At 69.8% G+C, this 111,351-nt stretch carries 108 protein-coding genes, 1 tRNA gene, 1 pseudogene and 1 riboswitch (1 of these 111 running past the window's edge); of the genes and pseudogenes, 60 read left to right on the forward strand and 50 right to left on the reverse strand.

Annotation, left to right across the window (positions count from 1 at the left end):
• Window positions 1–47 precede the first annotated feature (47 nt).
• Entirely contained in the window at window positions 48–1,538 is a 1,491-nt protein-coding gene (locus HGG74_RS11550; RefSeq protein WP_168486510.1) for a CoA-acylating methylmalonate-semialdehyde dehydrogenase, read from the reverse strand.
• 236 nt (window positions 1,539–1,774) lie between these two features.
• On the opposite strand from HGG74_RS11550, the gene HGG74_RS11555 reads away from it, so the two are divergent.
• Both HGG74_RS11555 and HGG74_RS11560 read left to right on the forward strand, forming a co-directional pair.
• On the forward strand, window positions 1,775–2,839 hold the full coding sequence (locus HGG74_RS11555) for a glutathione S-transferase family protein (RefSeq protein WP_168486511.1): 1,065 nt from the start codon (window positions 1,775–1,777) through the stop codon (window positions 2,837–2,839).
• 15 nt (window positions 2,840–2,854) lie between these two features.
• Complete coding sequence (locus HGG74_RS11560) at window positions 2,855–3,601, forward strand: gamma-glutamyl-gamma-aminobutyrate hydrolase family protein (RefSeq protein WP_168486512.1); 747 nt, start codon at window positions 2,855–2,857, stop codon at window positions 3,599–3,601.
• 21 nt (window positions 3,602–3,622) lie between these two features.
• On the opposite strand, the gene HGG74_RS11565 is transcribed toward HGG74_RS11560, so the two are convergent.
• Complete coding sequence (locus tag HGG74_RS11565; RefSeq protein WP_168486513.1) at window positions 3,623–4,396, reverse strand: MerR family transcriptional regulator; 774 nt, start codon at window positions 4,394–4,396, stop codon at window positions 3,623–3,625.
• 122 nt (window positions 4,397–4,518) lie between these two features.
• Between HGG74_RS11565 and HGG74_RS11570 the strand changes: the two genes are divergently transcribed.
• On the forward strand, window positions 4,519–5,493 hold the full coding sequence (locus HGG74_RS11570; protein ID WP_168486514.1) for a DMT family transporter: 975 nt from the start codon (window positions 4,519–4,521) through the stop codon (window positions 5,491–5,493).
• Window positions 5,494–5,565: 72 nt separating this feature from the next.
• Window positions 5,566–6,400 (forward strand): annotated as a pseudogene (locus tag HGG74_RS11575) (transposase family protein).
• Between the two features lie 11 nt (window positions 6,401–6,411).
• Here the strand turns inward: HGG74_RS11575 and HGG74_RS11580 are convergent.
• From HGG74_RS11580 to HGG74_RS11600, 5 genes are all read right to left on the reverse strand, one after another.
• Complete coding sequence (locus HGG74_RS11580; RefSeq protein ID WP_168486515.1) at window positions 6,412–7,284, reverse strand: formate/nitrite transporter family protein; 873 nt, start codon at window positions 7,282–7,284, stop codon at window positions 6,412–6,414.
• A gap of 256 nt (window positions 7,285–7,540) precedes the next feature.
• Entirely contained in the window at window positions 7,541–8,416 is an 876-nt protein-coding gene (locus HGG74_RS11585) for a 3-hydroxyacyl-CoA dehydrogenase family protein (protein WP_205761767.1), read from the reverse strand.
• Entirely contained in the window at window positions 8,413–9,891 is a 1,479-nt protein-coding gene (locus HGG74_RS11590; protein WP_168486516.1) for an aldehyde dehydrogenase family protein, read from the reverse strand. Before HGG74_RS11590 ends, HGG74_RS11585 begins: the two co-directional genes overlap by 4 nt.
• Before the next feature lie 25 nt (window positions 9,892–9,916).
• The gene (locus HGG74_RS11595; protein ID WP_168486517.1) at window positions 9,917–11,077 is read right to left on the reverse strand and encodes an acyl-CoA dehydrogenase family protein; all 1,161 of its coding nucleotides are present in this window, start codon (window positions 11,075–11,077) and stop codon (window positions 9,917–9,919) included.
• Between the two features lie 58 nt (window positions 11,078–11,135).
• A complete protein-coding gene (locus tag HGG74_RS11600; protein ID WP_246262849.1) occupies window positions 11,136–12,575 on the reverse strand; it encodes an aminotransferase class III-fold pyridoxal phosphate-dependent enzyme in 1,440 nt (479 codons plus the stop codon).
• Between the two features lie 55 nt (window positions 12,576–12,630).
• On the opposite strand from HGG74_RS11600, the gene HGG74_RS11605 reads away from it, so the two are divergent.
• Window positions 12,631–14,301 carry a PucR family transcriptional regulator gene (locus HGG74_RS11605; RefSeq protein ID WP_168486518.1) on the forward strand — a complete coding sequence of 557 codons (1,671 nt, stop codon included), beginning with the start codon at window positions 12,631–12,633 and terminating at the stop codon, window positions 14,299–14,301.
• Between the two features lie 27 nt (window positions 14,302–14,328).
• Here HGG74_RS11605 and HGG74_RS11610 read toward each other — a convergent pair whose 3' ends face one another.
• Window positions 14,329–15,507 (reverse strand): CaiB/BaiF CoA transferase family protein, encoded by a 1,179-nt coding sequence (locus HGG74_RS11610; protein ID WP_168486519.1) that lies wholly within the window; start codon window positions 15,505–15,507, stop codon window positions 14,329–14,331.
• 180 nt (window positions 15,508–15,687) lie between these two features.
• Here HGG74_RS11610 and HGG74_RS11615 point away from each other — a divergent pair, with 180 nt between their 5' ends.
• The 9 genes from HGG74_RS11615 to HGG74_RS11655 all read left to right on the forward strand — a co-directional run bounded on the left by HGG74_RS11615 (window position 15,688) and on the right by HGG74_RS11655 (window position 25,018).
• On the forward strand, window positions 15,688–16,566 hold the full coding sequence (locus HGG74_RS11615; protein ID WP_168486520.1) for a hypothetical protein: 879 nt from the start codon (window positions 15,688–15,690) through the stop codon (window positions 16,564–16,566).
• Between the two features lie 363 nt (window positions 16,567–16,929).
• Window positions 16,930–18,438, forward strand: coding sequence for an APC family permease (locus tag HGG74_RS11620; protein WP_168486521.1), 1,509 nt, complete (start codon window positions 16,930–16,932; stop codon window positions 18,436–18,438).
• A 66-nt stretch (window positions 18,439–18,504) separates the two neighbouring features.
• Entirely contained in the window at window positions 18,505–19,713 is a 1,209-nt protein-coding gene (locus HGG74_RS11625) for a cytochrome P450 (protein WP_168486522.1), read from the forward strand.
• A gap of 62 nt (window positions 19,714–19,775) precedes the next feature.
• Window positions 19,776–19,967 carry a ferredoxin gene (locus HGG74_RS11630; protein WP_168486523.1) on the forward strand — a complete coding sequence of 64 codons (192 nt, stop codon included), beginning with the start codon at window positions 19,776–19,778 and terminating at the stop codon, window positions 19,965–19,967.
• A 12-nt stretch (window positions 19,968–19,979) separates the two neighbouring features.
• The gene (locus HGG74_RS11635; protein WP_168486524.1) at window positions 19,980–21,221 is read left to right on the forward strand and encodes an NAD(P)/FAD-dependent oxidoreductase; all 1,242 of its coding nucleotides are present in this window, start codon (window positions 19,980–19,982) and stop codon (window positions 21,219–21,221) included.
• Between the two features lie 41 nt (window positions 21,222–21,262).
• Window positions 21,263–22,714, forward strand: a complete 1,452-nt coding sequence (locus HGG74_RS11640) for a glutamine synthetase family protein (protein WP_205761768.1) — start codon at window positions 21,263–21,265, stop codon at window positions 22,712–22,714.
• Window positions 22,711–23,436 (forward strand): transporter substrate-binding domain-containing protein, encoded by a 726-nt coding sequence (locus tag HGG74_RS11645; RefSeq protein ID WP_312856825.1) that lies wholly within the window; start codon window positions 22,711–22,713, stop codon window positions 23,434–23,436. The genes HGG74_RS11640 and HGG74_RS11645 overlap by 4 nt, the downstream gene beginning before the upstream one ends.
• Window positions 23,433–24,203, forward strand: a complete 771-nt coding sequence (locus HGG74_RS11650) for a gamma-glutamyl-gamma-aminobutyrate hydrolase family protein (protein WP_168486526.1) — start codon at window positions 23,433–23,435, stop codon at window positions 24,201–24,203. Before HGG74_RS11645 ends, HGG74_RS11650 begins: the two co-directional genes overlap by 4 nt.
• Window positions 24,200–25,018: a gamma-glutamyl-gamma-aminobutyrate hydrolase family protein gene (locus HGG74_RS11655; protein WP_312856826.1), complete on the forward strand. Its 819-nt coding sequence runs from the start codon at window positions 24,200–24,202 to the stop codon at window positions 25,016–25,018. Before HGG74_RS11650 ends, HGG74_RS11655 begins: the two co-directional genes overlap by 4 nt.
• A gap of 16 nt (window positions 25,019–25,034) precedes the next feature.
• On the opposite strand, the gene HGG74_RS11660 is transcribed toward HGG74_RS11655, so the two are convergent.
• From HGG74_RS11660 to HGG74_RS11670, 3 genes are all read right to left on the reverse strand, one after another.
• Window positions 25,035–25,766 carry a cache domain-containing protein gene (locus HGG74_RS11660; RefSeq protein WP_168486528.1) on the reverse strand — a complete coding sequence of 244 codons (732 nt, stop codon included), beginning with the start codon at window positions 25,764–25,766 and terminating at the stop codon, window positions 25,035–25,037.
• The gene (locus HGG74_RS11665; RefSeq protein WP_168486529.1) at window positions 25,763–26,524 is read right to left on the reverse strand and encodes a FadR/GntR family transcriptional regulator; all 762 of its coding nucleotides are present in this window, start codon (window positions 26,522–26,524) and stop codon (window positions 25,763–25,765) included. The genes HGG74_RS11660 and HGG74_RS11665 overlap by 4 nt, the downstream gene beginning before the upstream one ends.
• Before the next feature lie 133 nt (window positions 26,525–26,657).
• Complete coding sequence (locus tag HGG74_RS11670) at window positions 26,658–28,601, reverse strand: acyl-CoA dehydrogenase family protein (RefSeq protein WP_168486530.1); 1,944 nt, start codon at window positions 28,599–28,601, stop codon at window positions 26,658–26,660.
• A gap of 132 nt (window positions 28,602–28,733) precedes the next feature.
• Here HGG74_RS11670 and HGG74_RS11675 point away from each other — a divergent pair, with 132 nt between their 5' ends.
• Window positions 28,734–29,087 (forward strand): hypothetical protein, encoded by a 354-nt coding sequence (locus HGG74_RS11675; protein WP_205761770.1) that lies wholly within the window; start codon window positions 28,734–28,736, stop codon window positions 29,085–29,087.
• Here the strand turns inward: HGG74_RS11675 and HGG74_RS11680 are convergent.
• Window positions 29,041–29,850 carry an alpha/beta fold hydrolase gene (locus tag HGG74_RS11680; protein ID WP_168486531.1) on the reverse strand — a complete coding sequence of 270 codons (810 nt, stop codon included), beginning with the start codon at window positions 29,848–29,850 and terminating at the stop codon, window positions 29,041–29,043. The two genes, HGG74_RS11675 and HGG74_RS11680, sit on opposite strands and share 47 nt — an antisense overlap.
• 140 nt (window positions 29,851–29,990) lie before the next feature.
• On the opposite strand from HGG74_RS11680, the gene HGG74_RS11685 reads away from it, so the two are divergent.
• From HGG74_RS11685 to HGG74_RS11700, 4 genes are all read left to right on the forward strand, one after another.
• Entirely contained in the window at window positions 29,991–31,082 is a 1,092-nt protein-coding gene (locus tag HGG74_RS11685) for a FecCD family ABC transporter permease (RefSeq protein WP_168486532.1), read from the forward strand.
• A gap of 116 nt (window positions 31,083–31,198) precedes the next feature.
• The gene (locus tag HGG74_RS11690) at window positions 31,199–32,197 is read left to right on the forward strand and encodes a FecCD family ABC transporter permease (RefSeq protein WP_246262858.1); all 999 of its coding nucleotides are present in this window, start codon (window positions 31,199–31,201) and stop codon (window positions 32,195–32,197) included.
• Window positions 32,198–33,028, forward strand: coding sequence for an ABC transporter ATP-binding protein (locus tag HGG74_RS11695; protein ID WP_168486533.1), 831 nt, complete (start codon window positions 32,198–32,200; stop codon window positions 33,026–33,028).
• On the forward strand, window positions 33,025–34,008 hold the full coding sequence (locus HGG74_RS11700; protein ID WP_168486534.1) for a siderophore-interacting protein: 984 nt from the start codon (window positions 33,025–33,027) through the stop codon (window positions 34,006–34,008). The genes HGG74_RS11695 and HGG74_RS11700 overlap by 4 nt, the downstream gene beginning before the upstream one ends.
• A 23-nt stretch (window positions 34,009–34,031) precedes the next feature.
• On the opposite strand, the gene HGG74_RS11705 is transcribed toward HGG74_RS11700, so the two are convergent.
• The 3 genes from HGG74_RS11705 to HGG74_RS11715 form a co-directional block, all read right to left on the reverse strand.
• Window positions 34,032–34,919: a proline iminopeptidase-family hydrolase gene (locus tag HGG74_RS11705; RefSeq protein ID WP_168486535.1), complete on the reverse strand. Its 888-nt coding sequence runs from the start codon at window positions 34,917–34,919 to the stop codon at window positions 34,032–34,034.
• A gap of 171 nt (window positions 34,920–35,090) precedes the next feature.
• On the reverse strand, window positions 35,091–36,506 hold the full coding sequence (locus HGG74_RS11710) for an aspartate aminotransferase family protein (RefSeq protein ID WP_168486536.1): 1,416 nt from the start codon (window positions 36,504–36,506) through the stop codon (window positions 35,091–35,093).
• Window positions 36,503–36,982: an Lrp/AsnC family transcriptional regulator gene (locus tag HGG74_RS11715; RefSeq protein ID WP_168486537.1), complete on the reverse strand. Its 480-nt coding sequence runs from the start codon at window positions 36,980–36,982 to the stop codon at window positions 36,503–36,505. The genes HGG74_RS11710 and HGG74_RS11715 overlap by 4 nt, the downstream gene beginning before the upstream one ends.
• Before the next feature lie 320 nt (window positions 36,983–37,302).
• On the opposite strand from HGG74_RS11715, the gene HGG74_RS11720 reads away from it, so the two are divergent.
• The 16 genes from HGG74_RS11720 (at window position 37,303) to HGG74_RS11795 (ending at window position 54,668) form a co-directional block, all read left to right on the forward strand.
• Window positions 37,303–38,520: an ABC transporter substrate-binding protein gene (locus HGG74_RS11720; RefSeq protein ID WP_168486538.1), complete on the forward strand. Its 1,218-nt coding sequence runs from the start codon at window positions 37,303–37,305 to the stop codon at window positions 38,518–38,520.
• Window positions 38,520–39,692 carry an ABC transporter ATP-binding protein gene (locus HGG74_RS11725; protein ID WP_168486539.1) on the forward strand — a complete coding sequence of 391 codons (1,173 nt, stop codon included), beginning with the start codon at window positions 38,520–38,522 and terminating at the stop codon, window positions 39,690–39,692. The genes HGG74_RS11720 and HGG74_RS11725 overlap by 1 nt, the downstream gene beginning before the upstream one ends.
• Entirely contained in the window at window positions 39,689–40,627 is a 939-nt protein-coding gene (locus HGG74_RS11730; protein WP_168486540.1) for an ABC transporter permease, read from the forward strand. Before HGG74_RS11725 ends, HGG74_RS11730 begins: the two co-directional genes overlap by 4 nt.
• Window positions 40,628–40,637: 10 nt before the next feature.
• Entirely contained in the window at window positions 40,638–41,435 is a 798-nt protein-coding gene (locus tag HGG74_RS11735) for an ABC transporter permease (protein ID WP_168486541.1), read from the forward strand.
• Between the two features lie 51 nt (window positions 41,436–41,486).
• Window positions 41,487–41,825 (forward strand): YnfA family protein, encoded by a 339-nt coding sequence (locus tag HGG74_RS11740; protein ID WP_168486542.1) that lies wholly within the window; start codon window positions 41,487–41,489, stop codon window positions 41,823–41,825.
• A gap of 39 nt (window positions 41,826–41,864) precedes the next feature.
• Window positions 41,865–42,638, forward strand: a complete 774-nt coding sequence (locus HGG74_RS11745; protein ID WP_168486543.1) for an SGNH/GDSL hydrolase family protein — start codon at window positions 41,865–41,867, stop codon at window positions 42,636–42,638.
• Between the two features lie 74 nt (window positions 42,639–42,712).
• Window positions 42,713–43,462: a VIT1/CCC1 transporter family protein gene (locus HGG74_RS11750; protein ID WP_168486544.1), complete on the forward strand. Its 750-nt coding sequence runs from the start codon at window positions 42,713–42,715 to the stop codon at window positions 43,460–43,462.
• A gap of 339 nt (window positions 43,463–43,801) precedes the next feature.
• Window positions 43,802–45,388: an MFS transporter gene (locus HGG74_RS11755; protein ID WP_168486545.1), complete on the forward strand. Its 1,587-nt coding sequence runs from the start codon at window positions 43,802–43,804 to the stop codon at window positions 45,386–45,388.
• A 105-nt stretch (window positions 45,389–45,493) separates the two neighbouring features.
• Window positions 45,494–45,985 carry a MarR family winged helix-turn-helix transcriptional regulator gene (locus HGG74_RS11760; RefSeq protein ID WP_168486546.1) on the forward strand — a complete coding sequence of 164 codons (492 nt, stop codon included), beginning with the start codon at window positions 45,494–45,496 and terminating at the stop codon, window positions 45,983–45,985.
• A gap of 306 nt (window positions 45,986–46,291) precedes the next feature.
• Window positions 46,292–46,528, forward strand: a complete 237-nt coding sequence (gene rpmB, locus HGG74_RS11765) for a 50S ribosomal protein L28 (RefSeq protein ID WP_168486547.1) — start codon at window positions 46,292–46,294, stop codon at window positions 46,526–46,528.
• Window positions 46,528–46,695: a 50S ribosomal protein L33 gene (rpmG, locus tag HGG74_RS11770; protein WP_168486548.1), complete on the forward strand. Its 168-nt coding sequence runs from the start codon at window positions 46,528–46,530 to the stop codon at window positions 46,693–46,695. The genes rpmB and rpmG overlap by 1 nt, the downstream gene beginning before the upstream one ends.
• A gap of 2 nt (window positions 46,696–46,697) precedes the next feature.
• Complete coding sequence (gene rpsN, locus HGG74_RS11775; RefSeq protein ID WP_168486549.1) at window positions 46,698–47,003, forward strand: 30S ribosomal protein S14; 306 nt, start codon at window positions 46,698–46,700, stop codon at window positions 47,001–47,003.
• Window positions 47,004–47,248: 245 nt separating this feature from the next.
• Window positions 47,249–47,533: an HU family DNA-binding protein gene (locus HGG74_RS11780; protein ID WP_168486550.1), complete on the forward strand. Its 285-nt coding sequence runs from the start codon at window positions 47,249–47,251 to the stop codon at window positions 47,531–47,533.
• A gap of 100 nt (window positions 47,534–47,633) precedes the next feature.
• Window positions 47,634–49,865 (forward strand): bifunctional copper resistance protein CopD/cytochrome c oxidase assembly protein, encoded by a 2,232-nt coding sequence (locus HGG74_RS11785; protein ID WP_376766137.1) that lies wholly within the window; start codon window positions 47,634–47,636, stop codon window positions 49,863–49,865.
• Window positions 49,866–49,978: 113 nt separating this feature from the next.
• The gene (locus tag HGG74_RS11790; RefSeq protein WP_168486551.1) at window positions 49,979–51,532 is read left to right on the forward strand and encodes a recombinase family protein; all 1,554 of its coding nucleotides are present in this window, start codon (window positions 49,979–49,981) and stop codon (window positions 51,530–51,532) included.
• A gap of 1,117 nt (window positions 51,533–52,649) precedes the next feature.
• On the forward strand, window positions 52,650–54,668 hold the full coding sequence (locus HGG74_RS11795; RefSeq protein ID WP_168486552.1) for an NHL domain-containing thioredoxin family protein: 2,019 nt from the start codon (window positions 52,650–52,652) through the stop codon (window positions 54,666–54,668).
• Window positions 54,669–54,851: 183 nt separating this feature from the next.
• On the opposite strand, the gene HGG74_RS11800 is transcribed toward HGG74_RS11795, so the two are convergent.
• The 8 genes from HGG74_RS11800 to HGG74_RS11835 form a co-directional block, all read right to left on the reverse strand.
• On the reverse strand, window positions 54,852–55,832 hold the full coding sequence (locus tag HGG74_RS11800) for a hypothetical protein (protein WP_312856827.1): 981 nt from the start codon (window positions 55,830–55,832) through the stop codon (window positions 54,852–54,854).
• Window positions 55,833–55,894: 62 nt separating this feature from the next.
• A complete protein-coding gene (locus HGG74_RS11805; RefSeq protein ID WP_168486553.1) occupies window positions 55,895–56,821 on the reverse strand; it encodes an AEC family transporter in 927 nt (308 codons plus the stop codon).
• Window positions 56,822–56,833: 12 nt separating this feature from the next.
• Entirely contained in the window at window positions 56,834–57,247 is a 414-nt protein-coding gene (gene panD, locus HGG74_RS11810; protein ID WP_205761780.1) for an aspartate 1-decarboxylase, read from the reverse strand.
• Window positions 57,248–57,453: 206 nt separating this feature from the next.
• A tRNA-Gly gene (locus HGG74_RS11815) sits at window positions 57,454–57,527 on the reverse strand.
• A gap of 52 nt (window positions 57,528–57,579) precedes the next feature.
• Complete coding sequence (locus tag HGG74_RS11820) at window positions 57,580–58,842, reverse strand: ABC transporter ATP-binding protein (RefSeq protein ID WP_168486554.1); 1,263 nt, start codon at window positions 58,840–58,842, stop codon at window positions 57,580–57,582.
• A gap of 37 nt (window positions 58,843–58,879) precedes the next feature.
• On the reverse strand, window positions 58,880–59,722 hold the full coding sequence (locus HGG74_RS11825) for a carbohydrate ABC transporter permease (RefSeq protein ID WP_168486555.1): 843 nt from the start codon (window positions 59,720–59,722) through the stop codon (window positions 58,880–58,882).
• Window positions 59,719–60,693, reverse strand: a complete 975-nt coding sequence (locus HGG74_RS11830) for a carbohydrate ABC transporter permease (RefSeq protein ID WP_168486556.1) — start codon at window positions 60,691–60,693, stop codon at window positions 59,719–59,721. Before HGG74_RS11830 ends, HGG74_RS11825 begins: the two co-directional genes overlap by 4 nt.
• On the reverse strand, window positions 60,690–61,997 hold the full coding sequence (locus tag HGG74_RS11835; RefSeq protein ID WP_168486557.1) for an extracellular solute-binding protein: 1,308 nt from the start codon (window positions 61,995–61,997) through the stop codon (window positions 60,690–60,692). Before HGG74_RS11835 ends, HGG74_RS11830 begins: the two co-directional genes overlap by 4 nt.
• Before the next feature lie 170 nt (window positions 61,998–62,167).
• On the opposite strand from HGG74_RS11835, the gene HGG74_RS11840 reads away from it, so the two are divergent.
• Window positions 62,168–62,779: a maleylpyruvate isomerase N-terminal domain-containing protein gene (locus HGG74_RS11840; protein ID WP_168486558.1), complete on the forward strand. Its 612-nt coding sequence runs from the start codon at window positions 62,168–62,170 to the stop codon at window positions 62,777–62,779.
• On the opposite strand, the gene HGG74_RS11845 is transcribed toward HGG74_RS11840, so the two are convergent.
• Both HGG74_RS11845 and HGG74_RS11850 read right to left on the reverse strand, forming a co-directional pair.
• Window positions 62,780–63,955, reverse strand: a complete 1,176-nt coding sequence (locus HGG74_RS11845; protein WP_312856828.1) for a cation:proton antiporter — start codon at window positions 63,953–63,955, stop codon at window positions 62,780–62,782.
• A 6-nt stretch (window positions 63,956–63,961) separates the two neighbouring features.
• A complete protein-coding gene (locus HGG74_RS11850; RefSeq protein ID WP_168486559.1) occupies window positions 63,962–64,444 on the reverse strand; it encodes a cation:proton antiporter regulatory subunit in 483 nt (160 codons plus the stop codon).
• 55 nt (window positions 64,445–64,499) lie between these two features.
• Between HGG74_RS11850 and HGG74_RS11855 the strand changes: the two genes are divergently transcribed.
• Entirely contained in the window at window positions 64,500–65,405 is a 906-nt protein-coding gene (locus tag HGG74_RS11855) for a tryptophan 2,3-dioxygenase (protein WP_168486560.1), read from the forward strand.
• On the opposite strand, the gene HGG74_RS11860 is transcribed toward HGG74_RS11855, so the two are convergent.
• Window positions 65,380–66,822, reverse strand: a complete 1,443-nt coding sequence (locus HGG74_RS11860; protein ID WP_168486561.1) for a D-alanyl-D-alanine carboxypeptidase family protein — start codon at window positions 66,820–66,822, stop codon at window positions 65,380–65,382. The two genes, HGG74_RS11855 and HGG74_RS11860, sit on opposite strands and share 26 nt — an antisense overlap.
• Window positions 66,823–66,902: 80 nt before the next feature.
• Here HGG74_RS11860 and dcd point away from each other — a divergent pair, with 80 nt between their 5' ends.
• On the forward strand, window positions 66,903–67,484 hold the full coding sequence (dcd, locus tag HGG74_RS11865) for a dCTP deaminase (RefSeq protein ID WP_168486562.1): 582 nt from the start codon (window positions 66,903–66,905) through the stop codon (window positions 67,482–67,484).
• 52 nt (window positions 67,485–67,536) lie between these two features.
• On the opposite strand, the gene HGG74_RS11870 is transcribed toward dcd, so the two are convergent.
• A complete protein-coding gene (locus tag HGG74_RS11870; protein WP_168486563.1) occupies window positions 67,537–68,919 on the reverse strand; it encodes an MFS transporter in 1,383 nt (460 codons plus the stop codon).
• A gap of 219 nt (window positions 68,920–69,138) precedes the next feature.
• Here HGG74_RS11870 and HGG74_RS11875 point away from each other — a divergent pair, with 219 nt between their 5' ends.
• Genes HGG74_RS11875 through mnhG form a run of 6 tightly spaced genes read left to right on the forward strand, consistent with a single transcriptional unit; the run spans window position 69,139 to window position 75,564 of the window.
• Window positions 69,139–72,144 carry a Na+/H+ antiporter subunit A gene (locus tag HGG74_RS11875; RefSeq protein ID WP_168486564.1) on the forward strand — a complete coding sequence of 1,002 codons (3,006 nt, stop codon included), beginning with the start codon at window positions 69,139–69,141 and terminating at the stop codon, window positions 72,142–72,144.
• Window positions 72,141–72,623, forward strand: coding sequence for a Na(+)/H(+) antiporter subunit C (locus tag HGG74_RS11880; protein ID WP_168486565.1), 483 nt, complete (start codon window positions 72,141–72,143; stop codon window positions 72,621–72,623). The genes HGG74_RS11875 and HGG74_RS11880 overlap by 4 nt, the downstream gene beginning before the upstream one ends.
• The gene (locus tag HGG74_RS11885) at window positions 72,620–74,266 is read left to right on the forward strand and encodes a Na+/H+ antiporter subunit D (protein ID WP_168486567.1); all 1,647 of its coding nucleotides are present in this window, start codon (window positions 72,620–72,622) and stop codon (window positions 74,264–74,266) included. The genes HGG74_RS11880 and HGG74_RS11885 overlap by 4 nt, the downstream gene beginning before the upstream one ends.
• Window positions 74,263–74,850, forward strand: coding sequence for a Na+/H+ antiporter subunit E (locus HGG74_RS11890; RefSeq protein WP_168486569.1), 588 nt, complete (start codon window positions 74,263–74,265; stop codon window positions 74,848–74,850). The genes HGG74_RS11885 and HGG74_RS11890 overlap by 4 nt, the downstream gene beginning before the upstream one ends.
• Window positions 74,847–75,131, forward strand: coding sequence for an MrpF/PhaF family protein (locus HGG74_RS11895; protein ID WP_205761783.1), 285 nt, complete (start codon window positions 74,847–74,849; stop codon window positions 75,129–75,131). Before HGG74_RS11890 ends, HGG74_RS11895 begins: the two co-directional genes overlap by 4 nt.
• Entirely contained in the window at window positions 75,121–75,564 is a 444-nt protein-coding gene (gene mnhG, locus HGG74_RS11900; protein WP_168486571.1) for a monovalent cation/H(+) antiporter subunit G, read from the forward strand. The genes HGG74_RS11895 and mnhG overlap by 11 nt, the downstream gene beginning before the upstream one ends.
• On the opposite strand, the gene HGG74_RS11905 is transcribed toward mnhG, so the two are convergent.
• Window positions 75,561–75,821, reverse strand: coding sequence for a DUF4235 domain-containing protein (locus HGG74_RS11905; protein WP_168486573.1), 261 nt, complete (start codon window positions 75,819–75,821; stop codon window positions 75,561–75,563). The two genes, mnhG and HGG74_RS11905, sit on opposite strands and share 4 nt — an antisense overlap.
• Window positions 75,822–76,103: 282 nt before the next feature.
• Window positions 76,104–76,235: riboswitch (TPP riboswitch) on the forward strand.
• 69 nt (window positions 76,236–76,304) lie between these two features.
• On the opposite strand from HGG74_RS11905, the gene HGG74_RS11910 reads away from it, so the two are divergent.
• From HGG74_RS11910 to HGG74_RS11920, 3 genes are read left to right on the forward strand one after another with little or no spacing between them, the layout of a single operon-like run.
• Window positions 76,305–76,940 (forward strand): ECF transporter S component, encoded by a 636-nt coding sequence (locus HGG74_RS11910; protein ID WP_168486575.1) that lies wholly within the window; start codon window positions 76,305–76,307, stop codon window positions 76,938–76,940.
• Window positions 76,940–78,475 carry an ABC transporter ATP-binding protein gene (locus tag HGG74_RS11915; protein ID WP_168486577.1) on the forward strand — a complete coding sequence of 512 codons (1,536 nt, stop codon included), beginning with the start codon at window positions 76,940–76,942 and terminating at the stop codon, window positions 78,473–78,475. The genes HGG74_RS11910 and HGG74_RS11915 overlap by 1 nt, the downstream gene beginning before the upstream one ends.
• Window positions 78,472–79,266: an energy-coupling factor transporter transmembrane component T family protein gene (locus tag HGG74_RS11920; protein WP_168486578.1), complete on the forward strand. Its 795-nt coding sequence runs from the start codon at window positions 78,472–78,474 to the stop codon at window positions 79,264–79,266. Before HGG74_RS11915 ends, HGG74_RS11920 begins: the two co-directional genes overlap by 4 nt.
• Window positions 79,267–79,268: 2 nt before the next feature.
• On the opposite strand, the gene HGG74_RS11925 is transcribed toward HGG74_RS11920, so the two are convergent.
• The gene (locus HGG74_RS11925; protein WP_168486580.1) at window positions 79,269–80,141 is read right to left on the reverse strand and encodes an aminodeoxychorismate lyase; all 873 of its coding nucleotides are present in this window, start codon (window positions 80,139–80,141) and stop codon (window positions 79,269–79,271) included.
• A 115-nt stretch (window positions 80,142–80,256) separates the two neighbouring features.
• Here HGG74_RS11925 and cls point away from each other — a divergent pair, with 115 nt between their 5' ends.
• The gene (cls, locus tag HGG74_RS11930) at window positions 80,257–81,735 is read left to right on the forward strand and encodes a cardiolipin synthase (RefSeq protein WP_312856829.1); all 1,479 of its coding nucleotides are present in this window, start codon (window positions 80,257–80,259) and stop codon (window positions 81,733–81,735) included.
• Between the two features lie 12 nt (window positions 81,736–81,747).
• Here cls and HGG74_RS11935 read toward each other — a convergent pair whose 3' ends face one another.
• The 5 genes from HGG74_RS11935 to HGG74_RS11955 form a co-directional block, all read right to left on the reverse strand.
• Window positions 81,748–82,887 (reverse strand): FAD-dependent oxidoreductase, encoded by a 1,140-nt coding sequence (locus tag HGG74_RS11935; RefSeq protein ID WP_168486584.1) that lies wholly within the window; start codon window positions 82,885–82,887, stop codon window positions 81,748–81,750.
• Between the two features lie 26 nt (window positions 82,888–82,913).
• Window positions 82,914–84,995 carry an aminodeoxychorismate synthase component I gene (gene pabB, locus HGG74_RS11940; RefSeq protein ID WP_168486586.1) on the reverse strand — a complete coding sequence of 694 codons (2,082 nt, stop codon included), beginning with the start codon at window positions 84,993–84,995 and terminating at the stop codon, window positions 82,914–82,916.
• Window positions 84,982–85,482, reverse strand: a complete 501-nt coding sequence (locus HGG74_RS11945) for a low molecular weight protein-tyrosine-phosphatase (protein WP_168486587.1) — start codon at window positions 85,480–85,482, stop codon at window positions 84,982–84,984. The genes pabB and HGG74_RS11945 overlap by 14 nt, the downstream gene beginning before the upstream one ends.
• Before the next feature lie 14 nt (window positions 85,483–85,496).
• Window positions 85,497–86,117 carry a LysE family transporter gene (locus HGG74_RS11950; RefSeq protein ID WP_168486589.1) on the reverse strand — a complete coding sequence of 207 codons (621 nt, stop codon included), beginning with the start codon at window positions 86,115–86,117 and terminating at the stop codon, window positions 85,497–85,499.
• A gap of 71 nt (window positions 86,118–86,188) precedes the next feature.
• Window positions 86,189–86,995, reverse strand: coding sequence for a class I SAM-dependent methyltransferase (locus HGG74_RS11955; protein WP_168486591.1), 807 nt, complete (start codon window positions 86,993–86,995; stop codon window positions 86,189–86,191).
• 223 nt (window positions 86,996–87,218) lie between these two features.
• Here HGG74_RS11955 and dnaK point away from each other — a divergent pair, with 223 nt between their 5' ends.
• From dnaK to HGG74_RS11975, 4 genes are all read left to right on the forward strand, one after another.
• Window positions 87,219–89,093 carry a molecular chaperone DnaK gene (dnaK, locus tag HGG74_RS11960; RefSeq protein WP_168486592.1) on the forward strand — a complete coding sequence of 625 codons (1,875 nt, stop codon included), beginning with the start codon at window positions 87,219–87,221 and terminating at the stop codon, window positions 89,091–89,093.
• 2 nt (window positions 89,094–89,095) lie between these two features.
• Window positions 89,096–89,740 (forward strand): nucleotide exchange factor GrpE, encoded by a 645-nt coding sequence (locus HGG74_RS11965; RefSeq protein WP_168486594.1) that lies wholly within the window; start codon window positions 89,096–89,098, stop codon window positions 89,738–89,740.
• 168 nt (window positions 89,741–89,908) lie between these two features.
• Window positions 89,909–90,886 carry a DnaJ C-terminal domain-containing protein gene (locus HGG74_RS11970; RefSeq protein ID WP_168486596.1) on the forward strand — a complete coding sequence of 326 codons (978 nt, stop codon included), beginning with the start codon at window positions 89,909–89,911 and terminating at the stop codon, window positions 90,884–90,886.
• A gap of 21 nt (window positions 90,887–90,907) precedes the next feature.
• Window positions 90,908–91,333 carry a heat shock protein transcriptional repressor HspR gene (locus HGG74_RS11975; RefSeq protein WP_168486598.1) on the forward strand — a complete coding sequence of 142 codons (426 nt, stop codon included), beginning with the start codon at window positions 90,908–90,910 and terminating at the stop codon, window positions 91,331–91,333.
• A 3-nt stretch (window positions 91,334–91,336) separates the two neighbouring features.
• Here the strand turns inward: HGG74_RS11975 and HGG74_RS11980 are convergent, their stop codons facing one another.
• The gene (locus HGG74_RS11980; protein WP_168486600.1) at window positions 91,337–91,627 is read right to left on the reverse strand and encodes a UPF0758 domain-containing protein; all 291 of its coding nucleotides are present in this window, start codon (window positions 91,625–91,627) and stop codon (window positions 91,337–91,339) included.
• A 173-nt stretch (window positions 91,628–91,800) separates the two neighbouring features.
• The gene (locus HGG74_RS11985; protein ID WP_168486602.1) at window positions 91,801–92,325 is read right to left on the reverse strand and encodes a COG4315 family predicted lipoprotein; all 525 of its coding nucleotides are present in this window, start codon (window positions 92,323–92,325) and stop codon (window positions 91,801–91,803) included.
• A gap of 293 nt (window positions 92,326–92,618) precedes the next feature.
• Between HGG74_RS11985 and HGG74_RS11990 the strand changes: the two genes are divergently transcribed.
• On the forward strand, window positions 92,619–93,110 hold the full coding sequence (locus HGG74_RS11990) for a sigma-70 family RNA polymerase sigma factor (protein WP_168486604.1): 492 nt from the start codon (window positions 92,619–92,621) through the stop codon (window positions 93,108–93,110).
• A complete protein-coding gene (locus HGG74_RS11995) occupies window positions 93,107–93,766 on the forward strand; it encodes a zf-HC2 domain-containing protein (RefSeq protein ID WP_168486606.1) in 660 nt (219 codons plus the stop codon). Before HGG74_RS11990 ends, HGG74_RS11995 begins: the two co-directional genes overlap by 4 nt.
• Before the next feature lie 21 nt (window positions 93,767–93,787).
• On the opposite strand, the gene trmB is transcribed toward HGG74_RS11995, so the two are convergent.
• Window positions 93,788–94,726, reverse strand: coding sequence for a tRNA (guanosine(46)-N7)-methyltransferase TrmB (gene trmB, locus HGG74_RS12000; protein WP_168486608.1), 939 nt, complete (start codon window positions 94,724–94,726; stop codon window positions 93,788–93,790).
• Between the two features lie 283 nt (window positions 94,727–95,009).
• Between trmB and HGG74_RS12005 the strand changes: the two genes are divergently transcribed.
• On the forward strand, window positions 95,010–96,542 hold the full coding sequence (locus HGG74_RS12005; protein WP_168486610.1) for a DEAD/DEAH box helicase: 1,533 nt from the start codon (window positions 95,010–95,012) through the stop codon (window positions 96,540–96,542).
• A 176-nt stretch (window positions 96,543–96,718) separates the two neighbouring features.
• The gene (locus HGG74_RS12010; protein ID WP_168486612.1) at window positions 96,719–97,144 is read left to right on the forward strand and encodes a YccF domain-containing protein; all 426 of its coding nucleotides are present in this window, start codon (window positions 96,719–96,721) and stop codon (window positions 97,142–97,144) included.
• 52 nt (window positions 97,145–97,196) lie between these two features.
• On the opposite strand, the gene HGG74_RS12015 is transcribed toward HGG74_RS12010, so the two are convergent.
• On the reverse strand, window positions 97,197–97,667 hold the full coding sequence (locus HGG74_RS12015; RefSeq protein ID WP_168486614.1) for a pyridoxamine 5'-phosphate oxidase family protein: 471 nt from the start codon (window positions 97,665–97,667) through the stop codon (window positions 97,197–97,199).
• Between the two features lie 244 nt (window positions 97,668–97,911).
• On the opposite strand from HGG74_RS12015, the gene HGG74_RS12020 reads away from it, so the two are divergent.
• Window positions 97,912–98,466, forward strand: a complete 555-nt coding sequence (locus HGG74_RS12020; protein WP_168486616.1) for a YceI family protein — start codon at window positions 97,912–97,914, stop codon at window positions 98,464–98,466.
• 39 nt (window positions 98,467–98,505) lie between these two features.
• On the opposite strand, the gene HGG74_RS12025 is transcribed toward HGG74_RS12020, so the two are convergent.
• Window positions 98,506–99,033, reverse strand: coding sequence for a GNAT family N-acetyltransferase (locus tag HGG74_RS12025; RefSeq protein ID WP_168486617.1), 528 nt, complete (start codon window positions 99,031–99,033; stop codon window positions 98,506–98,508).
• A gap of 380 nt (window positions 99,034–99,413) precedes the next feature.
• Between HGG74_RS12025 and clpB the strand changes: the two genes are divergently transcribed.
• Window positions 99,414–102,011, forward strand: a complete 2,598-nt coding sequence (gene clpB / locus HGG74_RS12030; RefSeq protein ID WP_168486619.1) for an ATP-dependent chaperone ClpB — start codon at window positions 99,414–99,416, stop codon at window positions 102,009–102,011.
• A gap of 102 nt (window positions 102,012–102,113) precedes the next feature.
• Here clpB and HGG74_RS12035 read toward each other — a convergent pair whose 3' ends face one another.
• Entirely contained in the window at window positions 102,114–102,959 is an 846-nt protein-coding gene (locus tag HGG74_RS12035; protein ID WP_168486683.1) for a septum formation family protein, read from the reverse strand.
• Window positions 102,960–103,247: 288 nt separating this feature from the next.
• Between HGG74_RS12035 and HGG74_RS12040 the strand changes: the two genes are divergently transcribed.
• Window positions 103,248–103,478 (forward strand): DUF3073 domain-containing protein, encoded by a 231-nt coding sequence (locus HGG74_RS12040; protein ID WP_168486621.1) that lies wholly within the window; start codon window positions 103,248–103,250, stop codon window positions 103,476–103,478.
• Window positions 103,479–103,576: 98 nt separating this feature from the next.
• On the opposite strand, the gene HGG74_RS12045 is transcribed toward HGG74_RS12040, so the two are convergent.
• From HGG74_RS12045 to HGG74_RS12085, 10 genes are all read right to left on the reverse strand, one after another.
• The gene (locus HGG74_RS12045) at window positions 103,577–104,164 is read right to left on the reverse strand and encodes a hypothetical protein (RefSeq protein WP_168486623.1); all 588 of its coding nucleotides are present in this window, start codon (window positions 104,162–104,164) and stop codon (window positions 103,577–103,579) included.
• A 297-nt stretch (window positions 104,165–104,461) separates the two neighbouring features.
• A complete protein-coding gene (locus tag HGG74_RS12050; RefSeq protein ID WP_168486625.1) occupies window positions 104,462–104,959 on the reverse strand; it encodes a YciE/YciF ferroxidase family protein in 498 nt (165 codons plus the stop codon).
• A gap of 155 nt (window positions 104,960–105,114) precedes the next feature.
• Window positions 105,115–105,588, reverse strand: coding sequence for a 2'-5' RNA ligase family protein (locus HGG74_RS12055; RefSeq protein WP_168486627.1), 474 nt, complete (start codon window positions 105,586–105,588; stop codon window positions 105,115–105,117).
• Between the two features lie 95 nt (window positions 105,589–105,683).
• A complete protein-coding gene (gene purM, locus HGG74_RS12060) occupies window positions 105,684–106,817 on the reverse strand; it encodes a phosphoribosylformylglycinamidine cyclo-ligase (RefSeq protein WP_168486629.1) in 1,134 nt (377 codons plus the stop codon).
• Window positions 106,814–108,370 (reverse strand): amidophosphoribosyltransferase, encoded by a 1,557-nt coding sequence (purF, locus tag HGG74_RS12065; protein WP_168486631.1) that lies wholly within the window; start codon window positions 108,368–108,370, stop codon window positions 106,814–106,816. The genes purM and purF overlap by 4 nt, the downstream gene beginning before the upstream one ends.
• A gap of 79 nt (window positions 108,371–108,449) precedes the next feature.
• Window positions 108,450–108,788 (reverse strand): hypothetical protein, encoded by a 339-nt coding sequence (locus tag HGG74_RS21590; RefSeq protein WP_246262852.1) that lies wholly within the window; start codon window positions 108,786–108,788, stop codon window positions 108,450–108,452.
• Entirely contained in the window at window positions 108,785–109,138 is a 354-nt protein-coding gene (locus tag HGG74_RS21595; protein ID WP_312856830.1) for an MFS transporter, read from the reverse strand. The genes HGG74_RS21590 and HGG74_RS21595 overlap by 4 nt, the downstream gene beginning before the upstream one ends.
• A gap of 29 nt (window positions 109,139–109,167) precedes the next feature.
• Window positions 109,168–109,617, reverse strand: coding sequence for a hypothetical protein (locus HGG74_RS21170; RefSeq protein ID WP_205761784.1), 450 nt, complete (start codon window positions 109,615–109,617; stop codon window positions 109,168–109,170).
• A 10-nt stretch (window positions 109,618–109,627) separates the two neighbouring features.
• On the reverse strand, window positions 109,628–110,023 hold the full coding sequence (locus HGG74_RS12080; protein WP_168486633.1) for a sterol carrier family protein: 396 nt from the start codon (window positions 110,021–110,023) through the stop codon (window positions 109,628–109,630).
• A gap of 2 nt (window positions 110,024–110,025) precedes the next feature.
• Entirely contained in the window at window positions 110,026–111,030 is a 1,005-nt protein-coding gene (locus HGG74_RS12085) for an asparaginase (protein WP_168486635.1), read from the reverse strand.
• Between the two features lie 66 nt (window positions 111,031–111,096).
• Between HGG74_RS12085 and purD the strand changes: the two genes are divergently transcribed.
• Window positions 111,097–111,351 carry the start of a phosphoribosylamine--glycine ligase gene (purD, locus tag HGG74_RS12090; RefSeq protein ID WP_168486637.1) on the forward strand. It continues 1,056 nt past the right edge of the window, so 255 of the gene's 1,311 nt are visible here — the first part of the coding sequence; the start codon lies at window positions 111,097–111,099; its stop codon lies beyond the right edge, outside the window.

The following is a 111,351-nucleotide window of genomic DNA, read 5'->3' on the forward strand; positions in this document are numbered from 1 at the left end:
GATGCTTCGGTAGCCATAAAGCTGCCTTTCGGGAGTCCGGCGCCGTCTCAGGCGTTCTGCGGGAAGCCCAGGTTGAGGCCGCCGTGGCTGGGGTCCAGCCAGCGGGTGGTCACGGCCTTGCCCCGGGTGAAGAACTGGAAGCCCTCGGCCCCGTAAGCGTGGGTGTCGCCGAAGAGCGAGTTCTTCCAGCCGCCGAAGGAGTAGTAGGCCATCGGGACCGGGATGGGCACGTTGATGCCCACCATGCCCACCTCCACCTCGTTCTCAAAGCGGCGCGCGGCGCCGCCGTCGTTGGTGAAGATCGCGGTGCCGTTGCCGTACGGGTTGGCATTCACCAGCGCCAGCGCTTCGTCGTAGCTGTCCGCGCGGACCACCGAAAGCACCGGCCCGAAGATTTCGTCGGTGTAGATGGACATCTCCGGGGTGACGTGGTCGAAGAGGGTGGGGCCGAGGAAGAAGCCTTCGCCCTCGGCGTCGGCCTCGACCTGCCGGCCGTCCACGACGACGGTGGCGCCGGCGGCCTCTCCGGCGTCGATGTAGCCGGCCACCTTCTCCCGGTGCGCCCGCGTGACCAGCGGGCCCATATCGGTCCCGCGCAGCCCGTCGCCCACGCGCAGGGTGCGGGTGCGCTCAGCGATCTTGGCCACCAGTTCGTCGCCCGTATCGCCCACGGCCACCAGCACGGAGATGGCCATGCAGCGTTCCCCGGCGGAGCCGTAGCCGGCGTTCACCGCGGCGTCGGCGGCCAGGTCCAGGTCGGCGTCCGGCAGCACGACCATGTGGTTCTTGGCCCCGCCCAGGGCCTGGACTCGCTTGCCCGAGGCAGTGCCGCGTTCGTAGACGTAGCGGGCGATCGGGGTGGAGCCCACGAACGAGACGGCCTTGATATCCCGGTGGTCCAAGATGGTGTCCACGGCCTCCTTGTCGCCGTGGACCACGTTGAACACCCCGTCCGGCAGCCCGGCTTCCTTCCACAGCTCGGCCAGCCAGTTGGCGGCGCCCGGGTCCTTCTCGCTCGGCTTGAGGATCACGGTGTTGCCGGCGGCGATGGCAACGGAGAAGAACCACATCGGCACCATGGCCGGGAAGTTGAACGGGCTGATCACGGCCACCGGGCCCAGCGGCTGGCGGACGGAGTGGATGTCCACCTTGGTGGAGGCGTTCTCGCTGTAGCCGCCCTTGAGCAGGTAGGGCGCGCCGCAGGCCAGTTCCACCACTTCCAGGCCCCGGGCCACCTCGCCCATCGCGTCGGCGAGGACCTTGCCGTGCTCGGCGGTGATGATCGCGGCCAGCTCGCCCTTGCGCGCGTTCAGCAGCTCACGGTAGGCGAAGAGCACCTGGGTGCGGCGCGCCAGCGAGGTATCACGCCACTCGGGGAACGCGGCCCTGGCTGCGGCGACGGCCTGGTTGACGACGGCGGCATCCGCCATGGCGACCTGCGAGGACACCTTGCCGGTAGCCGGATTGGTGACATCCTGCAGGCGGCTGTTCGCCGGGGCAGTGAACGCGCCGTTGATCCAGTGCTGGGTGGTCTGCATGGCATCTCCTTGAAGTTCGGGACTTCCGGTGGCTATGCCACCATCCTTGCGCCGCCGCGCGGCGGCCGCTATTGGCATGCTGTAACGGAAAACGTGTCTGCTCATACAGCATGTAAACGCTGGGTCTTGAAATTCCCGTACTGTCCGCCAAGGCATAAGGATGGTGCGGGACGCCGGGCGACAGCGTCCAGCCGCCTCCCGCCGCTCGTTCCGTTCGCGGCGGCTAGGCTGGGATCATGACCCAAGCAACCAGCACCGAACACAGCACCAAAGGTGCGTACGTCCAGACGGGCGCGGAGTTCAACCGGGATACCAATTACATCGAGGACCGGATCCTGCGCGGCGGGGACAACCCGCGGGAAGGCCGCTGGCCGGTGGAACCGGGCCGCTACCGCCTGATTGCCGCCCGCGCCTGCCCGTGGGCCAACCGCACCATCATCGTGCGCCGGCTGCTGGGCCTGGAGGACGTGATCTCGCTGGGCCTGCCCGGCCCCACCCATGATGCCCGCAGCTGGACCTTCGATCTGGACGAGGACGGCAAGGACCCGGTCCTGGGTATCGAGCGGCTGCAGGAAGCGTACTTCAAGCGGTTCTCCGACTATCCGCGCGGCATCACGGTGCCGGCCATCGTCGACGTCGCCTCCGGCGCCGTGGTCACCAACAGCTACGCGCAGATCACTCTGGACTTTTCCACCGAATGGACCCAGTACCACCGCGAGGGCGCCCCGGACCTTTATCCCGTGCACCTGCGCGAGGAGATGGACCAGGTGATGAAGCGCATCTTCACCGAGGTCAACAACGGCGTCTACCGCTGCGGCTTCGCCGGAAGCCAGGAGGCCTACAACAGCGCCTACGGGCGGCTCTGGACGGCCTTGGACTGGCTGGAGCAGCGCCTGTCGGACCGGCGCTACCTGATGGGGGAGACCATCACCGAGGCGGACGTGCGGCTGTTCACCACCCTGGTGCGTTTCGATCCGGTCTACCACGGCCATTTCAAGTGCAACCGCAGCAAGCTCACCGAGATGCCGGCGCTTTGGGGCTACGTCCGCGACCTGTTCCAGACCCCGGGTTTCGGGGACACCGTGGACTTCGTGCAGATCAAGCAGCACTACTACATCGTCCACGAGGACGTGAACCCCACGCAGATTGTCCCGCAGGGCCCGGACCTGTCCAACTGGCTGACCCCGCACGGCCGCGAAGCCCTCGGCGGACGCCCGTTCGGCAACGGCACCGCCCCCGGCCCGGTCCGGCCCGGCGAGCAGGTCGCCGCGGGCCACAACCCCCTCTACCCCGCCAGCTGACCGCAGGAGCCGCAGATGGACCAGCATCCGGACAGCCGCCCGCGCATCGCTGTCAGCTTCGCGCGGACCGCCGCCAGCCACCCGCCGCATTTCGCCGCCGAATTGGCCAGGCTGGCGGCCCGGGCGGCCGCCGGTGTCGAAGCCGCCGGCGGGGACGCCGTCGTGATCGATTCCGCCTCCGGGGAAGTGTTCAGCGCCGAGGATTTCGACGGCGTGCTGATCCTGGGCGGCGGGGACGTGGATCCCGCCCGCTATGGCGGGAACGCCGCCGAGCCCACCGTCCACGGGGTGGACACCCGCGCGGATGAGACCGAGATCGACCTGGTGGTCGGCGCGCACGAGCTGGGCAAGCCGGTGCTGGGGATCTGCCGCGGCCTGCAGCTGATCAACGTGGCCTTCGGCGGCAGCCTCATCGAGGACCTGGGCAAGGAGTCGGTGCACCGGATCCACCAGGAGCAGGCACCGATGGCCGTCCACAAGGTCGGCATCGAACCGGACTCCATCCTCGCCGGCGCGCTGGGCACCGGCCCGGTGCCGGTCCAGTCCGGCCACCACCAGGCCGTGCGCCGGCTGGGTGACCGCCTGCACGTGGTGGCCAGGGCCGACGACGGCGTGGTGGAGGCCGTCGAGCTGGACCGGCCGGACGAGGGCTGGCTGCTGGCGGTCCAGTGGCATCCGGAGGACGAAGGCTCGCCGGAGGGGCAGCTGGCGGCCCTGATGGCACCGTTTGTTGCAGCCTGCCGCGTGTCGGCCCGGGCCTAGGCCAGCTGCCCGCCGGCCCCGTCAGGCCAGGTGCCGGTCGGCGTAGATCTTCATGGCGTCCCGGACGAACCCGGCCCCGGCCTCGCCGCCATAGTTGGCACTAAATCGCGGGTCCGCCACGTACATCTCGCCCAGCCCGGTGAAGTACCCGTAGCCGACCTCCTGGCCGCCGTTGGCGCCGGCAAGCCAGTGGAACTGGCGCCGGGCCAGCTCCTGTGCCTCGTTACTGTCCGGGGCGGTGCCGGAGGCGGCCGCGTCCACCCAGTCGTTTTGCAGCTGCCGGCTGTGCTCCAGCCAGTCCTGCCGTTCCCGGGTGCTGAGGCTCCGCCACCACCTGTCGCCCTTGGCGTAGGCCTCCCGGCCCCAGCGCTGCTCCACCTCCTCCTTGTACTGTGTGTGGTCGAAGCCGTCGAACATTTCCTCGGGCATGAGCTGTCCGCCCCTTTCCGTAGCGTCGATCGTTTTGCGGACGGCGGCGATCCGGCGTTCCAGCCGGTCCCGCTCCTCGAGCAGGACCGCCAGGTGCGTGTGCAGGGCCGCGGCCGGCCCGGTGCGTCCCTGCAGTACTTTGCCAATCTCCTCCAGGCCCAGCCCCAGGTCCCGCAGCAGCAGGATCCGCTGCAGCTGTAGCAGGCACGCGCCGTCGTAATAGCGGTAGCCGTTGTGGCCCACCCGGCTCGGCTGCAGCAGGCCGGCTGCCTGGTAGTGCCGCAATGTGCGGCTCGTGGTGCCGGCCGCTCTGGCGATCTCCTGGATGGACCATTCGCGTCGGCCGTGCTCCGGGGGAGTCTTCATGGCTACCACTATGGAAGTTGACGCAGCGTCAAGGTCAAGCCCCGGCCGCGGGCCTGCTGCCGGGGGCAGGGAAAGCGCGGCATGTCCCGGCGCCGGGCCCCACCGGTGGCTAGGCTGGAGGGGTGGCTCTTGAACCTCAGACCGGGATCCGGGTGCCGGCTGCCGCCGCCGTCCTGCTGGCCATGGCCGGCGGCGTGGGGCTGGCGGTGCAGAGCAAGCTGAACAACGAACTCGGCCTGGCCCTGCAGGACCGGATCGGGGCGGCGCTGGTCAGCTTTGCCACCGGCTTCGCCGCAGTACTGCTGTTCGCGCTGGCGATGCCGTCGGTCCGGGCGCGGCTGGGCGGGCTGGCCCCGGCCTTCCGGCAGCGCAGCTACCCGCGCTGGTACCTGCTGGGCGGAGCTGTCGGGGCCTTCTACGTCTTCACCCAGACCGCCGCCGTCGGTGCGGTGGGACTGTCCCTGTTCACCATCGCGATCGTGACCGGGCAGCTGGTTTCCGGGCTGCTGGTGGACAAGTTCGGCCTGGGCTCCGGGCGGCCGATTGCGGTCTCTCCGCTGCGCGTGGGGGCGGCGGTGCTCGCCCTGGCGGCCGCGCTGATGGCGGCGGTGCCGCATTTCGACGGCGGCGGACAGCACGGGTTGCTGCTGGTGCTGATGCTCCTGCCGCTGCTGGCCGGGCTGCTGCAGAGCGTGCAGCAGGCCACGCTGGCCCGGGTGGCGGCGGCCCACGGTGGTCCTGCGATCTCGACGCTGCTCAACTTCGGCGTGGGCGTGGTCCTGCTGCTGGCCCTGTGGCTGGCCGCGGCGGCGGCGAGCGGCAGGGCGGTGCTGCTCACCCCGGAATGGTGGCTGTATGCCGGGGGCCCGCTGGGCACCCTGGTGCTTGGCTCGGCCACCATCTGCACGGCCAGCACCGGGGTGCTGGTGATGACTCTGGCGATCACCGGCGGGCAGTTGGTGGGGTCGGTGGTGCTGGATGTGCTGTGGCCCTCGGCCGGAAGCATCGTCGATACCGCGACCTTGGCCGGCATCGGACTGACCTGGCTGGCGCTGCTGCTGGCCGCCAGACCGTGGGGGCGCCGGCAGGCCGGCTAGATGATCTATTCCTATTGACGGGAAGACTGACCGGCACTGCAGACGTGAGGCGGAGAGTGTTAAGCCGGGTTTGTGGACTCACAACTGAACACTGTCCAGACTTCACTGTACGTCTTTCTCACCGGCCGGGTCCTGCCCGATCTCGGTGTCTTCCATGAGCACCGGCCCGCTGCTCGGGGTGTCCTCGGAGGCCGGATGGGTTCGCTACGCGCGTTCCCACCTGGCCGGCATGTTCCCGTACATTCCCCGGCAGCCCGGTTACAACAAGCATGTCCGGGCCGCCGGGGCCCTGGTTGCTGCGGCGGTTACGGCTTTGGCCCGGGACACCCCTTCCTGGTACGACAAGCTGCGCCTGCTGGACTGCGCCCCGGTGCCCTGCGGAACGTCGAGGGAAACCGCCCAACGCTCCGGTCTGGCCCGGAAGGCCGGCTACGGGTACTGCCGCTCCCATCACCGCTATTACTGGGGCCTGCGCCTGCACCTGGTCAGCACCGCCGAGGGCATGCCCGTGGTGTGGTGCCTGGCGCGGCCGGGACCTGGCGAACGCGAAGCGACCGCCGCCTTGCTCGACCGCGACCGGCACCTGGTAGCCGCCGGGCAGGTATTCGTCGGCGACAAGGGTTTCGCCGGCGGCGGGTTCGAGCGCTTCGTCACCGAGGACCTCGGGGCCGTCCTGCTCCGCCCGGACCGCCGGGACGAAAACCCCGGCTCGGCAGCCTCGGCGGCATCCGGCAGTGGGTGGAATCCATCTTTGACACCCTCAAGGGACAGCTCACCTTGGACCAGCACGGCGGCGGACTCTGGACGGGGTCAAGCCTGGAGGGCCTCCCGGCTGCTCGCCCTGGCCGCCGCCATCTGGCGCATTGGCGCACCCCGTAAGCGGTCCCTGACTGCTTACGACCATTAGGAATGGATCATCTAGTGGCGGATTCCGGTTTCGGTGCGTGCGACGTCTCCCCCGGCCGGGAGCTCGAGGTTCCCGGCGGCGTTGGACGGTGCCTTGGTCCGAGCGTGGGTGACGTAGAGGGGCAGCGCCGTGAACAGCAGGCCGCCGACGAGGTTGCCGAGCACCGTTGGGATTTCGTTCCAGACCAGGTAGTCCAGGATGGTGAACTCGCCGCCGAGCAGCAGACCCGACGGGAACAGGAACATGTTAACGATCGAGTGCTCGAAGCCCATGAAGAAGAACAGCATGATCGGCATCCACATCACGATCACTTTCCCGGGGACGTCCTTGGCGATCATGGCGCCGGCCACGCCGATCGACACCATCCAGTTGCACAACATTCCGCGGACGAACAGCGTCAGCATCCCGGCCGCGCCGTGCTCGGCATAGCCAAGCGTGCGCCCCTCGCCGATGTGGCCGATGGCGACACCGACCTCGTTCGGCGGGATGGCGAAACCGTACGTCACGACGACCGCCATCAGCAGGGCCACCGTGAACGCTCCGATGAAGTTTCCAACGAACACCAGCCCCCAGTTGCGGAGCACGCCGCGGACGGTCACGCCGGGTCGCTTGTCCAGGAGCGCCAGGGGTGTCAGGACGAACACCCCGGTCAGCAGGTCGTAGCCGAGCAGGTACAGCAGGATGAACCCGACCGGGAAGAGGATCGCCCCCGCCAGCGGGATGCCGGTGGTCACGCTCACAGTGACGGCGAACGCGGCCGCTAGGGAGAGCAGCGCACCGGCCATCGCCGCGCGCAACACCGTGTCACGGGTGGACATGAATACCTTCGACTCACCAGCGTCGATCATCGTCGTGATCAGATCACTGGGCTTCACATAGGACATGGGATACGCTCCAGGGGTTCGAGCTTCATATGCGGTCAGGGCTGGGCGGCACGGGAAGACCGTATCTGTCCGGTATTTCGGCCAGGTTTCCTCAGCGCCCTGCCGCGTTACTTTTGGCGCACCCTTTCGCTCGTTCGCTGTGAGAAGCCTGCTCTGTCCTTGCCTCGGCAACTCCTGTATACGCCTGCGGCTCCTTGCTGTTCAGGCGACAACCAGGAATCCACCAGGAACGGCACAGCCGCCGCTTGGTTCTTCCTTAGTAGGAATACCACCCCTGGCCGCTCTTGCGGCCCAGCTTGCCCTCGGCCACGAGCGCGGCAACCTGCGGGTCCGGCCGGTCGGCCTCGTCCCCGGTCTCGGCATAGGTGGCCTGGGCAATGAAGTCGATGACGTCCAGGCCCACCATGTCCATCAGCTCGAACGGGCCCATCGGATGCCCCAGCGCGGTGCGCGCGGTGGTGTCGATGTCTTCCTTGCTCGCGATGCCGGCCGCGGCCAGGGCGAGCGCCTCCTTCTGGACGGCGCCCATCAGCCGGTTGGCGATGAACCCGGGAATCTCGCGGTTGATCAGCACCGGCTCCTTGCCGAAGCGGCGGGCCAGCTCCAGGGTGGTCTCCACCGTGGCCTGCGAGGTGGCCTCGTGCCGGACCACTTCCACGCACTTCATCACCAGTGCCGGGTTGAAGAAGTGCATGTTGCACACCCGGTCCGCCCGCCCGGTCGCGGCGGCGACCTTGGAGGAGCCCAGCGTGGAGGAATTGGTGGCCAGGATGGCGTGCTCCGGGGCCAGCTGCCCAATCCGGGCGAAGATCTGTTCCTTGACATCCAGCCGCTCGGTCGCCGCCTCGATCACGAAGTCGGCCCGGGCCGCGGCGGACTCCAGGTCCGTGGAGAAGAACAGCCGGCCCAAGGCAGCTTCCGCCTCTGCAACGGTGAGCCGGCCCTTGGCCACGCTGGTGTCCATCCGCGCGGACAGCTCCGCCTTGGCCTTGGCCAGCATCGGTTCGGAGATGTCCTGGACGGTGGTGTCATAGCCGGCCAGGGCGGCGACTAGGCCAATCTGGCTGCCCATGGTGCCCGAGCCGACCACCAGGATGCGCTCGATGCCGGAAATCGATGGTTCCGGGTTCATGCTGCTCCGCCTCTCAGGTACACGGTGGTGGTGTGGGTGAAGAATTCCCTGGCCGCGGCGCCCTGTTCCTTGGGTCCGTAGCCGCTCTTCTTCGCCCCGCCGAACGGCACGTGCGGATCCGCGCCGGCGGACTCGGAGTTAATATGCAGGATGCCCACGTCCAGTTCGTCGATCGCCTCCAGCGTGCGGGCGACGTCCCGGGTGAAGACCGCCGCGGAAAGCCCGAACTCGCTGTCGTTGGCCAGGCCGAAGGCCTCTTCGGCGTCGGCGGCGCGGCGCAGCGTGAGCACCGGGCCGAAGAATTCCTCGCGCCAGGCCGGGTTCGCGCAGGCCCCGGCGCCGGAGACTTCCAGCACGGTCGGGGCCACGAAAGCCCCCTCGGCCAGCGCACCGCCGTCGTAGCCGCCGGCGCCGTCGGCACCACCCCCGGCCACCACCTGGGCGCCCTGCTGCACCGAGGTGCCGATACCGGCGAGGATGGACTTGCGGGCTGCCTCGCTGACCACCGGGCCCATCTGCACCGCCGGATCGGTCGGATCGCCCACGGTCCAGGCCGCCAGCCGGGTCCGCAGCCGGTCGAGGAACTCGTCGGCGACCGGCTCGGCGACAATCAGCCGCGAGGTGGCCGTGCACTTCTGGCCGGTGGAGCGGAAGGCGCCGAAGAGCACCTGTTCGCTGGCCAGCTCCAGGTCGGCATCGGCCAGCACCACGGCGGCATTCTTGCCGCCCATCTCGGCCTGCATCGGTACCCCGCGGGCGGCGGCCTGGCCGGCCAACTGGCGGCCGACGCCGGTGGAGCCGGTGAAGGTCAGCCCGTCCAGGCTGGGGTGGGAGACCAGGTCGTTGCCCATCGGCCCCGGCCCGATCAGCAGGTTGAGCACGCCGGCGGGCAGCCCGGCCGCGTCCAGCGCCTGGGCCAGGCGCATGGCCAGCAGCGGCACGGCGCTCGCCGGCTTCCAGACCACGGTGTTGCCCCAGACCAGCGCCGGGGCGATCTTCCAGGCCGGGATGGCGATGGGGAAGTTGAACGGGGTAATGACCCCGACGACGCCCAGCGGCTTGCGGGTGATCAGGATCTTCTCGCCGCGGCGGGGGGAGGAGAAGATTTCCCCGGCGCTGCGGTCGGGCTCGTTGCCGTAGTAGCGCAGGATCTGTGCCGCGCGCAGCACCTCGCCGCGGCCTTCGGCAGCCGTCTTGCCCTCTTCCCGGGCCAGTTCCAGGCCCCAGTCGCCGGCGTTCGCCTCGACGACGGCGGCCGCGGCCAGCAGCACCGCGCCGCGCTCATGGGCGGGCGTGCGGGCCCAGTCGCGGGCGGCCCGGCGCGCGGCGGCAACGGCATGGCCGACCTCGGCGGCCCCGGCCTGCCGGCCGCTCGCGACCGTCTCGGACGGGTGGGCCGGGTTGGTGGAGGTGAGCAGACCACCGTCGCCGGTTTCCCAGCGCCCGGCAAGGTAATGCTGCAGTTCGACAGTCATCTTCTTCTCCTGCTGTGGGTTCGGGTTAGCGGAAGGCAGGGATGCCCGTGATCCTGCTGCCCAGGACCAGGGTGTGGACCTCGTCGGTGCCCTCGTAGGTGCGCACGGATTCGAGGTTGTTGGCATGGCGCAGCGGAGAGTAGTCCAGCGTGATGCCGTTGCCGCCGAGGATGGTGCGGGCCTCGCGGCAGATCCCGATGGCCTCGCGGCAGTTGTTCAGTTTGCCCACGGAAATCTGGTGCGGGGCCAGGGTCCCGGCGTCCTTGAGCCGGCCCAGATGCAGGGCCAGCAGGAAGCCCTTGTTGATTTCCAAGGCCATGTCCACGAGCTTCTGCTGGGTCAGCTGGTAGCCGGCCAGCGGCTTGTCGAACTGCAGCCGCTCCTTGGAATAGTCCACCGCGGCCTGCCAGGCGTCCCGGGCCGCGCCCATGGCGCCCCAGATGATGCCGTAGCGGGCCTCGTTCAGGCACTCGAACGGACCCTTCAGCCCCCGGGCGTGGGGCAGCAGCGAGTCGGCGGGCAGGCGCACGTCGGTCAGTTCGATGTCGCACTGGATGGAGGCGCGCATCGAGAGCTTCGGCTCGATCGGGACGGCCCTGAATCCGGGGGTGTCCGTCGGCACGACGAAGCCGCGCACGCCGTCGTCGGTCTGGGCCCAGATGATGGCAACCTGGGCCACCGAGGCCAGGCCGATCCAGCGCTTGGAGCCGTTGAGGATCCAGTCGCCCCCGTCCCGGCGGGCGAAGGTCTTCATGCCGGAAGGATCCGAACCCGCGGTTGGCTCGGTCAGGCCGAAACAGCCGATCGCCTCACCCCTGGCCATCGCCGGCAGCCAGTGGTTCTTCTGCTCCTCGGAGCCGTGTTTGTGGATCGCGCTCATGGCCAGCGAACCCTGCACCGAAACGAAGGTGCGCAGCCCGGAGTCCCCGGCCTCCAGTTCGGCGCCGGCCAGCCCGTAGTCGACGGCGGAGCGGCCGGCGCAGCCGTAGCCGGTCAGGTGCATGCCCAGCAGGCCCAGTTTCGCCAGTTCGGGCACGATCTCCAGCGGGAAGACTGCCTTCTCGTACCAGCCGGCAATGTTCGGCTTGATGGCCGACTCCACGAAGGAGCGCACGCTCTTCTGCAGCAGCCGCTCCTCCTCGGTCAGCAGGGATTCGAAGCTGATCAGGTCATAGTCAAGGGACATGGTGTGCTTTCTCTCAGGTAGCGGGGCAGGGGTGGCAATGGGACTGGTGACGGCGGGTTCAGGCGAGGGCGGAAGCTGCGGCTGCGGCGGTGCTGTCGCCGGCTTCCCCGGCGACCTCCAGGATCGTCTGGCGGAGCACCTGGAGCCCGTCGATGAGCAGCTCCTGGCCGATGACCAGCGGCGGCAGCAGCCGGATGATGTTGCCGTGTGTTCCGCAGGTCAGCGTCAGCACGCCCTGCGCATGGCAGCGGGCGGAGATTTCCTTGGCCAGGTCCGCACGCGGTGCCAGGGTGTCCCGGTCCGCGAACTCGAGGGCGAGCATGGCGCCGCGGCCGCGGAACTCGGCCACCACCCCGGTCTGCCGGACCAGTGGTTCCAGCACTTCGCGGGCCGCGGCCTCGATGGCCCGGGCATTGGCCAGCAGGGAGCCGTCCTCGAAGGCCTCGAATACCGCCAGGGCCGCCTCGCAGGCCAGCGGGTTGCCGGCGTAGGTGCCGCCGAGCCCGCCGGTGTGCACGGCGTTCATCAGTTCGGCCCGGCCGGTCACCGCGCTCAGCGGCACGCCGTCGGCCAGCGCCTTGGCGCTGAGTGTGAGGTCCCCGGCGATGCCCTCGTGCTCGCTGGCGAAGAGCATGCCGGTGCGGCCCATGCCGGCCTGGATCTCATCGACCACCAGGATGATGTTGTGCCGGTCCGCGATCATGCGCAGTCCGGCCAGGAAGCCGGGGGCCGGGACCACGAAACCGCCCTCGCCCTGGATGGGCTCGATCACCATGGCGGCGAATTCTTCCGGTCCATGCTCGGCCAGCGTGGCCTCGACCGCGGCCAGGGCCGCGGCAGCCACGGCTTCCGGACCCTCCGGCGCCGCGGGGGAGCGAAGCGGGTTGGCGGACGGTGCCCGCACGATCCCGGCCGGGAACGGGCCGAAGTTGAGCTTGTAGGGGTTGACCTTGGCGGTCATCGCCATCGTCAGCAGGGAGCGGCCGTGGTAGGCCTCGTCGAAGACGAGCACCTTTTCGCGTCCGGTGGCGGAGCGGGCGATCTTGACCGCATTCTCCACGGCCTCGGCACCGGTGGAGAAGAGCGCGGTGCGCTTCTCGAAGCTGCCCGGGGTGTGCTCGTTGAGCCACTTGGCCACCTGCGTGAAGGACTCGTACTCGGTGACCATGAAGCAGGTATGCGTGAAGCGCTCCAGCTGGGCGGCGATGCGTTCGCGGACCCGCGCATGGCTGGCGCCGATGCTGGTCACGGCGATGCCGGAGGCGAAGTCGATGATCCGGTTGCCGTCCACGTCCTGCAGGATGCCGCCGCCGGCCCGGTCGATGAAGACCGGCAGGGCCACACCGAAGCCGTCGGTGACGTGCGCCCGACGTTCGGCGTGCAGGGCCTGCGAGCGCGGGCCGGGGATGGCCGTGGCCAGGTGGCGTGTCTGGGGGAGCGGGTCAGGCAGGGAATCCGTCATGGGCACCACCGTAAGGGCCAGCGACGTTCCGGTCATTGGATGTCCTGTCCAATTTTCGGATAATCCGGACAGCTTGCTGCATAATCGGGCCATGGTTTCGCTCGCACAGCTGTGCAGCCGGCTGGGGAGTTCCCTGCAGCCCGCGGCCGGCGGCACTGTCCCCGGCCGGCAGCTTTCCGGCGTGCACATTTCGGAGCTGGAAGACCCGACGCCCTACCTGGAGGGCGGGGAACTGCTGCTCACCACCGGCATCCCGCTGCGCGGCGCCGCCGGCGGCTCCCGCCAGCCCGGTCCGGCCGGCCCGTTGAACCAGGCCAACACAGCTGCCTACGTGCGCCGGCTCGCCGAGCGTGGCGTCGCGGCGCTGGGCCTGGGCCTGGGCGAGGGGCTGGACGAGGTCCCGGAGGCCCTGGCCGGGGCCTGCCGGGCCGAGCGCCTGGAGCTGCTGGTGGTTCCGGACGGGGTGCCGTTCATGGACGTTTCCCGCGCGTACTGGGACCTGGCCGCCCAGAGCGGCCAGGCGGACCTGGTCGCCGGGCTGGGCACGCAGACAGCACTGGCCCGGTCGGCCCTGCGGCCGGATGCCCTGCCCGCCGTCGTCAAGGGCCTGGCCCAGGCCCTCGGCGGCTGGGCCGCCTACCTGCCCGCGGACGGCGGGCCTGAGACCTTCTGGCCGGGCAGCGTGGCGGCACTGGTGCCGGAGCTGCGGCAGGAGACGGTGCGGCTGAACCAGGCCGGCGCCCCCGCGGCGGCAACCTTCGGCCTGCACGGCGGCGCGGTGGTGGAGTACCCGATCCTGGTGGGCCGGCGGATCGAGGGGTTCCTGGCCATCGGTGCCGGGCGGACACTGGCCAAGGCGGACCGGCAGATCATCCTCACCGTCTGCGTGCTGCTGTCGCTGAAGGCCCAGCAGCGCCAGGAGCTGGCCGGTACTTCGGCGGCGCTGGGAGCGGCGGTGGCCAAGCTGGTGCTGCGCGGCCACGCCGAAGCGGCCCGGCTGCTGGCCGCCGACACCGGGCTGGGACCGCTGGCCGAGCGGGTGCGCGTGCTGGCGGTCCGCGGCGGCAGCCCGGAGCGGCTGGGCGCACTGGCCGGCCTGGTACCGGCGCTGGCCGCGCAGGAGGAGCTGCCGGGGCTGGCGGAGCAGTTGGCCGCATGCGTCTTCCGGCTTGCCGAGGACGGCCTGGCCTGGTTCCTGCTGCCCGCCGACCCGGCCCCGGGCTCCGGGCCCGGCACCGCAGCGGACAACCTGGCGCAGCCGTGGCAGGAATGGGGCTGGGACCAGGATGGCTGGGAACAGGGCGACGCCGGTAGCGTGCCCGCGAAGCCGGGCGCCGCCGTCGTGCCCGGGCCGCCGCCGGCCGCGCCCGCGCGTCCGGCGGACGACGGCGCCGGCCTGCCCGGGGCCGCGCTCACCGAACCGCTGGCCCTGGCCGACGTCGCCGGCCGGGCCGCCGCGCTGCGGCAGGCCGCACTGCAGGCCCCGGCCGGGGAGCTGGTGGGCACCGGCGGAGGCGCCGAGGCCCGCGCCGACGGGTGGGTGGACCGGCTGGCCGCCTACAGCCGGGCGGACCTGCCGGGCACGGTGGCCGCGTACCTGCGCCACCGCGGGCACTGGGAGGAGGCGGCCCGGGAGCTGCAGGTGCACCGCAACTCGCTGCGGCACCGGATGGCGGTGGCCGGACGGCTGGCCGGGCTGGATCTGGACGATCCGGACACCGCCGCCCACCTCTGGCTGGCGCTGCGCCGCCGCGGGCTCTGACCCGCCGCCGTCAGCTTCCGCGGCGGGTCAGCTGCGCAGCCACGCCAGCACGGACTCCGTGTGCTCGCCCAGGGCCGGCGGAGCCTGCGTCCGCACCGCCAGCGGCGGGGTCCAGGTGACCGGGTGCCGCACCTGCTTGCCGACCGTGCGGCCGGCGGCGTCCTGCACCTCGATGACCGGGTCCAGCCCCAGCGAATCGGCGTAGTCCAGGCCCTCGTCGATGGTGGCCACCTGCCCGGCGGGCACGCCGGCCCCGGTGAGCTTGTCCTGCCAGATGCGGGCCGGGGCGGCGGCCAGGGCCTGCTCCAGCAGCGGGACCAGCTCGGCCCGGTGGTGCACCCGGGCGCTGTTGGTGGCGAACCGGGCATCCGTCGCCAGCTCCGGCGCCCCGATGGTCTCGGCCAGCTTGGCGAACTGCCCGTCATTGCCGCAGGCCACGGCCAGCGGTCCGTCGGCGCATTCGAGCAGCTGGTACGGCACGATCGACGGATGCGCGTTGCCCATCCGGCCCGGGATGGTGCCGGCGCCGAGCCAGGCCTGCGCCTGGTTGGCCAGCGCACCCTGCAGGCTGGAGAGCAGGTTCACCTCCACGTGGCTGCCGCGGCCGGTGGCGGCCCGGGCGCTCAGCGCCGCGAGGATCCCGATGGCGGCGTCCTTGGCCGTGAGCACGTCGACCAGCGCGACGCCGGCCTTGCAGGGGGAGCCGTCCGCCTCCCCGGTAATGCTCATCAGGCCGCCCAGGGCCTGGACGATGAAGTCGTAGCCGGGCAGCCCGGCCCCGGCGGCGGAACCGAAGCCGGAGATCGAGGCGTAGACCAGCCCGGGGTTTTGTGCGGACAGCTCCTCGTAGCCCAGGCCGAGCCTGGCCATCCCGCCGGGCTTGAAGTTCTCCACCAGCACGTCCGCCCGGCGGGCCAGTTCCCGGGCCAGCTCGCGGTCGTCCGGGTTGGCAAGGTCCAGGCAGGCGGACTCCTTGTTCCGGTTCACGCTCTCGAAGTAGGTGGCTCCGGTGGCGGAGAAGGGCGGGCCCCAGCTGCGGGTATCGTCCCCGCTGCCCGGGCGCTCCACCTTGATGACGCGGGCGCCCAGGTCGGCCAGCGTCATGGTGGCCAGGGGGCCGGCGAGCACGCGGGAGAAGTCGGCGACGAGCACGCCCTCCAGCGGACGCTGGCCGGACGACGGCGGGGGGCTGGGTGGCAGCGGCATCGGTGCCCTTTCGTAGCGGGGAACGGAGGCCTGGCGCGGTCGGCACCGGCCGGGGACATGGCGTCCAGTCTAGGAAGGGGCACGGACCCGGGCATTGGATGCCCGGGCCCGGAGTTGGATGGATTGCACAACGAGGGCGATTCCGGCCGAGCCCGGGGCGGGCGGACTAGGATTCTGCGCATGGAAGAGGTGTCCCGCGACGTGGCGGGCCGTCTGGACGGGACCGATGCCGGCAGCCGGGCGGCCAAAGCCATCCTGGACCGGTTGGAGGCCCTGGCGCCTTTCTGCGCCCGGGATGCGGACACCGACGATATCGAGCCGGATTCCCCGCTGGCCTGGCTGGACGCGCGGTTCGCGTCCCTGCACGGCGTCAGCGGCCTGCTGAAGCAGTCCCTGTCCGCCGCGATGGACAACACGCAGGCGCTGCGGCGGCTGCTGTTCGTCGAAGAGCCGTCCGGCCGTATCTTCTACCGGCTGAACACCCATGCCCCGTACTCGCTGGTGCGCACCATCATCGAGTGCGGATCGACGGTGCTGTGGGCACTGCTGCCGGACGAGGGACGCGAGAGCGCCCGGCGCAGCCTGGTGCTCATAGCCCGGGAGGTGTTCAATGCAGCCTCCTTTTGGGGCACCTACCTGGAGGAGTTCCACCCCGTCCGGCACGGCCAGGCCCTGGAGTATTTCGACGGCCTGCGCCGGGCGGTCAACGACTCGGCCGAAGCCCTGCAGCTGCCCCCGGTCTTCTCGCAGAAAGCCGGAGGCAGCTGGGGGTATGCCACCAAGAACCGCACGCAGACGGCGATCCTGAAGGACCTGCACGGCCAGGTGGCGCCGGAGCTGATCTATGTCTGGCAGTTCTGCAGCGGGTACTCCCACGGGCTGGAGTGGGCCTCGGCGAACGGGAGCATCTATCCGGATCCGTTCGCCGAGCCGGGCCGCGAACATCTGCCGGCCGGCAGCATGGAGCAGTTGCGCCGGGTGTGCGACGTGGCATTCGATCTGGTTCCCCAGGCGTGGGCCATCTACGACATCCGGCGCCGCGCCTGGCCCCTGCTCTAGCCCGCCCCGCTCCCATCGACTTACCGGATCGCGCCCGTTCCGGCGTCGGATACGGGCGCGATCCGCCCAGTCGATGGGGAAGAGGCGCGGAAATCTTTTGGAAACAAAGCTTTTCATCACGTTTACGCGCAATGTGTCGCGGCGCATATCCTTGGCCGTCCAGCGCTTACTAGCCTTGCACTTGCAGCGTCCGGAGGGGCTGCCGCACACCCGCCGGAAGCCGCTCCGAAAAATTCCTTGCCAAATAAATCATTCACAAATACAGTTTTTCAGTGACCCACCTCACGTGAGGCGCATCACCAGGGGCAGCCGGGGAATCCACCGGAACCAGCAAGCTTAAGACCTTCCCGCTGAAGGAGATCAATGTCCGCCGAAATGACCCGGCCGGCCGACCAGCCGGTCCTCGACGAGGATGCCGCGCACCTCGCCTCGCTGGGCTACTCGTACGACCAGCAGTTCAAGCGCGAGATGACCTTCTGGGGCAACGTGTCCCTGGGCTTTACCTACCTGTCCCCGGTGGTGGGGATCTACTCCCTGTTCGCGGCCTCGCTGGGCCTGGCCGGACCGCCGATGTTCTGGTCGCTGCTCATCGTGGGTGCGGGCCAGCTGCTGGTGGCCACCGTCTTCGGAGAGATCGTTTCAAACTACCCGGTGGCCGGCGGCGTCTACCCCTGGGCCCGCCGCCTGTGGGGCCGCAAGTGGGGCTGGATGAACGGCTGGGTCTACCTGTGCGCCCTGCTGGTCACCATCGCCAGTGTCTCCTACGGGGCCGGGCCGTTCCTGAGCGCGCTGCTGGGCATGGAAGCCAGCGTGGATTCCACGATCATCGCCGCGCTGCTGGTGATCCTGGTAGCCACCGTGCTGAACCTGTGCGGCACCAGGATCCTGAACAAGGTGGCCATGCTGGGCCTGCTCGCCGAGCTCGGCGGCGCCCTCGTCGTCGGCATCTGGCTGATGGTCGCTGCCCGCCAGCACGACCTGGGCGTGCTGTTCCAGAGCTTCGGCGCCGGGGAGGGCGGCGACTACTTCGCCGCCTTCGCCGCAGCCGGCCTGATCGGCATCTACCAGTACTACGGCTTCGAGGCCTGCGGCGATGTGGCCGAAGAAGTGCCCAGTCCCGGCCGGACCATCCCCAAGGCCATGCGGATGACCATCTACATCGGCGGTTTCGCGGCCATGTTCGTCTGCCTCTCGCTGATCCTGGCCGTGCCCGATTTCGGCGCGGTGATCTCCGGCTCCGACGCCGACCCGGTGGGCAGCGTGCTGCTCTCGGCCTTCGGCCCCGTCGGCTTCAAGGTGGTCCTGGCCGTGGTCATGATCTCCTTCGTCTCCTGCGCCCTGAGCCTGCAGGCGGCCACCAGCCGCCTGGCCTACTCGATGGCCCGCGACGGGATCCTGCCGGCCAGCCGCCTGCTGAGCAAGTTCAGTGAAACCCGGCACGTGCCGCCGTACGCCCTGCTGGTCGCCGGCCTGGTGCCCGCCCTGATCGTCATCGGCTCCAAGGTGTCCGAGGACGCACTGGTGGCCATCATCTCCTTTGCCGCCATGGGTATGTACATGGGCTTCCAGATGGTGGTCCTGGCCTCCCTGCGGGCCCGGCTCAAGGGCTGGCAGCCGCGCGGCGCGTTCCAGCTGGGCAAATGGGGCATCCCGGTCAATATCGCAGCCCTCGTCTGGGGCGTCCTGGGCATGGTCAACATGGCTTGGCCGCGCACCCCCGAGGCCGGCTGGTTTGTGAACTGGATCGTGCTGATCTCCTCGGTCACCGTGGTGGCCGCCGGGCTGATCTACATGGCCGTCAAAAAGCCCTACCTCAAGGGCGACGCCCCGGCCGCCGATGCCATTCCGGCAGCCACCTTGCGGGCCCGCTGAGCCAGGTCTCCGACCGTTCCACCAAGCACCGTTGATCCACCCAGCAGCACAGAAAAGGTTTCCTCCATGAGCACACCTGCCATCGAATTGCCAGCCGTTCCCTACCTGGACATCTCCGATCCGTCCTTTGCCATGCAGTCCGAGGCACTGCGCACCGCCCGCGAGCAGAGCTGGTACGCCCGCACCAATTTCGGGCTGGCGGTGCTGCGCTACGACGAGGTCAGCAAGCTGCTCAAGAGCCCCAAACTCTGCCAGGGCAGCGCCAAGTGGCCGGCACACAACGGCGTGCACGGCGGCCTGTTCTACGACTGGTGGACGAAGAACCTGCTGGTGCTCGAGGGCGAGGACCACCACCGCATCCGCCGGCTGCTCAACCCGGCCTTCTCGCCGCGGCTGATCAAGGACCTGGTGCCCCGCTTCCAGGACCTGGCCAACGAACTGATCGACGCCTTCATCGACCAGGGCGGCTGCGAGTTCATCCGCGACTTCGCCGAGCCGTACGCCACCCGGGTGCTGACCATCCTGCTCGGGATCCCCGAGAGCGAATGGCCGAAGATCGCCCGGCTGGCCTCCACCGTGGGCCTGGCCCTGGGCGTGACGTTCAAACAGGACCTGGACAAGGTCGAGGCGGCGGTCGCGGAACTCTACGAGTACGCCGAGGAGCTGATCAAGGACCGCCAGGCCAACCCGGGCGTGGACTTCGTCTCCCGCCTGGTGCTGGCCAGCCGGGATGGGGACCGGCTCAGCGACGAGGAGCTGCGCAACGCGCTGGTGCTGCTGATCTTCGGCGGCATGGACACCACCCGCAACCAGCTGGGCCTGGCCATGCAGTCCTTTATCCGCAACCCGGAGCAGTGGGAGCTGCTGGCCCGGCGCCCGGATCTGGGCGGCAAAGCCGTGGAGGAAGTCATGCGGACCAACCCGACCGTCACCTGGGTGACCCGCGAAGCCGTGGAGGACTTCGAATACCAGGGGCTGTCCATCGAAAAGGGCACCACCGTCCACCTGTTCACCCAGTCCTCCGGCACGGACCCGCGGGCCTTCCCGAACCCGGAGCTGGACCTGCTCGGCGAGCACGCCCCGCATTACGGCTTCGGCGGCGGCGTCCACCACTGCCTGGGCCACTTCGTTGCCCGCGCGGACATGAGCGAGGCGCTGCCGCTGCTGGCCCGCCGCCTGGCCAACCCGCACCTGACCGGCGGGGACGAATGGCTGCCGGACTCGGGCAACACCGGCCCCACGCGCCTGCCCATCGGCTTCACCAAGCGCGCCTGACCCACCGATTTCGCGCCTGACCCACCGATCTAACGACAGCACCACCAGAAAGCAGGACCGTGATGAAGACCATCGATGTGGACCGCAGCCTCTGCGACAACCACGGCCAGTGCGCCATCGCCGCCCCGGCGGTGTTCCGGATGAATTCCGACGGCGTGCTCGAGTATGAGGAGACGTTCGACGACGCGCTGCTGGACGAGGTCGAGGAAGCCGTCGACGTCTGCCCGGTGCAGGCCATCTTCCTGAAAGACTGAAGGAGCCTGACCATGACGCGCAGGATCATCGTCGCCGGCGCCTCCCTGGGCGGCCTGCGCGCGGCCGAGCAGCTGCGCGCGGCCGGCTGGGAGGAGGAGATCGTCGTCGTCGGCGACGAGGCCCACCCGCCCTACAACCGCCCGCCGCTGTCCAAGGAACTGCTGGCAGCCCCGGGAGGGTTCGACGAAGCCTTGGCCTCGGTGCTGCTGCGGCAGCGCCGGTCCGCCACCGGCATCCAGTGGCGGCTCGGCGCCGCCGTCGTACGTGCGGACCTGGCGGCCCGCACGCTGACCCTGGCCGGCGGCGGCCAGCTGGCCTGGGACGGCCTGGTCGCCGCCACCGGACTGCGTCCGGCGCGCGTGCAGGCCCCCGGCCCGCTGCCCGGCCGGCACGTGGTCCGCACCCTCGACGACGCCCTCGGGCTGCACCGGGAGCTGAAGCCCGGCCTGCGCGCCGTGGTGGTCGGGGCCGGATTCATCGGCTGCGAGGTGGCCGCCACTGCCACCTCGCTGGGCTGCCGCGTCACGCTCATCGAAGGCAGCGGCGGCCCGATGGAGCGTCCGCTCGGGGCCCGGCTCAGTGCCGGCGTCCGGCGCTTCCTGCAGGAGCGCGGCATCCACTGCCTTCCCGGGCAGCGGGTGTCGGCCTTCACCGGCACCGGACGCTGCACCGGCGTACGGCTGGCGGACGGCACCGAGGTGGCCGCCGACGTCGTCATCGAGGCCGTCGGCTCGCACCCGAACACCGAATGGCTCGACGGCAACGGGCTGGACCTGGCCGACGGCGTGCTCTGCGACGAATGGCTGCGGGCCGTCGGCGCCGGGCAGGCACTGCCCCATGTCGTGGCCGTCGGGGACCTCGCCCGCTATCCGGACCGGCGCACCGGCACCGGCCCGCGCCGGGTGGAGCACTGGGCCACCCCCGCGGACACCGCCAAGATCGCCGCGCCCGCCCTGGTCGCCGGAGTCAACGGCACCCCGGTGCCCGAACCGGCAGCACCGCTGCCCTCCTTCTGGACCGATCTCTTCAAGATCCGCATCCAGGGCGTGGGCAGTCCCGCGCTCGCTGAACAGACCGAGGTCTTCGAAGGGGACCCGGCCCGGCCCGAGGACGGGGTGGCCCTGGGCTACTACCGGGCGGGAAGGCTGATCGGCGCGGTGACCGCCGCCCTGCCCGCCGACAGGCAGCTGCACTACCGCAGGCTCGTCACCGAGGCGGGCCTGCCCGCAGACTCCCGGCTGGCCGCCGTCTAAGGCACCGCCGGCACCGAGCACCAAGCAGAAAGAAGACTGACATGACCCTCACCCCCGTCCGGCCCGAGACGGCCGCCACCGACCTGCCGGCCTCCCTCACCGGCGCACTCAGCGACTCGCTGAATGACAACCAAGCCTTCGGCCGCCACCAGGAGCGCAACCTGCGCCCGGAGACGGTGCGGGACCTGGGCCGGAAGATCGAGGAAGCCGGCGTCGAGTACATCTACTACGCGGTGCCGACCATCGGTTCGCGCATGGTGGCCAAGATGGTTCCGGCGAACCACTTCCGCCGCAACCTGCAGAAGGGCATCGCCTTCCACCGCACCGCCCTGTCCGACCTGCAGAACGACCGCTTCGGCAACCTGATCGGCGGCGGCATCGAGGCCCGCGAATTCTGGGCACTGCCGGAACCGGAGACCTTCGTGGTGCTGCCCTGGGACACCTCGGTGGCGCGCATCTTCTGCACCGCCTACGAGCCCCCGCACCTGCCCGGGGTCGGCGGCCGCCCGCTGGCCATCGACACCCGTGCCCTGCTGATCCGCGCCCACGAGGCGTTCACCGCGCGCACCGGCTTCGAGGTCCGTTCCGGCACCGAGCCGGAGATGACCTGGGAAGGCCAGGGCCTGGAGGTCGTCAAGAAGCCCGGCTCCAGCCCTGCCTACCAGGTGGAGAACCTGGAACGGATGCGCCCGATCTACAAGCAGCTGGTCACCTACGCCCGGGCCATGGGCCTGGACATGATCGAGGGCGACTACGAGGACGACGGCCAGATCGAGCTGAACTGGATGTACGACCGGGTCGAGCACACCTCCGACCGGCTGGTCACCTACCGGCAGATCTGCAAGCAGGTGGCCCGCGAATTCGGCGTCACCGCCAGCTTCATGCCCAAGCCGTACAACGGCCAGATGGGCAACGGCTGCCACCACAACCTGAGCCTGTGGGACGGGGAGACCAACGTCACCGAGGACGCCGGCCGGGTGGAACTGCACGTGTCGCAGACCGCGCGGCACGCCATCGGCGGCCTGCTCGCGCACGCCGCCGGCTCGATGGCGGTGATGGCCTCCACTGTCAACTCCTACAAGCGCTTCTGGGATGCCGGCCAGTTCGCCCCGAGCCTGGCCAACTGGGGCCTGGACAGCCGCGGCTGCCTGGTCCGCATTTCCTCCAATGGCCGGATGGAATACCGCGTGCCGGACGCGGCGGTGAACCCGTACCTGTCGCACACCCTGATCATCGCGGCGATGGAGGACGGGCTGGACCGCCGGCTCGATCCGGGCGAGCCCGACGCCGGCGGACAGGTTGCCGCCGGCGGCCAGCTGCCGCTGACCCTGGGCGATGCCATCGACGCATTCACCGCTGACGGCTACCTGACCTCGGCGCTGCCGGCGGACCTGGTGGCGATCTACACCCAGCTGAAGCAGGAGGAATGGGCCCGCTACTGCGGGGCCATCACCGAGTGGGACCGCGAAATGTACTGGGAGACCATCCCGTGAGCACCTCCGGAACGCTCTCGCCGGGCATCCTGCGCCTGGCCTGCATCGACTCCGAGGCCCCGCCGCTGTTCCACCTGGCCGGCGCCGGGCCCCGGCGCGGGTACGAACCGGCGGCGGCCGCCCTGGTCGCCTCCGTGCTGGGCCTGCGCGTGGAGTGGGAGTTCATGGCCTGGGACGACATGCTACCGGCCGTGCGCGACCACCGCGTGGATGCCGTCTGGTGCGGCCAGGGGATCATCCCCGAGCGCCAGGCGGTGGTGGACTTCACCGAGCCGTATGCGGTCTTCGACGAGACGGTGCTGGTACGCAAGGGTGATCCGGCCCGGGCGCCGGAGGACCTGGCCGGGTACAAGGTGGCCGCGATCGAAGGCAGCGCCAACATGCGCCTGGCAGTGACCTTCCCCGGCGCCGAGCCGGTGGCCTTCACCGGCGAGGACGTCTTCGGCGACATGCTCGCTGCGCTGCGCCGCGGCGAGGTGGACGCCATGGTGGACGACGACGTCGTCACCGTCCCGCTGGGCGAGGACCCGGCCTACGACGTCGCCTTCACCGTGCGCACCGGCAACCGCTGGGGCATCGGCGTGGCCAAGGACAACCCGTTCCTGCTCGCCGGACTCAACGCGGCCCTGGCCACGGTGGTCTCGGATGGCCGGCTGGAAAAGGTCTGGGCCGCGTGGATGCCGCACCTGCCGTACCCGCTGGGTGAACGGGTGTCCGCATGAGCCGGCCGCTGATCGGGGTGCCCGGGATGTGGTCCAGCTCGGTCCACGGGCTGCGCTTCGACGGCGTGGCCGTGGCCGTCCAGGTGCTGCGCAGCATCGCCGCGGCCGGCGGCGAACCGGTGGTCATGTTCCCGGGCAGCACCGACGGCTCCCCGGACAGCATCACCGCGCAGCTGGCCCGGTTCGACGCCGTGGTGCTCCCGGGCGGGGCAGACGTCTCCCCGGCGCTGTACGGGGCGGAGCCGGACGAGCACTACTGGCCCGCGGACTACGAGGGCCAGGACGGGTTCGAGGCGGGCATCATCACCGGCTGCATCGAGGCCGGCGTGCCCCTGCTGGCGATCTGCCGCGGGCTGCAGCTGCTCAACGTCGGCCGCGGCGGCACCCTCGTCCAGCATCTGGCGCCCGGACCCGTCCAGCACAAGGACGCGCTGCATGCCGTCGAAGTGGCACCGGGTTCCCTGCTGGCCTCCGTCATCGGCGCGCAGCCGGCCGAGGTGTCCTCCTACCACCACCAGGCGGTGGGGGCGCTCGGCGAGGGCCTGCGCGTCACCGCCACGGCTCCCGACGGAGTGGTGGAGGCGCTCGAGGTCCCCGGCGTCCCGCTGCTGGCCGTCCAGTGGCATCCGGAGGACACCGCCGCCACCAACCCGGCGGACCACGCGCTGTTCGAATGGGTGGTCGGGGCCGCGCGGCAGCGGCGCGGGCGGCTGGACCGGGACAGCGCCGCCGGCGGAACGGCCCTGGCCGAGGCGGGCGTGCTGTGAGCGCGCTGCGGGTGGAGCCCGCCGAGGTCATTCCCGCCGGGTTCGCGGAGCTGCCGGCCGGCGCGCCGCGGATCGCCGTCGTCGTCTCGCTGACCTTTCCCGGCATGACAGCGCAGACCCTGGAGCTGATGCGGCGGTTCACCCGGACCGCCTTCGAAGCCCTGCTGGCCGCCGGGGCGCGCGCCGAGCTGGTGGACAGCGCCGCGGCGGACCTGCTGCCGCCGGCGGAGCTGGCCGGCTGCGACGGCGTGCTGTTCCTCGGCGGCGGGGACGTGGACGGCGCCCTGTACGGGCACCACGGATACGTCCCGAACTCCTACGGCGTGGACCGCCGCGCCGATGAATACTGCCTGGAGCTGATCCGCGGCGTCCTGGACCGGGACCAGCCGCTGCTGGCCATCTGCCGCGGCTCGCAGCTGCTGAATGTGGCCTGCGGGGGCACCCTGGTCCCGGACCTGGATCCCTGGCAGCTGCACCGCGGCGGGCCGGGGAAGCCGATCTTCCTGGACGAGGAGGTCAGTCTGGTACCCGGGTCCCGGATTGCCCGGATCCTGGGCCGCGAACGGGCCACCGTCCGCTCCGGCCACCACCAGGCGGTGGGCACGGTGGCCCCGGCGCTGGCCGTGGCGGCCGTGGCGGACGACGGCGTGGTGGAGGGCACCGAACACCGGGAGAAGTCCTGGGTTCTCGGCGTGCAGTGGCATCCGGAGGACTCGGACGGCAGCGCCGGGGACAGGGCACTGCTCTTCGAGGCCTTCGTCGCCCGCTGCGCCGGCCGGCCGGCCCCGGCGGACGCCCTCGCCCGGACATCCTGACCGTCGGCGCGGGGGTTCAGGACTCTTGTCCTGGACCCCCGCTGCTGCACAGCAGGCCCAGGTTCAGATAGGGCACCTCCAGCGGGACCAGGGCGAAGCCCGGCGGCTCGGTCTTGATCCGCTCGCCGACCAGGAACCGGCCGGAGTTGCCCAGGACCACGCGGTTCTCATTGCCGTTCACGATCGCCGCATCGCCGGGGACGGCCCGGATCATCGGGATGAACACCTCCTCGAGGTCGCGGATGCGCAGGTCGCAGCCGGTCACCCCGATGAAGCTGCCGTGGACGTAGCTGGGCACGGTGCAGGTCATGATGTATTCGTTGAAGCCCAGATAGTCCACGTACGGGCCGGCAATGGTCTGCCGGCCCGTGCGGGCGGCCACCGAAAACCACGGCAGCTGTTCGTAGTCGTAGAAACTGTTGCCTTCGGGGGCCAGGTCGAAATCCAGTTTTTCGATTCCATTCCGGTCATTCCTGACCCACCATTCCAAAACGCCCTCGGCGTCCTGAATGGACGAAATGGAAAAGATGACTCCGGCGCCCACGACGCTGGAATGGGAATTCAGGAAATGCTCGGATTTCTCCCGCAGCCCGGACAGGTCGCGCTTGGAAATCTTGGTCCGTTCCCCGAGGGCCGATTCCAGCAGCAGCCCCACCTCGCCGGACATGGCGTCCAGGTCCCGGTACAGCGCGCTGAGCCAGCCGGCAATCGAGGCGGCCGCCGCCGCGGTCGTATCCTGCAGGCTCACATGCTCTCCCGGGTCCGGTCCGAATAGCTCAGGGTCAGCTTGGTGTCGATCAGGTGGTAGATGTTCCGGCGGATGTGCTCCAGCGCCAGCCGCTGGGCCGTTTCCGGATCGTCGCTGCGGATGGCCTGGACCAGCTGCAGGTGTTCGACGGTCGTTGTTTCGACGTCGAAGTCCCCGGCCAGCGGGGTCCACAGCACCTGGCTGATTTCGCCCTGGAGGCGGATTTCCGAGGCCAGCAGCCGCGGCGACTGGGCCGCGACCGCCAGCTCGATGTGGAAGCGGCTGTCCGCCCGGGCCCGAGCCTCGGGGGTTTCGGCGCGGGCCTGGGCCCTGGCCAGCTGCTCGAGCCGGTCCAGCGCCTGCGGGTCCGCGCGCCCGCAGGCCAGCCGGACCGTGGCGGCCGTGATGGCGGCATGTTCGTCGCCCAGGTCCCGCAGTTCGGCCAGCGAGGTCTCCGCCAGGTAGCGCCGCATCAGGTCCCGGGCCGCCGGCGGAGCCTTGACGACGAAGGTGCCGCCGCTGCGGCCCCGGCGGGTCTCGACAATGCCCTGTTCGCGCAGCGACGCCAGCGCGTCCCGCAGCGTGGCCCCGGCCACCCCGAACATTTCGGACAATTCCGATTCGGCCGGCAGCCGCTCGCCTTCGCGGAGCATGCCCAGGGAAATGGCCGTCGAAATCCGCTGGGCAATGGTATCGGCGCGCTCCAGCGCGGGAAGGGTCCGGTAGATTTGCGACTGGAAAGCAGCCGGCGAGGCCATGGGCACCTCCTTTCCGGCGCGGTAATCGGCAGAACCGCCGGATGCAATAGGCTGGTCCCAATATATCGGCTGCCCGCCGCGGGGGCCGGAACCCATTTCCAGATGAAGGAAAATGAATTCCGGCCCGGGTCCCCTACCGGTAGCTGCGGCGCTTGTTCTCGTGCCGGGACGGTCCGGGGGACGGCTCGGCGATCCACGGGCCGGTGCCCTCGGAGGCGTCGATGATCCCGGCCTCCAGCCAGGTGAAGTCGCCGTCGAGCACCTTGGCCGCCAGCCGGTGGTCGGCGGCGTCGGTGTTCTGCCAGAGCTCGTCGAACAGCTGCCGGACGCGGGTGCGCGACTGCCGGCAGAAGGCATCCGCCAGTTCCCGGGCGCTGCTGCCGCGTGCCGGGTCCTGCTGCCTCAGCAGTTCGGCCCGGCTGCAGCAGGCGGCCATGGCGAACAGTTCGGCGCCGATGTCCACGGTGCGTCCAAGGAACACCTGCCGGTGTTCGAGCCCTGCCTGCCATCGGGCCATGCCGGCGAAGGTGTTCCGGGCCAGCCGGCGCGAGGCGCGTTCGATGAACCGCAGGTGCGTTGCGAGCGGGCCGAACCCGGCGTAGGACCGGGGGTTCAGGCCCTGGCCGGCGAGCAGCCGGGGCAGCCAGCCGGCGTAGAAGCCGCTGGCGCCGACGGCGGCGCGGGCCTTGGCGGGCAGTGCGGCCTCGGCCGAGGCCAGGTCCCCGGCGGCGGTCAGGTGGGTATCCACCGCCTCCCGGGCGATGAGCAGGCGCATGATTTCGGTCGATCCTTCGAAGATCCGGTTGATCCGCAGATCCCGCAGCTGCTGCTCGACCGGGACCGCGCGTTCGCCGCGCGCCGCCAGGGACTCGGCCGTTTCGAAGCCGCGGCCGCCGCGGATCTGGACCAGGTCGTCGGCGACCTTCCAGGACAGCTCGCTGGCCCAGAGCTTGGCCAGGGCCGCCTCGATCCGCACGTCCTTGAGCCCGGATTCGGCCAGGGCGGCCGAGAGTTCGAAGACGGCCTCCAGGGCGAAGGCGGTGGCGGCAATGAAGGCGACCTTCTTGCCCACGGCCTCGTGCCGCCCGATCGGCCGGCCCCACTGGATGCGCGCCGAGGACCATTCGCGGGCGATTTTCAGCGACCATTTGGCGCTGCCGGCGCAGATGGCCGGAATGGCCAGGCGCCCGGTGTTCAGGGTGGTCAGGGCGATCTTGAGCCCCTGGCCCTCCTTGCCCAGCCGGTTGGCCGCCGGCACCCGGACCTGGTCGAACCGGGTGACGCCGTTCTCGAGCCCGCGCAGGCCCATGAAGGCATTCCGGTGCTCGACCGTGATCCCGGGGGAGTCCGCCTCGACCACAAAGGCGGTGATGCCCCCCGCCGAGTCCCCGTGCGGGGGGACCTTGGCCATGACCACGACGAGTTCGGCGACCACCCCGTTGGTGGTCCACAGCTTGCTGCCGTTGAGCACGTAGGACTCGCCGTCCTCGGCCGGTTCCGCCGTGGACGAGAGCCGGGCCGGGTCCGAACCGACGCCCGGCTCGGTGAGCAGGAAGGCGGTCACGGCCCCGGCCGCGCAGCGGGGCAGGAACCGGCGCTTCTGCTCCTCGGTGCCAAAGACCTTCACCGGCTCGGGCACGCCGACGGACTGGTGGGCCGAGAACATCGCCCCGAGGCTGGGGTGCACCGAAGCGAGCAGCATCAGGGCCCGGCCGTAGTAGGCCAGCGACAGGCCCAGGCCGCCGTATTCGACGGGGGTCTTCATGCCGAAGGTGCCCAGCTCCGCCAGGCCCTGCAGGTACTCGTCGGGGATCTGCGCGTCGCGCTCGATCCGCCGCCCGTCCATCGTCCGGGCGTATTCCTCCAGCCGGGCCAGGAAGGCATCCCCGGCGGCCTGCTCCTCCGCGGACGGCACCGGGTGCGGGTGGACCAGGTCCAGGTCGAAGTTCCCCAGGTACAGGCCCTTGGCGAAGCTTGGCCGCGTCCATTCGGTCTCCCGCGCGGCTTCGGCCACGGCGCGCGCGGCACGTTCGCTGACTTCTTCGGGTGTGGATGGCTGGTGCGTGCCAGTGCTCATGGTTGTCCCCTTCGACCAGGGCCGCCGCAGGCCGGAGACCCTTTAGCTGTGCCATTACCGTACTACCGGCCACCGGCAATTGTTACTCCCCGGTACGGGTATTTTCAGCGGCGCGGACCGAACCTGAATTACATGAAGCTCCAAGTGCCTGTGCGCATCGACTACGACGAGCTGTCCGAGGAGAAGCTGCTGCTGCCCGCGACTGCCTCCTTCGAGCGGGCCGGCCCGCTTGGCCTGCCGCTCTGCATCGCGCTGCTGTCCGGACCGCAGGATGTCGCCCGGCGGGTGGAGTACTACCGCGCCTGCCTGCAGCAGAACATGCCGCGGACGATGGGCCAGTACGCGCTCTTCGGCCACGGCCGCTACACGGCCCAGGTCGGCCTGGGCGGGCTGCCCTTTGCGGAAACGGCCAGGTCGATCGAACAGCTGGCCACCGGGATCATGCCGGTGGCGCAGAAGGAGACCCGCCCGGCCCGCCGGCCGTAGCAGGTCCCGGCCCCTGCTGCCCCGCCTGCGCCGGCTCCGCCTGCGCAGTGTGGGCCAGGATGGCGGCGGCACACGCCGCCGGCTGCTCCCAATGCACCATGTGCCCGGCGCCGGGGATCTGGACATGCCGCCAGTGCGGGTGCCGGGCCATGAAGCCGGCCACGGCCTCGGGGGTGCGGGTCGCGTCCCGGCTGCCGGTGACCACCATGGTGGCGGCGCTGATCAGCTCCGGCACGTCCGCGGCCGCCCCGGTGAGGCCGGCCAGCATGCTGGCGCGCACGACGGCGGCCGGGAGCCTGAAGGGGGCCAGGAACGTTTCGCGGTCCGCGCCTGCCGGTTCCGGCCCGCCGCGGAACCAGGCCGCGATGATTTCCTCCGCAGCGCCCGGACCCGCCGGTCCGGGTCCGCCGAACAGCCGGAGCAGCCGGGACTGCGTCGCCGCGGACGGCTGCAGCGGCACCATGCCTACCAGGGTCACCGAGGCGGCCAGCGCCGGCTGCCGCGCGGCGATGGTGGCCGCGACGCTGCCGCCGAGCGAGTGGCCGATCCAGTGGGCAGGTCCGGTTCCGCCCAGGTCCGCGGCCAGTCTGGCCGCGACCTTCTCCACGGTCCAGTCGGCGCCGGGATCCAGGGCCTCGCCTCCGTAGCCGGGCAGGTCCGGGGCCAGGACGCTCCGGCCGGCCTGGCCGAGCTCCCGCGCCAGCGGCGCCCAGTAGGCGCTGGAGCACGCCCAGCCGTGCAGCAGGATCAGGGGAGCGGACATGCTCCGATTATGCCCGCTGCGGGTGCCGGGATGATTAGGAAAGAAACCTGTTGCCTAATCAACCCATTCATAGGTTAGGCTTGCCTTGTTTTGTTGTTCCGGATACTGGTCCGGCCGGGTCGCCGGGCAGGGGGGAAGACATGAAGGCAGCGGTGTCCGCGCAGGAGCGGTCCGTGCCAACTGCCGGCTCGCCAACTGCCGGCTCCCGGGCCCCGGGGCGGGATCTGCCTGCTGCCAAGCCCCGGCGTCTGGCCGCAGGCACGCTCCTGGTCATGACTGTGCTGCTGGCGGCCTGCCTGGCCTCGCTGGCGTTCGGCGCGCGTCCGGTCGGCATTGGTGCCCTCCTGGAGGCGTTCACCGCTTTCGACCCGGCCAACGGGGACCATGCAGTGGTCCACTCGCGGATTCCGCGCACCGTGACCGGCCTGCTGGCCGGGGCCGCCCTCGGGCTGGCCGGCGCGGCCATGCAGGGCGTCGCCCGGAATCCGCTGGCGGACCCGGGCATCCTCGGGGTCAACGCCGGCGCCTCGCTCGCCGTCGTCACCGGCATCTACGCCTTCGGGATCACCCAGCTCTCCGGCTACATCTGGCTCGCTTTCCTCGGGGCCGCGGCCGCCGCCGCCGTCGTCTACACCATTGCCAGCCTGGGCAGGGAAGGGGCAACCCCGGTGAAGCTGGCCCTGGCCGGCGCCGCCCTCTCGGCCGGGCTGGGTTCCCTGCTGCACGCCGTGCTGGTCACCAGCCGGGACACCCTGGAATCGTTCCGCTTCTGGCAGGTGGGCTCCCTCAGCGGCCGGGACTGGGACGCGGTCGGCCAGGTGCTGCCGTTCCTGCTGGCCGGACTGCTGGTCACCGGCTGCACCGGACGGCTGCTGAACAACCTCGCCCTCGGGGACGACGCCGCACGCGGCCTGGGCCAGCAGGTGGCCCTGTCCCGGGCCGTCTCGGCACTGGGCATCGTGGTCCTCTGCGGGTCCGCGACGGCGCTGGCCGGTCCCATCGCCTTCGTCGGGCTGGTCATCCCGCACGTGGTGCGGGCCTTCACCGGGCCGGACTACCGCCGGATCCTGCCGCTGTCGGCGCTGCTGGCACCGGCCCTGCTGCTGGGGGCGGATACCCTCGGCCGGGTCATCGCGCTGCCCGGCGAAGTCCAGGCCGGCATCATGACCGCTGCTGTCGGGGCCCCGGTCTTTATCTGGCTGGTCCGCAGCCGGAAGGCGGCCGGGCTGTGAGCGCCACCGGCACCGTGGCCGGCCGCGAGGCCGCCGGGACCCCGGACAGCATGAACACCGGCGGGCCCAGTGCGGACACCGCCGCCCCGGTGCTGCGCCGCCACCGCCGCGGCCGGATGGTTGCCGCCGGCCTGGTGGCCGCCGTCGTTGCTCTGTTCCTTGCCGGCGTGCTGCTGGGCAGCTACCTGGTCAGCCTCCCGGATTTCTTCCGGCTGCTGGCCGGGGCACAGATTCCGGGCGCGAGCTTCATTGTGATGGAGAACCGGCTGCCGCGCGCCGTGGTCGGGATCATGACCGGCATCGCCTTCGGGCTGGCCGGCAGCATCTTCCAGACCATGCTGCGCAACCCGCTGGCCAGCCCGGACATCATCGGCATCAGCTACGGCGCCAGTGCCGGCGCGGTGGCCGCGATGGTGCTCTTCGGCGCCGCCGGGTTTGCCGTCTCCGCCGCGGCCATGGCCGGGGCGCTGCTGGTGGCCCTGCTGATCTACGTCCTCTCGCACCGGCACGCAGGCCCTTCGAACGCTGCCTCCAGCCGGCTTATCCTCACCGGCATCGGCTGCGCCGCCATCCTGCAGGCCCTGGTCAGCTACCTGCTGACCCGGGCCGATGTCCGCACGGCCCAGGCAGCACTGGTCTGGCTCAACGGTTCGCTGAACTCCAGCAACTGGGACCGGGCCGCCGTCCTGGCCGCCTGCCTGCTGGTCCTGCTGCCGGCCGCGGCGGCCCTGTCCCGGAGCCTGCGCGGGCTGGAAATGGGCGACGACGCCGCCGCCGGCCTCGGCGTGACGGTGGCACCGGCCCGGCTGGGCCTGGTCACGGTGGCGGTCCTGCTGGCCGCGGCCGCCACCGCCGCTGCCGGCCCCGTGGCCTTCGTCGCCTTCCTCTCGGCCCCGATCGCCCGCCGGCTGCTGCGCGGGCGCGCTTCCCTGGCGGTGTCCGCCCTGGTCGGCGCCGTGATCGTGCTCGCCGCCGACTTTGCCGCCGCCACCGTGCTGCCCCAGTTCCTGACCAACGGCACTGCCCTTCCGGTGGGGGTGGTCACCGGCGCGCTCGGTGCACCGTTCCTGCTGTGGCTGCTGGTCTCCGCCAACCGTGTCGGCCGAGGAGGCTGAATGCACATGCTCGAATCCCGCAACCTCACCCTCGCCTACGGCGGCCACCCGGTAGTACAGGACCTGACCGTGGCCGTGCCGCCGGGACGCATCAGCATCATCGTCGGCGCCAACGCCTGCGGCAAGTCCACGCTGCTGCGCGGCCTGGCCCGGCTGCTGCGGCCGGAGGCGGGGCAGGTGCTGCTGGACGGCAAGGACATCCACTCCCGGCCCACCCGCGAGGTAGCCAGGGTCCTGGGCCTGCTGCCGCAGTCCCCGGTCGCTCCGGACGGGCTGACCGTGGCGGAGCTGGTGGGCCGCGGCCGCTACCCGCACCAAGGCTGGTTCCGGCAGTGGACGCCGCGCGACGACGAGGCCGTGCGCGCCGCGCTGGCCGCGACCGGCACCCTGGAGCTGGCCGGCCGCAGCGTCGACGAGCTCTCGGGCGGCCAGCGCCAGCGGGTCTGGATCGCCATGGCACTGGCCCAGGAGACGGACATTCTGCTGCTGGACGAGCCCACCACGTTCCTGGACGTGACCCACCAGGTGGAGGTGCTGGACCTGGTGACCGACCTGAACCGGAACCGGGGCACCACCGTGGCCATCGTCCTGCACGACCTGAACCTGGCCGCACGCTATGCCGACCACCTGATCGCCCTGAAAGCCGGCCAGGTGGTGGCCGAAGGTGCCCCCGCCACGGTCGTGACCGAGGCACTGGTGGCCGAGGTTTTCGGGCTGCGTTCCCGGATCATCCCGGACCCGGTCTCCGGCACGCCGATGGTGGTGCCGGTGGGCCGGCACCACGGACCCGCCCCCAGCAGTACCCGGATCAAGGAAGGAGCCGCAGTATGAGCACAGTGGCCGCAGAGGTAGACAACGTTATTCCCGTGATGGCCTTCGAGGTGGCCGTGGACCGGGTGCAGGAGCTCTCGCCCAGCTTCCGGCGGATCACGTTCACCGGCGGGGGGCTGCACCGCTTCGGCGTGGCCGGGCCGATGCTGGACCTGCGGATCAAGGTCATGATCCCCCCGCACGGCGGCGGCGGACACCAGGTGCTGCAGAGCGTCGGGCAGGCAGGTGGCGGCGTCGTCGCGCTGGACGCCGGCTGGTACCAGCGCTGGCTGGCCATCGATCCTGCCCTGCGCGGCTCCATGCGCACCTACACGGTCCGCCGCTTCCGCGGCGGGGCGCGGCCGGAACTGGACGTGGACTTCGTGCTGCATTTCGACGACGACGGCGTCGGCGGCCCCGCATCCTCCTGGGCCGCACACGCTGCTCCCGGGGACCGGGTGAGCATCATCGGGCCCAACGCCGCGGCGGCCAACTGCCCGACGGCCCGGGCCTACGGCGGCATCGAATGGCGCCCCGGCCTGGCCTCGCACGTGCTCCTGGCCGGGGACGAGACGGCGCTGCCGGCGATCGCCGCCATCCTCGAATCGCTGCCTGCGGACATCACCGGCACCGCCGTCCTCGAGGTGCCGCACGCGGCGGACTTCCAGGACCTGGCCACCGCCGCCCGGGTGGACATCCGCTGGCTGGAGCGCGGCCGGCGGCCGCACGGGGAACTGCTGGAGGCAGCGGTGCGCCGCGCCGTCGCCGTCCCCGGAGCCGGGCTGGCCCCGGCGGCCGGCAGCGAGCCGGAAGAGGTCAACGTGGACGAAACGATCCTGTGGGAAACCACCGCCGGCTCCACCCGGCCGTTCTATGCCTGGATTGCCGGCGAGGCGGCGGTGGTCCGGGAACTGCGCCGCTATCTGGTGCGCGATGCCGGCATCGACCGCAGGCAGGTGGCGTTCATGGGCTACTGGCGGCAGGGCAAGGCCGAGCTCTGAACCACCTGGAGGGCCGTCGGCGGTTATGGCGCTGCTTCCCACCGGTGCAGGAAGCCGCGCAGCACATGCCGGTAGAGTTCCGATTCCTCGAGATGGGGAAGGTGGCTGCTCCTTTCGAAGATGACCAACTCGGATCCCGGTACCAGGCTGTGGTAAAACTCCGTCTCCTCAGGCCGGGCCTCGTCGTAGCGGCCGCACAGGAAGAGTGTCGGGCCCGCGAGCCGGCCGAGGCGGTCCGTGATGTCGTAGTCCCTGTGGATTCCGGTCACGCGAAACTCGCTCGGGCCCTGCATCTGCTCGTAAATCGTCTGGTTCAGCTGCTCAAACGTCCGCATCAGCGCGTCCGGCCAAGGGTCCAGGCGGCAAACATGCCGCCGGTAAAACTCCATGGAGGCTTCCTGGTACTCCGCGGAGTCGGTGCTGCCGGCGGCCTCATGCCGGTCCAGCACTGCCCGTACATTCTCCGGCAGTCCGGCACGCAGGGCCGCGGTGCCGGCGGCGTAGCGTGGAATACTCAGGCAGGGATCCGACAGAACCAGGCCCGCCAGCCGTTCCGGCGAACGCAGCGCATATTCCGCCGCGACGATCGTCCCCCACGAATGCCCCAGCAGGTGGACCAAGGATAGTCCGAGGGCATCGAGGACCTGGCCCAGTTCCTCGACCAGCCGTTCGTTGGTCCAAAGGCTGGTGTCCTCCGGCACATCCGACTTGCCTGCGCCAAGCTGGTCGTAAAATACAACCGCCCGCTCGTCCGCCAAAGCCTCCAGCGGCTCCAGATAGTCGTGGGTGGCACCCGGGCCGCCGTGGACGGTGACCAGCGGGATCCTTGGTCCGTCGCCGACTACCTGGTACCAGACGCGGCCGCCTCGAACCTCGACGTGGCCTTCCCTCACGTGCCTATCGGCAGCCATGGTGCCTCCCATCGGACAACGCGCCGGATGCCAGCAAGCTCCTCCCAAAGTAGACCTCGGGCCTCGTGCAACGTCAATGGCTTGCCACGCACCTGGGGAATAGCAGGGCGGCGGCGGTGGCCGGCATCCATGCCGGCCACCGCCGCCGCCATTCTTCGCACCGCGCCACGGTTACAGGTGATTCAGCCCTTCGGTCAGGACCGAGCGCAGGATCTGCTCGATCGCATCGAACTCGGCCTGGCCGATGGTCAGCGGCGGGGCCAGCTGGACCACGGGGTCCCCGCGGTCGTCGGCCCGGCAGTACAGCCCGGCGTCGTAGAGCGCATTGGACAGGTAGCCGCGCAGCAGCCGCTCGGATTCCTCGTCCGTGAAGGTCTCCTTGGTGGCCTTGTCCTTGACCAGCTCGATCCCGTAGAAGTACCCGGCCCCGCGGACGTCGCCGACGATCGGCAGGTCCTTGAGCTTCTCCAGCGTGGCGCGGAAGGCCGGAGCATTGGCCTTGACATGGTCGTTGAGGCCCTCGCGCTCGAAGATGTCCAGGTTGGCCAGGGCGACGGCTGCCGAGACCGGGTGCCCGCCGAAGGTGTAGCCGTGGTAGAACGTGGTGTCCCCGTGGGCGAACGGCTCGAACAGCTTCTCCGAAGCGATCATGGCGCCGATGGGGGAGTAGCCACTGGTCAGGCCCTTGGCGCAGGTGATGATGTCCGGCACGTAGCCAAAGTCCTCGCAGGCGAACATCGACCCGATGCGCCCGAAGGCGCAGATGACCTCGTCAGAAACCAGCAGCACATCGTACGCGTCGCAGATCTCGCGCACCCGCTGGAAGTAGCCCGGGGGCGGCGGGAAGCAGCCGCCGGAATTCTGCACCGGCTCCAGGAAGACGGCAGCCACCGACTCCGGGCCCTCGAACTCGATCGCCTCGCGGATGCGCTCGGCGGCCCAGAGCCCGAAGGCCTCCGGGTCCTCCAGGCCCTCCGGGGCACGGTACTGGTTGGTGTTGGGCACGCGGAAGGTGCCCGGAACCAGCGGCTCGAACGGAGTCTTCATGCCCGGCAGCGAGGTGATGGCCAGCGCGCCCTGCGGGGTGCCGTGGTAGGCCAGCGCGCGGGAGATCACCTTGGTCTTGCCCGGCTGGCCCTTGAGCTTGAAGTACTGCTTGGCCAGCTTGAACGCCGACTCGACGGCCTCGCCGCCACCGGTGGTGAAGAAGACGCGGTTCAGGTCCCCAGGCGCGTAGTGCGCGAGCCGCTCGGCCAGGTCGATGGCCGGCTCGTGAGCGTAGGACCACAGCGGCATGAAGGCCAGCTCCTTGGCCTGCCGGGCCGCGGCCTCGGCCAGTTCCTCGCGGCCGTGGCCGACCTGGACCACGAACAGCCCGGCCAGGCCGTCGATGTATTCGCGCCCGGCATCGTCGTAGATCAGGTGGCCCTCGCCGCGGGTAATGACCGGGACGGTGCCGCCGGCGGCCAGGTGCGAGTGGCGGGCCATGTGCATCCAGAGATGGTCGCGGGCCGCCTGCTGGCGGTCCGTGCCGCGGGGCGTTGTCGAAGTGCGGGTAGAAGTGCGCGTAATGGAGGTTTGAGTCATCGTGTTCCCCAGTTGTATTCCTGCTTGCGCAGGGACAGGTACATGAATGTTTCGGTGCTGCGGACGCCCGGAATGCTTCGGATCCGGCCAACCAGCAGCATCAGGTCGTCGTCGTTTTCGCAAACCACTTCGGCCAGGATGTCGAAGGATCCCGCGGTGACCAGGCAGTAGGACACCTGCGGGATTGCCGCAATTTCGTCTGACACCGCCAGCAGTCCGGCATCGGCCTTGATGCCGAGCATGGCCTGCCGGGAAAAGCCCAGCTGCATTGGATCCGTGACGGCGACGATCTGCATCACGCCGCTGTCGGTGAGTTTCTGGACCCGCTGCCGCACGGCCGCCTCGGACAGGCCCACGGCCTTGCCGATGGCCGCGTAGGAGCGCCTGCCGTCCTCCTGCAGCTGCTCGATGATCGCCTTGGAAACGGCGTCGATGGCGCTGCCGGGCCCTGGACCGGAGGCAGGCTGCGATGTCAAAGGTATCCACCTCCCGCAGGTCAGCTCGGGGCCGCCGCGCGGCCATGCCTGCTATTGAACCCCGGGACAGGGCCGGGCACAAGGCCTGGCACCGCGAATTAAGCGTCAGATATGGCCAAAGTCCTTCTGGATCAGTTGCGTAACCAAATTTTTACAACGGAAAGCCTTGCCGCACCGCACCTGCTCTGGAAGTATCGTCGGCACGGCGGCCCCTCCGCGGTGCCGTACGTGCCGGCCAGGGGCGGCCGGCGGGTACCGCCGGGCCGGAGAACGCCGCGGTGTGGCGGCCCACCCGCTTTCCCAACCACTTGGAGGACCAGATGCCGAAGCGACTTCCCGACGATCCGCTGCTGCGCCGGCTCGTGGCGGCGCAGCTGTCCCGCCGCAAGGTCCTGCTCGGGGCCGGCGGGCTGACCCTGGCGTCGATGCTGGCCGCCTGCGGCACGTCGGGGACCGGGAAGGCGGCGCAGGACGGCGCCACCGCGGCCGCGGCCGAGGACCTGTCGGCCCAGGAGAAGGAGGTCAACTGGGCCAACTGGACGCTGTACCTGGACTACGACGAGAAGACCGGCAGCTACCCTTCGCTGGAGGCCTTTACCAAGGCCACCGGCATCACGGCCAACTACTCCGAGGACATCGACGGCAACGACACCTACTTCGGCAAGGTCCAGGCGCAGCTGGCCGCGGGCCAGGACATCGGCCAGGACATCATCACCCTGACCGACTGGATGGCCGCGCGCCTGATCCGGCTCGGCTACACGCAGGAACTGGACCACGCCAACATTCCCAATGCCGCCAACCTGCTCCAGAACCTGCAGGACGTGGACTTCGACCCGGGCCGGGCCCATTCGCTGACCTGGCAGTCCGGCTTTGCCGGCATCGCCTGGAACAAGGAAGCCGTGCCCGGGGGGCTGCGGCGCGTGTCCGACCTGTGGAAGCCGGAGCTGAAGGGCCGGGTCGAGGTCCTGGACGAAATGCGCGACACCATGGGCCTGCTGATGCTCGAGGACGGGGTCGACATTGCCGGCAGCTGGGGCGCGGCCGAGTTCGACAAGTCGCTCGAGGTGCTCACCAGGCAGATCGCCGACGGCCAGATCCGCCAGGTCAAGGGCAACTCCTACAAGGAGGACCTGATCTCCGGCGACGCGCTGGCGGTCATCTGCTGGTCCGGGGACATCACCCAGCTGAACTTCGAAGAGGGCGGCAAGTGGGAGTTCGCCATTCCGGAATCCGGCTGCACGCTGTGGTCGGACAACCTGATGGTGCCCGTCGGTTCCCCGCACAAGGCCAATGCCGAAGCGCTGATGAACTACTACTACGATCCGGTGAACGCGGCGACCGTGGCCGCCTACGTCAACTACATCAGCCCGGTGCAGGGCGCCCGCGAGGCGATGGAGAAGATCGATCCGTCGCTGGTGGACAATCCGCTCATCTTCCCCTCCGACGAGGACCTGCAGCGGGCCCATGTCTTCCGCACGCTCAGCGCCGACGAGGAAACCGACTTCAGCGGCCGCTTCCAGCAGGCGATCGGCAACTGATGGTCCAGGATCAGCTGACGACGCCACCCGGGGAAGCGGCCGCCACCGGAAGCACCGGCGGGGCGGACCTGTCCCTGGTCTCGGTCACCAAGCGGTTCACGGACTTCACCGCCGTGGACGGACTGGACCTGACCATTCCGGCCGGCTCCTTCTTCGCCCTGCTGGGCCCCTCCGGCTGCGGCAAGACCACGACGCTGCGCATGGTGGCGGGCCTGGAGCAGCCCACCTCCGGGAAGATCACCATCGGGGGCCGGGACATCACCGGCACCAGCGCCCACGAGCGCCCGGTGAACACGGTCTTCCAGAACTATGCCCTGTTCCCGCACATGAGCGTGCTGGACAATGTGGCCTTCGGGCTCAAGCGCCGCAGGGTCCGCGGCGCCGAGGAGCAGGCCAAGGCGGCACTGGAACTGGTGGAGCTGGGCCACCTGGCCGCGCGCCGGCCCGGGCAGCTCTCCGGCGGACAGCAGCAGCGGGTGGCCCTGGCCCGGGCGGTGGTCAACCGCCCCGCAGTGCTGCTGCTGGACGAGCCGCTGGGCGCACTCGACATGAAGCTGCGCCGCCAGATGCAGGTGGAACTGAAGAAGATCCAGACCGAGGTGGGGCTGACCTTCGTGCACGTCACGCACGACCAGGAGGAAGCCATGACCATGGCGGACACCGTGGCGGTGATGAACGGCGGCAAGGTGGAGCAGATGGGGGCCCCGCGGGACCTCTACGAACTGCCGCGGACCGCGTTCGTGGCCAATTTCCTCGGCAAGTCCAACCTGATCGCCGGAACCGTCGCCGAAGACCGCGGCGACGCCGTCGTCGTCGACGCCGGCGGGCACCGGCTGGCGGTGCGCAAGGACCGGGCCGCGGTCCACCAGGGGCCGGTGCTGGTCGGCATCCGGCCGGAGAAGCTGACGATGCTCTGGCCCGCCGACGCGCCGGCGCCGGAGGCGAACCTGCTGCACGGGCGCGTGCTGGACACCTCCTTCACCGGCGTAAGCACCGAGTACCTGGTCCAGGTCCCCGGCGTGGGCACGCTGGGGGTGTTCTGCCAGAACCACGGCCAGCAGCCGGCCCGGCCGGGGGACGACGTCGTGCTCGCCTGGGACACCGGGCATGCCTTCGGGCTCGGCGGGGACCAGGACAGCACCGCCGGCGCCGCCGGGGAGGACGGGCCGTGAACGTCCTGGCCGCGCCCGCGAAGCCGGCCGGCGGGCCCGGCGCCGCGGAGAAAGCCGGAGGGAAAACGCTGCAGCGGCGGCGGGGACGAACCGGCTACCTGCTGATCCTGCCCGGCTTCATCTTCATGCTGCTGTTCTTCGTGCTGCCGGTGTTTTCGCTGCTGGCGACCTCGCTGTACACCAAGCCGCCGGGAGCCGACATCGGCCAGTTCGCCCCGGCGCTGGAATTCGGCAACTATGCGGTGGTGCTGGGCAGCTACTGGCCCGAACTGCTGCGCTCCTTCGCCTTCGCGCTGGTCGCCACCGCCGCGGCGCTGCTGATCGGCTACCCGATGGCCTACCTGGTGGCGGTGCGGCTGCGCGGCCGGAAGCTGCTGCAGGGGATCCTGCTGGTGCTGATCATTGCCCCGTTCTTCACCAGCTTCATCCTGCGCACCCAGGCCTGGAAGCAGATCCTGGCCGACGAGGGCCCGGTGGTGCCGGTGCTGCGGGCGCTGTCCCTGCTGCCGGCAGACGGGCGCCTGACCGCCACCGCCTTCGCGGTGGTCTGCGGGCTGACCTACAACTTCCTGCCGTTCATGACCCTGCCCATCTACGCGAACCTCGAGCGGCTGGACACCCGGCTGATCGAGGCCGGCTCGGACCTGTACGCCTCCGGCTTCACCACCTTCCGCACGGTGACCCTGCCGCTGTCCATGCCCGGGGTCATCGCCGGCACGCTGCTGACCTTCATCCCGGCCTCGGGCGACTACGTGAACGCCGCACTGCTGGGCAACAACCGGGACACCACGATGATCGGCCAGGTGATCGATTCCCGGTTCTTCCGGGTGGTCGACTATCCCGGGGCCGCCGCGCTGTCCTTCATCCTGATGCTGGCCATCCTGGTGCTCGTGACGGCGTACGTGCGCCGTTTCGGCACCAAGGAACTGATCTAGGGGGGCCGTAATGAGGAAAACCATCGGCCGCTGGCTGGTCCCTGTCTTCGGCGGGCTCGCGTTCATCTTCCTGCTGGTGCCCATCGGCTACGTGTTCGCCTTCTCGTTCAACGACGCCGGCCGCACCAACCTGAGCTGGCGCGGCTTCACCCTGGAGAACTGGCTCAACCCCTGCGGGGCGCCGGCGGTCTGCGAGGCGCTGGGCAACAGCCTGCAGATCGGTGCCGCCGCCACCGTGATGGCCACCATCCTGGGCACCGCCATCGCGATCGGCCTGGTCCGGTACCGGTTCCGGTTCAACGCCACGGCGAACATGCTCATCTTCCTGCCGCTGGCCACGCCCGAAGTGGTCCTCGGCGCCTCGCTGCTGGCCCAGTTCCTGAACATCGGCGCCGAACTGGGCATGGGCACCATCATCATCGCGCACACCATGTTCTGCATTTCCTTCGTGGTGGTCACGGTCAAGGCCCGCGTCGCCAGCCTGGACCCGAAGCTGGAGGAAGCCGCCGCGGATCTGTACGCCTCGCCGCTGCAGGCCTTCTGGCGAGTCACCTTCCCGCTGCTGCTGCCGGGCATCGTGGCAGCGGCGCTGCTGGCCTTCGCCATGAGCTTCGACGACTTCATCATCACCAACTTCAACTCCGGCAACGTGGACACCTTCCCGAAGTTCATCTACGTGGCCGCCACCCGGGGCATCCCCGCCCAGGCCAACGTGATCGGGTCGGCCATGTTCCTGATCGCCCTGGCCATCGTGATCGGCGGGCAGGTGCTGTCCCACCGCCGGTCCAAGCTGCTGGCCGCCCGCTGACGCCGGGGCGCGTGCAGCGGAGCACCGGGCCCGGCGGGGGAAACTGGTGCCATGACGATCGCCAAGTCCATCCTCCTGTTTGTCCTCGCCGCCCTGGCCGAAATCGGCGGCGCCTGGCTGATCTGGCAGGCGGTACGCGCGGACCGGGCGTGGTGGTTCGCCGGGCTGGGGGTCATGGCGCTGGGCGCGTACGGCTTCATTGCCGCGCTGCAGCCGGACGCCCATTTCGGCAGGGTGCTGGCTGCCTACGGCGGGGTCTTCATTGCCGGGTCGCTGCTCTGGGGCGTCGTCGTCGACGGCTTCCGGCCGGACCGCTGGGACCTGGCCGGGGCGGGTATCGCGCTCGCCGGCGTCGCCGTGCTCATGTATGCCCCGCGCAGCGGCGCCTGATCTCCCGGGGCGGGACGTGTGGTTTGTTAATCTGTTCGGGTGACATTCACTGAACGTTTCGTTGCCTTGGGGGACTCCTTTACCGAAGGCGTCGGTGACGAGGACCCGACGCTGCCCAACGGGGTGCGCGGGTGGGCGGACCGGGTCGCCGAGCAGCTGATGCTGGCCGACACCGGCTGGGGCTATGCCAACCTGGCAGTCCGCGGCAAGAAGATCGGGCAGGTGCTCGGCGAGCAGCTGGAGGCCGCCCTGGCCCTGCAGCCGACACTGGTGACGCTGTACGCCGGCGGTAACGACATCCTGCGCCCGAAGGTGGACATCGACGAGCTGATGGCAGGGTACGACGACGGCGTGACGCGGCTGGCCGCGTCCGGCGCCACCGTGGTGCTCTTTACCGGCTTCGACACGTCCAAGTCCGCCGTCTTCGGCCGCACCCGCGGCCGCACCGCCATCTACAACGAATGGGTGCGCGAGATCGCCGACAAGCACGGCACGCTGCTGGTGGACTACTGGCGCCTGCGCGAGTTCCAGGACTGGCGCTACTGGGCCGAGGACCGGCTGCACATGTCCGCGGCCGGCCACACGCTAATGGCCAAACGGGTCCTCGAGGTGCTGCAGGCCGACGACGCCATCACGCTGCCGGAACTGCCCGCGCTGGAAACCCTCTCCCGGCGGGCAGCCTTCGCCGCCGATGCCCGCTGGGCGCGTCAGCACCTGGTGCCGTGGGTGGGCCGCCGGCTGCGCCGGGTCTCCTCCGGGGATGCGCTCACCGCCAAGTACCCGCAGCTGACCGGGCTCCATCCCGCCCGCTGACCGCGCCGTGGGGCCGTGCCGGGGATTGGCTGTCCTTGCTGGCCGGTTCCAGGTTTTAGTGCTTCCCTGTAGTTATGGGCAGCCGGTCCGGACAGCAGCGGGCGGTGGATCCGCGCCCGCATGAGAACGAGCCGCACGAGCTCGCCGGCCTGGCCGCGCGGCTGAACTGGCTGCGCGCCGGGGTGCTCGGAGCCAACGACGGGATCGTCTCGGTGGCCGCGCTGGTGGTCGGCGTCGCCGGTGCCACCACCGATTTCGGCACGCTGCTGGCAGCCGGCCTGGCCGCCATGATCGGCGGTGCCCTCTCAATGGCCCTGGGCGAGTACGTCTCGGTCTCCAGCTCCGCGGACAGCCAGCAGGCCCTGATCGCCAAGGAAACCCGGGAACTGCGGGACCAGCCCGAGGACGAACTCGCCGAACTGGCCGCGCTGTACCGGGCCAAGGGCCTGAGCCGGGACACCGCCGTCCGGGTGGCCCGGGAACTCACCGCCCATGACGCGCTCGCCGCGCACCTGGACGCCGAACTGAACATCCGCGAGGAAGATGTGGCCAGTCCGTGGCATGCCGCCTTCGCCTCAGCCGTGTCCTTCGTGGCCGGCGCGGTCCTGCCGCTGCTGGCCATCCTGCTGCCGCCGGAACCGCTGCGTGTGCCAACCGCCTTTGCCGCGACGCTGCTGGCCCTGGCCGGCACCGGGGCGCTGGGTGCCTGGCTGGGCGGGGCCAGGCTGGTCCGGGCCGCCGTGCGCGTGACGGCCGGCGGGGCGCTGGCCCTGGCAGCCACCTACCTGATCGGCACCTGGCTGGGGGTTTCCGGCGTCGTCTAGCCGGCCCGCTGCACCTCCGGCCACCCCCTCGACGGGCGTCCCGTGGTTAAGGTCATAGAAATTTCCGCGCCGTGGCCGCTCCGGCACCGGTTCCGGACCGCTCCTGATTCGGCTGCATCCGCACGCTGGCAGGGATTTCGCGCGCCGCCGGGGCCCGCCCGGGCGGACCGCCGCAGGGGGCCGGTTTTGGTTGCCCAAGGCACCCGGAACCGGCGCATGCCGCCCCTTCCGCCGGGGACAAACGCCGTGCCTCGCTAGACTGGATGGCCTGCCCTGGGCCCGGACAGGCCCGGCAGTGTGCAAGTCACGTGCAAATGACCTCGATGGAAGAAGGCCCAAATGCCGAAAGACGTCCACCCTTCAGCGGCCGCAGCCGCCGGAAAAACAGGCCCCGCCGCGGCCCCCGGCGGTGCCGGCACCGGCCGCCGGCCCGCACCGGCGATGCGCAAGCGGAAACTGCGCGTGGATGACGTGACCGTCGTCGAAAAGCCGATGCTGCGCAAGGCCGTCGGCGGCACCGTGGTGGGCAACGGCATGGAGTGGTTCGACTTCGGCATCTACGGCTACCTGGCCGTCACCATGGGCCAGCTCTTCTTCGCCGGCGGCGAGGAGGGCGAGGGGCTGCTGGGCAGCCTGGCCGTCTTTGCCGCCAGCTTCGTCGTCCGGCCGCTGGGCGGGCTGTACTTCGGCCGCCTGGGGGACCGGATCGGCCGGCAGAAGACCCTCGCCCTGACCATGATCATGATGGCCGCGGCGACCTTCGCCATCGGCCTGCTGCCCACCTACCTGGCGGTCGGCGGCTGGGCCACCGTGCTGCTGGTGCTTTGCCGCCTGGTCCAGGGCTTCTCCACCGGCGGCGAGTACGCCGGTGCCACGACCTTCGTGAGCGAATACGCGCCGGACAAGCGCCGCGGCTTCCTGGCCAGCATCCTGGACACCGGCAGCTACCTGGGCTTCGCCCTGGGCGCCGCCGTCGTTTCCGTCCTGCAGATGACCTTGGGCAACGAGGCCATGCTGGCCTGGGGCTGGCGGATTCCGTTCCTGCTCGCCGGCCCGCTGGGCCTGGTGGGCCTGTACTTCCGGATGCGGATCGAAGAGTCCCCGGCCTTCCAGGCCGCCCAGGACGCGCAGGAGGACAAGACCCGGGCCGCTGAGGACGGGCCCAGGACCTACCGCCAGATCATCGCCGGCTACTGGCGCCCGATCGTGCTGGCCATGCTGCTGGTCGCCGCGGCCAACAGCGTCGGCTACGCCCTGACGTCCTACATGCCCACCTACCTGCAGGACACCATGGGCTACGACGCCTTCCAGGGCACGCTGCTGACCATTCCGGTGCTGGTGCTGCTCTCCGCCGCCATTCCGGCCACCGGACGGCTCTCCGACCGTATCGGCCGCCGGCCCGTGCTGCTGGCCGGCGCGGTGGTCACGATCGTGCTGGGCATTCCGGCGTTCCTGCTGATCGGACTGGGCCAGATGTGGGCCACCCTGCTGGGCCTGGCGGTGCTGGGCGCGGCCACCGCCTTCTATGTCGGCAACCTGGCCTCGGCCCTGCCCGCGCTGTTCCCCACCGCGAGCCGCTACGGGTCGATGGGGATCGCCTACAACTTCTCCGTGGCGGTCTTCGGCGGCACGACTCCGCTGATCACCGAGTCCCTGATCCAGGCCACCGGCAACGAGCTCATGCCGGCCTTCTACCTGGTCGCCATGTCGGTGTTCGGCCTGTTCGCCATCTGGCGGATTCCGGAAAGTGCCCGGCGCCCGATGCCCGGCTGCATGCCCTCGGTGGACACCGAGGAGGAGGCGCGCGAGCTGGTGGCCGGCCAGGACCGGAACCCGCTGCTCGACGTCGACAGCATGCCGCTGCCGCTGGTTCCCGTGCCTGCGGACGCGGCCGGCAACCGGCAGCTGCAGCCGGCCGCCGGGTAGGGGCCGCGCCGCCTGCCGGCCCGCCCCCGCCGGGATGCGGGCCGGCAGCAGTTAAGCCCCCGGCGTGAAACTTGAAGCATCAAGTGATTGTGGCACAATAGTTGCATGACGAACGCACGCTGGCTGGACCCGGAGGAGCGGCAGGCCTGGCTGGCCCTGCTGGCCGTCACCACCTTGCTGCCCGGAAACCTGGACGGGGCCCTGCAGCGCGAAGGCCGGCTGACGCTCTTTGACTACAACGTGCTGGCCATGCTCTCCGAAGCCGAGGACCGGACGCTGCCGATGAGCGAACTGGCCGCGCGCACCTATGCCTCGCTCTCCCGGCTCTCGCATGTGGTCAAGAAGCTGGAGCAGCGCGGCTGGGTTCTCCGCAGCCAGTGCACCGCCGATGCCCGCGTGACCATGGCGGCCCTGACGGATGATGGCTTCGCGGCGATCGAGCAGATGGCGCCGGGGCATGTCGAATCGGTGCGGCAGGCAGTCTTCGACGGGCTGGACCGCCGGGACGTGGCTGACCTGGAGCGGATCGGCAAGCGGATCGTGCACCAGCTGGAACCTTCAAGCTGGGTGCTGCGCGAGCCTCGGATCAACAGCTGAGCGCCCCGGGGACCCGGTTTGAACGAATCGAAGCCGGGTACTAGGATAGAGGGGCGTTGAGTCACGCGGCCGAGGTTGCGCATGCCCTGCATGCGGATGCCGACGCTGTATGGCGACCCGGACCTTCACCGTCTTCCACGCGTCGAGGCACTTCGGCTGGATCTCACCCCGCCAGGTTAACCTCCGGAAAGTCGCAGTAATAACGGTGTCAAAACTGGTGACGGGCGCTGATATGCAGGTTCAGAGGCAGCATGCCGCTGTGCCTGTGGTGGCCCGTCAATATTTACTACTACTGGAGGAGAGATCATGGCAGCATACTGCCAGGTGACCGGAGCCGTCCCCGGCTTCGGGCACAGCATTTCGCACTCGCACCGCCGCACCAAGCGCCGGTTCAACCCGAACATTCAGAAGAAGCGCTACTGGGTTCCGTCCCTGCGCCGCAACGTGACGCTGCAGGTTTCCGCCCGCGGCATCAAGACCATCGACGTGCGCGGCATTGATGCCGTCGTCGCCGAGCTGCTCGCGAAGGGTGTGAAGCTCTAATGGCCAAGGAAAAGGACGTTCGTCCGATCATCAAGCTGAAGTCCACCGCGGGCACCGGCTACACCTACGTCACGCGCAAGAACCGCCGTAACGATCCGGACCGCATGGTCCTGAAGAAGTACGATCCGGTCATCCGCAAGCACGTCGAATTCCGAGAGGAGCGCTAAACATGGCTAAGAAGTCCAAGATTGCTCGTAACGAGCAGCGCAAGCTTGTTGTGGCGCGCTACGCGGAGAAGCGCCAGGAACTGAAGAAGATCCTGGTGGACGAGAACGCTACCGACGACGCCCGCGAGGCCGCCCGCCTGGGCCTGCAGAAGCTGCCCCGCGACGCTTCGCCGGTCCGTCTGCGCAACCGCGACCAGATCGACGGCCGCCCGCGCGGCACCCTCCAGAAGTTCGGCATCTCCCGCGTCCGCTTCCGCACCATGGCGCACGCCGGCGAACTGCCCGGCATCAAGAAGTCCAGCTGGTAGGAACCGACTGGGCGCATTGCCCGTGCCAGCCCAAGGGGCGGCGGTCCTTCAGGACCGCCGCCCCTTGGCGTCTTAAGCAGGCCGCAGAGCCGCACAGCAGGCCCGATTCGGCGGAAATTCCCTGAAAAGTCGCAGAAATACGCGGGTTTTGCCCGTCCCCGGCAGCTCAAGCTGGTAAGTTTCCCACAGAAGCTTTTCACGGCCGTGGAAGGCTCGGACCACGAAGCAGTCCAGGAGGACAGAAATTGGCTATCAATCGCAGTGAACTCGTTGCAGCAGTCGCGGAGAAGAGCAACAACAGCCAGAAGGCCGTGAATGATGTGCTCGACGCTGTTTTCGACGTCTTCGCCACCTCCATCGCCCAGGGCGAGAAGATCACCATCCCGGGCTGGCTCGCCGTCGAGCGCACCGACCGCGCCGCCCGCACCGGCCGCAACCCGCAGACCGGCGAGACCATCCAGATCGCTGCCGGCCACAGCGTCAAGCTGACCGCCGGGTCCAAGCTGAAGGCCGCCGTCGCCAAGAAGTAGTCCTGCAGGACTGCGCAAGGGCCGCCCGATCCTGCGGGCGGCCCTTGCTGTTTAACTCCCCGATTCGCTCCCGGCCGCGTGCAACTGGAGAATAGATACCGTGGCAGTACCCAAGAACACCCCGACGCCCCCGCGTCCCGGCGGCTCCCCGGCAGCCGGGGAGCCCGGCTGGGCGTCCCTCGGCGCCGGCGGGATCGGCAGGCTGTGGCTGCTGGGCGCTGCGGCAGTCGTCGTGCTGGCCCTCGTGGCAGCCCTGACGTTTTCCGGTGCCGCGGCCGCGCGGGCGCTTTCGGATCCGGGCGCGCTGACGCGCTGGGCCCTGCCGCTGGCCAAGGGCGTGCACAACCTCTCCGCGGCAGCGGTCATCGGCGCCCTGGTCTTCGCCGTCGGCATCCTGCCCCCGCGCCTGCGTCCGCCCGGCCGCGGCCGGGCGGACGCAGCGGGCAGGCGCGGCGGCGGCGACGATCCGGAGCATCCGGCGTTCAGCCGCACCCTCGCGCTGGCCGCCGCCGCGTCCATTGCCTGGACCCTCTCCGCCGTAGCCGTCCTGGTGTTCTCCTTCTCCGACGTCGCCGGCCAGCCGCTCAGTGCGGACGCCGGCTTCACCTCGGCGCTGGTGGGCTTCATGACCGACATTTCCACCGGCCGGGCCTGGCTGGCCGTCACCATCAGCGCGGCCATCGTCGCCACGCTGGTCTTCGGCGTGCGCTCGGTCGGGGAACTGGCCGGCACGTTGGCCCTGGCCATTGCCGGCGGCCTGGTGCCGCTGGCCCTGATCGGGCACTCCGCCGGCGGAGCCGACCACTACGGCGCGGTCAACTCGATAGGCCTGCACCTGCTGGGCGTGTGCCTGTGGGTGGGCGGCATCATCGTGCTGGCGGCCCTCTCCGGCACGCTGGAGTCCAGGGACCTCACTGCGGTGGTGCTCGGACGGTTCTCCGCGCTGGCGGTCTTCAGCTTCTTCCTGGTCTTCGCCTCCGGGGTGGTCAATGCCTCCATCCGCGTCACCTCCCTGTCGCAGCTGACGACGCCGTACGGTTCACTGCTGGTCTTCAAGGCCCTGGCCACGCTGCTGCTGGGCATGATCGGCTTCATGCACCGCCGGTGGATCATCCCGCAGCTGGGCAGCAAGCCGGCCGCCCGGGTGCTCTGGCAGCTGATCGCGGTGGAACTGCTCATCATGGGAGCGGTCTCCGGCGTCGCCGTCGCCCTGGCCCGCACGCCGCCGCCAACGCCGGAGGATCTGCCCCTGGATGCGTCCCCGGCCCGCATCCTCACCGGCTACGACCTGCCGCCGGAACTGACTGCCGGCCGCTGGCTCACCGAATGGCGCTGGGACTGGCTCTGGGTGGCCTTCGCGCTGACCGCAGCCACCGCCTACCTGGTGGGCATGGCCAGGATGCGCCGGCGCGGGGACTCCTGGCCGCTGCTGCGGGCGGTGAGCTGGCTGGTTGGCCTGGCCGCGCTGACCTACATCACCTCCGGCCCGCCGGCGGTCTACGGCATGGTGCTCTTCAGCGCCCACATGGTCGACCATATGGCCCTGACCATGGTGGTCCCGCTGTTTCTGGTCCTGGGCGCCCCGGTCACCCTGGCGCTGAAGGCGCTCAGCCCGCGCCAGGACGGCAGCCGCGGACCGCGCGAATGGATCCTGTCGCTGGTGCATTCGAAGTTCTCGGCGGTCATCACCCACCCGCTGGTGGCCGCGGCGAACTTCGCCGGCTCCATCATCATCTTCTACTACACCCCGTTGTTCGGCTTCGCCCTGCGCGAGCACGTCGGCCATGAGCTGATGAACGTGCACTTCCTGCTGACCGGCTACCTCTTCATCCTCTCGATGATCGGCCAGGATCCGGTGCCGCGGCGGGCGCCCTACCCGCTGCGCCTGGTGCTGTTGTTCGCCACCATGGCCTTCCACGCGTTCTTCGGCGTGGCGCTGACCAGCTCCACCACGCTGATCCAGGCATCCTGGTTCGGGAACATGGGCCGGACCTGGGGGCCGGATGCGCTGGCGGACCAGCAGCTCGGCGGGGCCATGATGTGGGGCATCGGGGAAATCCCCACCCTCTGCGTGGCGATCGGGGTCGCCTACATGTGGTCCCGCTCCGATGCACGTGAAACAAAGCGTAAAGACCGCGCGGCCGACCGGAATAACGACGCCGAACTGGCCGCTTACAACGATATGTTTGCCCGGCTGGCCCGGCAGGACGCCCGGCAGGTCCCGCCAGGGGGCCCGGCCGGCCGGCGGCCGCAGAACCAGGCTGCTTCCCCCGGCGGTGCGGCAGACGCGACAACCGATGAACCCAGCAGTATCCAAGGAGAAACCAGATGACCGAGGCGGCCGAAACGTCCATCCGCAGCAACTACCGGGTGCGTGCATCCCAACTGGTGGGCCTCGAAGACCTGGGCGGCAAGATTGTCCTAGCGGGCTTCTAGTCTGGGTGCGTGACCGCACCCATCACACAGAAAGCAACGTCACCGCCGGACGCCTCCGCCGCTATCTATGTACGTCGATCCTCGCGGCAAAACGGCGGTAAGAACTTTTCCCTCGCTGAACAGGAGGCCGACTGCCGTGCCCTCGCTGAGCGGCTCCGCCTCGACGTCGTAGAGATCTACGCCGAGCGGGAAGGCACTGGAGCTTCCTACCGGTCGGGTAGTGCGCGCCCTGAGTGGCGGCGCGCCCTCGATGACCTCGACGCTGGAATCCGGTTCCACACACTGGTCGTCTCGTCTCTGGACCGCGCCGACCGCCGAGGTGCTGATACGCTCGCCGCCCTTCTGACAAAGCACGCCGCCACTGGCCGCCGCATTCTTGGCGTGGACGGTACCGACACGAGCGACGAGCGACAACGCCTCGTGAACATCATCCGGGGCGAGATGGCCCGCGAGGAGGCGGAATCAATTGCCAAGCGCGTAGCCCGCACCAAGGCGGCGCGTCGTCGCGGTGGATCGTGGCTCGGCGGGAAGCCGCCCTTCGGGCTCCGGAACGTCGACGGTAAGCTCGACCCGGACCCGGAGACGGCGCCGATCGCCCGCAAGATCGCCGAGGAGGCCCTCGCGGGGAAGTCCCTATGGGAGATCGGCCGCATGCTGAACGACGAGGGAATCCCGTCGCCTACCGGGGTGCTCTGGCGGACCTCGGCGATCTCCCAGCTCCTCCGGACGCCGGGCTTCGCCGGGCTCCAGTCGGCCCGCCGCCGGACGGCCTCGGGCGGGTGGGCCGCGATCGCCGACGTCTACCTCGACCCGGACACTCACAAGCCGGTCAGCGTGGGAGAGGGCATCATCACGCCGACGGAGCGGGCCCTGATCCTCGCCTCTATGGCGTCACGCACCGCTGAGCAGGCGCACGGCATCATTCGCGGTCGGAAGCCCCACACGACCGTGACCGGCGCCCTGATCCGTTGCGCCTCGTGCGGGGGCCGAGCGGCTTCCTCCAGCGGCGGAGCGGCCAGGTCCTACCGCTGTAGCCAGCTGGCCAACGGGCTGCCGTGTGCGGCGCCTTTCACGGCTCCTCGCGATGGTGTCGACGATTACGTCGCCCATCGTTTCCTGAGCTACCTCGCAGCTATGGAGCCCGACGACAAGCGGCTGATCGGGATAGCCGAACGCTGGACCGCGCACGTCGACCCGGCCAGCGTCGAGGAGCGGACCGCCGCCCAGGCCGCGCTCGGCGCCGTCGACGCCGACCTCGCCAGGGCCCGCAGGCTGGCCGTCTCCGGCGTGCTGACCGAGGAGGAGGCCGCCGTGGAAATGGCTCGCCTCCGTGGGCTCCGGGCCCGGGCCGCTGAGGCGCTGGAGGCGCTCCCGTCGGCCTCCGTGGACGTCTCGCCGCTCCTCGACCTCGCACAGTCGCGAGAGGCGTGGGAGGCGCTCCCGGCGGCCGAACGGCGGGCCCTGCTGCCGCTGGTGATCCGCGAGGTCCGGATCTCCAGGGCGACCGGGCGGGGCGTGAGGTTCAAAGGGGAGGAGCGGGTCGAGATCGTCTGGCTCGACTAGGCAGCGAAAGCTCGCGGTTTGAGCCGAGGGGAAGAAGCAGAAGCGGTCCTGAGTCATGGAAAAGCCCCCGTTCGGAGCAGTCGGGGGCTATCTATCGGGAGCCTTACGCCTTCCGCTGGCGCATCTGGCGGGAGCTCCACTGCTCCCGCCGCCAGAGGACCGTTACCAGGACCGGGATCTCGGGGTCGTGCCGGTCGGGTCCAACCACGGCGATGAGGTCGTGCCGGACTTGGGAGCCGGTGCGGGCATCAGGGCCGGCGCGAGCTTCGGGGCAGTGACGACCGGGCGCGGGCGGGAATGACCGGGCGGGGCGCCGGGGCCGGGCGGGGGATCTTCACGGCGGCGGTGCGCTTCATCCGGGGATCCTTTCGTAGGTCTTGTTGGCGAGGTCGAAGATCTCCTTCGGCTCCTCCTTCACGCGGTAGTGGCGCTCGGGCGGGACGACGACGGTCACGGCCGCGGCGGAGGGGCTCTCGGACTTCGGGGCGCCGTGGAAGGCGCGGCCGGTGCGGGCTGGGGCGGGACGACGTAGATCGAGCTGATGACGTCCTCGCGGATATGGACGCTCGTGCCGTCGTCGGCGTCGGTCGGGCGGATAAAGAGGCGGGGTGTCATTCGGCGATAACCTCCTCGACCTCGTCGAGGTAAAAGGTCTCGTCGACCCGGCCGGAGGGGATGCTCAGGATTTGGAAGAGGTCCGGGTCGAGCGGGTGGGGCCGGACGGTGCCGGTGGCGGGCGGCCTTGCCGGAGTCGAGGACGACGGTCACGGTCGAGCTGGAGGCAGCGGCCCGGCGGATAGCGGAGGGTGGAGGCCATTGTGGTGATCCTTTCTAGCGTCAGTGGTTCGGACGTCCTAGAAGGTGGCCCGCGGGCCGGAGCTACTCGGGGGATTTTTGGGGGGAGTGGCGAAGTGAAGGTGATTTCTTATTTAGTTAGAAGGAGGAGGGGTCTTTCTAATAAATGGAGAGTGACGATAGATCTGTCACTTTGTCGCTGCCGGGACGGGGCGGAGCCCTCCTCGGCGATCGTGTAAACGGCTCCGCTGGCGTTATTCCCGGCGTTACGCTGCGTTGCTGCGTTTGGTCCGTTTACGCGCTGCGCGGGAGAATAGACGGCATGACTGAATCTGTGCGTTCCGCCTACCGCGTCCGTGCCTCCGAGCTCGTCGGCCGAGGCTGGCTGAATACCGGCGGGAAGGACCTCTCGCTGGAGGACCTCCGGGGTAAGGTTTTGATCCTCGACTTCTGGACCTTCTGCTGCATCAACTGCCTGCATGTGCTGGACGAGCTGCGCCCGCTGGAGGAGAAGTACCGGGACGTTCTGGTCACCGTGGGCGTGCATTCGCCCAAGTTCGAGCACGAGGCGGACCCGGTGGCCCTGGCTGCCGCCGTCGAGCGCTACGAGATCCACCACCCGGTGCTGGATGATCCGGAGCTGGTGACCTGGCAGGCGTATTCGGCCCGTGCCTGGCCGACGCTGGTGGTGGTGGACCCCGAGGGGTACATCGTGGCGCACCTGTCCGGGGAAGGCCACGCCGGCGGCCTGGAGTCCCTGGTCGAGGAACTCATCAGCGAGCACGAGGCCAAGGGCACGCTGCACCGCGGGGACGGCCCCTACGTGCCGGCCGAATCGACCGCCGGGGACCTGCGCTTCCCGGGCAAGGTGATCGCCCTGCCCGACGGCGTGGGCGCACCGGGGGAGACCTTCCTGGTCGGCGATACCGGCCACCACAGGCTGGTGGAGCTGGGCGCCGACCTGGCCACCGTGCTGAATGTCTACGGCTCCGGCGTGAAGGGCTGGCTGGACGGCGGCGCCGCCGAGGCCCGCTTCAACGAACCCCAGGGCCTGGCCCTGCTGCCCGGGGACGTCCGCACGGCGGCCGGGTACGACGTCGTCGTTGCCGATTCGGTGAACCACCGCCTGCGCGGGGTCAACCTGGCCACCGGCGCGGTGACCACGGTGGCCGGCAACGGCGTGCAGCGGCTGCTCGACGCCGGCAACCAGCGCGCGGCTGCCGGCGGGGCCCAGGCCGGCCCGGGCTCGGAGGCGGACGAGGCAGGCGCCGGCGAGGAACTGGGCGAGGAGCTCGCGGACGCCATTTCCACGGCCCCGCGGCTGGGCAAGGACCCGCTCGAGGTCTCGCTCAGCTCGCCCTGGGACGTGCTCTGGTCCACCCGGCTGCAGAAGCTGGTGGTGGCCATGGCCGGCGTGCACCAGATCTTCGCTTTCGACCCTGTCACGGGCTCCGTCCAGATCCTGGCCGGCACCGGGCTGGAGGGCCTGCTCGACGGCGAGGCGACCGCCGCCTGGTTCGCGCAGTCCTCCGGGCTGGCCGAGGACGCCGAGGGCAGCATCTGGGTGGCGGACTCGGAAACCTCGGCCCTGCGGAAGATCTCCTTCGTGGAAGTCCACGGCGAGGAGCGCGCGCAGGTGCATACCGCCATCGGCACAGGCCTGTTCGACTTCGGCTTCCGCGACGGCGAGGCCGGGCAGGCACGCCTGCAGCACCCGCTGGGCGTGACCGTGCTGCCGGACGGCTCGGTGGCCGTGGCGGACACCTACAACGGTGCCGTCCGGCGCTTCGACCCGGCCACCGGCACCGTTTCCACGCTCGCCCGCGGCCTGGCCGAGCCTTCCGACGTGCTGGTGGATGCCTCCGGGACCGGCGAGCCCCTGCTGCTGGTGGTGGAGGCCAACCGGCACCAGCTGGTGCGCATCCCGATCCCCAAGGAAGCCCTCACCGTGGACGAGGGGGCTTCCCAGACGCAGCGGCCCAAGACCGAGGTCTCGCCCGGCCCGCTGGCCCTGACCGTGCGCTTCGCCGCGCCCAAGGGGCAGAAGCTGGACGACCGCTGGGGCGACCCGACCCAGCTGAAGATCTCCTCCTCGCCGGAGAACCTGCTGGTCTCGGGCGCCGGCACATCGGTGGGCCTGGTGCGCGAACTGGTCCTCGCCGAGGATGTGCCCGAGGGCGTCCTGCACATTACTGCGCGGGCGGCGGCCTGCGACGGCGAGCCCGGCGGGGAGATCCCGGACCACGCGGCCTGCCACCTGTACCAGCAGGACTGGGGCATCCCGGTGGTGCTGGGCCAGGGCGCCGCGGAACTGACCCTGGACCTGCGCGGCGTCGACTAAGCCGGCACGGGGGCAGCCGGCACAAGCAGCAGTCCCGTGCCGGCTGCCCCCGTCCAGGCCAGGGAAAGTGTGTTCCGACGTCGTGCTGTTCTGCCTTCGCTGCCTGGCTCCCCTGGAAGCGCTGCTGCCCGCAGTCCTGCGGCGCGGCCGGCGGGTGCGGCAGGTTCAGATAGCAGCAGCCGGTCAGTACTTGACCACGGGGGTCAGGGTGACGTTGTCGTCGTCGACGTTCAGCTTCCCGGCAAAGCTGAACTGCTGCTCCAGCTCGCGCGGAATGGCGGCGCCCGTGAACAGGTCGATCTCCACCACCTTCAGCTTCGCGGTGCCGGTCAGCGGCTTCACCACCCAGTTGCCCCGGAAGGGCTCGATCGAGACCTCGGGGTACTTGACGATGTCCCAGTCGATCGTGTTGTTCTGCACCCGGTCCAGCGGGAAGCTGAACGGGCATCCGGCCGGCTGCAGCACCTTCTGCTCCGCGCAGTTGTCCAGGAACCCCTTGACCTGGCCGCTGGCCTCCTCCATCAGTTCCGGGGTGGGCTCGGTGGCCAGCGAGATCTGCGCCTGCGCATCGGCATGCTCCAGGACGGTTTCCACTGCCGGGGCGGCAAAATTCTCGCTGGTGTAGTGCGCTTCGAAAACCCCCGGGTAGAACGCCGCGAAGGTTCCCTTGCCGCCCGGCAGCGCCACGCGCGTACCGTTGAGCGAGGCCTCGGCCTCGTTGACGACCTGGACCTCGACCGTGGGCAGGGTGGACGGTTCAAAGGACCAGCGGTTGAAGAAGAGCCAATTGGTGCCCACCTTCTCCAGCTTGAAGACGGTGGTGTGCCCGCGGCCGTCAATGGTGTAGCTGACCGGCACCTCCACATGGGTGGGGTCGGTCTCGACGGCCTCGCCCAGGCGGATGTCCTCCACATCCGCGACCGCCCGCTTCAGCGCCGCGCCGTCCAGCATCGCGGGGTTGGCATCCGGGACGCTGGCCCGCAGCAGCCCCAGGGCCTTGGAACCTTCGCCGTTCTGCAGGGCCTGGAAGTAGTCCCGGATCTGCTGCTGGGGGCCGTAGACCTTGGCGTTGACCAGGACAACGGTCAGGGCGCCGGCCGCGATGGTGAGCATCAGGCACAGCAGCCAGACGGCCACAGTGCGGAGTACGGTCGAATTTCCCACCCTCCTACGTTACCTGCTCCCGCAGGCTTGCCCGCCGCTGCGGGCGGGGTTACGTGACGGGGTCAGGCCAGCAGCCAGGCCAGTGCCATCATGGCCGGCACGGCGATGATGGTGGTCAGCAGCACGGTGTCCTTGGCGATGACGATGCCGCGCTCATACCGGGCGGCAGTGACAAAGACATTCTGGGCGGTGGGCAGGGCGGCCAGGACGACGGCGGAAAACAGCAGGTGCCCGTCCATGCCCAGCACGAAGTGCGCCAGCAGCCAGGCCAGCGCCGGCTGGAGGAAGAGCTTGAAGGCGGAAGCTGCGACGACGTCGGCGCGCCGGCCGCCGCCGGCCTGCAGCGGGCGCGAGCCGTTGAGCGAAATGCCGAAGGCGATCAACATGGCCGGCACCGCGGCCCCGCCGATGAGGCGGATCGGTTCCATCACCAGCTCCGGCGGCTGCCAGCCGGTGGCCGCGAGGACCAGGCCGAGGGCGGTGCCGATGAGCACCGGATTGCGCACGACCTGGGCGGCGAAGCCCGGCAGGGTGGTCCGGTGCCGGCTGGCGGCCGAATCCATCACCATCAGGAACAGCGGGGTGAAGAACGCCAGCTGGAAGATCAGGACCGGCGCCACCAGGGTGGCGTCGCCGAGCACATAGGCCGCCACGGGAATGCCCAGGTTCGCCGAATTGACCAGCGAGGCGGACATGGCCCCGACCATGGTTTCGGTCAGGCCGCGGCGCAGCCAGAACCTGGCCACGGCGGCAAAGATGACCGCGGTGGCCACCGCGCTGGCCGCTGCCACCACCAGGGTCTCGGAGAAGATGACCGCCAGGCTGGAACGGCTCAGGGTCTCCAGCAGCAGGCAGGGGCTGGCCACGAAGAAGGCCAGCCGGCTCAGTGCCCGGCTGCCGTCCGGGCCGAGGACCTTGGTGCGGCCGACGAAGAAGCCGGCCAGGATGACTACCCAGACAACGGAAAACCCCGCGAGGACCCCCAGCACGCGGCGGAGCCGCTACTTGACGGCAAACGGCGGGCGCACGAACTCGTCGCTCAGCGTCTCGGCCGGATCGCTGCCCAGCTGGACGATCCTGTTGTCCGCGTCCACGTGGACGACCTTGGGCACGAAGGCCCGGGCTTCCTCGGTGGCCATCTGCGCATAGGTGATGAGGATGACGGTGTCACCCTCGTGGATCAGGTGCGCTGCCGCGCCGTTGATCCCGAGCACGCCCGAGCCGCGCTCGCCGGCGATGGTGTACGTCTCGAGCCGGGCACCGTTGGTGACGTCCACGATGGAGACCAGCTCGCCCGGAAGGATGTCGGCGGCGTCGAGCAGATCCAGGTCGACGGTGACGGAACCGACGTAGTGCAGATCGGCATGCGTGACGGTGGCCCGGTGGATCTTGGACTTAAACATTGTGCGGTTCATCGCTACCCAGTGTATCGGCCGAGGGACCCGCCGCGAGCTTGCGAGCGGTGGGAGGCCGGTGCACGGTATCGGCCGAGGGACCCGCCGCGAGCTTGCGAGCGGTGGGAGGCTGGTACACGGTATCGGCCGAGGGACCCGCCGCGAGCTTGCGGACGGTGGGAGGCCGGTGCACGGCAACGTCCGGCCTGCACCCGCCGGGGAGGAAGTGGAGCGGGCGACGGGAATCGAACCCGCGTATCAAGCTTGGGAAGCTAGCGCTCTACCATTGAGCTACGCCCGCATGAGGGGCAGGCCCCTCAAAGCAACGCTCACTAGCTTACCCTAGTCCGCGGCTAACCCTGAACCGGGACACGCTGGCGCTCCCGGGCCAGGTTGATCTCCTCCTTGCGTGCCGCTTCCGCCTCCGCCGTCAGTGCCTGGCCCGCCTCGGCGTCGCGGGTAAGGTTCAGGCCGGTTTCCGGATCGAACAGATGGACCCGGCGGGTGTCCACCCACAGCTGGGCGGGCCGGCCGCCGCGGATCCTGCTGGCGGCATCGAGCGTGACGACAATCTGCGGGCGCAGCTCCTCCGCGTCCATATCCCGGGCCAGGTTCTCCAGAAGCCGGCGGATCTCGGGGGAGGGGTCGAAGCTGATGTAGCCGTACTGTTCGTTGCCGAGCCATTCGCTGTGGGTCAGTTCCGCGGTGAAGGCGTAGCCGTGCCCGCGCTTGGCCTCATCCACGAGTGCTGCGTCCTCGAAGTACTCCGGCCGGATGCCGGCCAGCACCACCTGCCGGCCGGCGGCGGCCCGGAGCTTGTCCGCGGCCAGCGGGATGTCCCCGACCGGGGTCCGGAGCCGGTCCGGCTCCACTGCCGCCGGCAGGAAGTTCATGGACGGGGACCCGATGAAGCCAGCCACGAACAGGTTCACCGGCTGTTCGTACAGTTCCCGCGGGGAGGCGATCTGCTGCAGCACGCCCTTTTTCAGCACCGCCACCCGGTCGCCCAGCGTCATCGCCTCGGTCTGGTCATGGGTGACATACACGCTGGTGACCCCGAGCCGGCGCTGCATCTGGGAGATCTCCGAGCGCATCTGGCCGCGCAGCTTCGCATCCAGGTTCGAGAGCGGCTCGTCGAACAGGAACGCATCGGCCTTGCGCACGATTGCCCGCCCCATGGCAACCCGCTGCCGCTGGCCGCCGGAGAGGTTGGCTGGCTTGCGCTCCAGATGGTCCGTCAGCTCCAGCGTCCTGGCGGCCTCGGTGACCATGCGCCGGATCTCCTCCTCGCTGTGCCGGTGCTTGGCCAGCCGGAGCGGGAAGGCGATGTTCTCGAAGACGGTCAGGTGCGGGTACAGGGCGTAGTTCTGGAAGACCATGGCCAGGTTGCGCTCGCGCGGGGCCTTCTCGTTGACACGCTCCCCGTTGATCAGCAGGTCCCCGGAGGTGATGTCCTCCAGGCCCACGATCATGCGCAGCAGCGTGGACTTGCCGCAGCCGGACGGGCCGACGAGGATGATGAACTCGCCGTCGGCGATGTCGATGCTGACGTCGTTGACCGCGGGGAAGCCGTCCCCGTACTGCTTGACGAGGTTCCTGAGGGTGATCGATGCCATGGCGCCGGTCCTTCCTGCTCTGTTTGCCGTCTGCGCGTCAGCCCTTGACTGCGCCCTGGGTCAGTCCGGAGACGATCTGCCGCTGGAAGAGCACCACCAGCAGCACCACCGGGATGGTCACGATGATGGCCGCCGCCGAAATGGCCCCGGTCGGTGCCTCAAACTGCGAGGCGCCGGTGAAGAACGCCAGCGCGGCGGGCACCGGGCGGGCCGCCTCGGTCGAGGTCAGCGAGATGCCGTAGACAAAGTCGTTCCAGGCAATGAAGAAGGCGATGATCGCCGTCGTGAACACCCCGGGGGCGGCCAGCGGGACGATTGCCTTGCGGAAGGCCTGCCAGGTGGTGGCGCCGTCGACCTGCGCCGCCTGCTCCAGCTCCCACGGGATCTGCCGGAAGAACGCAGCCAGCGTCCAGATCGAGATCGGCAGGGTCAGCGACAGGTACGGGATGATCAGCCCCGGCCAGGTGTCGTAGAGGCCGATGCTGCGCCAGAGGTTGAACAGCGGGGTGACGATGGAGATCACAGGGAAGATGGACACCGCCAGGGCAGTGGTGAGCACCAGCCTCTTGCCGGGGAAGTCCAGCCGGGCAATCGCGTAGGCGCACAGCGTGGCCAGGACGACGGCGATGAACGTGGCGATCAACGCGATGCCCACCGAGTTCCACAGCGCAGACAGGAACAAGCCTTGCGCGTTGCCGACCAGGATCTGCTCGTAGTTGTCCGTCACCCATTCGGTGGGCAGGAACTTGCCCGAGGTCAGGTCGCTGGGCTGCTTGAACGAGGTGGCGAAGATGGAGGCCACGGGGAAGAGCGCGTAGAGCAGGACCAGGATCGCGATGGCGGCCCAGATGGCCCGCTCGCGGCCGGCGGACGTCTTCATGACTTACCTCCTCGGGCACCGGCCAGATCCACCTTGAACAGCTTGATGGCGATGAAGCAGATCAGCAGCACGCAGATGAACAGCACTACCGAGACCGCCGAGCCGAGCCCGATTTCGAGCCGGCCGATGGAGGTCCGGTAGGCCAGCAGGGACAGTACCTCCGTGCCGTAGGCCCCGCCGGTCATGATGAACACGTTGTCGAAGATGCGGAAGGCATCCAGCGCCCGGAAGAGCACCGCGACCATGATCGCCGCCTTCATGTTCGGCAGGATGACCCGGCGCATCCGCTCCCACCAGGTGGCGCCGTCGACCAGGGCGGCCTCGTTGAGTTCGTCCGGCACCTGGGCCAGGCCGGCCAGCAGCAGCAGCGAAATGAACGGGGTGGTCTTCCAGATCTCGGAGGCGATGATCACGAACAGCGCCGTGCCCGTGTCCGCGAACCAGTTCAGGTCCTGGTCGATGCCCGGCAGCCAGCCGAACCAGTTGTTGACGTACCCGGAGTTGATGTCGAACGCGTAGAACCAGGCGAAGGCCGAGACCACGGTGATGATCCCGTAGGGGACCAGGATGGCGGTCCGGAGCAGCCCGCGGACGGATTTGAGCGCCTTGTGCATCACCAGCGCCAGCGCGAATCCCAGCACGAGCTCGACCAGGACCGTGACGACGGTGATCAGGACCGTGACCCCGAGATCGCGCCAGAACAGGTCGTCGGTCAGGATCACGCCGTAGTTGCCCAGCCCGACGAAGCTCCGTTCGCCGGGGGCGGTCAGGCGGTAGTTGAACAGCGAGTCGTAGGCGGCCTGCAGGATCGGGTAGGCGGTCACGGCCAGCATCACGACGAAGGCGGGGCCGGCCAGCAGCCAGCCGAGACGCCGTTCGGCCCGGACGCGCTCGCTGTAGCGGGCCGGGGCCGCGCTCCTGCCGGTGCTGCGTGCTGCCGCGGATGCTGCTGTCTTGGTGGACGTGCTCACAGCAGTTCCTCCCCTCTGAGTACCGCGAGGATGAAGTTGACGGTTGCCTGCGGCGTGCCGGAGGGGTTGACTGCGCGCGGCGGTGCCCAGTTCTGCTGCACTCCGGTGGAAACTTCGTTGTAGTACGGCGTCTGCGGGCGCGGGGCGGACAGTTCCAGGGATTCGCGGATGGTGTCGGCCATCGGGAAGGCCTCCTGGATGCGCGGATCCTCGTAGGCCTCGGTGCTCGAGGGCGGGTTGCCGTTGGTGACGAAGTAGTCCGCCTGGTTTTCCGGGCTGACAATGCACTCGATGGCCTCGAAGGCCAGTTCCGGATGCTCGCTCGCGGCGCCGACGCCGAGGTTGATCCCGCCCAGCGGGGGAGCGGCCGGCTGCCCGTCCTCGACCCGCGGATAGAGCGTCCAGCCGATGTCCTCCAGCAGCGGCTTGGGCAGCGAACCGTCCTCCACCGCCGCCTTGGTGGCGGGCCAGACGAAGGGCCAGTTCACCATGAAGGAGCCCTTGTCGCCCTGGAACAGGATCATCGAGTCATTCTCGTTCTGCGTCGGCAGCCCCGGGCCGCCCAGGCCTTCCTTGCCGATGGTCGAGATGATCTGGGCGGCCTTGGTGCCTGCCTCGCTGTCCAGGCCCAGCTCGATCTGGTCCGCCGGGGCCTCGGGATTGAGGATGATCTGCCCGCCGGCGGATTCGACGAGCGCATTGACCCAGACTGTCATCGATTCGGCCAGCGCGCCCTGGACGCCCAGGTACTTGTCCTGGTCCGCGGCGGCCTCGATCAGCTGGTTCCAGGTCACCGGCTGCGACATGTCCAGTCCGGCCGCCTCCGCCACGGATTTGCGGTACCAGAGCAGCTGGGTGTTCGCCCAGAACGGCACGGTGACCAGTTCCCCGTCCCAGCGCGCGCCGGCCAGGGCACCGTCGACGACGTTCTCCGTGGTGCGCTGCGCGACGTCCTCCGGGACGGGAGCCAGGAAGTCCGGCTCGGCCAGTTCGGGGATGAAGGGCGGATCCAGGCTCATGATGTCCAGCGAGGAGTCCCCGGCGGCCAGGCGGCGGGCCAGCTGTTCGCGCTGCGAGGCGGCGTCGTTGGGCAGCAGTGATGTCTCGATCCGGTACCTGCCCCCGGCCGCCTCGGTGCACTTGGCGGCGATGGCCGCCTGGCCGCCGGCGTCGGGGTTGATGTACCAGGTCAGGACCGGGGGGCCGGCCTCGGCGGCACAGCCGGTCAGCAGCAGGGCCGCCGACGCGAGCGCGGCCACGGCGCGGTGCCTGGCCCGGGGCCGGTGTTGTTGATCCACTGGCATGGGTACCGCGCCTCCACATCTTCGTCGATGGCCTGAGCGGGCGCACAGCCGCACACAAGGCGGCGATGCTAAGCAGCCTTGGTACTGACGATAAACCCGGGACGGTGATTGCGCTACAGGTAGCGCCGCCTTGGCACAAAAGCCTGCATTCTTTGTGGCAGGATCGCTCCATGACTGTGACCGCCCGGGACCTGCGCAGCGTCGTCGACGGCGTGCTGGAGCGTTTTGCCCTGCTGCCGGACGAGGCCTGGGACCACCCGGCGCTGGAGCTGGACTGGACCTGCCGGGAAACCGCCGGGCACCTGGTCGATGACTTTGCCGGCTACGCACTGCAGCTGTCCGGAACCTGCCCTCCGCAGGAGGACTACGTGGAGCTGCTGGAGCCGCCGCCGCAGCGCGCCGGCGGGCCGCGGATCATCTTCTGCCCGGATCCGGCGGCCGGCACCCCCGGGCTCATCCGCTGCCTGGATGCGGCCGCGGGGCTGCTCTGCGCGGTAGTGGCGGCGGCAGATGGCAAGCGGGGCTACCATCCGATGGGAATCTCCGATGCCGAGGGGTTCGCGGCGATGGGGATTGTGGAAGCGGCCGTGCATGCCTTCGACATCCTGGCGGCCCAGCAGGTTCCGTATGCGGCGGATGGCGAAGTCTGTGCCAAGGTTCTGGACAGGCTGTTTCCGCAGGCCGGGCGGACCGCCGACGCCTGGCAGGACCTGCTGCGCAGCTGCGGGCGCACTCCGGACACGCGCGGTGCCGCCTGGCGGTGGGATTCGTCGGTACGCTGATCAGCCCGCGTATTCGGGCTGGCGCGTGAGCCGCCGCAGGGCCGGCTCGGCGAAGCGGGCGGCAATGGGACCGGCGACGGCCATCAGCATGACATATGCCGCGACCAGGGCGTTCAGCGCCTCCGGCAGCACCCCGGAGGCAACCGCCAGCCCTGCAACGACAATGGAAAACTCGCCGCGGGCAATCAGCACGGTGCCGGCGCGCACCCGGCCCCAGCGGCCGATCCCGGCGCGCCGGGCGGCCCAGGCGCCGGTGGCCATCTTGGTCGCGGCCGTGACAATGGCCAGCAGCACAGCCCAGCCGATCACCGGAGGCATGGTGGAGGGGTCGGTGTTCAGCCCGAACACCACGAAGAACGTGGCGGCGAAGAGATCCCGGAGCGGCTCCAGCAGCCGGGCCGCACTGTCCGCCGTCGCCCCGGAAATCGCGATGCCCAGCAGGAATGCACCGACGGCGGCCGAAACCTGCATCGCCGAGGCCAGCCCGGCCACCAGCAGGGCGGCGCCGATGATCTTGAGCAGGAAGGTCTCCTGTTCCGGACTGTGGATCCAGGCGGAGATGCGGTGGCCGAAGCGCAGGGCGGCCAGCAGCACGGCCGTGACCACCAGCAGCGAGATGCCCACCGTCGTCGCCCCGCCGAGCAGGCCGATGCCGCCCAGGACGGCGGTCATGACCGGCAGGTAGCCGGCCATGGCCAGGTCCTCGAGCACGAGCACGGCCAGGACCACCGGAGTTTCCCGGTTGCCCAGCCGGCCCAGGTCCGTCAGGACCTTGGCGGCGATGCCGGAGGAGGAAATATAGGTCACCCCGCCCAGCACCATGGCCCCGACCGGTCCCCACCCCAGCATGTATGCCAGCAGCGCGCCCGGAGTGAAGTTGAGCACCAGGTCCATCAGGCCGGCCTGCCAGGACTGCTTCAGCCCGGTGACCAGTTCGGCGGCGGTATATTCCAGCCCGAGCATCAACAGCAGCAGCACCACGCCGATTTCGCCCGCGATGTGGCCGAACTCGGCAACGCCGTGAAATTGGATGAAGCCGCCCTGGCCGAAGGCCAGCCCGCCCAGCAGGTAGAGCGGCACCGGGGACATGCCGAAGCGTGCAGCCAGCCTGCCCAGGATGCCGAGCCCGAGGAAGATGACGCCGAGTTCGATGAGCGTCGCCGTCGTGGCGCCCACGGCAGCCTAGCTTCCGTGCAAAATGGCAGCCGCGGCGTCGAGCCCGTCCGGTGTGCCGACCACAACGAGCAGGTCGCCCGGTTCGATCACGTCGTTCGGCGAGGGTGAGGGCAGCACTTGGCCTTCCCGCAGCATGGCCACCACGGAGGCGCCCGTGCGCGTCCGCATTCTCGTGTCACCCAACGGACGGCCGGCGAACGGGGTGCCGTCGGTGACCAGGAACTGGCGCGTGCTCACGCCCGGCAGGTTGCTGTGTTCCTCGGCCAGCTGGGCCACCAGCTGCGGTCCGCCGAGCAGGCTGCCCAAGGTTGCGGCCTCCTCGATGCTCAGCGGGATCGAGGCCAGGCAGGCGTCGGGATCGTCGACCTTGGAGATAATCAGCTCGGTCTGGCCGTCACGCTGGATGACGAGGCCCACCCGGCGGCCGTTGCCGAGTACGATCTCCCGGCGGATTCCGATGCCCGGCAGCGGCGTTTCTTGTACATCCATGGCATAACTCTAGACCGCCCGGACAGGCGGGATCCGGTGGCCGTAATGTTGTCCCATGGCGGTGGACAAGAACACCCGCAGCATCGAGAGCGGGATCGAAACCGATTTCTCCGGCAAGCTCAGCTACGGCTCCTACCTGCAGCTGGACCGGCTGCTTTCGGCGCAGGTACCGGTCAGCCGGCCGGAACACCACGACGAGCTGCTGTTCATCATCCAGCACCAGACCACCGAGCTCTGGTTCAAGCTGGTGCTGCACGAACTGGCTGCGGTCCGCCGGCTGCTGCAGGCGGACGACCTGCGCTCTGCCCTGAAGGGCATTGCCCGCATCAAGCACATCCAGCACATCCTCACCGAGCAGTGGTCGGTGCTGGCCACCCTCACCCCGGCGGAATACGCCGAATTCCGCGGGGACCTGGGCCCGGCCTCGGGCTTCCAGTCCTTCCAGTACCGGGCCGTCGAATTCCTGCTGGGCAACAAGAACGCCGGCATGCTCAAAGTCTTCGAGGGCAACCCGGCGGCCCACCGGATGCTCGCCGGGCTGCTGGAACAGAGCAGCATCTACGACGAGTTCCTGGCCCTGCTGCACCGGCGCGGCTACGCCGTGCCCGAGCGGCTGTTGGCGCGCGACTTCCGCCAGGCCCACGTCTTCGAGCCGGAACTGGTGCAGACCTTCAAGCACATCTACGAGCATGCGCAGGAGAACTGGGAGATCTACGAGGCCTGCGAGGAGCTGGTGGACCTGGAGGACAATTTCCAGCTCTGGCGCTTCCGCCACCTGAAGACGGTGGAGCGGATCATCGGCCTGAAGCCCGGCACCGGCGGCTCCTCCGGCGCCGGCTTCCTGCGCAAGGCCCTGGACCTGACCTTCTTCCCCGAACTGTTCGCGGTCCGCACCGACATCGGCCGGCCCGGTGCCGGCGGCGGCTCGGCGCCGGCTACCGGAAGACGTTCCGGGACTTAAAGCCGGTGGATTCGGTGCTGCGGGTGCCGAAGGCGCCCTGGCTGTACGGGTAGTACTTCAAGGTGCCGTTGCCGAACCTGGCCATCAGGCCGGTGCTGCCCTTGCCGGTATAGCCGCGCAGCGGGGTCAGGCCGGCGACGGCGTCCCAGCCGCGGGAGCCGATCCTGCGGGCCGTGCCGCTGAGCTTCCCGGCGCCGTCGCCGCGCTGGACATAGAGCGCCTGGCCGCGCACGGCGAGCAGATCCTGGCGGCCGTCCTGGTCCCAGTCCGCCATGGTGAGCCGGCTGGCGGCGAAGCCGGAGGCGACGGTAATGCCCTTCGAGACGGCCCCGCCGGAGGCGTTGCGGTAGTAGCGCAGGGCCCCGGACGAGGTCCGGCCGACGAGGCCGGGGTACTTGTGCGTGCCGGACCAGCGGCCGGCGGCCAGGGTGATGCCCCTGAAGCCGCTGCCGGCCCGGACCGGATTCCTGAACCCGCCGCCGGCCTTGCCGTAATTGACCAGCAGGCGCCCGTCCTTCATCTGCAGCAGCAGGTCGCGCACGCCGTCGCGGTTCCAATCCAGCGCGAAACCGGCCTGCACCGTGTCGTAGCCGCCGCTGTCGATCCTGACCCGGGGCCCCAGCCTGCCGGTACCTCCCGGGTAACGCCAGAGCTCGCCGGCGGAATCGGCGGCCAGCAGGTCGGCGCCGCTGCGGATGCTCGGTTTGCCCAGCACGTAGTAGTGCTCCAGCGTGGGAACCTTCCCGGCCCGCAGGGCAGCGGCCAGTTTGACCCCCACGTAGCGCAGGTGCCACGGCTCGTAGGTGTAGCCGGTGACCTGCTGCTGGCCCTTGGGATAGCGGATGATGAAGCCGTACCGGTACGCGTTCCGGGCCACCCACCTGCCTTCGGCGGTGCTGCCGAAGCAGGCCGCCAGGCCGCAGGAACCCGAGGCCAGTCCCACGTCCACGGCCAGGCCGGTCTGGTGCTCGCTGTAGCCGGGCCGGGCCGAGATGGTGTCCGCGTAGGCCCGGCCGTAGCTGCGCACATAGGAGGCGTAGAGCGCATCCTGCTGGGCATAGGAACGGTAGGCGCTGATCACGGCCAGCCGGTGTCCGGCCTTGCGGGCACCGCTGAAGAGCCCGGCCAGCTTGCCGGCTGCCTCGGTGCGGAGGGCAAAGCTGGTGCCCTTGATAGTGGCCAGGTCCGCAGGCCGGTACCTCAGCGGGCTGAGTGGATGGTCCTTGTTGACGAAGACCGTAATGCTGCCGGCGTCGCGCACCGGCTCCGCCGCGCGGGCCGGCTGTGCCGGCAGCAGGGGAGTAGCGGGCAGGCCCACGCCCGCCAGGCACAGCGCGGCCGCCGCTGCGGCGGCCAGCGCTGTCCGCAGCCGCGTGCGCGGAGACTTTAGCTGCCGGGAGTTGCCGTCGGTGCCCACCTGTTCATGGTGCCAGCAAAGCGGCAGTTCCGGCATCGCAGCCGGTCGGTGAGCCGGCCCGGATGCGATATTTTTAGTAGGTGCTGCTCTCCGACCGTGATATCCGCGCCGAACTTGATGCCGAACGGATCGTCCTGGACCCCTACCTGCCGGACATGATCCAGCCCTCCAGCGTGGATGTGCGCATCGACAGGTTCTTCCGGCTCTTCGACAACCACAAGTACGCCCACATCGATCCCTCCGAAGAGCAGCCGGAACTGACCCGGCTGGTCGAAGTGGAGCCTGATGAGCCGCTGATCCTGCACCCGGGCGAATTCGTGCTCGGTTCCACCTACGAGACGGTCACGCTGCCCGAGGATATTGCCGCGCGCCTGGAGGGCAAGTCCTCGCTGGGCCGGCTGGGCCTGCTCACGCACTCCACCGCCGGGTTCATCGACCCGGGATTCTCCGGCCACGTGACCCTGGAGCTGTCCAACATGGCCACGCTGCCGATCAAGCTCTGGCCCGGCTCCAAGATCGGGCAGCTGTGCTTCTTCCGCCTGACCTCCCCGGCCGAGCACCCGTACGGGTCCGGGGAGTACGGCAACCGCTACCAGGGCCAGCGCGGCCCGACGGCCTCACGCAGCTACCTCAACTTCCACCGCACGCTCATCGGCCGCTGACCCCTTCCATCGACGTCGCACATCACGCCCTTTCCGGACCCGGGAAGGGGCATCATGTGCCACGTCGATCCGGTTTGGGGCGGGGAAGGTGCGGCGGCGGCTTCACCGGCAGCAGGACGAGCAGTCCGGCCAGCAGCACCACCAGGATGCCCAGGATGCCGAAGCGCTGCGAGCCGAAGATGCCGATGCACGCGGCGAACAGCGACGGCGCGAGGAAACTGACCGCCCGGCCCGTGGTCGCGTAGAGGCCGAAGAGTCCGCCTTCCTCGCCCTCCGGGGCCAGCCGGGCCAGGTAGGCCCGGGAGGAGGACTGGGCAGGACCGACGAAGAGGCACAGCAGCAGCCCGAAGACCCAGAAGGTCAGCGTCCCGTCGAATGCGACGCCGAAGAGCACGTGTTCGTCCGGGCCCAGGGCCAGCAGGGCGCCGCCGGTGGCCAGCAGCCCGGCCAGCGCGCCGATGATCACCGCCTTGGGACCGGCCCGGTCGTCGAGGAAACCGCCGGCGACGGCGCCGGCGGCCGCCACGATATTGCCGGCGATCGCGAAGACGATGACCTCCGTGAGGGCGAAGCCGAAGGTGCCGGCCGCGATCACGCCGCCGAAGGTAAAGACCGCTGCCAGCCCGTCCCGGAACACCGCGCTGGCCAGCAGGAAGTAGATGGTGTGCGGGTCCGTGCGGTACAGGGCCCTGATCCGGCGGGCCAGCAGCCGGTAGGAGGACAGGATGCCTGCCGCCGGGCCCCCGGGCCGGCGCGGGACCTCCGGCACGGCGAACAGCACCGGCAGCGCGAAGAGCAGGAACCACAGGGCCGAGAAGACCGCCACGAGACGGATGTTCAGCCCGTCCTCCGCCGTGGCGCCGAACCAGCCGGTCTCCGGCAGCACGAAGCCGGCCAGCACCAGGGCCAGGGCCGCGATGCCGCCGGCGTAGCCCATGGCCCAGCCGAATCCGCTGATCCTGCCGATGCTGGCAGGAGTGGAGACCTGGGGGAGCATGGCGTTGTAGTTGACGTTGGCGAACTCGTAGAACACGTTGGCCAGCGCGATCAGCGCCACCCCCGGCAGCAGGAACTCCGGGGACGGCCGGATGAAGAAGCACAGGGCGGTCAGCACTGCCACCGCCGCGCTGTTGATGCCCAGGAAGAGCCTGCGGCGGCCGCCGGCATCCGAGCGCTGTCCGGTCACCGGAGCCAGCAGGGCAATGGCGGCCCCGGAAGCGGCCAGGCCCCAGCCCAGCACGGCCGAGGTATGGGCCTCGCCGCCGAAGGCATCGGAGGTGAGGTAGACGGTGAAGACGAAGGTGGTCATCACCGCGTTGAAGGCGGCGGAACCCCAGTCCCAGGACGCCCAGGCCAGCACCCGGACGGCACGGGCCGGGAACCGTCCGGACCGGGCGCCGGCCGGCCGGGAGGGGCTGTTCGCGGTGCGGCTCATACCGTGATGCTATCGGCCCCGGCGCCGGATGCACCGGCACCGGCGGCTGCCGGGCACAAGCCGGGCAAAGGCCGGTTTAGGCCGAGGTGAACCGGGTCACGCCGGAGCGTCGCCGGGCAGCCGGACGTATGCCTTTGCTAGCATGGAAGCGGGCCGTCCCGCCGTCCGCAGGCATTTCCTTGTCCCCGACAAGCCCAGAAAGGTGCTCCGGAGAAAACCGTGCTCATTGTGCTCACCCTGCTCTTTGCGGTGGCCTTTGCAGCGCCCTTAATCTTCCGGAAACTCGGCCGCTCCACGTTCTATCTGCTGGCCGCCGTGCCCGCCGGCGGCTTCGTCTGGCTGCTGGCCACCTTCGGACGGTACATCGGCACGGACCAGCGGGCGCTCGACGGCGCGCCGAACGCCCCGCCGTCGGAAGCGGTGGCCTGGATCCCCCAGCTGCGGCTGGAACTGGCCTTCCGGATGGACGCACTCTCGGCGGTGCTCGCCCTGCTGATCCTGGGCGTCGGCGCGCTGGTGCTCTTCTACTGCGCCCGCTACTTCCGGTCCGGGGACAGCCACATCGGACCGTTCGGGGCGCAGCTGCTGGCCTTTGCCGGAGCGATGTTCGGCCTGGTCATCACCGATGACCTGATCATGCTCTATGTCTTCTGGGAACTGACCACCATCCTGTCCTACCTGCTGATCGGGTTTGCCCGGCAGCGCCTGGCCGCACGCCGCTCGGCGCTGATGGCCCTGATGGTCACCACTTTCGGCGGCCTGGCCATGCTGGCGGGCCTGGTCCTGCTGGGCCAGCATGCCGGGACCTACCGGATTTCCGAGATTCTCGCCGCGGCTCCGGCCCTGCTGGCAGAGGGCGCCGTTGCAGAGGTTGCCATCGTGCTGATCCTGGCCGGCGCCGTCAGCAAATCGGCGCTGGTGCCCTTCCACTTCTGGCTGCCGGCGGCCATGGCCGCCCCCACCCCGGTCAGCGCCTACCTGCACGCGGCCGCCATGGTCAAGGCCGGGATCTACCTGGTCGCCAGGCTCGCTCCCGGGTTCGCCGGCACCGGGTACTGGGACGCGGTGGTGACGGTGCTCGGGCTGCTGACCATGCTGGTGGGCGGCTGGCAGGCCCTGCGGCAGTTCGACCTGAAGCTGCTGCTGGCCTACGGAACCGTCAGCCAGCTCGGCTTCCTCACCCTGGTAGTCGGCCTGGGCGGCCGGGATGCCGCCCTGGCCGGGCTTGGCCTGCTGCTGGCGCACGGGCTGTTCAAGGCGACGCTGTTCCTGGTGGTCGGCATCATTGACCACCAGTCCGGCACCCGCGACATCCGCGAGCTCTCCGGGATCCACCGGGCGGCACCGGTGCTGTTTTCGGTCGCACTGGTGGGCGCGGCGTCCATGGCAGGAGTGCCCCCGCTGCTGGGCTTCGTGGCCAAGGAATCCGTCTACGAAACGTTCTTCCACCAGGCGCAGCACGGCGGCTGGACGGACTGGGTGGTGCTTGCCGGCGTGGTAGCCGGTTCCATGCTGACCTTCGCCTACAGCGCCCGTTTTGTCTGGGGCGGCTTCGCCACCAAGCCGGGCGTGGAGCCGACGGCGTTCACCCCGGTCTCCCGGGCCTTCCTTGCCTCCCCGGCGGTCCTGGCCGCCGCCACGGTCCTGTTCGGCCTGTGGCCGGTCCCGGTGGACGCCGCGGTGCAGCCGTACACCTCGCTGTTCCCCTCCGACGGCGGCGCCGACGGCCACCTGGCGCTCTGGCACGGCCTGACCCCTGCGCTGGGCCTGACGGCGCTCACCCTGGCCGCGGGGCTGCTGCTCTTCCGCGGCCGGCGGCGCATCGAGCGGCTCCAGCGCAGGAGCATCCGGTTCCTCGATGCCGAACGGGCTTACCGCGGCGCCGTGGGCGTGCTGGACGAGTTCGCCATCTGGATCACCGGCCGCACCCAGCGCGGGTCGCTGATCTTCTACCTCTTCGTGATCCTGTCCGTGGCGGTGGCCGCCCCGGTGACCGTCCTGCTGGTCATGGGCGCGCCCTGGCCGGCGGACTGGGTCTGGTTCGACAGCCCCGTCCAGGCGCTGGCCGGCCTGGCCGTGATTACCGGGGCGCTGGCCGCCGTCCGGGCGAACAAGCGCTTCCTGGCCGTGCTGATGGTCTCGGTCACCGGTTACGGCATCGCCCTGATCTTTGCCCTGCAGGGCGCCCCGGACCTGGCACTGACCCAGATGCTGGTGGAGACCATCATGCTGGTGGCCATCGTCCTGGCGCTGCGCTCGCTGCCGGCCCGGCTCTGGCTGCGGCCTCCGGGCGGATACCGTCTGCTGCGCGCCGCGGTGGGCCTGGCCTTCGGCCTGGCCATGATGGCCATCGCGGCGGTGGCCATGGCCTCCCGCACGGCTGAACCGATCTCCAGGGCATTTCCGCAGCTGGCCTACGAAGGCGGGGGCGGGGCGAACATCGTCAACGTCACGTTGGTGGACATCCGGGCGTGGGACACTTTCGGCGAGATTTCGGTGCTCGCCCTGGCCGCCACCGGCGTCGCCAGCCTGATCTTCGTCCGCGGCCGCGGTGACAAGCGCCAGCGCGCCGAGTCGGTGCCGACCGGCTCGGTGGACCTGCTGGCCGAGGTGGACGATGAGCAGGGGAGCCAAAACTCCGCCGTGCTCGCCGCCCGGCGGCGATTTGGCGCGGCAGCCCGTGATGCCTGGCTGGTGGCCGGACGCACGCTGGCCCCGGAGCGGCGTTCGATCATCTTCGAAGTGGTGACCCGGTTGATCTTCCACTCCGTGATGGTCTTCTCCGTCTACCTGCTGCTGACCGGACACAACCTGCCCGGCGGCGGGTTCGCCGGCGGGCTCCTGGCCGGCACGGCCCTGGCGGTCCGCTACCTGGCCGGCGGCCGGGTGGAACTGGCCGAGGCCACGCCGGTCAGCGCCGGCGTGCTGCTCGCCGCCGGCCTGGGCACGGCCTCGCTGACCGCCGTCGCCCCGCTGTTCTTCGGTGGCCAAGTCTTCCAAAGCGCCATCATCCACTTCAGTTTGCCGGTCTTCGGGGACCACAAGTTCGTCACCTCCACCATCTTCGACATCGGCGTGTACCTGGTGGTGGTGGGATTGGTCCTGGATGTGCTGCGCAGTTTCGGCGCCGAAATCGACGAGCGCGGCGAGGCTGCTGCCCGCCGCCCCAAGCACGCAGTCCGGGACGAGGCGCTCGAACCACTGGATGAAGAGGTGTCGCGGTGACGGCGAACGTTACGCTGCTGGCAGTCATCGGCGTGCTTTTCGGCGTCGGCATCTACCTGATCCTCGGACGCAGCCTGACCCGGGTCATGCTGGGCCTGATGCTGCTGACCAACGGGGCGAACGTTTTGATCCTGGCCACCGGGGGAGCGGCAGGCCTGGCACCGCTGTACGGTTCCGGCATCCCGGCCCAGGCGTATAACGATCCGCTGCCGCAGGCGCTGATCCTGACCTCCATCGTCATTTCCTTCGCGGTGACCGCCTTTATGCTCGGCATCATCTACCGCTCCTGGGTGCTGGGCCGCCAGGACGAAGTCCAGGACGACATCGAGGACCGCCGCGTGGCCAACCAGCCCAGTTACGACGCCGAGGACGACGCGGAAATGCCGGCCGAGACCACCGAGTTTCTTCGGGCCGAGGCAGAAGAGGCTCCGGGCAGCCGGCCTGTGCCCGGGCAAGTGCGCGCAGAGGAGGAACGATGAACGCCGCGTCCCTGGCCCCGCTGGCCGTCGTCCTGCCGTTTATCGGCGCCGCCCTCGCCTTCCTGCTCATCCGGGTGCCCCGGGCGCAGCGCGTGGTCACGATCTCCATCCTGTCCCTGACCCTGCTGCTGGAGATCTACCTGCTGTACTCGGCATGGACCGCCGGCGTGCAGGCGGTGAACCTGGGCGGCTGGCTGCCGCCCTACGGGATCAGCATGGTGGTGGACGAGTTCTCCTCGCTGATGCTGGTAGTCTCCACCTCCGTCAGCCTCGCGGTGCTGGTCTATGCCACCGGGCAGGGTATGGCCGACGGCGACGAGGAGGGGCCGGTCTCGATCTTCCACCCCACCTACATGATCCTGGTGGCCGGGGTCTCCAACGCCTTTTTGACCGCCGACCTGTTCAATCTCTACGTCGGCTTCGAGATCCTGCTGACCGCCAGCTACGTGCTCATGACCATGGGGGGAACCGGGCCGCGGGTCCGGGCCGGTGTGACCTACGTGGTGGTCAGCGTGATCTCCTCGGTGCTCTTCCTCGTGGCCATTGCGATGGTCTACGCGGCCACCGGCACCATCAACATGGCCGATCTGGCCCTGCGGCTGGACGAGTTGGATCCGGCCACGAACATGATGCTGCACTTGATGCTGGTGGTGGCCTTTGGCATCAAGGCCGCCATGTTCCCGCTGTCCTTCTGGCTGCCGGACTCCTACCCCACGGCCCCGGCGCCGGTCACCGCGGTATTCGCCGGCCTGCTGACCAAGGTCGGCGTCTATGCCCTGGTCCGGACCGAGACGCTGCTCTTCCCCGGGGACCGGATCAACACCCTGCTGATGGTCACGGCCCTGCTGACCATGATCGTGGGCATCCTGGGCGCGCTCGCCCAGATCGACATCAAGCGTATGCTCTCCTTCACCCTGGTCAGCCACATCGGCTACATGGTCTTCGGCCTTGCCATGTCCACGCGGCTGGGCCTGGCCGCAGCGGTGTACTACGTGGCACACCACATCATTGTGCAGACCAGCTTGTTCCTGGTGGCGGGGCTGATCGAACGGCGTGGCGGAACCACCAACATGGACCGGCTGGGAGGCCTGGCCCGGCTCTCGCCGGTGCTGGCGGTGCTGTTCTTCGTGCCGGCGATGAACCTGGCAGGCATCCCGCCGTTCTCGGGTTTCCTCGGAAAGCTCGGGCTGCTCCAGGGCGGCGTGGATCTGGGCACGCCCGTGGCGTACCTGCTCGTGGCCGGCGGCGTGCTCACCTCGCTGCTGACGCTGCTGGCCATGGCACGGGTGTGGAACCGCGCCTTCTGGCGTATCCCCGAGGACGCCGAGCACCCGGATCCGGTGCTCCTGGCCACCACGGCGGACGGCTCGATGCTGCGCACCTCGCGGTCCGTCTCCCACAAGCCGTCCGGCCGGTTCACCGGCAAGGGCTCCGTCGCACTGCTGCCGCGCACCATGATGGCCCCTACCGCCGGCCTGGTGCTCCTCGGCGTCGCCCTGACGGTGTTCGCCGGACCGCTGTTCGAGCTCAGCGACTATGCAGCCGGGCAGATGCTCGAACGCACCCCGTACATCGACGCCGTGCTCGGCCCGGGGACGGGTGCCGGCACCGACGGAAGCATCAGCGAAGGAGCAGGACCATGAAGCGCCCGGACCGGCGGCCCCGGATCCCGTTCCTGACCGAACTGCCCCTGCTCATCTGGCTGGTGCTGCTCTGGGGGGCGCTCTGGCAGGACTTTAGCGCCGGCAACCTGCTGTTCGGCGCCCTCATCGCAGTGGTGGTGGTGAACCTGTTCTACCTGCCCCCGGTGGAACTGGGCGGACGGCTGAACGTCCTTGCCGGTGTGCTGTTCCTGGTGAAGTTCGTCTACCAGGTGGCCGTGGCCAGCTTCCAGGTCTTCTGGCTGGCCGTGGCCGCCGGTCCCAGGATCCGCAATGCGGTGCTGGCAGTGCGGCTGCGCACCCGGTCCGACCTGATCCTCACCGCCACCGGGCACGCGATTTCACTGATTCCGGGCAGCCTGGTGGTGGAAGTGGACCGCTCCACCTCCACCCTCTACCTGCACTGCCTGAACATTCCGGGGCCGCGGGAAGCCGAGGCCTTCCGCGGCCAGGTGCTGCGGATCGAGGCGGCGCTGATCCGCGCCTTCGGCACCCGGGAGGAACTGGCACTGGTCCGGGCGGAAACCGGCAGCGGGCCGGTCCCGGAAGAAGCGGGGAAGCCATGACCGAAAGCTTGGCGGGGGCCGTCCTGGTGGCGGTTGCCGCGCTCCTGACGGTGTCCGCGGCCGCGGCCATTGTCCGCACCATCAGGGGCCCGTCCCTGCTGGACAGGGTGCTGGCCATCGACGTACTGCTCTCCGTGGTCTCGGCGGCACTGATTACCGAGATGGCCGTGAACGGGCACCAGAACAATCTGGTCCTGGTGGTGGTCATCTGCCTGGTCGGCTTCATCGGCTCAGTGACCGTCGCCCGGTTCGTCATCGACAGGCGGCCCCATGAACATTGACCTGCTGCTGGACCTTGCCTCGGCGGCCTGCCTGGTGATCGGGGCCCTGATGTCCCTCGCAGCCGCCATTGGCCTGCTCCGCTTCCCCGACCTGCTCTCGCGCATGCACGCGGCCACCAAGCCGCAGGTCTTTGGCCTGCTGCTGCTGCTCACCGGCCTGGGCCTGCAGCTGCGCAGCTGGGCGGTCGTGCCGCTGCTGGCCATTGCCTGGCTGTTCCAGCTGCTGACCGTCCCGGTCTCCGCCCACATGGTGGGGCGGTCCGGCTACCGGACCAAGCACCTGCGCAAGGACACACTCAGCGAGGACGAACTGGACGCGGTGGTGCAAAAGGCCGCCGCCGACCCGGCCGGCGACGGGGCTGCTGCTCGAGTGGGGCGCGAGGGCCCCGCCGTGGCGGCGCAGCCGACACTGCGGGAGCGCCCCAATCCCTAGACCAGGTCCCGGGTCTTCGTGAAGCGCGCGATGGCCCGCTGGGTCCCGCGCTGGGACAGCACCCGGATGACGGTGCTGACGGCGCCGGAGACCAGCGCGAAGGCCAGCGTGGCCCGCAGGCTGTTTTCCATGTCGTCGTCGCGCTTGGGCGAGTCCTTGCCCGTGGCCTTCTTCCAGACGACGTCGATGACCTTGCTGGCAAGCAGGCCCGTGCCGATGCTGACCAGGGTCCCCATGACCTTGAAGAATCCGTCCACTGCAACTCCCGTTCCTCGGCATCCGTCATATCCGGCTCCAGCCTATGCCGCCGAGGGCCCCGCCGCGAGCGCAGCGAGCGGTGGGAGGCGGCGTAGGCGCTATCGCTCGCAGCGAGTGCCGAGGGACCCGACCCGCTGCCCCGTGGTGCTTCGCACCCGGGGACCCGCATGCGGAGCGTGTGGGGCAGGGCGCGAACGGGGAGGCCGGCGTCCCCGGCGCGTCCGCCCCGGCGTCCCGGACCCGGCGGCGACGGTGTAGACTGGAACACGCTGAAAACAGCACATCAACGACAGGGGAGCGTCCGTTCCCGCGGCCTTGGGCCGGCCGGGACGGGACGCTGAGAGTGCGGACCACCGCAGACCCTCGAACCTGCTCCGGTTAGTACCGGCGAAGGGAGTCGAGTTCTCAGAGTGTCCGGAACCGGGCGGCGAGCCGCGCCGGGCCGGGAAGCACTTTCCCCTCCTGTACCTCAGGAGGACAACATGACTGAAGTTCCTGCCACAGCGTCCAAGGCTGCCAGGACCGGCTACCACTGGCGCGTCGTGGACATCGTGGTGGCAGCCCTCATCGCCGTCGCCGGCGGCGTGATCTTCTGGGCCTGGTCCCAGGGCGCCCACCTCGTTTCCGCGCCGCTGAACGCCATCTACCCGCCCCTGACCGGCCTCTACGCCGGCGGCTGGATGATTCCGGCCGTGCTGGGCATGCTCATCATCCGCAAGCCGGGCGCGGCGCTGTTCTGCGAAACCGTCGCCGCCACCGGGGAGCTCATCATGGGGTCGCAGTACGGCACCACGGTGCTGATCTCCGGCCTCCTGCAGGGCCTGGGCGCCGAACTGGTGTTCGCGGCGTTCGTCTACCGGAAGTTCAACCTGCCGGTGTCGCTGCTGGCCGGGGCAGGGGCAGGGCTGTTCTGCGGCCTGAACGACTCCTTTGCGCCGTGGGGCTGGAACATCGCCTATGAGGCCGGGGACAAGCTCGCCTACATCGTGTTCACCGCGGTCTCCGGAGCGATCATTGCCGGGGCCCTGTCCTGGATCGCCACCCGGGGCCTGGCAAGGACCGGGGTGCTCAGCTCCTTCGCGTCCCGCCGGGCCGCCTCGGAGCCGGTCTTTTCCTGATGTCCGCCGACAACAGCAGCGGTCCGGCCGCGGTGCGGCCGGCCGCCGTCTCCGCCCGCGGCTGGGGCTGGCGGCATGCGGGCCGTCCGGCCCCCGCCGTGCATGGCCTGGACCTGGAGATCCTCCCGGGCGAGCGGGTGTTGCTGCTGGGCGCCTCGGGCGCCGGCAAGTCGACGTTGCTGCACGCCCTGGCCGGGGTGCTGGGTGACGACGACGACGGTGCCGACGAGACCGGCACGCTGCTGGTCGACGGCGCCGCGCCCCGGGCCGGCCGCGGCCGGGCCGGGCTGATGCAGCAGGACCCGGAAACCCAGGTGGTGCTCTCCCGGCTGGGCGACGATGTGGCCTTCGGCGCCGAAAACCTTGCCGTGCCCCGGGAGCGGATCTGGCCGCGCGTGCAGGAAGCGCTTGAGGACGTCGGACTGGCCGGCTTTGCCCTGGACCACCCGACGTCGTCCTTGTCCGGCGGACAGAAGCAGCGCCTTGCGCTGGCAGGCATCCTGGCCATGCGCCCCGGGCTGGTCCTGCTGGACGAGCCCACCGCCAACCTGGATCCGGCCGGCGTGCTGGAGGTGCGCGACGCCGTCGGCCGGTGCCTGGACAAGACCGGCGCCACCCTGGTGGTGGTCGAGCACCGCGTAGCCGTGTGGAAGGATCTCGTGGACCGGATCGTGGTGCTGCAGCCGGGCCTCGACGCCCAGGGCCGGCAGCAGCCGGCGGTGCTGCTGGACGGTCCGCCGGAGCAGGTGCTGGCCCGGGCCGGGGCCATGCTCGCCGCCGCCGGGGTGTGGGTGCCCGGCCACCTGCCTGCCACCCGGGCCCGGCGCGGCGACGGCGGCGGCAGCCTGCTGCTGGCCGCCGAGGACCTGGCGGTGTCCCGGGAACGGCAGCGCCGCCGGGGCCCGCGTCCGGTGCCGGTGCAGTCAGGGGTCAACGCCGAGGTCCGGGCCGGCCGGGCCCTGACCATCACCGGCCCCAACGGCGCCGGTAAGTCCACGGTGGCGCTGACCTTGGCCGGACTGCTCGCACCTGCCGCCGGCAGGGTGGTTGCCACGGAGGCGCTCGGCGCAGGTGCGGGAACCGACCCGTACCGGTGGAAGGCGGTGCAGCTGATTTCGCGCATCGGGACCGTTTTCCAGGAGCCCGAGCACCAGTTCGTCGCCGGCACGGTCCGGGACGAGCTCATGTTCGGCCCGCGGCAGCTGGGCCGCGGCGCAGAGCGGGTGGACGAACTGCTCGAGCGGCTGCGCCTGGCACACCTGGCGGAGGCCAACCCCTACACACTCTCCGGCGGCGAGAAACGGCGGTTGTCGGTGGCCACCGTCCTGGCGGCGCACCCGCAGGTGCTCGTGCTCGACGAGCCCACCTTCGGCCAGGACGCGAACACCTGGGCCGAACTGGCCTCGTTCCTCTCCGAACTGCTCGATGCCGGCACCGCGGTGGTTTCCGTGACCCACGACGAGGAATTCAGCGCGGTCCTGGGCGGCACCGGGCTCCGGCTGGGCTCGGCCCCGATGACGGCAGGTGCCGCATGAGGCAGGCCCTGACCCTGCACGGCAGCCAGGCACTGCTGGCGCGGGCCAACCCGCTGGCCAAGTTCGCCGCCGTCATGCTGATCACGCTGGTGCTGGCGCTGTCCATCGACTGGGTGTCCGCGTCCGTGGCGCTGCTGGGCGAGCTGGCGCTCTTCCCGCTGGCCGGGCTGACCGTGCGCCTGCTGTGGCAGCGCGGCTGGCCGCTGATCCTGGCCGCCTTGCTGGGCGGCTGGAGCACCGCGATCCTCTCCGCGGACAGCGGCGAGGTGCTGCTCGACGCAGGCATCTGGTCCATCAGCGAAGGATCGCTGCAGCTGGGGCTGGGGTTCATGCTGCGCGGCCTGGCGATCGCACTGCCGGCGATCCTGCTGATGAGCTGCACGGACCCCACGGACCTGGCCGATGCACTCGCGCAGAAGGCCAGGCTGCCGCACCGCTTCGTGCTGGGCACCCTGGCCGCGCTGCGGCTGGTCGGACTCATGGCGGAGGAGTGGCAGACCATCGGCATGGCGCGCCGGGCCCGCGGCGTCGGCGCGCAGGGCGGCCCGCTGCGGCGGGCGCACGCGATGCTGGGGCAGAGCTTTGGGCTGCTGGTCCAGGCCATCCGGCGGGCCTCCCGGCTGGCGGTGACCATGGAGGCCCGCGGCTTCGGCGGCGCCCGGCGCAGCTGGGCGCGGGAATCGACGTTCAGCACCATCGATGTGTGGGTGGTGCTGGGCGGGCTGCTGATCGCCGGCGCCGCCCTGGCAGCGGCGGTGGGCGCCGGGACCTGGAACCTGGTGTTTGCCTGAGGTTAGTCGCGGCTGCCCTTGACCAGCAGCGCGGTCAGTTCCTCGGTCAACTCCCGCGAGACCGGGATCTCCTTGCCGTCGATGCTGCGCACCGGAGCCATCAGCCGGATGCTCGAGACCAGCCAGACCGCGTCGGCCTCGAACAGATCGTGCGGCTCCAGCGGGCCGTAGCCGAGGTGCCAGCCGGCTTCTGCCGCGGTCTTGAACAGCGCGCCCTGGGACGTGCCCGGCAGCACCCCGCTTTCCAGCAGCGGAGTGGTCAGCGTCTTCACGCCGTCGCGCACGGTGGCGATCAGCACCGTGGAGGTGGGGCCTTCGAGCACCCGGCCGTCGCTGGAGGTGAAGATGACATCGTCCGCGCCCTGCTTCTTCGCGTAGCGCAGCGCCGCCATGTTGACGGCGTAGGAGAGGGTCTTGGCGCCCAGCAGCAGCCAGGGTGCGCGTTCGGCCACCGAGCTGTCATAGCCGCGGTCCAGCAGCAGCACCTCGATGCCGGTCTCGCGCTGCTGCCGGCCGGAGGTCCCCGGGGCGCTGGCCTGGACCCATGCGGTGGGGGTGCCGGCTCCCTCGACCCCGCGGGTCACCAGCAGCCTGACCACCAGCTCGGTGGCCGGAGGATGCTCGGCGAGGGCAGTGGCGATCGCCCTTTCCCACGCCGGGGCGGGCGGGATCACCAGGTCCATGGCCTCGGCCGAGGCGGCGAGCCGGGCCAGGTGGGCGGAGAGCTTCCGTGGTGTTCCGTCCACGGCGAGCATGGTTTCGAAGATGCCGTCCCCCCGGGTCACACCTTGGTCGGTGGCCATCAGCTGGGGCTTGGACGCATCGGCTACCCGGCCGTTTTCATGGTCGGGATCGAGGAACACCAAAACTGTCATGCATTCCAGCCTAGCGGCAGGGGCCCCGCTTGAGCTTGCGAAAGCGGGGGAGCCGCGACGCGTTAGTCTAGGGACAGCGACGCCGAAGGCCGGCGGGAGGGGGGAATTACGGGACGTGTTGTGGCCGCTGGCGGGGTGGGGCGCATTCCCCAACTGGGTGCTGGTCCTCTTCGGTATCCTCGACATGGTCATCCGCCTCGCCGCCCTGGGCATTGTGCCCGGCAACCGCCGGCCCACCACGGCCATGGCCTGGCTGCTGGCGATTTTCCTCATCCCGCTGGTGGGCCTGCCGCTGTTCCTGATGTTCGGCAGCTACAAGCTCTCCTCCCGCCGGCTCCGCCAGCAGGCCGAGATCAACCAGAAAGTCCTGGAGGCTACCCGGGAGCTGAAGGAGCCGCGCAGCGCGATGGAGGCGCCCACCTGGGTGCATTCGGCGGCCGAACTCAACCGCACGCTTGGCTCGTTCCCCGTGCTGGACGGCAATACCGTGCAGCTGTTCGCCGACTACCGCGCCTCGATCGCGGCGATGACGGAAGCGGTGCGCCAGGCCCGCGAGTACGTCAACGTCGAGTTCTACATCATGGCCAAGGACGAGGTCACGGACGAGCTGTTCGAGGCGCTGCAGGAGGCTGCCCGCCGCGGCGTCACCGTGCGCCTGCTGTTCGACCACATCGGCACCCTGCGGGTGGCCGGCTACCGCAAATTCCTGCGCTGGCTCAAGCAAAGCGGGATCCAGTGGCACCGCATGCTGCCGATCTTCCCGGTCCGCGGCCAGTGGCGCCGGGTGGACCTGCGCAACCACCGCAAGATCCTCGTGGTGGACGGGCACGTGGCTTTCACCGGTTCACAGAACCTGATCGAACCGGGATACCTGCGCGCTTCCAGCCGCCGCACCGGCCGCGGCTGGGTGGAACTGATGGCCCGGCTGGAAGGACCCATCGTCACCGCGCTGAACGTCGTCTTCGCCACCGACTGGTACAGCGAGACGGACGAGCTGCTCGCGCACGAACTGTTCACCCCGTCCAGCGTGACCGAGTCCGGGCCGATGACCTGCCAGGTGGTCCCGAGCGGCCCGGGCTTCGAGGCGGAGAACAACCTGCGCCTGTTCAACACGCTCATCTACTCGGCGGTGGAGCGGCTTTCGGTGTGCAGCCCGTACTTCGTGCCGGACGATTCGCTGCTCTATGCCATCACGACGGCGGCACAGCGCGGCGTGGACGTGGAGCTGTTCGTCTCCGAACAGGGCGACCAGTTCCTGGTCCACCACGCCCAGCGCTCCTATTACCAGGCGCTGCTGCAGGCCGGGGTGCGGATCTACCTGTATCCGAAGCCGATGGTACTGCATGCGAAGTTCCTCACGGTGGACGGGTACGTGGGGGTGCTGGGCTCGAGCAACCTGGACATGCGCTCCTTCTCGCTGAACCTGGAGGTGTCCCTGATGATGCTCGGCGACGACATCGTGCCGCGGCTGTTGGAGATCGCCGACAGCTACCGGAAGGTTTCACGTGAACTGACGCTGGACGAATGGGCGCGGCGGCCGCGCGGCGAACGGTACATCGACAACGTCTGCCGGCTCACCGCAACCCTGCAGTAACCCGGCCCGTGCCTACTGGCCGGCGACGGTGCGGCCGATGAGCCGGGCGACGGCGGGGAGGCCGGAGAGCCGGACCAGGGTGCGGCGGACGGCGGAGGCCAGCGGCGTCGCGGGCACGAACCACTTCGCGGCCGCCCGTCCGGCCGCCTGGTGCCGCAGCACCTGCGGCCGCCACCGGTCCTCGAAGGATTGCAGCCCGGTGGCAGGATCCGGCTGCGCGGCCAGCTCCCCGGCCAGGACCTGCGCGCCGGCAACGGCCAGCGACGCCCCCTGTCCGGCCAGCAGGGAAACCGCCGCCGCGGCGTCGCCCAGCAGAACGGTCCGGCCGGCATGCCAGCCGGGCATCTGGATCTGCGCGACCTGGTCGTAGTAGAACCGGTCCGGGCAGTGCGCCAGGGCCGCCGGGCAGATCCAGCCCAGCCGGCCGTACCGCCGCCGCAGTTCCGCCCGGGGATCGGCCGGCAGCGCCGGGGAGTCCGTCCGATGCACGGCCATGGCCGTGGTGCGCCCGTCGCGCAGCCGGTAGAAGAACATGGCCTCGTCCCGGGTATCGGTCACCGCCACCCGGTTGCCCAGCTCCGCGGCCACCTGCGCATCCTCGAACAGGTAGGCGCCCACGTGGTAGCCCAGGAACCGGAAATAGTCCTGCTCCGGGCCGAAGACCAGGCCGCGGACGGCCGAATGCACTCCGTCGGCGCCGACGAGCAGGTCGGCTGCGAAGCTGCCGGCCCTGCCGGCGGCCACCTGCACGCCGTCGTCGTCCTGCTGCACCGCGGTGACCTGTATGCCGTAGCGCAGGTCCACCGAGTCCGGCAGGCAGCCGCGCAGCGCCTGTTCGAGGTCCGGCCGCAGGATGCTGGCCAGTGCCCCGCCGGCCAGGCGGGAGAAGCCGGCGGAGCGGAGGCTGGCCCGCCGGCGGCCGGTGCGGCCCACGTAGTCCACGCGGGGGATGGCGTAGCCGGCTTCGCGGATCCGCTCCAGCGCCCCCAGGGAGTCCGCGGCGGCCCAGCCGGGGCCGAAGAAATCGATCAGATAGCCCTCGGGCCGCGGTGCCGGAGCCTGTTCCAGCACCGTCACCTGCCAGCCGCTGCGGGCCAGGAACCCGGCGGCGGACAGTCCGGCAATCCCGGCGCCGCAGACCAGGGCCTTCATGTCGTGCTCCTTCGCCTGCTCCGGGCTCAGTCCGGAAATTCCGCGCCCAGGGCCGAGAGCACCCCGAAGGCCTTGGCCCGCACCTCGTCCCATTCGTCCTCGGGAACCGAATCCGCGGTGACCGCGCCGCCGACGCCGAGGGAGAGCCGGCCGCCGTGCATCACCAGGGTGCGGATCACCACCGACAGATCAGCGGCCCCGTTGGGCGAAAAATATCCGATGGCGCCGGAATAGACCCCGCGCGGCCCGGACTCGAGCTCGTCGAGGATCTCCATCGTGCTGATCTTCGGCGCCCCGGTCATCGACCCGGCCGGAAAGGCCGCGAGCACGGCCTCGGCCCGCACCGCCTCCGGGGACAGCTGTGCGTCGATGGTGGAGACCATCTGGTGCACCGTGGCGTAGCTTTCGACCGCGCAGAGCCGGCTGACCTGCAGCGAACCCGGCACCGCGAAGTGGCTCAGGTCATTGCGCAGCAGGTCCACGATCATGATGTTCTCGGCCCGGTCCTTGGCACTGGCCAACAGGTCCGCCCGCAGTGCGGCATCAACGGCCGGATCCGCGTCGCGGCGCCGGGTGCCCTTGATCGGCTCGGCCCGCAGCGCCCCGCCGGCACTGATCCGCAGGAACCGCTCCGGGGAGGTGCTGGCCACCGCCAGCCCGCCCAGCCGCAGGAAGCTGGCGAAGGGGGCGGGGTTGCTGCGGCGCAGCGCCGCATAGATGCGCAGCGGGTCCACCGGTTCCGGCAGCCGGGCCTGGAGCGCCGTCGTCAGGCAGACCTCGTAGGAGTTGCCCTCGCGGATTTCCTCCTGGGCGCGGCGGATCTTCGCCAGGTATTCCTCCCGGCTGTCGCGGACGCTGAACTGCAGCCGTGGAAAGCTGCCGGCACCGCCGGAGGCCGCCGGGCCGCCGGCCGTCCCGGCCGTGCCCGCGACCGCGGCCCGGGCTTCCGCCAGCCACCGGTGGACTTCGTTCCCGTCATGCCCGGGCACGGCATCGCTGCCGGTGGCACCGTCGTCGCCGGACAGTGCCAGCAGCCAGGTGCAGCGCTGCTCATGGTCCAGCAGCACGGCCCGGCCGGCATGGACCAGGGCGGCATCGGGCACCTCGGAGGCAACGTCCCGGGCCCCGGCCTCGCGTTTGAGCTCGTAGCCGAGGTAGCCGACCCAGCCCAGGGCGAACTCGCCGGGCACCTGGGCCGGCAGCGACGGCCCGCCGGTCCAGGCGGATTCGAGCCAGCGGAAGAACGGTCCGCGGACCCGGGTGGTGACGGCCCCGGCCCGGACACAGGTGGTGCCGGAACGGTGTTCGGCGTAGCGGCCGAAGCTGCCGGCATCGTCGGCGAGGATGCTCAGCGCGCTGCGGGCCGGGGCCCCCGGAACCGGGGCCGCCCCGGCGTCGGAACTGTCCAGCCACACCGCGTGCTCGGCCTGCCCGTAGAGCCGGCCGAACAGGCGCTCGGCGTCGGGGTAGGCATCCACCCGCTCGGCCAGGAGACGGTTGCCCCGCTGCCTGGCCAGGTGGGCGTGCTCGGGCGCCAGCAGGGCCTCCAGCTGGGGCAGGGTGGCCAGCGCGCGCAGCACCTCGGCGGGGGTGCTGTCCCCGCCCGGCCCGTGCACGACGACGTCGGCCTGGCCGCCGACGTCGTCGCCGGCCAGCCAGGCATCCTCCTGGGCCGCCCACATGTCCCAGTACGGCTCGTAGCCGGCGCCGTCGCGCGCCAGCGCGCGCCGGCGCCGGGGGGCTGCCTCGGCCTCGATCCAGATGGTCGCGCCGATCAGCTCCCGCGCGGCGGCGTGGGCGGCGCCGACGCCTTCCACCAGCACCACTTCGGCAGGATCGGTGGTGCGTGCGGGTCCGTCCGTACCGCGCTGCCAGTCCCAGCTGGTCCACACGGCCTGCCGGCCGGCGGCCAGGGGCTCGAGCACCATCTCGCGGTAGCGCCGCTGGCCGTCCGCCAGTCCGCCCCAGCCCGGATAGATATCCTCCAGATGGAACAGGGCCACGCCGCGGTGGGCGCGCAGCAGGGCCGCCAGTTCCACGGCCAGCGTGGTTTTGCCGGCACCGGACCGGCCGTCCACGGCAATGATGAACGGCTTAGCGGCGGGCATCGAGGGATTTCCTCACGTACTCGACAATCCCCGGCACGGCCGATCGGATCATCTCCCAGCAGGCGTCGAAATCCGCGTCGTTGCCGAACCACGGGTCGTAGATGCCCTGTTCTTCGGGAGCGCGTCCGGCCAGGGCCGGATCGAAGGAGCGGAACATCCTCACCTTGCCGCGGGCTGCCTCGTCCGGGGCCAGGCGCAGCAGTTCGTCGAAGTGGTCGGCGTCCAGGGTGAGGATCAGGTCCCGGTCGGCGAACCAGAGCAGCTCGAACTGCCGGGCGCGGTGCGCCTCGCTGGCCAGCCCGGCCAGGGCCAGCCGCCTGGCCGCCCGCGGATCGATCGGCCGGCCGGCCTCCCAGTCCGAGATTCCCGCCGAATCCACGGTGACATCGCTGGCGAGCCCGGCCTCGGCGACGGCCTGCGTGAGCATGAATTCGGCCATTGGCGAGCGGCAGATGTTCCCGGTGCAGACGGTGATGATGCGGTACATAGCCATGAGTCTAGTTAGAGCAGCGCCAGCATCAGACCCACGCTGATGAACAGGACGCCGAAGGTCCGGTTCAACAGCATCAGCCCGCGCACGGTGCGGGTGAAGCGCTGGAAGGACCTGGCCGCGGCGGCGAAGAAGAACCACATGACCAGGATGTCCACGGCCACCACCGTGGCGATGAGCACCAGGTACTGCGGCAGCTGCGGCTCATCCAGCCGGATGAAGCCGGGCATGAAGGCCAGGAAGAAGACGATGGCCTTCGGATTGAGCAGGTTGACCCACAGGCCGCGCCGGAACATGGAGAAGGCCGGTTCGTCCCGCCGGGACTCGGCCACCGCCGCGCTGCCGTGCGGGCTGGCGAAGAACTGCCGCAGGCCCAGGTAGACCAGGTAGGCGGCGCCGGCGTACTTGATGGCTGCGAACAGCACCGGGGAGTTCGAGACCAGCAGGCCCAGGCCCAGGGCCACGATGGCCACATGGATGACCAGTGCGGCCTGCTGGCCGAGGATGCCCCAGAGGGAGCGGCGGAATCCGGCGTTGAGCGAGTTGCTCATGGTGTTGATGGCGCCGGCGCCCGGGGTGAAGCTGATGACGATCGCGGCGCCCAGCAGCGCCAGCCAGAGGGAAAACTGCACCAGCCGATCCTACGGCCCGGACCGCTGCACAGCGGCCGGGCCGGCCCCGCCGGTGGTTCCGCGGCGTCCGCCTACGGCTTCCGGGCCAGGATTTCCCCGTTGGGGATGAGGAACCAGCCGTCCGGGGCCTTGGCCCAGTCCCGCCAGCCCTGCGCGATCCGTTCCAGCCCGGCCTGGTCGGTGATGCCGCGCTCCAAGGCCTGTTCGGCGTAGGCCGAGTGCAGCACGCGCTCGGACCAGACGGTGCCCTGCCAGGCGCGCTTCTCCTCGGTGGCATACAGCCAGTTCGAGGAGGACGGGGTGATGTCCCGCAGTCCCGCCGCCAGGGCCCAGGACAGTAGGTGCCGGCCGGCGTCCGGCTCGGCCTGGTTGCCGCGGGCGATCTGCTGGTAGGTCTCCATCCAGTCGTCCAGTTCGGGCAGGGCCGGATACCAGCTCATGCCGTGGAAGTCCGCGTCGCGCACGGCAATGATCCCGCCGGGCTTGGCCACCCGGCGCATCTCGTAGAGGGCGGCCACCGGGTCGGCCAGGTGCTGCAGCACCTGGTGCGCATGGACGACGTCGAAGGTGTCGTCGTCGTACTCCAGGTCGTAGATGTTGCCGCTGGCGAAGGTGGCGTTCTCGATCCCGCGCAGGGCCGCCAGCTCCGCCGCCTGCTCCAGGACGTCCTCGGAGCGGTCCAGCCCGATGACTTCCCCGGGGGCCACCAGCTCGGCCAGGTCGGCGGTGATGCTGCCCGGGCCGCAGCCGACGTCGAGCAGGGCCATGCCCGGCTTCAGGTGCGGGAGCAGGTACGCCGCACAGTCCGCGGCGGTACGGACGGCGTGGGCATTGACCACGCTGCGATGGTGGCCGTGCGAGTAGACCTCATGTTTCATAGCTGGAGGTTACTCCGCATGTCCCCCCGCGGCGTAGCATGGCGCCGGTACTGTTGCGCGAGGTTAAATTCCTGCCCGTTTCCCCCGGTCCGGCCGTATACTCCGTCGGCCAAACTTGAGCCTGTTGCGCTCAGGTTTGTTTGACATCGGTACAGAGGCGGGTAAACTTGAGTGCAGAACGCTCAAGACGGCCGTCCTGCGGCCGAAAGTGAAAGGAAAGCGTATGTCCCGCGCAGTAGGAATCGACCTGGGAACCACCAACTCAGTGGTCTCCGTGCTGGAAGGTGGCGAGCCCACCGTCATCGCCAACGCCGAGGGCAGCCGCACCACGCCCTCCGTGGTGGCCTTCTCCAAGGCAGGCGAGGTCCTGGTCGGCGAGATCGCCAAGCGCCAGGCCGTCAACAACATCGAGCGCACCATCTCCTCGGTCAAGCGCCACATGGGCACCGACTGGTTCAAGGAGATCGACGGCAAGAAGTACACCCCGCAGGAAATCTCCGCCCGCATCCTGCAGAAGCTCAAGCACGACGCCGAATCGTACCTGGGCGAGAAGGTCACCGATGCGGTGATCACCGTTCCGGCGTACTTCAACGACGCTGAGCGCCAGGCCACCAAGGAGGCCGGCGAGATTGCCGGCCTGAACGTGCTGCGCATCGTCAACGAGCCCACGGCCGCTGCCCTGGCCTACGGCCTGGACAAGGGCAAGGAAGACGAGCTCATCCTGGTCTTCGACCTCGGTGGCGGCACTTTCGACGTGTCCCTGCTGGAAGTGGGCAAGGATGAAGATGAGTTTTCCACGATCCAGGTCCGCGCCACCGCCGGCGACAACCGTCTCGGCGGCGACGACTGGGACCAGCGCGTGGTCGACTACCTGCTTCAGCAGGCCAAGGCCAAGGGGGCTGACCTGTCCAAGGACAAGATCGCCCTGCAGCGCCTGAAGGAGGCCGCGGAGCAGGCCAAGAAGGAACTGTCCTCGGCATCCTCCACCAACATCTCCCTGCAGTACCTTTCGGTCACCCCCGAGGGTCCGGTCCACCTGGACGAGCACCTCTCCCGGGCCAAGTTCCAGGAACTGACCGCGGATCTGCTCGAGCGGACCAAGAAGCCGTTCCATGATGTCATCACCGAGGCCGGCATCAAGGTTTCCGACATCGACCACATCATCCTGGTCGGCGGTTCCACCCGCATGCCCGCCGTCGTGGAACTGGTCCGCGAGATGGCCGGCGGCAAGGAACCGAACAAGGGCGTGAACCCGGATGAGGTCGTCGCCGTCGGCGCCGCCCTGCAGGCCGGCGTGCTCAAGGGGGAGCGCAAGGATGTGCTGCTCATCGACGTCACCCCGCTGTCCCTGGGCATCGAAACCAAGGGTGGCGTGATGACCAAGCTGATCGAGCGCAACACCGCGATCCCGACCAAGCGCTCCGAGACCTTCACCACGGCCGACGACAACCAGCCGTCCGTGGCCATCCAGGTCTTCCAGGGCGAGCGCGAGTTCACCCGGGACAACAAGCCGCTGGGCACCTTCGAGCTGACCGGCATCGCCCCCGCTCCGCGCGGCGTGCCGCAGATCGAGGTCACCTTCGACATCGACGCCAATGGCATCGTGCACGTGTCCGCCAGGGACAAGGGCACCGGGGCCGAGCAGTCGATGACCATCACCGGCGGCACCGCGCTGTCCAAGGAGGACATCGACCGCATGGTCCGCGACGCCGAGGCGCACGCCAACGAGGACAAGAAGCGCCGCGAGGCTGCCGACCGGCGCAACTCCGCCGAACAGCTGGCGTACTCGGTGGACAAGCTGCTGGTCGACAACGATGACAAGCTGCCCGAGGCGGTCAAGACCGAGGTCAAGGCTGACGTCGACGCGCTGAAGAAGGTCCTGGAGTCCCAGGACAACGACGACGAGGTCAAGGCCGCGTTCGAGAAGCTGCAGCAGTCGCAGACCAAGCTGGGCGAGGCCATCTACGCCCAGGCCCAGACCGGCGGCGCCTCCGCCGGTGCGGGTGCGTCCGACGGCGCCGGCTCCGCGGGTACCTCCGCCGGTGGCGACGAGGACATCGTTGATGCCGAAGTTGTTGACGAAGACGAGAAGAAGTAACCATGCCCCATCACGGACACGAGGAAGAGCACTCGGCGCCCGGCCAGGAACCGATCGAAATCCGGGACAACCGGAAGATCGATCCGGCGACGGGCAAGGTGCGCGGCAGCGGGCACCCGGAGGCGCCGGCCCATGAGGAGGTCCGCCCGGTGGACGAGGCCCACGATTCGGGGGACGCGCTGGCCCAGGCCGAACAGATCCTGAACGAGGCCTCGGCCGGGACGCAGGAGCAGAACCTCGCCGAGGAACTGCGCAACGACCTGCTGCGCCTGCAGGCGGAGTATGTCAACTACCGCAAGCGCGTCGAGCGCGACCGCGCGGTGGCCGGTGAGCTGGCGGTGATCGGCGTGCTGAACACGCTGCTGCCGGTGCTGGACGACATCGAAGCCGCCCGCCAGCATGGCGACCTCGCGGAGGGGCCGTTCGCCGCGATCGCGACGAAGCTGGAAACGGCACTGGCCGGACTCGGGCTCGAGCGCATCGGGGAGACCGGCGTGGAGTTCGACCCGAACATCCACGAGGCACTGATGCAGCAGCCCAGCGCCGAGGTCAGCACCGACACCGTGCAGCAGGTGCTGCGCCAGGGCTACAAGTCCGGCGACCGCATCCTGCGCGCGGCACAGGTGATTGTGGCAGTACCGGAGTAAACCTCACCTTGGGCGCCGGATCGGTCTCCGAACGGCGGCAACGAAATTTCCGGCTCGCAGAGCTCGCAGGAAATATTAAAGCCGCCTTCCTCGGAGACCGATCCGGCTTCCGTACCGTTGGCACATACGCGGAACCTGGAATTTTCGTATTGATGAGGAGGCGGCTGGATGGCTAGCCAGGATTGGGTCGAGAAAGACTTCTACAAGATCCTTGGTGTCGCCAAGGACGCGTCCGACGCGGACATCAAGAAGGCTTACCGCAAGCTGGCCCGGAAATACCATCCGGACACCAATGCCGGCAACGATGCCGCGGAAAAGATGTTCAAGGACGTGTCCGAGGCCTATTCGGTCCTGTCCGACCCGGAGGAACGCCAGCAGTACGACGCGATCCGCGCCATGGGCAGCGGGGCGCGCTTTACCGCGGGCGGGGCCGGGGGACCGGGTGCCGGCGGCTTCGAGGATATCTTCGGGAACCTGTTCGGCCATGCCCCCCGCGGCCGCTCCGCGGGCGGGTTCGGCGGGGGCAACATTCCGCCGGAGTTCGCCGACCTCTTTGGCGGAGGTTTCGGCGGCGGCTTCCAGCCTCCGCAGGCGCCGCCGCGCAAGGGCGCGGACCGCACGGCCTCGACCAGCATCTCCTTCGCCGGCTCGATCAACGGCACCAGGATCGGGCTGCGCGAGCCCTCCGGGGAGGTCATCGACGTCCGGATTCCTGCCGGCATTAAGGATGGCCAGAAAGTGCGCGTCCGGGGCAAGGGGCAGCCGGGGCCGGCCGGCAACGGCGACCTGATGGTAACCGTCAACGTCCAGCCGCATCCGTTCTACACCCGGGACGGCGACAACCTCCGCATTCACGTACCCGTGACCTTTGCCGAGGCCGCACTGGGGGCGGAGATCGACGTCCCCACGGTGACGGGGGAGACGGTGAAGGTCAGGATTCCGCCGGGCACGCCATCCGGACGCACACTGCGGGTCAAAGGCCGGGGTGTCCGGACATCCAAGGGCGCCGGCGACCTGCTGGTGACGATCGACATCGTGGTGCCGCAGAATCTGAACAAGCAAGCTGAGGAGGCGGTGCGTGCCTTCGCGGAAGCCACCGCTGATGCCAATCCCCGCCGGGATCTGGCAGCGAAGGCCAGGCTGTAGGCCGGGCAGAAGGGGGTAACAGTGAGCATTGACCGGCATGCGCCCATCTTTGTGATCTCCGTTGCCGCCGAACTCGCGGAGATGCATCCGCAGACGCTGCGCCAGTACGACCGGCTCGGCCTGGTCTCCCCGTCCCGGCAGGCGGGCCGCCAGCGGCGGTACTCGCAGCAGGACGTGGACACCCTGCGCGAAGTGCAGCGGCTGTCCCAGGAAGGCGTCTCGCTGGCCGGCATCAAGCGCATTCTGGAGCTGGAGCACCAGGTTTCCGCGCTGCAGTCCCGCATTAAGGAGCTGAGCACCGAGCTGGCGGAGGCCAGGCAGCGGGAGGAGCAGGAAGCCGGGCGGGTTTTTGCCGCGGGCCTGGCCGGCGACGTGGTGAGCTTGCTGCGCGGACAGCGGCCCCGTCCGCGCAGCCAGGCCATGGTTATCTGGCGCCCGCAGCGTTAGCGTTCAGCCCCGGCGTGCCAGCTCCATGGCGGCAGCGATCCGTGCCGCGAGCGCCGGGCCCACCCCGGGGATCTCCTGCAGTTCGGCAGGTCCGGCCGCGCAGACGCCCGGTGGGCCGCCCAGCCGTTTGAGGATCAGCCGGCCCAGTTCCAGGCTGCTCGCCGTCCGGGTGCCGGTCCCGATAAGCAGCGCCAGCAGTTCGGCATCGCGCAGTTTCTGCAGGCCCACCCGCTGCAGGCGTTCCCGCGGCCTGCTGGATGCGGGCAGTTGCGTGATACTGATGTGCTGTGCCATGACCCCAACCTAGGCCGGCGGAGACCCGGACGGACCCGGACGGCGCACCGGTGTGCACGAATCCGGCGCCGGCCGGACTGTGCAGGAGAAGTCGCCGGTCGCCGCCGGGCGCAGCTGCGGCCATCCGGTGAGAGGGGGCGTCGCGCGGACGGCCGCAGGACCTGGGGAAGCGGCTACTTCCTGACCATCTCCCCGTCGGGTGCCACGACGTACCACACGTCGTTCACGCCTTGGCCGGTGGTGTCGCCGGGTGCCTTGTCCTTGACCCAGTAGTAGATCGGCATGCCGTCAATGGTGATCTGCTTCCTGCCCTCCGGCGTCGTAATGGTGCCGATGGTTGCCGTGATGCCCTCCACCTTGGGGTTGTCGCTCTCGGTCAGTACCGGCGGCCAGGCCGCTATGCACTCCCCGGTGCAGTTGCTCTTGCCCGAATCCTTGACGTCCTTGGTGAAGTAGTAGACGGTCATCCCTCGGGAATCCACGACGATCTCGCCGAGGTCCGAATCGGCGACCTTGAGCTCGGCCCCGCCCTGCGGTTCCGGCGCCAACGGTGTCTGGGGCACCGACGGTGTCGGCGGGGCCGGAGCCACGGATTCGGGTTCCGGCGCTGTCGCCGTGTTGTCGCCGGCCCCGCAGCCGGTGAGTCCCAGGAGGCCTGCCGCCAGCAGGGCTGCCGCGGCGCTGAATGTGAGCTTCATGAGGTGTTCCTTACCGTCAGCCGGATGGTACCGGGCACGCGATCCACCGGATGCGGGCCGCTACCTGCAAAGACGCCGGACCGGGCCGCAATGGTTCAGCCGGCGACGGTTTCCCCTCCGGTGTTTCCACCGCGGCCGTCCGGACAGCCCGTGCGGTTGCCTCCCACGGAAGTTCCAAGCGGACCCGGGTGTACTGGCCGCGGGGCGCTGAACCTTTTCCCATGGTGTGTGCGTCCTTATTGTTGGATGCGGTTCCCGGCGCTGCCGGCGGACTGCGGGCCAGGAGGTCGCCAATGCCCATGGAGGATGAAGCCGTCGCGCAGTTGTACCGTGACCACGCGGTGGCCCTGCGGCGCTTTGTGCTGGCCGCCATGGCCAACCCGGACCAGGCCGAGGACGTGGTGCAGGAAACCATCCTGCGGGTGTGGCGCCGCGGGGCCGATCCGGGGAACCTGCGCGGCTACCTGTACCAGACGGCGCGGCACGTCATCATCGACGAGTACCGCAGGCGGGCGCGGCGGATCCAGGCAACGGGCTTTCCGGACGACGACCCGGCCGCGCCCGACCAGGTGGACAAGCTGCTGCTCCGGGTCCTCATGGAGGAGGCGCTGGGACGGCTCAGTGCCGAACACCGCAATGTGATCCTGGCCCTGCACTACCAGCGGCTGACAGCCGCAGATGCGGCCAAAGTGCTCAATATCCCGCTGGGAACGGTGAAATCCCGTGCCTTCTACGCCGCGAAGGCGCTGCGGGCCGTGCTGGACGAGATGGGGGTTGCACCATGACGGACAGCCATGGGGACCTGCGCCTGCTGCTGGGGGTCTACGTTCTGGGCGGGATCGACGAGGGCGAACGGTTGCTGCTTGAGCAGCATCTGGCCGCGTGCGCCGACTGCCGTGCCGAACTGGCCGGACTCCGGTCGCTGCCGGCCGCGCTCGCGGGCCTGACGGAAGATGAGGCCATGGCGCTGGCCGCCCCCGGGCCCGAACAGGTGCAGGAGGCCGCCCGTTCCCTGATGGCGGAACTGGCCCGGCGCCGCCGGCGCCTGCGCCGGCGGATGGCGGCCCTGGTGGCCGGTGTCGCCGCGGCGTGCCTGGTTATCGGCGCAGCGGTTGGGCCGGTGCTGCTGAGCCCGCGGCAGGAGACGGAGAACTACACGATGACCGCTTCCTCCGGCCTGCAGGTTGAGCTGGACCTGGTCCACAAGGCGTGGGGCACCGAACTGGCCGTGGACGGCACGAGGCTGCCGGAAGAGGGGGTGCTCTCCCTGTGGCTGACTGACCGCACCGGCATGGACTGGCAAGTGGCCACCTGGCAGGCGACGCCGACGGGGAAGGTCAGGCTGGTCGCTGCCACCGCGACAATGCCCGAGGACATCACCTGCGTCGAGATCCGCAACTGGCGCGACACCCCGGTCGCCGCCGTCTACATGCACGGCTGAACCGGGGGAGCGTCCCAATCCCTAGCGGCGCCGGAACGTCAGATCGAAGATCCCGCGCCCGGCCTTGTGCGCCTTCTGCTCGAAGCTGGTCAGGGCCCGGCCCTCGAACCGCGGGGCCCAGCCGCCGACCGTGTCCACGCCGCCGTCCGCGCTGGCATTGCCGGTGCTGACCGGGGCCCGGCCGTCGCGCACCGGGGCCCCGCCGACCAGTTGTTCGACGCCGCTGGCCCAGACCCGGGTCAGCGGGCTGTCCGACCCGGCGCGCTCGCCCTCGTGCACGTTCTCGAACTCCGCGGCTGCCTGCCCCACCTCGCGCATCTGGATGGCGTAGGAAGACCAGTCGGTGGCCAGCCGCCACAGGCCGCCCGGCTGCAGGACCCGCGCGGCCGCCGCGGCAAAGCTGTCCTGGACCAGGCGGCGCTTGATGTGCCGGGTCTTGTGCCAGGGGTCGGGGAAGAAGACCCACAGCTCGGCCACGGACCCCGGCGGCAGCATGGTGGCGAGGACCTCCGCGGCGTTGGCCTGGACCACCCGGACATTGGCCAGGCCCTTCTGCCCGATCCGCAGCAGGGTCTGCGCCAGCCCGGGCCGGTAGACCTCGACCGCGAGGAAGTTCCAGTCCGGATGCTGCGCTGCCGCGTGGCAGACGGCCTCGCCGAGCCCGGAACCGATTTCGACGACGAGCGGTGCCTTCCGGCCGAAAGCGGCCTCGGGGTCGAAGACAAAGTCCGGGTCCACCGACGTGTCGGCTTCGCGGCGGGGGACATCGAGCACGAAGTCGGCAGCGTACTGGTCCCAGGCCTGCTGCCGGCGCCCCTGCAGCCGCGAGCCGCGGCGGACAAAGCTGAGCGGCCGGCGGTGGTGTTCTGCTGCCGGCGCGGCATCGTCGGCAAGCTCGCCGAGGCTGCCGTCGGGAAGGGCGCCGGAGGGCCGGCCGGGGGTGCTGGAGGCTGTAGTCATCCCTACTAGGGTATCGAGTACGGGCCCGGACAGGCGGGGGCCGCCGGGCCCGGGCACGGTTCCCGCGGCATGCACTGGTAGAATGGCTCTACTTGGAACATCATCCGGTGCTTTGCCGGGGATGTTCCCTGCGTCGATGAACGCATGCAAACTTCTCCCGCAGATCCGGTTCCGCGCACCCGTGCCGCCGGGAACCACGCGGTTGACGCTGTCTGGCTTTTCTTCGGCGACCCCTGGGCCATACCGGTACCGGGGCCACTGACCGAAAGTTTTTCCCGGAACTATGACTGTTTCTGCTGCCGTGCGCTCCTTTGCCGAGCTCGGCGTCTCCAAGCCCCTCGTTGCTTCGCTGGCCGCCGCCGGCATTACCGATCCCTTCCCCATCCAGTCCGAAACCCTTCCGGACACGCTCGCAGGCCGCGACGTGCTCGGCCGCGGCCGCACCGGCTCCGGCAAGACCCTGGCGTTTTCCCTGCCGCTGGTCTCGCGGCTGGCGCAGCGGGAGGCCGCCCGCCGCCGCCGGCCCGGGCGCCCGCTGGGACTGGTCCTGGCCCCGACCCGCGAGCTGGCCACGCAGATCAACGCCGTCATCGAACCGCTGGCCGGCGCGTTGGGCCTGAACACGACGGTGGTCTACGGCGGCGTGCCGCAGCAGCGCCAGGAAAAGGCGCTGCGCGCCGGCGTCGATATTGTCGTGGCCTGCCCCGGCCGCCTCGAGGACCTGATGAGGCAGAAGGTCCTCACGCTCGAGGCCGTGGAAATCACCGTGCTCGACGAGGCCGACCATATGGCGGACCTGGGCTTCCTGCCGGTGGTGCAGCGGCTGCTGGCCAGCACGCCGGAGCAGGGTCAGCGCATGCTCTTCTCCGCCACCTTGGACAATGGCGTGGACAAGCTGGTCCGGCGGTTCCTGTCCGACCCGCTGACCCATTCCGTGGACGATCCGCAGGCTGCGGTCACGACCATGGAACACCACGTGCTCGTAGTGCCGGACCAGGCCGGTAAGCGCCACCTGGTCAAGACCCTGGCCTCAGGCCAGGGCCGCCGGGTGCTGTTCACCCGGACCAAGCACCAGGCCCGGAAGCTGGCCAAGACCCTGACCGATGCCGGCATCCCGGCGGTGGACCTGCACGGGAACCTCTCGCAGAATGCCCGCGACCGCAACCTGGCCGAATTCTCCTCCGGGGAGGTGCGCGTGCTGGTCGCTACCGACGTCGCCGCCCGCGGTGTCCACGTGGACGAGGTCGAGCTGGTAGTCCACGTGGATCCGCCCACGGAGCACAAGGCCTACCTGCATCGTTCCGGCCGCACCGCACGTGCCGGCTCCGACGGCACGGTGGTGACCGTGGCGACGCCGGAGCAGAAGCACGAAGTCGGCAAGATGATGAAGGCTGCCGGCGTCGACGTGGCCTTCGAGGAAGCCTCCTCCGGTTCCGGACTGGTCGCGCGGCTCGTCGGTGAAGTCGCCGCCAAGGTCGACCCCGAGGCCCGCAGGGCCGCCATCGAAGCCAGCCGCCGGCCCGCGAACCATGGACAGGGCAAGTCCACCGGGGCCAACGCCCAGCGCAAGCGTGCTGCCCGAAGCCAGTCCGGCAGCGGCAGGGGACAGGCCGGACGGGGCCAGGCGGCACGCGGACGCGCTGCCGGGTCCGGGCGGCAGGAGGAACCGGCCGCCCGGACTCCACGCCCCGCCGTCCGGTCCGCCCAGGCCCAGGGCGCGCGGAACGAACAGCGGGGCAGCGGCTCCGCGCCGTCCCCGCGCCGCGGGCACCGCCGCGCCGGTGCCCCGGCAAGCAACGCGCGCCGGGACAGCTAGCCCCGAGGGCCCCGCTGCGAGCGAAGCGAGCAGAGGGAAGGGGTGACGCGCTAGCCCCGAGGGCCCCGCTGCGAGCGGAGCGAGCAGAGGGAAGGTGCGCGCCAGGCCCGGCTTGCCCGCGCCATCAGGGAAACCCCTGATGGCGCGGCGGCCGGGAGCAGGCCAGAATGTCGGGTATGAACGCCGTGCTTAACATCATCTGGCTCGTGTTCGGCGGCATCTGGCTGGCACTTGGCTACTTCCTGGCCGGCCTTGTGTGCTGCCTGCTCATCGTCACCATTCCCTTCGGCATTGCCTCGTTCCGGATCGCCGGCTACGCGTTGTGGCCTTTCGGGCGCACCGTGGTGGACCGCGGCGGCCGGATGCCCGTGATGTCGGCGCTGGGCAATGTCATCTGGCTGCTGGTTGCCGGGATCTGGATCGCGGCCGGCCATGTCCTCACGGCCATCGCCCAAGCCCTGACGGTCATCGGCATCCCGCTGGCCATCGCCAACCTGAAGATGATCCCGGTATCGCTGACACCGCTGGGGAAGGAAATCGTGCCGGTGGAACGCGCGTACGGGGTTTACGGCCGGCAGTACGGGCCTCGGCTGGCCCGCTGAGGCCCGCAGCCTGCGCCGGCCCGTCCGCGTGGTTCCGGCCGCAATCCTTGCGTCACTCGACCTGGAAGCGGTGGGAATCGCCCAGTCCCGGACCGCGGCGCACCGAGGGCGGGACAGTGAACCGGCGCCCGGAAATTTCCCCGGGCACAATCCGGATGAAGTTGTTCTTCTCGCCGCCCTGCCAGGGGAAGAGCGGGAGCAGCGCCGAGGTCGGGACGTCTTCGATACTCGTCATCCGCTCGGCCCTGCCCTTCAGCACCGCGCTCCAAGCCTGGCCCGTGGAGGGACTGAAGCCATCCACTTCGAATGCGACAGGGGCCCCGGAGAGGGCACCGTCGAGTTTGGTGCCCGGTGCCGTGCGGAAGACCACCGTGCCATGGTCCACGACATAGTTGATCGGAAAGAGTTCCGGATGGTCCGCAATGACCACTGCCAGGCGGCCGAAGTCGGCCTCGCGGAAGATTTCCCAGCACTGGCTGGGGGAGAGTTCCTCGACGGACGCGGAAAACTCGTGCGGGCCCATAGGCCCAGTGTATTGAGCGGCCCCGGGCCGCGGTAGGGCGGATGACGCCGCCGCCGGACCGGCCTTGGGGCCTTGGAATCGCCTCGGACTTGGGAAAAATTTCGCTTCCGGCACCGTGCATTGTGCCCGGGATTGTGTTGGAATAGCCCTCATAGCCCACCAGCTATAGAGTTGCCGGGTCAGGTAGTAGTCAGCTGCTGTTCTTGCCGGTAGTATCTGGCCCCCGATCCAGGAGGCTGCCTGCATGCCGGAACTATCATCCGCATTCTCGGGGGAATGGCGGATCGACCCCACCCACTCACGTATCGGTTTTTCCACCCGGCATGCGATGGTCACCAAGGTCCGGGGAGCGTTCAACGATATTGAAGGCATCATCCACGCCGATGTCGACAACCCGGTGAACTCCAAGGTGAGTGTGAAGATCAAGGTCGCCAGCATCGATACCCGCAATGCCCAGCGGGACGAGCACCTGCGTACCAACGATTTCTTCGATGCACCGAACTACCCGGAGATCACCTTTGAGAGCACCCGGATCGACCAAGTGGAAGAGGACAGTTACATCGTCAACGGCAACCTGACCATCCGCGGGATCACCAAGGAAATCGGCATCCCGATCCAGTTCACGGGCATCGAACGGGACCCGTCCGGCCAGCTGCGTGCTGGTTTTGAAGGCTCCCGCCGGATCGACCGGCAGCAGTTTGGCGTCAAGTGGAACACCGCCCTGGACTCGGGCGGCCTGCTGGTGTCGGACAAGATCACCCTCGAGTTCGAGATCTCCGCCGTCAAGGTCGAAAGCTAGCGCAGCGGATGGCGGCAGCGTGCCCGGCGGGCCGGGGCGTCAGAGCTGCCTGTCCCAGTTGAGCACGTACCGGTCCTCGTAGCTTCCGGTTCCTTCCCCGCCCTGTTCAGGGTTTCGTTCGAATCCGAGCGTCCGCAGGACATGGACGGCTGCCGCCTCCTCCGGCCGGACCCGGGCCAGCACCGGCGGCAGTTCGAAATACTCGTTGGCCTGTTCGACGACGGCGGTAGCCGCCTCCCGTCCGTAACCCCGGCCGCGCGCGCGGTGGTCGAGCAGGCAGTGCAGTTGAAGCACCGCCCGGCCGGCCCACCGGATGTGGGCGATGCCGGCGAAGCCGATCGTCCGGTCCCTGCCGCGCAGCCGCACGGTGTAGCACCCGGCGTCGTACTCTTCCCACTGCCGGTCCCAGCGCTGGAAGAGACCCTCGGCTTCCTCCCGCCAGCACACCGCATCAGGCCAGTCGGCCGGGATGTTCCGCCGGTCCGAGAGGATCCGGAATATATCCTCCAGGTCCTCGGGAACCGGCCGCAGAAGCGTGAGCCGCTTAGTGTGCAGCCTGGTGTCCATGCCGCCTCCGCAGAGCCCAAGTGGCCGGTCCCATGCCACTAAGCCTATCCGCCGAGGGCCCCGTTCCGAGCGAAGCGAGGAGCGGGAGGCGGAGAGGCGCTATCCGCCGAGGGCCCCGTTCCGAGCGAAGCGAGAAGCGGGAGGGGGAGAGGCGTTATCGTTCGCTGCTTCCCCGCACGCTTCGCGCACGGGGACCCCCGGCAGCTCTCTGGCCGACGGCCCGCAGCGGACGCGCCTTTCCGGGGGAGCTGCGGCGGTGCCACCATGGGTAGAAGGTGCCCTCCGGCACCTGTGGATAACTTTACTTTCAAACCTGAGTCTACTACACTCAACTTAGCTGCTTTGAAACCTGTAAGGCACCGGCTTGAAGGGAGCTAGTGTTGGACGCCAAATTCACTACCAAGAGCCAGGAGGCGCTGTCCGCAGCGGCCATGAACGCCTCGACGGCCGGCAACCCGCAGATCGAACCTGCCCACCTGCTCAAGGCGCTGATGGACCAGCGCGAGGGTGTGGCGGTGGCGGTGCTCAAGGCGGCCGGGGCGGACCCGGATGCGGTCAGCGTGCAGGCCAGTTCGGCCATCAAGGCCCTGCCGTCGACCTCCGGATCCTCCGTGGCGCAGGCCCAAGGTTCGCGCAGCTTCCTCAAGGTCATCTCCACGGCCCAGGAGGAAGCGGAAAAACTGGGGGATTCCTACGTCTCCACCGAGCACCTGCTGCTGGGTCTGTCCGCGGACACCGGCCCGGTGGGCCGGATCCTGCGCGATGCCGGTGCTTCGCATGAGGCGCTGCTGGCGGTCCTGCCCGGCGTGCGGGGGGACCGCAAGGTCACCAACGAGAACCCGGAGAACACCTTCCAGGCCCTGGAGAAGTTCGGCGCGGACCTGACCGAAATGGCCCGGGCGGGCAAGCTGGACCCGGTCATCGGCCGTGACGCCGAGATCCGCCGGGTGGTCCAGGTGCTCTCGCGCCGGACGAAGAACAACCCGGTGCTGATCGGCGAGCCCGGCGTCGGCAAGACCGCCGTCGTCGAGGGCCTGGCCCAGCGCATCGTCGCCGGGGACGTGCCCGAGTCGCTGCGCGGCAAGCGCCTGATCAGTCTGGACCTGGGGTCCATGGTTGCCGGCGCCAAGTATCGCGGTGAATTCGAGGAGCGGCTCAAGGCGGTCCTGGAGGAGATCAGGAATTCCGAGGGGCAGATCGTTACCTTCATCGACGAGCTGCACACCGTGGTCGGTGCAGGTGCGGCCGAAGGTTCCATGGATGCCGGCAACATGCTCAAGCCCATGCTGGCCCGCGGCGAGCTGCGCATGATCGGTGCCACCACGCTGGACGAGTACCGCGAAAACATCGAGAAGGATCCGGCCTTGGAGCGCCGTTTCCAGCAGGTCTTCGTCGGCGAGCCGAGCGTCGAGGACACCATCGGCATCCTGCGCGGCCTGAAGGAGCGCTACGAAGCCCACCACAAGGTCTCCATCGCGGACTCCGCGCTGGTGGCCGCCGCCACGCTCTCCAACCGGTACATCTCCGGCCGCCAGCTGCCGGACAAGGCCATCGACCTTGTCGACGAGGCCGCCTCCCGGCTGCGGATGGAAATCGACTCCGCTCCGGAGGAGATCGACCAGCTGCGCCGCGTGGTGGACCGGCTGACCATGGAGGAGCTGGCGCTCCAGGGCGAAACGGACGAGGCCTCGCGCGAACGCCTCGAGGCGCTGCGCGCGGACCTGGCGGACAAGAAGGAGCAGCTGGCGGAGCTGAACGCGCGCTGGGAGGCGGAGAAGGCCGGGCTGAACCGGGTCGGCGAACTGCGCGCCAGGCTGGACGAGCTGCGCAGCCTGGCGGACAAGGCCCAGCGCGAGGGGGACCTCGCCGAGGCTTCACGGATCCTCTACGGCGAGATTCCCTCCCTGCAGAAGGAGCTCGACGCGGCACAGGCGGCCGAGACCCAGGACAAGCAGGATCTGATGGTGGCCGAGGAAGTGACCGCGGAGGACATTGCCGAGGTGATCTCGGCCTGGACAGGCATCCCGGCCGGCCGGATGCTGCAGGGCGAGTCCCAGAAGCTGCTGCACATGGAGGAAGCCATCGGCTCCCGGCTGATCGGCCAGCAGAAGGCCGTAGCCGCGGTCTCGGATGCCGTCCGGCGTGCCCGGGCGGGCATCAGCGATCCGAACCGGCCCACCGGCTCCTTCCTGTTCCTGGGCCCCACCGGCGTGGGCAAGACCGAGCTGGCCAAGGCGCTGGCGGACTTCCTCTTCGACGACGAGCGCTCCATGGTGCGCATTGACATGAGCGAGTACTCGGAGAAGCACTCCGTCTCCCGCCTGGTCGGTGCCCCGCCGGGATACGTGGGCTACGAGGAAGGCGGCCAGCTGACCGAGGCGGTCCGGCGGCGGCCCTATTCGGTGATCCTGCTGGATGAGGTCGAGAAGGCCCATCCCGAGGTCTTCGACATCCTGCTCCAGGTACTCGACGACGGCCGGCTCACCGACGGCCAGGGCCGTACAGTGGACTTCCGCAACGTGATCCTGGTGCTGACCTCCAACCTGGGCAGCCAGTTCCTGGCGGACCCCTCGCTGTCCGACCAGCAGAAGAGGGACGCCGTAATGTCGGTGGTGCATTCGAGCTTCAAGCCCGAATTCCTCAACCGCCTGGATGATGTCATCATGTTCGATCCGTTGAGCATGGAGGACCTGACCCGCATCGTGGACCTGCAGGTGAATGCGCTGGCCGCCCGCCTGGGCGAGCGCCGGCTGACTCTGGAAGTCACGGACGCGGCCCGGGAATGGCTGGCCATGACCGGCTTCGACCCGGCCTACGGGGCCCGTCCCCTGCGCCGGCTGGTGCAGCGGGAGATCGGGGACCGGCTGGCCCGCGGCCTGCTCGCCGGGGAGATATCCGACGGCGACACCGTGCTGGTGGACCGCGAGGCCGGCACGCTCGAAGCGCCCGCCGAGGGGCTCTTGGTCCGGTCGAAATAAGCCGGAGCCGCCGGCCGGCGGCTGCCGGGGGACAGCGGGGGTCCGTCCGTTTGGGCGGGCCCCCGCTGCGCGGCCGGCGGATGGCGGCCGGTCAGCTTCCGGTCACTTTCCGATCAGGGATCCGGTCAATTTGTTGCCGCCGTCGGCGATGACGAAGCAGTCGATCCGCCGGTCGCCTTCCTGCCAGGTGCCCTCGGAGGGCATGCCGTAGGTAGTGCGCAGGGCCTTGTGCTTCTGCGCGTCCTGGTTCAGTTTGACCGCGCTGCAGACCTCCTCCGCCTTCACGTTCAGGGCATCCTTGCCCGGGAAGGTGTCGGAAGGCTGGTAGGAGAAGGTTCCGATGATCTGGGCAGCGTGCGGGGTGCTGCAGGAGACCACCGTGGCATTGCGGGTCACCGCCTCGAAATCGACGAAGCAGTCCCCGGCCTTGAAATCGAAGGGGGAGACATCCTCGGCGATCACCCCGTCCGGACCTGGGCTGGACGATACCGGGGAGGAGTCCGTGGTCTGCGCGGAGGACGTGCCGCCGCGCAGGCTAAAGACGATGCCGGCAATGGCAGCGAGGATCAGGACGGCGGGGATTCCGGCAAGCAGCCAGCGCTTCCACCGGACCGGCCCGGCAGCGTCCGGCTTCCGCTCCGGCTCGGGCGTTGCGCCGGCCGCCGGGGCGGGATCGGCATACCAGCCGGGCTGCGGCGCTCCGCTGCCGGGCGCCGGTTCCCATTCCGACGCCGGGAGCGGTCCGTCCGCCGCATCCTGGGGATCCGGGGTCCGGCCGGGAGTTGCGTCCTGGCCCGGGGCGGCCGCCGGCGCCGTGCCGGCGTCGGCGGAATCCTTCTGCGGCCCGGCTGCGGCACCGCCTGCCGCGGACGCCTCCGGGTGCCGCCCAGCCCCGGGGCCGCCTCCGGGCGTGCTGCCTCCGCCGGCGGTCCTGGACTGTTCACTCATGGGGAAATTACCTTCCTGGCCTATGGTTCCGGCGGTTCTTTCCGGATTCGAAGTTCATCTAGACTTTAGCCAACGATGGCCCGCCGGCGCAGGTTTTCCGGGCATGGCGGCTGCACCGACGACCGCGGATCCTGTCCCGTCCGGGGGCTGCGGGAACAGAGCGCGGCGCGTCGCGGTTGGAAAGCATGTACCCTATAGGTACGACAGAAATGATCCATATTCCGGGGCCTCGCGCGTTCGCCCGTGCGACCACCTCCGGATCGACGTACAAAAAAAGGGGGTCACGCCATGGGGCGCGGCCGTCAGAAGGCAAAAGCGACTAGGCAGGCCCGGGACATGAAGTACTTCAGCCCGGCTACCGACTATTCCGCACTCCAGCGCGAACTCGGCGCTGCGAAAAGCCATGCTTCGAGCCAGTATTCCGAGGATCCGTATGAGGCGGACTACTCGGAATACGAGGACAAGTACGCGGATCAATATGACGATGACGACGACGAGGACAGTCGCCGCATCGGTTAACTGCCGGCACCGCGGCCGCTGCCGCATCCAGCAGGCGAATCCCTGAGCGAGCTATTCCCGCCAGCGGTGTGCCCCGAGGGGCGCGCCGCCGGCGGTGTTTAAGCGCTCTTCGCTGCGGCCTGGTCGACTTTGCGATGGTAGCGCTGCCCGGCGATGCCGCCGAGCACTGCAGCGCCCAGGATGATGAGTGCTGCGACCACCACGGCGATGATCCCGGCGGCGGCCTCCTGGTCTACGGGAATCTGCGGAAAACTGTTCAGATTGGCCAGGACATTGAACCGCGTGCCGGCCAGGGCGGCGACCACTGCGGCCATCAGGACGGCCCAGAGCCAGACGGCCAGGCCCTGCTTGGCGCCATCGAAGCGGGCCATCCTGCCGGCCACGTATCCGCCGCAGTAGTAGGCAACAAACAGGACGGCGGCCAGGATGGCCGCACTGGTGAGCCCGGTCCCCGTCGGGCTGCCTGTTGCCTGTTCGGCGAGCCGGCGCGGGGTGAAGTCGTCGGTACCCAGGGCGGTGCCGACGGCCGCCACGGCGGCCGTGAGCAGGACGGCCATGCCCGAGGCTGTCATCCAGCCGAAAAATGCCGAGCCGAGTTTCATGCCGCGGAGCCGGTATTTTCCGCCGGCAGCCGGCCTGCCCCGGTGGCCCCTGGGAAAGCTGGCTCCGGCAGTATTGGCATTCATGGCTTTTGTCCTTCGTTGGGTCGTCCTGCGTCCGCCGCCGGCGGGCAGCAGCGGTGCGCCGGCTGCGCGTGGCGCGGCCGGCACTGCCTGCCCGTTTCCCGTTCCTTCTTCGATGCCCGCTTTTCACGCTACGCAGGCGGCCGGGGCGGGACAACCGTTTTTATGCACTCGTGACCGGGCCCGGGATTCTTTATGCCGCCGTGACGGTCGCGGGGCTGCAGCATGGGCGGAACCGGCACCGCCGCGGTGTCTGGTGCCGGTTCCGCTGCCGCCAAAGGTGCCGGGAGCCGGCGTTCCCTATTCCTCGCCCGCGGCGGACTCGGCCAGCTGCAGGGCCAGCTTCTTGACCTTGTCCCGTGCGGCTTCCTCCTGGCCCAGGTTCTCCTCCAGGAGCTCGACCACCTGGCGGGCGCCGAGCACGCTCGCCATCATGACCAGCGTCTCGTAGACCGCCACCTCATGGTGCTCGGTGGCCAGTGCCCCGGCGAGGATGACGGCGTCGGCCAGGCCCTTGTCCGCCTGGCCGAGGACGGACCTGACCTCTTCAGCCATCGCCTTGCTGACCGGGCAGGGCTGGTCCTTTCCGGCCTGCCCGAGCATTTCCAGGCAGCGTTCGACATTCCCGGCCTGCTGCCGGGTTTCTCCGGCGTGCTCGGTCAGCAGTTCCTTGACCTGGCGGTGCTGCGCTGCCTGCTCCAGTTCCCCGAGCAATTTGAGCACATCACGCTCCATGGTGAGCGCGGCGCCCAGCTTGAAGTCGAGAAGCTGCTCGAGAGTCGTGAGCTGTTCGGTCATCATTCCTCCTGGTGGCCGCCGAAGCGGCGTCGTGGCTACCTCTTCGAAGACCGGGCCGCGCGATCCGGGACCCGCCCGCAAGGCAAGCTAAGCATGCTTAGTTTTGCCGTGCAACGCTCTGCCGGGTGCCTTCCCCGGCAGGTGCCCGGGACGCGTCAGGGGAGCGGGCCGTTCCACACTTCCACGACCTTGCGGAACCTGCTGTCACCACCGGGCCGCATGTCCACCAGGGCCACCTGGCGCACATCCACGGTGTCCCCGGGATGCAGGCGGGTGGCCTGGTGGCTCACGTGCGGACGGAAGTGCTGCCGGGTGTGGTGCGGGCTGAGCACATGCACGTCGGGGCCGAGCGCGTCGAGCAGGCCGTCATGGAGTGCCTGCAGCCGGGCATCGGGTTCCACCAGCGAGACCTTGACCGAGCCGTTGCGTCCGAAGCGCGCGTCCTGGCCGATCCGCACGGTAAAACCCAGGCCCGCGGACAGCGGAGCACCGATCCTGCCGCCCACGGCGTCGGCGCTGTCCCTGGTGTCGAACCGGGCCAACGTCACATGCAGCGGCCACGCGGTGCGCGGGAAGGTGAAGCCGGCTTCCACCGGCTCGACAAAGACGACGGCGACGTATGCACCCATGCCACCAGTCTGCCACGCCCCTTCACACGAAACTGGCCCGGCAACCCCTCCCGGCGATGGCAGGGGTTGCCGGGCCAGCCGGTGGGACCGGGGGTTCAGGCGTAGCTGTTGACCAGGTGCACGGCGCCGCCGTCGACACCCTTGGCGCCCTGGACGAAGTCCGGACCGGTCAGCGAGCTGTCCACGGAGCCTACGCGGCCCATCACCCAAGCCGGCAGGCCGCGCTCGTTCAGGCGTGCCAGGGCGGCGTCGGCCGATTCCTCGGCCACGATGGCCACCATGCCCACGCCCAGGTTCAGTGTGCGCTCCAGGTCCGGCTGCGGCACCCCGCCCAGTTCGGCGATGAGCTTGAAGACCGGCGGCAGCTCCCAGGTGGAGCGGTCCACGGTGGCCATCAGGCCCTTGGGCAGCACCCGGGCCAGGTTCGCGGCCAGCCCGCCGCCGGTGACGTGGCTGAAGCCGCGCACGCCCGCGCCGCCGGCAGCGGGCAGGTACCGGGCCAGATCCAGGCAGTCGGCGGCGTAGACGCGGGTGGGCTCGAGCAGTTCCTCGCCCAGGGTGCGCCCGAGTTCGGAGACCTGCCGGTCCAGCGCCCAGCCGGCGTGGTTGATCACCCGGCGGACCAGGGAGTAGCCGTTGGAGTGGATGCCGGAGGAAGCCATGCCGATCACCACGTCGCAGTCCCGGACCCGGTCCGGGCCCAGCAGCGCGTCCGCCTCCACCACGCCGGTGGCCGCGCCCGCGACGTCGTACTCATGCTCGCCCAGCAGGCCCGGGTGCTCGGCGGTCTCGCCGCCTACCAGCGCCGTGCCGGCGACCTCACAGGCGGCGGCGATGCCGCGCACAATGTCGGCGATGCGCTCGGGAACCACCTTGCCGCAGGCGATGTAGTCGGTCATGTACAGCGGCTCGGCGCCGACCACCACGATGTCGTCCACCACCATGCCAACCAGGTCGAAGCCGATGGTGTCGTGGATGTCCATGGCCTGGGCGATGGCGACCTTGGTACCCACCCCGTCCGTGGAGGTGGCCAGCAGCGGCTTGCGGTAGGTGAGCAGGGCCGAGACGTCGTAGAGCCCGGCGAAGCCGCCGACACCGCCGAGCACGTTCGCGTTGTGCGTCGCCTTGATCGCGTCCTTCATCAATTCGACGGCCTTGTCCCCGGCTTCGACGTCGACGCCGGCGCTGGCGTAGGTGATCGGGCTGGCATCCTGCGGGCGGGAGGTCATACTCGTTCTTTCTTGTCGTCGTCGGTCAGCAGGTTCTCCAGGTCCGAGTCCGGGCCCGGGTCGCAGGAGCCGTGGTCCTGTTCGACCTGTTCGCCGCGCTCGAGCACGTTCTTGCCAAGCCGCTTCGCATCCGGCAGCTCGATCGGGTACTGCCCGGTGAAGCATGCCGTGCACAGGCGCTCGCGCGGCTGCTCGGTGGCCTCGATCATCCCGTCCTCGGAGATGTAGCCCAGGGTGTCCGCCCCGAGCGAGGCGCGAACGTCGTCGATGCCGATGCCGTTGGCGATGAGCTCGGCCCGGGTGGCGAAGTCGATGCCGTAGAAGCACGGCCACTTGATCGGCGGCGAGGAGATCCGCACGTGGACCTCGGCGGCCCCGGCCTCGCGGAGCATGCGCACGAGCGCGCGCTGCGTGTTGCCGCGGACGATCGAGTCGTCGATCACCACGAGCCGCTTGCCCTGGACCACGTCCTTCAGCGGGTTCAGCTTCAGCCGGATGCCCAGCTGGCGGATGGTCTGGCTCGGCTGGATGAAGGTCCGGCCCACGTAGGCGTTCTTGACTAGGCCCTGGCCGTAGGGGATGCCGGAGGCCTCCGCGTAGCCGATGGCGGCCGGCGTGCCGGATTCCGGGGTGGGGATGACCAGGTCCGCCTCCACCGGATGCTCCCGGGCCAGCCGGCGGCCCATTTCCACGCGCGCGGCATGGATGCTGCGGCCGTTGATGGAGGTGTCCGGGCGGGCCAGGTAGACGTATTCGAAGACGCAGCCGGCCGGCTTCTTCTCGGCGAAGCGCTGGGACCGCAGGCCGTTTTCGTCGACGGCGATGAATTCGCCGGGTTCGATCTCGCGGACGAAGGAAGCGCCCACGATGTCCAGTGCGGCGGTCTCGGAGGCGACCACCCAGCCGCGCTCGAGCCGGCCGAGCACCAGCGGGCGCACGCCGGCATTGTCGCGGGCGGCGTAGAGGGTCGTTTCGTCCATGAAGGTGAAGCAGAAGGCGCCGCGCAGCTTCGGCAGCAGCTCCATGGCCCGCTCTTCCAGCGTCTGCCCGGGTTCCCCGGCCAGCAGGGCCGTGACCAGTGCCGTGTCGGTGGTGTTGCCCTGGGCCAGCTCGCCGCGTGCAGGCTTGCCGAACTTCTCGATGACCTTCTCGTACAGTTCCGCGGAGTTGGTCAGGTTGCCGTTGTGGGCCAAGGCCACAGTGCCGGCGGCGGTGGCGCCCAGGGTCGGCTGGGCGTTGGCCCAGGTGGAGCCGCCGGTGGTCGAATACCGGCAGTGCCCGACGGCGATGTGCCCGTTGAGGGTGTTCAAGGTCGTTTCATCGAAGACCTGGGACACCAGACCCATGTCCTTGTAGACATTGATGCGCTGGCCGTCGCTGGTGGCGATGCCGGCTGACTCCTGCCCGCGGTGCTGCAGGGCGTAGAGTCCGAAATAGGTAAGTTTTGCTACTTCCTCGCCGGGGGCCCAGACTCCGAATACGCCGCAGGCGTCCTGGGGGCCTTTTTCACCGGGGAGAAGATCATGGGAAAGTTTTCCGTCGCCGCGTACCACCCGAGTATTGTCTCATGCCCGCGGAGGGGCCGGAGAACGCCGGGCTGCCGGTTCCAGGCAGCCCGGCGTTCTCCGGGAACTACTTGCTGCCGTGGATGCGGTTGTCCAGGTCGTGGATCGGCGTCCTGAACGTCTCGCGGGCCCACAGCGCGCCGGCCACCGCGACGATCGAGGAGCCGGCGACGATCCAGGCTGCCGGTCCCCAGTTGGTCTTGTCGGCCCCGACCAGGGCGGTACCGGGCAGCGGGGTGAAGCCGGCGTCGAGCGAGCGGCGGACCAGGTAAGCCACGATGAGCACCACCAGGGACAGCCAGAACGGGATCCGCCAGCCCCGGGCCAAGCGGTCGGCCTCGTCCATCGCGGCCACGGGCAGGAACACCAGGGAGGCCGGCACGATGCCTGCGGAGATGCCGCTCATGGCAAACGCAGGGAAGAAGGCACGGCGGCCGACGGGGGGGATTTCTCCATGGTCGGTGCAGAGGCACCGGCGGTTTCGGCGCCGGCGGACAGCCCCAGCATCAGGCGCAGCACGACCAGCAGGACCGGTGCCAGGTAGCCTGCCGTCCGGAAGTCCGGCAGTACCCCGATCAGGAAAGTCGCCGCACCCATCAGCACCAGGGTCAGCACGAGCGTGTTCTTGCGCCCGATGCGGTCGCCCAGGTACCCGAAGACGATGGCGCCGAAGGGGCGGGCCACGTACGCCACGCCGAAGGTGGCGATGAGCGCGGCCGTGGGATTTCCTGCCGGGAAGAAGATCTGCGAGAACACCAGCGATGCGGCCGGGGAGCCGCCGAATGCTACCGGTGTGCGGTCCCCGGAGCGTCCGGTCCGTCGGGATCCGCCTGCCCGGCGCTGCCTTCGGCCGGACCGGGGCCATCCGTGCCGGTCTGCGCTGCTGTGCTGGTCTCTTCAGCAGTGCCGGTTTCCTCTGCGGGGCCGGTCTCCTCTGCGAGGATGAGCTCGGCACGCCTGACGCTCAGCCGGTCCAGGACCAGGGCCACAATGCCGCCCGCCAGCAGGCCGGCCGTGCCGAAGAGCACGGCGAAGAAGCCGAAGATGCTGCCGCGGGTGAATTCGGCGTTTTCCGGGCCGGCCAGTGCCACCACTGCAGCTGCCACGACGCCCAGCACCGCGCCGGCGGCCAGGAAGGGGGTGAACTTTGGGGCGCGCCGGACGCTGAGCTCCCTTCGGGGAAGGCCCGGCCCGGGGACACCGCGCCCGGGCGCGGGGGACTGCTCTGAACTCATGCCTTCAACCCTACCGGCTGGCCGGACCGTCCCCGGCGCCGACGAGCGGCAGCCAGTCGGACAGTTCGGCGCGCAGGCCGGAGGCGGCAACCTTGCCGGCGGCCACGGCCTCGGCCCAGCTGAGGGCGCCGGTAGCCAGCTGCAGCCAGGTGACGGCGTCGCACTCCACCACGTTCGGCGGCGTGCCGCGCGTGTGCCGGGGACCTTCGATGCACTGGGCCACCCCGTACGGGGGCACCCGCACCTCGACGCTGTTGCCCGGGGCGCGCTCGGCCAGTTCCTCCAGGCAGTAGCGCACCGCCGCCGCCAAGGTTTTCCTGCCTTCGGGTCCATCGGCACCGCCGGCTCGCCAGGCCGCGAGGGCCGCCCGGCCGTCCGCCGCGGACACCCGCCGCCGTACCGCCACGGCTAGTCCAGCAGGGCCATCACCGGTGGAGCCAGGCGCAGCCGGCCCACCGGCTGGCCGCGGCCGAGCACCGGCTTGACCACCCGGTCCAGCACGGGCCCCACGTCCACTGCCCCGACGGCCCCGGCCGCAGCCAGCAGCGTGAGCGCGATTAGCGAGGCGGCCCGCAGGCTGCCGTCGAGGATCTTGACTGCCACCGAGACGCCAGTGGGGGTGCCCATGACCATCACGCCCTCGGCGCCGAGCTTGGCCAGGATGCGCAGTTCCTCCATCACCACGGTGTTTTCCTCGCCGCGGCCGTGCACGGCCCACGGGTAGTCGACCATGGCGGTGGCGATGGTGGCGGCGCGCGCGTCCGCGTGCCGGTCCGCAGGCGCCTTGGCCAGCTGGCCGACGGCGCGGGCCAGTCCGTGCAGGGACACCGCCGGCACCGGGGCGCCGCAGCCGTCCACGGCGATATGGCTGATCCGCTCGCCGGTGTACTCTTCCACCGTTTCCATGACCATCCGCTGCATCGGGTGGTTCGGCTCCAGGTAGGTTGAGGTGTCCCAGCGGTTCTCCTTGCACGCCCAGAGGAAGGCTGCGTGCTTGCCGGAGCAGTTGAAGGCCAGCCGCTGCCTGCCGCGGTCGGCACGGATCAGCCACGTCAGGGCGTCTTCGTCCGCGGGCCAGGCCGGCGGACACTGCAGATGCTCGCTGGTCATGCCCGCGGCGCGCAGCATGTCGGCGGCCACCGCCATGTGCTCGCGCGAGCCCACATGGCTGCCGCAGGCCAGGGCCACCTGCGCCCCACGCAGCGGGACCCCCGAGCGCATCGCGGCCAGCGCCTGGAACGGCTTGAGCGTGGAACGGGGGAAGATCGGGGCGGTGATGTCCCCGAGCTCGGTGACCACCGACCCGTCGGCGGCCATCACGACGGCGGAGCCCAGATGGCGGGACTCAATGAAGCCGTTGCGTTCGACGACGGCGAGCTCGGCAGCGTCCGAGGCCCTGAAAGTCTCAAGCATGGGTTTAGTGTATGGGTGGGGGAGCAACTTCTGGGGCGGCGCGCGGAGCCAGTAGGCTTAGACGTTGTGAAGGTTCTTGTGATCGGCCCGGGAGGCCGCGAACACGCCATTGTCCGAGCCCTGCTGGCCGATCCGTACGTTACCGAAGTCCATGCGGCACCCGGCAATGCAGGCATCGCCGAAATTGTGCCCACGCACAGCATTGACGCCAATGATCCCCAGGCCGTGACCGAACTGGCCCGCCGGCTCGAGGCGGACCTGGTGGTGGTCGGCCCGGAAGCCCCGCTGGCTGCCGGTGTTGCCGATCCGCTGCGTGAAGCA

The sequence above is a fragment of the Arthrobacter mobilis genome (genome assembly GCF_012395835.1).
In the GTDB taxonomy this organism is placed as follows: Bacteria; Actinomycetota; Actinomycetes; order Actinomycetales; family Micrococcaceae; genus Crystallibacter; species Crystallibacter mobilis.

Coding starts and splice junctions, on each gene's coding strand:
- HGG74_RS11795 (WP_168486552.1), top strand. CDS start 52,650: ATGACTGAATCTGTGCGTTCCGCCTACCGCGTCCGTGCCTCCGAGCTC.
- HGG74_RS11620 (WP_168486521.1), top strand. CDS start 16,930: ATGTCCGCCGAAATGACCCGGCCGGCCGACCAGCCGGTCCTCGACGAG.
- panD (WP_205761780.1), bottom strand. CDS start 57,247: ATGAACCGCACAATGTTTAAGTCCAAGATCCACCGGGCCACCGTCACG.
- HGG74_RS11965 (WP_168486594.1), top strand. CDS start 89,096: ATGCCCCATCACGGACACGAGGAAGAGCACTCGGCGCCCGGCCAGGAA.
- HGG74_RS12015 (WP_168486614.1), bottom strand. CDS start 97,667: ATGGGCCCGCACGAGTTTTCCGCGTCCGTCGAGGAACTCTCCCCCAGC.
- HGG74_RS11555 (WP_168486511.1), top strand. CDS start 1,775: ATGACCCAAGCAACCAGCACCGAACACAGCACCAAAGGTGCGTACGTC.
- HGG74_RS11980 (WP_168486600.1), bottom strand. CDS start 91,627: ATGGCACAGCACATCAGTATCACGCAACTGCCCGCATCCAGCAGGCCG.
- HGG74_RS11695 (WP_168486533.1), top strand. CDS start 32,198: ATGCACATGCTCGAATCCCGCAACCTCACCCTCGCCTACGGCGGCCAC.
- HGG74_RS12055 (WP_168486627.1), bottom strand. CDS start 105,588: ATGGGTGCATACGTCGCCGTCGTCTTTGTCGAGCCGGTGGAAGCCGGC.
- HGG74_RS21170 (WP_205761784.1), bottom strand. CDS start 109,617: ATGAGTTCAGAGCAGTCCCCCGCGCCCGGGCGCGGTGTCCCCGGGCCG.
- HGG74_RS11580 (WP_168486515.1), bottom strand. CDS start 7,284: ATGTCCTATGTGAAGCCCAGTGATCTGATCACGACGATGATCGACGCT.
- HGG74_RS12085 (WP_168486635.1), bottom strand. CDS start 111,030: ATGCTTGAGACTTTCAGGGCCTCGGACGCTGCCGAGCTCGCCGTCGTC.
- HGG74_RS11595 (WP_168486517.1), bottom strand. CDS start 11,077: ATGTCCCTTGACTATGACCTGATCAGCTTCGAATCCCTGCTGACCGAG.
- HGG74_RS11665 (WP_168486529.1), bottom strand. CDS start 26,524: ATGGCCTCGCCGGCTGCTTTCCAGTCGCAAATCTACCGGACCCTTCCC.
- HGG74_RS11710 (WP_168486536.1), bottom strand. CDS start 36,506: ATGACTCAAACCTCCATTACGCGCACTTCTACCCGCACTTCGACAACG.
- rpmB (WP_168486547.1), top strand. CDS start 46,292: ATGGCAGCATACTGCCAGGTGACCGGAGCCGTCCCCGGCTTCGGGCAC.
- HGG74_RS11835 (WP_168486557.1), bottom strand. CDS start 61,997: ATGCCAGTGGATCAACAACACCGGCCCCGGGCCAGGCACCGCGCCGTG.
- HGG74_RS12045 (WP_168486623.1), bottom strand. CDS start 104,164: ATGAATGCCAATACTGCCGGAGCCAGCTTTCCCAGGGGCCACCGGGGC.
- HGG74_RS11615 (WP_168486520.1), top strand. CDS start 15,688: ATGGAAGAGGTGTCCCGCGACGTGGCGGGCCGTCTGGACGGGACCGAT.
- HGG74_RS11855 (WP_168486560.1), top strand. CDS start 64,500: ATGGCGGTGGACAAGAACACCCGCAGCATCGAGAGCGGGATCGAAACC.
- pabB (WP_168486586.1), bottom strand. CDS start 84,995: ATGCCCGCCGCTAAGCCGTTCATCATTGCCGTGGACGGCCGGTCCGGT.
- HGG74_RS11890 (WP_168486569.1), top strand. CDS start 74,263: ATGAAGCGCCCGGACCGGCGGCCCCGGATCCCGTTCCTGACCGAACTG.
- HGG74_RS11720 (WP_168486538.1), top strand. CDS start 37,303: ATGCCGAAGCGACTTCCCGACGATCCGCTGCTGCGCCGGCTCGTGGCG.
- HGG74_RS11725 (WP_168486539.1), top strand. CDS start 38,520: ATGGTCCAGGATCAGCTGACGACGCCACCCGGGGAAGCGGCCGCCACC.
- HGG74_RS11820 (WP_168486554.1), bottom strand. CDS start 58,842: ATGGCATCGATCACCCTCAGGAACCTCGTCAAGCAGTACGGGGACGGC.
- HGG74_RS11750 (WP_168486544.1), top strand. CDS start 42,713: ATGGGCAGCCGGTCCGGACAGCAGCGGGCGGTGGATCCGCGCCCGCAT.
- HGG74_RS11685 (WP_168486532.1), top strand. CDS start 29,991: ATGAAGGCAGCGGTGTCCGCGCAGGAGCGGTCCGTGCCAACTGCCGGC.
- HGG74_RS11680 (WP_168486531.1), bottom strand. CDS start 29,850: ATGTCCGCTCCCCTGATCCTGCTGCACGGCTGGGCGTGCTCCAGCGCC.
- HGG74_RS11690 (WP_246262858.1), top strand. CDS start 31,199: ATGGTTGCCGCCGGCCTGGTGGCCGCCGTCGTTGCTCTGTTCCTTGCC.
- HGG74_RS11760 (WP_168486546.1), top strand. CDS start 45,494: ATGACGAACGCACGCTGGCTGGACCCGGAGGAGCGGCAGGCCTGGCTG.
- HGG74_RS11990 (WP_168486604.1), top strand. CDS start 92,619: ATGCCCATGGAGGATGAAGCCGTCGCGCAGTTGTACCGTGACCACGCG.
- HGG74_RS11735 (WP_168486541.1), top strand. CDS start 40,638: ATGAGGAAAACCATCGGCCGCTGGCTGGTCCCTGTCTTCGGCGGGCTC.
- HGG74_RS11565 (WP_168486513.1), bottom strand. CDS start 4,396: ATGAAGACTCCCCCGGAGCACGGCCGACGCGAATGGTCCATCCAGGAG.
- trmB (WP_168486608.1), bottom strand. CDS start 94,726: ATGACTACAGCCTCCAGCACCCCCGGCCGGCCCTCCGGCGCCCTTCCC.
- HGG74_RS11955 (WP_168486591.1), bottom strand. CDS start 86,995: ATGAAACATGAGGTCTACTCGCACGGCCACCATCGCAGCGTGGTCAAT.
- HGG74_RS11925 (WP_168486580.1), bottom strand. CDS start 80,141: ATGACAGTTTTGGTGTTCCTCGATCCCGACCATGAAAACGGCCGGGTA.
- HGG74_RS11915 (WP_168486577.1), top strand. CDS start 76,940: ATGTCCGCCGACAACAGCAGCGGTCCGGCCGCGGTGCGGCCGGCCGCC.
- HGG74_RS11600 (WP_246262849.1), bottom strand. CDS start 12,575: ATGACCGGAACGTCGCTGGCCCTTACGGTGGTGCCCATGACGGATTCC.
- HGG74_RS11755 (WP_168486545.1), top strand. CDS start 43,802: ATGCCGAAAGACGTCCACCCTTCAGCGGCCGCAGCCGCCGGAAAAACA.
- purM (WP_168486629.1), bottom strand. CDS start 106,817: ATGACCTCCCGCCCGCAGGATGCCAGCCCGATCACCTACGCCAGCGCC.
- HGG74_RS11610 (WP_168486519.1), bottom strand. CDS start 15,507: ATGCCGCTGCCACCCAGCCCCCCGCCGTCGTCCGGCCAGCGTCCGCTG.
- HGG74_RS11560 (WP_168486512.1), top strand. CDS start 2,855: ATGGACCAGCATCCGGACAGCCGCCCGCGCATCGCTGTCAGCTTCGCG.
- HGG74_RS12035 (WP_168486683.1), bottom strand. CDS start 102,959: ATGAGTGAACAGTCCAGGACCGCCGGCGGAGGCAGCACGCCCGGAGGC.
- HGG74_RS11640 (WP_205761768.1), top strand. CDS start 21,263: ATGACCCTCACCCCCGTCCGGCCCGAGACGGCCGCCACCGACCTGCCG.
- HGG74_RS11935 (WP_168486584.1), bottom strand. CDS start 82,887: ATGAAGGCCCTGGTCTGCGGCGCCGGGATTGCCGGACTGTCCGCCGCC.
- HGG74_RS12025 (WP_168486617.1), bottom strand. CDS start 99,033: ATGGACACCAGGCTGCACACTAAGCGGCTCACGCTTCTGCGGCCGGTT.
- HGG74_RS11910 (WP_168486575.1), top strand. CDS start 76,305: ATGACTGAAGTTCCTGCCACAGCGTCCAAGGCTGCCAGGACCGGCTAC.
- HGG74_RS11840 (WP_168486558.1), top strand. CDS start 62,168: ATGACTGTGACCGCCCGGGACCTGCGCAGCGTCGTCGACGGCGTGCTG.
- HGG74_RS11605 (WP_168486518.1), top strand. CDS start 12,631: ATGGTTTCGCTCGCACAGCTGTGCAGCCGGCTGGGGAGTTCCCTGCAG.
- HGG74_RS11635 (WP_168486524.1), top strand. CDS start 19,980: ATGACGCGCAGGATCATCGTCGCCGGCGCCTCCCTGGGCGGCCTGCGC.
- HGG74_RS11700 (WP_168486534.1), top strand. CDS start 33,025: ATGAGCACAGTGGCCGCAGAGGTAGACAACGTTATTCCCGTGATGGCC.
- HGG74_RS12010 (WP_168486612.1), top strand. CDS start 96,719: ATGAACGCCGTGCTTAACATCATCTGGCTCGTGTTCGGCGGCATCTGG.
- HGG74_RS11885 (WP_168486567.1), top strand. CDS start 72,620: ATGAACGCCGCGTCCCTGGCCCCGCTGGCCGTCGTCCTGCCGTTTATC.
- HGG74_RS11740 (WP_168486542.1), top strand. CDS start 41,487: ATGACGATCGCCAAGTCCATCCTCCTGTTTGTCCTCGCCGCCCTGGCC.
- HGG74_RS11850 (WP_168486559.1), bottom strand. CDS start 64,444: ATGGATGTACAAGAAACGCCGCTGCCGGGCATCGGAATCCGCCGGGAG.
- HGG74_RS11670 (WP_168486530.1), bottom strand. CDS start 28,601: ATGAGCACTGGCACGCACCAGCCATCCACACCCGAAGAAGTCAGCGAA.
- HGG74_RS11895 (WP_205761783.1), top strand. CDS start 74,847: ATGACCGAAAGCTTGGCGGGGGCCGTCCTGGTGGCGGTTGCCGCGCTC.
- HGG74_RS11970 (WP_168486596.1), top strand. CDS start 89,909: ATGGCTAGCCAGGATTGGGTCGAGAAAGACTTCTACAAGATCCTTGGT.
- rpmG (WP_168486548.1), top strand. CDS start 46,528: ATGGCCAAGGAAAAGGACGTTCGTCCGATCATCAAGCTGAAGTCCACC.
- rpsN (WP_168486549.1), top strand. CDS start 46,698: ATGGCTAAGAAGTCCAAGATTGCTCGTAACGAGCAGCGCAAGCTTGTT.
- HGG74_RS11870 (WP_168486563.1), bottom strand. CDS start 68,919: ATGAGCCGCACCGCGAACAGCCCCTCCCGGCCGGCCGGCGCCCGGTCC.
- HGG74_RS11630 (WP_168486523.1), top strand. CDS start 19,776: ATGAAGACCATCGATGTGGACCGCAGCCTCTGCGACAACCACGGCCAG.
- HGG74_RS21590 (WP_246262852.1), bottom strand. CDS start 108,788: ATGAGCGGCATCTCCGCAGGCATCGTGCCGGCCTCCCTGGTGTTCCTG.
- dnaK (WP_168486592.1), top strand. CDS start 87,219: ATGTCCCGCGCAGTAGGAATCGACCTGGGAACCACCAACTCAGTGGTC.
- HGG74_RS11825 (WP_168486555.1), bottom strand. CDS start 59,722: ATGAAGACGTCCGCCGGCCGCGAGCGGGCCATCTGGGCCGCCATCGCG.
- HGG74_RS11705 (WP_168486535.1), bottom strand. CDS start 34,919: ATGGCTGCCGATAGGCACGTGAGGGAAGGCCACGTCGAGGTTCGAGGC.
- HGG74_RS11675 (WP_205761770.1), top strand. CDS start 28,734: ATGAAGCTCCAAGTGCCTGTGCGCATCGACTACGACGAGCTGTCCGAG.
- HGG74_RS11945 (WP_168486587.1), bottom strand. CDS start 85,482: ATGTACCGCATCATCACCGTCTGCACCGGGAACATCTGCCGCTCGCCA.
- mnhG (WP_168486571.1), top strand. CDS start 75,121: ATGAACATTGACCTGCTGCTGGACCTTGCCTCGGCGGCCTGCCTGGTG.
- HGG74_RS11550 (WP_168486510.1), bottom strand. CDS start 1,538: ATGCAGACCACCCAGCACTGGATCAACGGCGCGTTCACTGCCCCGGCG.
- HGG74_RS11985 (WP_168486602.1), bottom strand. CDS start 92,325: ATGAAGCTCACATTCAGCGCCGCGGCAGCCCTGCTGGCGGCAGGCCTC.
- HGG74_RS11585 (WP_205761767.1), bottom strand. CDS start 8,416: ATGAACCCGGAACCATCGATTTCCGGCATCGAGCGCATCCTGGTGGTC.
- HGG74_RS12040 (WP_168486621.1), top strand. CDS start 103,248: ATGGGGCGCGGCCGTCAGAAGGCAAAAGCGACTAGGCAGGCCCGGGAC.
- HGG74_RS11590 (WP_168486516.1), bottom strand. CDS start 9,891: ATGACTGTCGAACTGCAGCATTACCTTGCCGGGCGCTGGGAAACCGGC.
- HGG74_RS11650 (WP_168486526.1), top strand. CDS start 23,433: ATGAGCCGGCCGCTGATCGGGGTGCCCGGGATGTGGTCCAGCTCGGTC.
- HGG74_RS11920 (WP_168486578.1), top strand. CDS start 78,472: ATGAGGCAGGCCCTGACCCTGCACGGCAGCCAGGCACTGCTGGCGCGG.
- HGG74_RS12050 (WP_168486625.1), bottom strand. CDS start 104,959: ATGACCGAACAGCTCACGACTCTCGAGCAGCTTCTCGACTTCAAGCTG.
- HGG74_RS11995 (WP_168486606.1), top strand. CDS start 93,107: ATGACGGACAGCCATGGGGACCTGCGCCTGCTGCTGGGGGTCTACGTT.
- HGG74_RS12005 (WP_168486610.1), top strand. CDS start 95,010: ATGACTGTTTCTGCTGCCGTGCGCTCCTTTGCCGAGCTCGGCGTCTCC.
- HGG74_RS11625 (WP_168486522.1), top strand. CDS start 18,505: ATGAGCACACCTGCCATCGAATTGCCAGCCGTTCCCTACCTGGACATC.
- HGG74_RS12020 (WP_168486616.1), top strand. CDS start 97,912: ATGCCGGAACTATCATCCGCATTCTCGGGGGAATGGCGGATCGACCCC.